The following is a 114,531-nucleotide window of genomic DNA, read 5'->3' as shown; positions in this document are numbered from 1 at the left end:
GCTCGTCCACCACCGGCGCAGCGGTGATTTTGCGCTTCATCAGCACCTCTTTGGCTTCAATGGCGCGGCTGTCGGCATTCAGCGTCAGCCCGCCCCGGGTCATTGCTTCGGATACCCGCGCCTCCAGCTTGCCGCCGCCCACCAGCCAGCGGCGCAGGTCGCCGTCGGTGAAGACGCCCTTCACCTGGCGGTCGTTGTCGCATACCGCAACCAGCCCCAGACCGGTGCGGCTCAGCTCCAGCATGGCGTCCATCACGCTGGTGTCGAGTTTGACCTGAGGAATGGCATCGTCCGTGCGCATCAGGTGGTGAACCTTGTTGAGCAGACGTGCCCCAAGCGCGCCAGCAGGATGGGAACGGGCGAAATCTTCCTCATTAAAACCGCGCGCCTGCATCACCGCCATCGCCAGCGCGTCGCCCATCATCAGCGTGTTGACGGTGCTGGAGGTCGGTGCCAGGTGCATCGGGCAGGCTTCGCGCTCAACGGAAATATCCAGCGTTGCTTTCGCGGCCAGAGCCAGCGGCGAACGGGATTTGCCGGTCATCGCTAACAGGGCCACCGATTTTTCTTGCAGGCGAGGGATGATGAGATCCAGCTCTTTGGCTGAACCGGAATAGGAGATAAACAGCATCACGTCGCGGCTTTCGATCATCCCCAGATCGCCGTGCAGCGCTTCGGCAGGATGCACGAAGAACGCCGGTGTGCCGGTGCTGGCAAGCGTCGCGGCAATCTTCTTGCCGATATGACCGGATTTACCGATACCCGCCACGATCACTTTGCCCTCGCAGTGGATAATGGTGTTGGCTGCACGAACAAAATCCTCACCCAGACGCTCCGGCAGGCGGCTGGCTTCCTGTAGCTCCAGCAGCAGAGTCTGGCGGCCTGCGTTTAACAGAAAATCACTCATTTTTCTCTCCGGTTACGATCACGTCGATGCCCTTCGCTTCCAGCGCTTTTTTAAATGCCGGATCGATACCTGCGTCGGTAATCAGCTTATCGACGCTTTCAAGGCTACAGACAATGTTGGGGCTTTTACGGCCAAACTTCGACGAGTCCGCCATCAAAATCACTTCCCGCGCGGCGTTGCACATCGCTTTGCTGACGCTGAACACCTCGTTGAAGGTGGTCACGCCCGCGTTGAGGTCGATGCCGTCCGTGCCCATAAACAGCTTATCGAAGCTGAAGTGGTCGAAGGCATTCTCCGCCAGCTGCCCGTGAAACGACGCGGATTTTTTACGGAAGGTGCCACCGGGCATCAGGATGGTCTGCTCGCTGTCGAACTCTGACAGGGCATTGACGATGTGCAGGCTGTTGGTCATCACGGTGATGTTATTAAAGCGGCTGAGCAGCGGGATCATCTGCAGGACGGTACTGCCAGCGTCGAGGATGATGGAATCGCCGTCCTGGATAAATTTGACCGCAGCTTCGGCAATCAGCGCTTTCTGGTGCGTATTAATCAGCGTCTTGTGATCGATAGGCGGGTCGGCTTCATCTTTATTGAGCACCACGCCGCCGTAGGTACGAATGACGGCGCCGGAGTTTTCGAGCAACACCAGGTCCTTGCGTATTGTCGTGCCGGTGGTGTCAAAGTAGTGGGCCAGATCCTCTACCGAGCACTTTCCCTGCTTTTGCAGATGCTCAAGTATGGCCGCCTGCCGCTGACGTGGTTTCATAGGCGCTTCGTTCCTTACGTTGCGAAATGATAATTCCGCAAGTTTATAACTTTCACAACGAAATTATCCATGTTTCAGATTAAGCGCTAATGATAGTGCATTCTGACAGAGTGAATCATGGGGGAAGATCACATCAGGTTGTAATTCATGCAGCAAAATGCCGTTGATCGCCTGGATTTTCACCGGGCGGGCAAAGACGGTCATGCCGCGCATGATGAGGGAATCGCAGACCTTATTGTTTTTATCCAGCGCAACAGCGACGACAACCCGCGGTTTGAAGCGTCCGCCGGAACGCCCGACGCCCACACGGCCTTTCTGGCACAGGGCGTCAAAGGCGCGGTTAAACTGATGGATCTGCCAGCCGCCAAACGCCATCTGGCAGATCCAGGCGAGGGCGGCGAAGGTGATTAATGCGGTTACCATATCGGCTCCTTAATTGCCGGGTGGCGGCTGCGCCTTACCCGGCCTACGGGGGTTGTAGCCCCGGTAAGTGCAGCGCCACCGGGGATTAAACTCAGAACATCACCTGCCCACCGGTGACGTTAATCGACTGCCCGGTGCAGTACGAGGCTTTCGGGCTGGCGTAAAACAGCAGCATGTTCAGCACGTCCTGATAATCACACCCGCGCTTGAGCGGCACTTTGTCGATGTAGTACTGCTCCACTTCTTCAGCTTTGATGCCGAGCTTGGAGGCGTACTGCGGCAGCAGGGACTGGAACATCGGCGATTTCAACAGGTTACCCAGCATCAGCGAGTGAACGGTGATGCCGTATTCGGCCAGATCCAGCGCCAGAGACTGCGTCAGCCCCACGCCGCCAAACTTCGCCGCGCTGTAGCCGGAGTTGTGCTTGCTGCCCACTTTCCCTGATTTCGAGTTGATCTGAATGATGCGCCCCTGAATACCATCGCGGATCATCAGCCGGGAAAACTCACGGGCGCAGAGGAAATAGCCCACCAGATTCACCTGCAACGAGCGGTCAAAATCCCCCAGTTCGAAATCGCTGATAAAGGCCGCTTTCGCGATCCCCGCGCTGTAGACCAGCAGGTCGATACGCCCAAATATCTCATCTACGCCGCGGGCCAGCGCCACCACGCTCTGCTCGCTGGTGGCGTCGGCACCAAATCCGTACGCCATCCCTTCGCCAAACTCGGTGTTGATGGCGTCCGCCACACGGGCGGCTTTTTCACTCTGAATGTCCACTACCGCTACGTGGTAACCCTCTGCGGCAAGCCCACGGCAGAGGAACTCGCCTAAGGTTTGTCCCCCACCAATGACAACGGCAACCTGACTCATGTGTTTCTCCTTAATTACGCAACAAATTTTAACGTACAGCCTGGTGTGACAGCCTGCGGAACCGGCCCCTCAACGTGAACCGTGCCGGGATACTCCGCCTGCGGCTGCCCGTCAAAACGCAGGGTGATGTGCCCCAGCTCGCGCAGGTTTTGTTCAGCGACGTCGCCGACGGCGGTCACGGCATAGCGCGCCTCGCCCAGCTCAAGCTGGCTCCCGGCCTTCAGCTCGCCGTTTAGCTCGCCGTGGCAGTGGATAAAGCAAAACTCTTCGATATCCGCAGGCGCCCCTTCGCGGAAGGTGATCAGCATCTGGTCGCTCAGCGCATCGGCCGCGCTCTGGCCGATGCGGGTAATGGTGGTCTGGTAAATCACGGTCATGGCAGGAACCTCTTATTGATAAATAAAGCCGGAGACAAACCAGGCAATCAGCACCGTGGGCGCGCCCGTCAGGAAGCGGCTCACCAGCACGGAGGGGACGCCCACGCGCACGGTGTCCTGACGTGCTTCCGCCAGCGACAGCCCGACGGGGATGAAGTCGCATGCCGCCTGAGCGTTAATGGCGAAAAGGGCTGGCAGAGCGAGGTGCGGGGGAATGTTGCCCAGACCAATCTGTACGCCAATCAGCACGCCGATGACCTGGGCAATCACCGCGCCCGGGCCGAGAAACGGCGACAGCAGCGGGAAGGAGCAGATCAGCGCCAGCGTCACCAGGCCGAGCGGGTGGCTGGCGAGCGGGGCGAGGCCGTGGGCAATCCAGTCGCCGAGGCCGGAGGCCATGATGATACCGATCAGCGCCGAGACGAACGCCATAAACGGCAGAATGGTTTTCAGCACCGTGTCGATGGTGTCGCGCCCGGACTGGAACAGCACCGCCACGGCGGACCCCATCCCCATCCCGACCTTTGCCAGCAGGCCATCGCTCTGCTCGGTGATTTTTTTGCTGGTGTCGTACTCGCGCGGGGCCGCTTTTTGCGGCGCGGATGTGCCATTCACCAGCGTGATGTTGTCCTCCTTCACCCCAGAGACATAAATATCCTCAAGGATGTACTGCGCCAGCGGGCCGGATTTCCCGGTGGAGTGAATATTTACCGTCGGAATGCGGCGCTTCGGATAGATGCCGCAGCGCAGCGTGCCGCCGCAGTCGATCACCGCCACGCCGATTTCCGCTTCCGGCGGTTCGCCTTCCTTGAAGCCGTCGACCGCTTCCCAGCCCGTCAGCTCGTGCAGCCTGTCGACGATCGCCGGGCGCGTGCCCGCGGTGATGTACACAATCTTTTTGCCTTCGGTGGCGTCGAACTCCAGCGGGCCGCCCCAGCCGCCCGTGCCTTTCTCAATGCGGATCCGGTTCATGCTGTAGCTCCTGAAAGATGGACTTTCTGTTCAAGCTGGATGCCCATTTTTTTCTCAAAAATGGCGGTGGTGAGATCCGTCACCCAGCCGCGGAAGAAGTTGGTGACCAGACCGACCAGCAGGTAGCTCACCGCCAGCGGGCCGAGCGGCAGGCCAAGCGTGGTAAGGCCGCTGGCGATCCCGAGATAAACGAACAACTCGCCGGGGTTGATGTGCGGGAACAGGCCGTTCATGGAATGGCAGCTGTAGGAGGCGGCGGCGTAATAGCTCGGCTTGTACTTCTCTGGCATAAAGCGGCCGAGGCTTAAGGTCATCGGGTTGCAGAACACAAAGGTGCCGATGAAGGGCAGGATCAGGTAGCGGGACAGCGGGTTTCCGGCGCAGCGCTGGGCGAAGCGTTCAATACGCTGCTGGCCGATAAAGTTAATCAGCGCGTTCATGATTACCAGCAGGCTGATCAGCAGGGGCAGGATCCCGGTCACCATGCCGGTGAATACCTCGCCGCCTTTCTGAAAAAGCCCGATGAACCACTCGGCGCCGTGGGTGATGGTTTCTATCATTCTTCTCTCCTGTAGGGCGTTTGTTTTTGTCTGTTCGGGGCTAATAATAATCAAATTGAAAGCTTTTAAAGTGTTAATTAGATCTCACAATGAAAGAAAAATGGATTAATATGAAAGATAATTGGTGGGGCGAATGATTTTCGATGGAAAAAAGCGCGGATTTGCGTTGGGGAGGTGTGTACCGCTTCCTTGAGGTGTTGCGGATGCTTTACCATACTGGGTTCTTACCGAACTCGTTAAATGGATGCCACATGTTCAAGCGTCGTTATGCAGCGCTGTTACCTGCGCTTATTCTCCTGTCCGCCTGTAGTAGCAAACCCAGGACTGAAGCTGTTCAACAAACGGCGGGCGCGCCTTCCGGCGGGTTTCTGCTTGAGCCGCAGCACAATATGATGCAGATGGGCGGCGACTTCGCGAATAACCCTGCGGCCGAACAGTTCATCGATAAAATGGTGAGCAAGCACGGTTTTGATCGCCAGCAGCTGCATGCCATTTTGTCTCAGGCGAAGCGTCTGGACTACGTGCTGCGCCTGATGGACAGGCAGGCGCCGACGGCCCAGGTGCCGACCGGGCCAAACGGGGCGTGGCTGCGCTATCGCAAACAGTTTATTACCCCGGACAACGTGCAAAATGGCGTGGTGTTCTGGAATCAGTATGAAGACGCCCTGAACCGCGCGTGGCAGGTCTATGGCGTGCCGCCGGAGATCATCGTCGGTATTATTGGGGTCGAGACTCGCTGGGGACGCATTATGGGTAAAACCCGCATCCTCGATGCGCTGGCGACGCTCTCCTTCAACTACCCGCGCCGCGCCGAGTATTTCTCCTCTGAACTGGAAACCTTCCTGCTGATGGCGCGAGACGAACAGGACGATCCGTTAGATCTGAAAGGGTCGTTCGCCGGTGCGATGGGCTACGGCCAGTTTATGCCGTCCTCCTATAAGCAGTACGCGGTAGATTTTAACGGGGATGGTCACATCAACCTGTGGGATCCCGAAGACGCCATTGGCAGCGTGGCCAACTACTTCAAAGCGCACGGCTGGACGCCGGGCGGCCAGGTGGCGGTGCAGGCAAACGGCGAGGCGTTTGGTCTGGAAAACGGATTTAAAACCAAATACAGCGTGGCGCAGCTGGCAGCGGCAGGCTTAACGCCGTCGCAGCCGCTGGGCAATGTTGACCAGGTGAGCCTGCTGCGCCTGGATGTCGGAACCGGTTATCAGTACTGGTTCGGACTGCCGAACTTCTACACCATTACCCGCTACAACCACAGCACGCACTATGCGATGGCGGTGTGGCAACTGGGGCTGGCGGTGTCTCAGGCGCGTGTGCCGGCAGCGTCACCGTTTAGCCAGTAAGTCCCCTTATGCCTCCCTCTCCCTGTGGGAGAGGGCTGGGGTGAGGGCACCCGCCCGCACCTGTTTCCCGCAGAAACATTTCGCCACATTCCCATTTCACTCCCGCCGTTTACATCTTAATCGTCTTTCATTATTGTTATGTTATAACATAATTTTGAATTGAGATGTCCATGTCCCTGTTTTCTCTCTCATCCCCGGTTCGGCTGCTGCTGGCGCTGGTGCTCATTCTGTTTCTCGGCCTGGCCGTGCGCTGGGCGGTGGCGTTGCCATGATCGTGATGAACGACCTGGTAGCGGGTTACGATCGCCAGCCCGTTACGCGCGCACTGTCCGGCGTGATTGAACGCGGGAGCATGACCGCCATCGTCGGGGCCAACGGCTGCGGCAAATCCACGCTGCTGAAAACGCTCGCTGGCTTTCTTCCGCCCGTCAGCGGTACGTTTCGCTGGCAGGGGAGACGTCCGGTGGTGGGCTGGCTGGCGCAGCGTCACGCGCTGGAGGCGCAATTTCCTCTGACCGTGCAGGACGTTGTGAGCATGGGCTGCTGGCCAGAAATCTCGCTATTTGCCAGTTTTCGTCGGGATGCCCGCATGCGCATTGCCGGCGCGCTTGAGCGCGTGGGGCTGGCGTCCATGGCGTTATCCACCATCGATGAACTCTCCGGCGGGCAATTCCAGCGCATGCTGTTTGCCCGCGTTTTAGTGCAGCAGGCACCGCTGGTGATGCTGGACGAACCCTTTACCGGCGTCGATGAAGCGACCTGCAACGTGCTGATGGATCTGATGCTGGAGATGTATATGCAGGGGCAGACTCTGCTGGCGGTACTACATGACAGCAAGCGCGTAGCACGTCACTTCCCGCAGACGTTACGTCTGGACGCTGATAGTCCCCAATGGAAAACCGAGCGGGTGAGGGTGGCATGATCTGGCATACATTCTTCCAGCCGTTTATTGAGTACGGCTTTATGCGCCGTGCACTGGTGGTTTGCCTGGCGCTCTCCGTCAGCACCACGGCGCTGGGGGTATTCCTTCAGCTGCGTCGGATGAGCCTGATGGGGGACGCCCTTTCTCATGCCATTTTGCCGGGTGTCGCGGTGGGCTATCTGCTCAGCGGTATGTCGCTGCTGGCAATGACTGTCGGCGGGTTTATTGCCGGGATCGCCGTTGCGCTGGTGGCCGGGCTGGTCAGCCGCCGCACGCCCCTTAAAGAGGATGCCAGCTTCGCGGGGTTTTACCTGGGTTCCCTGGCGCTGGGCGTCACGCTGGTGTCGCTGCGCGGTTCAAATGTCGATCTGCTTCATCTTCTGTTTGGCTCCATTCTCGCCGTGGATAGCGCGTCAGCCCTGTTCGTGACGGGCGTTTGCATGTTCACGCTCCTCACGCTGGCGATGTTTTATCGTGGGCTGGTCAGCGAAGCGTTCGATACCGCGTGGTTGCAGGTGAACGCGCGCTGGCTGCCCGGGATGTTACACGGTCTGTTTCTGGCGCTGCTGGTGCTCAACCTGGTGGCCGGTTTTCAGGTGCTCGGCACGTTGATGGCCGTCGGGCTGATGATGTTACCCGCCGTGGCGGCACGCTGCTGGGTGCGCACCCTGCCAGGGTTACTTTTGATGGCGGGTATCAGCGGTATTTTTTGCGCGTGGCTGGGCTTAAGCCTTTCCTGGGCAGTGAGTCTGCCCGCCGGGCCCTCCATTGTGCTGACCGCCAGCGCATTGTTCTTTATTTCCGTTTTATTTGGCACGCGCAGCAGGCTGGCGGATAGCCTGCGGGCGCTTTTTTAACGCAAGGGGAAACGATGAAACGTACAGGGTTAGCCGTGGCGCTCGCGCTCGGCATGATGACGCACGGCGTAATGGCGAAAACGCTTAATGTGGTGACCAGCTTTTCCATCCTGGGAGACATCACGCAGCAGGTTGGCGGCGATCGTGTGAAGGTGACGACGCTGGTGGGGCCGGACGGTGATCCTCATACTTTCGAACCCTCGCCCAAAGACAGCGCGGCGCTGAGTAAAGCCGACGTGGTGGTGGTCAATGGGCTGGGGCTGGAAGGCTGGCTCGATCGTCTGGTGAAAGCCTCCGGATTCAAAGGCCAGCTGGTGGTTGCTTCGGACGGCGTGAAAACGCACACGCTGGAAGAGGACGGTAAAACCGTGACCGATCCGCACGCGTGGAACAGCGCGGCGAACGGCGCGCTGTATGCGCAAAATATTCTCTCTGGGCTGGTGAAGGCCGATCCTGAAGATACGGCGGCGCTTGAAGCTACCGGTAAACCCTATATTGCGCAGCTCTCTCAGCTGGACGGTTGGGCTAAAAAGCGTTTCAGCGACATCCCACAGGCGAAGCGCAAAGTGCTGACCAGCCACGACGCCTTCGGCTATTTCAGCCGCGCCTACGGCGTGACGTTTATGGCGCCGCAGGGGCTGTCGTCTGAGAGTGAAGCCAGCGCGGCGCAGGTAGCGGAGATCATCAATCAGATTAAAGCTGACGGTGTGAAAACCTGGTTTATGGAAAACCAGCTTGATCCGCGCCTGGTGAAGCAGATTGCGACCGCCACGGGCGCCCAGCCGGGCGGTGAACTTTACCCGGAAGCGCTGTCCGCGAAGGGCGGCGTGGCGGACACTTACGTCAAGGCGTTTCGCCACAATGTGGATACCCTCGCTAACAGCATGAAATAAGCGTCTCTCTGGCCGATGCGCCCGCATCGGCTTTTTTCTGAAGCCCCCTCGTAAAACCCGACGCGCATCCCCATATTTGATGAGAAAGTGCTATCTTGTGCTGCATGTTTTTCTAAGGCCTGGAGCGAGAATGACTGACCATGAATTGATGCAGCTAAGCGAAGTGGTGGGGCTGGCGCTGAAACAGCGCGGCGCGACTCTTACGACCGCAGAATCCTGCACCGGCGGCTGGGTGGCGAAAGCAATTACTGATATTGCTGGCAGTTCCGCCTGGTTTGAACGCGGCTTTGTGACCTACAGTAACGAGGCTAAAGCGCAGATGATTGGCGTGCGTGAAGCCACGCTTGAGCAGCATGGCGCGGTCAGCGAGCCGGTGGTGATCGAAATGGCGATTGGCGCGCTGAAAGAGGCGCGCGCAGATTACGCTATCTCCATCAGCGGTATCGCGGGGCCGGACGGCGGCAGCGACGTGAAGCCTGTCGGCACCGTCTGGTTTGGCTTTGCCACCTCAAAAGGTGAAGGGATCACCCGCCGGGAATGCTTCAGCGGCGATCGCGAAAGCGTGCGTCGTCAGGCAACGGAATACGCGTTAAAAACGCTCTGGCAACAATTTCTACAAAATACTTGATACTGTATGACTATACAGTATAATTGCCTCAACAGAACAGAAGTCCATGGTGAAGCGCAGTTGCTTCTCCCGGCATGACAGGAGTAATAATGGCTATCGACGAAAACAAACAGAAAGCGTTGGCGGCAGCACTGGGCCAGATCGAAAAGCAATTCGGTAAAGGCTCCATCATGCGCCTGGGTGAAGACCGTTCCATGGATGTGGAAACTATCTCCACTGGTTCGCTTTCTCTTGATATCGCACTGGGCGCTGGCGGTTTGCCGATGGGCCGTATCGTAGAAATCTACGGTCCGGAATCCTCGGGTAAAACCACCCTGACGTTGCAGGTTGTTGCGGCGGCACAGCGCGAAGGTAAAACCTGTGCGTTTATCGATGCCGAGCACGCGCTGGACCCGGTCTATGCCCGTAAACTGGGCGTTGATATCGACAACCTGCTGTGCTCCCAGCCGGACACCGGCGAGCAGGCCCTGGAAATTTGTGACGCGCTGGCGCGCTCAGGTGCGGTTGACGTGATCATCGTCGACTCCGTTGCGGCGCTGACGCCAAAAGCAGAAATTGAAGGTGAAATCGGTGACTCTCACATGGGCCTCGCGGCACGTATGATGAGCCAGGCGATGCGTAAGCTGGCGGGTAACCTGAAGCAGTCCAATACGCTGCTGATCTTCATCAACCAGATCCGTATGAAAATTGGTGTAATGTTCGGTAACCCGGAAACCACCACCGGCGGTAACGCTCTGAAATTCTACGCTTCTGTCCGTCTGGATATCCGCCGTATCGGCGCGGTGAAAGAGGGGGATAACGTCGTCGGTAGCGAAACCCGCGTGAAGGTTGTGAAGAACAAAATCGCAGCACCGTTCAAACAGGCTGAGTTCCAGATCCTCTACGGCGAAGGTATCAACTTCCTCGGCGAGCTGGTTGACCTGGGCGTGAAAGAGAAGCTGATTGAAAAAGCGGGCGCATGGTACAGCTACAACGGTGACAAGATTGGTCAGGGTAAAGCGAATGCTATCTCCTGGCTGAAAGAGAACCCGGCGGCGGCGAAAGAGATTGAGAAGAAGGTGCGTGAACTCCTGCTGAGCAACCAGGACTCTAAACCTGATTTCGTGGTCGACGGCGCGGATGCTGAAGAAACCAACGAAGACTTTTAATCCTCTCGGATAAAAATGAAGGGCTGCTGATGCGGCCCTTTTTGCATTTCTGAATCGACAGGTTTTTTATGAGTGAACCGACATCACGCCGACCAGCCTACTCACGCTTGCTGGATCGGGCCGTGCGTATTCTTGCCGTGCGTGACCATAGCGAACAGGAGCTGCGGCGGAAACTGTCAGCGCCCGTCATGAGCAAAAACGGTCCGGAAGACATTGATGCCACCGCGGAAGATTATGACCGCGTGGTTGCCTGGTGCTACGAGCATCACTATCTGGATGACGGCCGTTTTGCCGCTCGCTTTCTTGCCAGCCGTGGTCGTAAAGGCTATGGGCCAGCGCGTATCCGCCAGGAGCTGAACCAGAAAGGTGTAGCCCGTGAATCGATTGAAAAAGCCATGCGCGAAAGTGAAATCGACTGGTGCGAACTGGCGCGTGAGCAGGCGGTACGAAAGTACGGTGAGCCGCTGCCGCGTGAATTTTCAGAAAAAGTTAAAATCCAGCGCTTTTTGCTCTACCGCGGCTTCCTGATGGAAGATATTCAGGATATCTGGCGTAATTTTACCGATTGAACGCATGCGGGATTTTACTTCCCACTAAAGAAAACTTATCTTATTCCCACTTTTTCCAGTAGCTGGTCCGTCCAACTGTTTACAGATACAGATCTGCTGCGACATTTCGTTAGCTTGATTTCAGGATAATTATGAGCAAGAGCACCGCTGAGATCCGTCAGGCGTTTCTCGATTTTTTCCATAGTAAGGGACACCAGGTTGTTGCCAGCAGCTCCCTGGTACCGAACAATGACCCGACTCTGCTGTTTACCAACGCCGGGATGAACCAGTTCAAGGATGTGTTCCTTGGTCTCGACAAGCGTAATTATTCCCGCGCCACAACCTCACAGCGTTGCGTGCGTGCGGGCGGTAAACACAACGATCTGGAAAACGTCGGTTACACCGCGCGCCACCACACTTTCTTCGAAATGCTGGGTAACTTCAGCTTCGGCGACTACTTCAAACACGACGCCATTCAATATGCGTGGGAACTGCTGACCGGTGAAAACTGGTTTAATCTGCCGAAAGAGCGTCTGTGGGTGACCGTGTATGAGACCGATGACGAAGCGTTCGACATCTGGGAAAAAGAAGTGGGTATCCCTCGCGAACGTATCATCCGTATCGGTGACAACAAAGGCGCGCCTTACGCGTCTGATAACTTCTGGCAGATGGGTGACACCGGCCCTTGCGGTCCGTGCACCGAGATCTTCTACGATCATGGTGACCACATCTGGGGCGGCCCTCCGGGAAGCGCGGAAGAAGATGGCGATCGCTACATTGAGATCTGGAACATCGTCTTCATGCAGTTCAACCGTCAGGCCGACGGCACCATGGAGCCGCTGCCAAAACCGTCCGTAGATACCGGTATGGGTCTTGAGCGTATCGCGGCCGTTCTGCAACACGTTAACTCCAACTATGAGATTGACCTGTTCAGCACCCTGATCAAAGCCGTTGCCGAAGTGACGGGCGCAACCGATCTGAACAACAAATCACTGCGCGTTATCGCAGACCATATTCGTTCCTGTGCGTTCCTGATTGCTGACGGCGTTATCCCGTCGAATGAAAACCGTGGCTATGTGCTGCGTCGTATCATTCGTCGTGCGATCCGTCATGGCAACATGCTGGGCGCGAAGGACACCTTCTTCTATAAACTCGTTGGGCCACTGATTGGCGTGATGGGCTCTGCCGGTGACGAGCTGAAACGCCAGCAGGCGCAGGTTGAACAGGTTCTGAAAACCGAAGAAGAGCAGTTTGCCCGTACGCTGGAGCGCGGACTGGCGCTGCTGGACGACGAGCTGGCGAAACTCAAGGGCGACACGCTGGATGGCGAAACCGCTTTCCGCCTGTACGACACCTACGGCTTCCCGGTTGACCTGACGGCGGACGTTTGCCGCGAGCGCAACATCAAAGTTGACGAAGCAGGCTTTGAAGCCGCAATGGAAGAGCAGCGTCGTCGTGCGCGTGAATCCAGCGGTTTTGGCGCGGACTACAACGCGATGATCCGCGTTGATAGCGCGTCTGAATTTAAAGGCTACGAAGAGCTGGCTCTGACCAGCAACGTGACCGCGCTGTTTGTTGACGGTAAAGCCGTAGACAGCATTAGCGCAGGTCAGGACGCGGTTGTTATCCTGGATAAAACACCGTTCTATGCGGAATCCGGCGGCCAGGTTGGCGATAAAGGCGAACTGAAAGGCAATGGCTTCAGCTTCAGCGTAAGCGATACCCAGAAATACGGTCAGGCAATTGGTCACCAGGGCAAACTGGTTTCCGGTTCTCTGAAAGTGGGCGAGGGCGTTCAGGCCAACGTTGACGAAGCTCGCCGCGCGCGCATCCGTCTGAACCACTCGGCAACCCACCTGATGCACGCAGCCCTGCGCGAAGTGCTGGGTACGCACGTTGCACAGAAAGGTTCTCTGGTTAACGACAAAGTGCTGCGTTTCGACTTCTCGCATTTTGAAGCGATGAAGCCGTCTGAAATTCGTGCGGTGGAAGACCTGGTGAATGCCCAGATCCGCCGCAACCTGCCAATCGAAACCCACATCATGGATCTTGAGGCAGCGAAGAAGAAAGGTGCGATGGCGCTGTTTGGCGAGAAATATGACGACCGCGTTCGCGTGCTGAGCATGGGCGACTTCTCTACCGAACTGTGTGGCGGTACTCACGCATCCCGCACCGGTGACATCGGCTTGTTCCGCATCGTTTCCGAGTCGGGTACGGCGGCAGGCGTGCGTCGTATTGAGGCGGTGACCGGGGAAGGTGCAATTGCCAGCCTGCATGCGCAGAGCGACCAGCTGCACGAGATCGCGCAGCTGCTGAAAGGCGATAGCCAGAACCTGGGCGAGAAAGTGCGTGTCGCGCTGGATCGTACCCGTCAGCTGGAAAAAGAACTCCAGCAGCTGAAAGAACAGGCTGCGGCGCAGGAGAGCGCAAACCTCTCCAGCAAAGCGGTAGACATTAAGGGCGTCAAACTGCTGGTCAGCGACCTGGCGGGCGTTGAGCCTAAGATGCTGCGTACCATGGTCGACGATCTGAAGAACCAGCTTGGTTCGACGGTTATCGTGCTGGCAACGGTCGCAGAGGGTAAGGTTTCTCTGATTGCGGGCGTCTCTAAGGATGTGACGGATCGTGTCAAAGCAGGGGAACTGATTGGCATGGTCGCCCAGCAGGTGGGTGGCAAAGGTGGCGGTCGTCCGGACATGGCGCAAGCCGGTGGTACGGATGCGGCGGCACTTCCCGCGGCATTAGCCAGCGTTGAAAGCTGGGTAAGCGCGAAACTGTAATAACTACAAAGCACAAGCAGACGCCATAGCGGTAACGTTATGGCGTCTTGCTCACTGCGCTATCGATAACGATAAAGTCAGGTTGAGTTTGTGTATATCGGCTAAACTTACGTTTAACAGAATGTGATGCCGTGACTGCTTACACTTTACGTGTTTGTCATCGCTTACTTTTTGGCGTTATATGATGGATAATGCCGGGATACAAGAGACCCGACTCTTTTAATCTTTCAAGGAGCAAAGAATGCTGATTCTGACTCGTCGAGTTGGTGAGACCCTCATGATTGGGGATGAGGTCACCGTGACAGTTTTAGGGGTAAAGGGTAACCAGGTACGTATTGGTGTTAACGCTCCTAAAGAAGTATCTGTCCACCGTGAAGAGATCTACCAGCGTATCCAGGCTGAAAAATCCCAGCAGTCCAGTTACTGATATTGTCGCGTCTCGCTGTCGGGCGAGACGCAACCCTCCCGCTATTTTTCCTGCATAAAGTTACCGTTCTATTTCAAACGCTTCGTTTTTGACCACTCTCATAATCTTATCTCATCCAAATGACGCGCTTCTCTCAACACAATTCTGTGAAGATGTCTGCAAAATCCGCTTATAAAACACTCTCTTTGCGGCTTTTACATGCGAATTGCGTGCGAATTGTGCAAACGAAAAAAGCATGTGGAAAATTGTTTGACTTATAAGTCCCAGAAAGTAATATATGCGCCACGCAGCGACGAGAAGCTCTTAACGAGTTACTCGAAGCACTCGAAAGAGGCGTTGTGTGGTGAGGTGGCCGAGAGGCTGAAGGCGCTCCCCTGCTAAGGGAGTATGCGGTCAAAAGCTGCATCCGGGGTTCGAATCCCCGCCTCACCGCCATTTTGCATCCGTAGCTCAGCTGGATAGAGTACTCGGCTACGAACCGAGCGGTCGGAGGTTCGAATCCTCCCGGATGCACCATCTATTACTTCATATTGCTTTCGAAGTGATATGAATATCGAGCAGTACAGTAGTAAATCCCGATGCATCCGTAGCTCAGCTGGATAGAGTACTCGGCTACGAACCGAGCGGTCGGAGGTTCGAATCCTCCCGGATGCACCATCTATTACTTCATATTGCTTTTGAAGTGATATGAGTATCGAGAAGTACAGCAGTAAATCCCGATGCATCCGTAGCTCAGCTGGATAGAGTACTCGGCTACGAACCGAGCGGTCGGAGGTTCGAATCCTCCCGGATGCACCATTTTTTAATTCATATTGCTTTTGAAGTGATATGAGTATCGAGAAGTACAGCAGCAAATCCCGATGCATCCGTAGCTCAGCTGGATAGAGTACTCGGCTACGAACCGAGCGGTCGGAGGTTCGAATCCTCCCGGATGCACCATCTCTTCTTGTGATCCCCTTCGATGTTTAGTTCTTAATCACTCTCATTGTTATCACTTCGCAATCAGCGACAAAAATCCCCTTTTACGATAAAGTAATGCTTTGTTAATCGTTTAGCGAGAGCACGATGTACGCACAGTATGACGGTTTGATCTTCGACATGGACGGCACCCTCCTGGATACCGAACCCACGCATCGTCAGGCCTGGACCGAAGTCCTGGGCCGTTACGGTATGCGTTTCGATTTACAGGCGATGATTGCCCTCAACGGATCGCCCACCTGGCGTATCGCACAGGCCGTGATTGAGCTGAATCAGGCCGATCTCGACCCGCACCAGCTCGCGCGTGAAAAAACCGAAGCGGTAAAAGCCATACTGTTAGACACCGTGCAGCCTTTACCACTCATTGACGTCGTCAAGGAGTGGCACGGCCGTCGTCCTATGTCTGTCGGTACGGGCAGCGAGAGCGCGATTGCTGAAGCGCTACTCAAACACCTTGGCCTGCGCCACTATTTTTCTGCCGTCGTTGCTGCCGATCATGTTAAACATCACAAACCCGCACCGGATACCTTCCTGCGCTGTGCAGAATTAATGGGTGTACCACCTGCAAAATGCGTGGTGTTTGAAGATGCTGATTTTGGCATTCAGGCCGCGCGTGATGCCGGAATGGCGGCGGTGGATGTTCGCTTACTGTGAGTGACGCGCTGTCACTCGCTTCATTATTCGCCAGCAGTTTTTTAAGCTCCACCCTCTTACCGGGGAATTCGGAAGTGGTGCTGGTGGCGATGCTGTTGTCCGGCGTGAGTCAGCCCTGGTTGCTGGTCTTAATAGCAACAATGGGTAATAGCCTTGGAGGGCTGACTAACGTTATTCTTGGACGTTTCTTTCCGCTACGCGAAAAATCTCGCTGGCAGGAAAAGGCAGTGGGCTGGCTAAAACGCTATGGCGCTGCCACGCTGTTATTAAGCTGGATGCCTGTAATAGGCGATTTACTGTGTCTGCTGGCGGGATGGATGCGCATCTCCTGGGGACCGGTGCTCTTTTTTTTGTGCCTTGGCAAGGCGTTACGCTATGTTTTACTGGCATGGGTAACACTACAGGGTATGACGTGGTGGCACTAATTGGTGGAATGAATTCGCGACCTTCAATCGTCAACCATTACAATTATGCTGAGTGACAATTTTTTGACAGGCGGGAGGTCAAATTGATCCCGGACGTATCACAGGCGCTGGCCTGGCTGGAAAATCACCCTCAGGCACTGAAGGGGATTCAGCGTGGGCTTGAGCGCGAAACGCTGCGCGTAAATGCGGATGGTAGCTTAGCGACTACGGGACACCCGAAGGCGTTAGGCTCGGCGCTGACACATAAATGGATCACAACCGATTTCGCCGAAGCGCTGCTGGAGTTCATTACGCCAGTAGACGGTGATATTGATCATATGCTGACGATCATGCGCGACGTGCATCGCTTCACCGCCCGCAACCTCGGCGACGAGCGTATGTGGCCGCTCAGCATGCCGTGCTATATCGAGCAGGGGCAGGATATCGAGCTGGCTCAGTACGGCACCTCGAATATTGGACGGCTGAAAACGCTGTATCGCGAAGGACTGAAAAATCGCTACGGCGCACTGATGCAGACGATCTCTGGCGTGCACTACAATTTCTCTCTGCCGATGGCGTTCTGGCAGGCGAAGTGCGGTGAAACGGATAAAGAAGCGATCTCCGCGGGCTACTTCCGCCTGATCCGCAACTACTACCGTTTTGGCTGGGTTATTCCGTATCTGTTCGGCGCGTCCCCGGCTATCTGTTCATCGTTCCTGCAAGGGAAACCGACCACGCTGCCGTTCGAGAAGACTGAGTGTGGCATGTACTATCTGCCGTACGCGACCTCGCTGCGCCTGAGCGACCTTGGCTATACCAATAAGTCGCAAAGCAATCTCGGAATTACGTTTAACGATCTGCACGAATATGTGGCAGGCCTGAAGCGGGCGATAAAAACCCCGTCGGAAGAGTACGAAAAAATCGGCCTCGAAAAAGACGGCAAGCGCCTGCAAATTAACACCAACGTATTGCAGATTGAAAATGAACTGTATGCGCCGATTCGTCCGAAGCGCGTGACGCGCAGCGGTGAAACGCCGTCGGATGCGCTACAGCGCGGCGGGATCGAATACATTGAAGTGCGCTCGCTGGATATCAACCCGTTCTCACCGATTGGCGTTGACGAGCAGCAGGTTCGCTTCCTTGACCTGTTTATGGTCTGGTGCGTACTGGCGGATGCGCCGGAAATGAGTTCCGACGAACTGCTGTGTACTCGTGCCAACTGGAATCGCGTGATTCTGGAAGGGCGCAAGCCGGGTCTGACGTTAGGTATTGGCTGTGAAACGGCCCAGTTCCCACTGTCTAAGGTAGGGAAGGATCTGTTCCATGACCTGAAGCGCGTAGCCCAGACGCTGGATAGCGTGTACGGCGGCGAAGCTTACCAGAAGGTCTGCGACGAACTGGTTGAAAGCTTCGATAACCCGGAACTGACATTCTCAGCACGTATTCTGCGTTCTATGATTGAACAGGGAATTGGTGGCACAGGGCGTTCACTCTCAGCGGAGTACCGTGAGATGCTGATGCAGGAGCCGTTAGAGATCCTGAGCGAAGCGGATTTTGTGGCAGAGCGCGATGCGTCCGTTGTGCGTCAGAAAGAGGTCGAAGCGGCGGATACGGAGTCGTTTGAGGCGTTTCTGGCGAAGCAGGCCTGAACCAAAAGAAAAAGGCCACATCGCTGTGGCCAAAATATACATCTCTGAATTCAGGGATGATGATAACAAATGCGCGTCTTTCATATACTCAGACGCGCATTCTGTAGAAGAGTTCAGTTTATTTTAAAAAAAATCACTATCGGAGGTGACGTATGCCGTTATTAGATAGCTTTACTGTCGACCATACCCGTATGGAAGCACCAGCAGTCCGCGTGGCGAAGACCATGAACACGCCGCACGGCGACACGATCACCGTTTTCGACCTGCGCTTCTGCGTGCCGAATAAAGAAGTGATGCCAGAGAAAGGCATTCACACGCTGGAACACCTTTTCGCCGGATTCATGCGCGACCACCTGAACGGCAACGGCGTGGAGATCATCGATATCTCTCCGATGGGCTGCCGCACCGGTTTCTACATGAGCCTGATTGGTCAGCCTGAAGAGAAACGCGTCGCGGATGCGTGGAAAGCGGCCATGGAAGACGTGCTGAAGGTGAAAGAGCAGAACCAGATCCCAGAGCTGAACGTTTACCAGTGCGGCACTTACCAGATGCACTCTCTGGAAGAAGCTCAGGAGATTGCCCGCCATATCATCGAACGTGATGTTCGTGTAAACAGCAACGACGAGCTGGCCCTGCCAAAAGAAAAACTTCAGGAACTGCACATTTAGTATTGTGCCTGTGGATGCCCGGTGGCGCTTCGCTGACCGGGCCTACAATACTGATGACGACAACCACGGCCAGCTCCGCGCTGGCGACGCCGGTATCGCGATCGTTTTGCGGATGCACGCTGATACAGACGTCGCTGCGGCAGCTGAAGTGGTGGCAGAAATATTCGATCTGGTCGAGATAGACGTTCGGCGTGCTCACTTCGACGTAAGTCTGTCGAGAGCCAGCGCGTGGCGCGGGTGTGTTAAGCATGGTACGCTCCTGTTGTCTTTTCACTCTCGTGAATCAATTTCAGGCGCGCTGCTTTATCGGAACTGACAATCGCTGTCGCGTTTTGGACACGGTGCGGTGTTTTGCCGGATGGCGGCTACGCCTTATCCGGCCTACGTTCGTAGGCCCGGTAAGCGTAGCACCACCGGGCAACCCGTGCACAGGGCTAGTGCGCTCCACCGCCCCCGCTACCGGCACCAAACGGTGGTTTGGCAAACCACACCAGCCCCAGCAGGACGATGAAGATCCCCGCCGATATCCAGAAAATCTCGTTTGCCGAGATAATCAGCCCCTGGTTGGTGATCTGCTGGGCAAGCCAGCCGGACGCCTGCTGCTCCGTCATCCCCATCCCCTCAAGCTGGCTATACATCTGCTGAGCGTTAGGGTTGAACGGGTTCACCGCTTCGGTCAGTTGGGCATGGTGCATCGCTTCCCGGTTGGTCCACAGCGTGGTGGTGATCGATGTCCCGATGGAGCCCGCCAGCGTACGGGTGAAGTTCGACAGGCTCGATGCCGCCGCCATCCGCTCAGGCGGCAAGCCCGAAAGCGTAATGGTGGTCAGTGGCATAAAGAAGCACGCCACAGCAAAGCCCTGAATAAACTGCGGCCACGCGGAGGCGCCAAAGTCCATTCCCGGTTCAAACGTATACGCGCGCCAGTAGAAGCACACGGCGTACATGATGAAGCTGAACGTCACCAGCCTGCGCATGTCGAGCTTATGGGCGAAACGGCCAATAATCGGCGACAGCAGAACCGGAATTAACCCCACCGGCGCGGAGGCCAGCCCCGCCCAGGTTGCGGTATAGCCGTACACCTCCTGCAACAGCTGCGGCAGCAGAACAATCGCGCCGAAGTAGAGCATATAGGCGAGGCTGATACAGAGGCAGCCGATGGTGAAGTTTCGCGATTTAAACAGCGAGAGGTCGACTATCGGATTTTCGTCCGTCAGCTCCCAGACAATCAGGAAGCTAATGGCAACCACGGCGACCACCGTCAGCACGATGATTTCCGTAGAGGCGAACCAGTCCAGCTCTTTGCCGCGGTCGAGCATGATTTGCAGGCTGCCGATGCCGACAACCAGCAGTGCCAGCCCGATGCCGTCGATCCGCCGCTGTTCGGTCCGCGTTTCGCGACCACGCAGAGACTGTAGTGTCATCAGCACCACCAGCGCACCGATGGGTACGTTGATGAAGAAGATCCAGCCCCAGTGATAGTTATCGCTGATATAGCCGCCGAGGATTGGCCCGCAAATTGGGGCGACAATCACCGTCATCGACCACAGCGCGAGCGCGATGGAGCGCTTGGCGGGCGGATAGTTGTTCAGCAGCAAACTCTGCGATAGCGGAATCAACGGCCCGGCGACAATCCCCTGGATGACGCGGAAGAAAATCAGCATCGTCAGGCTGCTGGACATGCCGCAAGCCCAGGAGGCCAGCACGAACAGGATCGTCGACCAGAGGAACAGCTTCACTTCACCGACGCGCTTCGCCAGCCAGCCGGTGATGGGAATAGAGATGGCGTTCGCCACCCCGAATGAGGTAATGACCCAGGTCCCCTGGCTCAGCGATGAGCCAAGGTTCCCGGCGATCGTAGGGATCGCCACGTTTGCGATGGTGGAGTCCAGCACCTGCATGAATGTCGCCAGCGACAGCGCAATGGTCATAATGACCAGCTGCGCCCCCTCAAGCGGTTTTTGCGGCTTTTGCTGTTGCATAACGCTCACCTTCGGCTTAACCGGCGTTTGCCTTAACGATGTCATCGATCAGCTTATTGACCGGATCGAGGCTAATTTCACGGGCGTTACTTTCATAAGCTGGCGTGCTGCGCACCTGGCTTGCGAGGATCTGACCGTCGCGGTTGGCGGTATCGACCGTCACCAGCGTGGAAAGGCCAATTCGCAGCGGATGGTCTGCCAGCTGCTTAGGATCCAGCTCGATACGTACAGGCAAGCGCTGTACCACTTTGATCCAGTTGCCGGTGGCGTTCTGTGCAGGCAGCAGGCTGAACGCGCTGCCGGTCCCCATGTCCAGACCGACTACTTTACCGGTGTACTTCACGTCATCACCGTAGATATCGCTGACCACGGTTGCGGTCTGGCCGATACGCATATGCGCCAGCTGGGTCTCTTTGAAGTTCGCGTCCACCCACAGGTTGTTCGCCGGAACGACCGCCATCAGCGGCGTGGTGGTGCTAATTTGCGCACCCGGCTGCACGGAACGACGGGAAACGTAACCGGTCATCGGGCTGACGATTTTGGTACGTTGCAGGGCAAGCCATGCGTTACGCACTTCGGTCGCCGCCTGTTTCACCGCCGGCTGGTTTTCCAGAGAGGTGCCCAGCACCATCGCCTGGTTGGCGTTGTACTGTTGGATCGCCACGTCCAGCTGCGCCTGTGCGCTCGCCACCGCATCGCGGGCGTGCTGCAACTCTTCACGGCCAATCAGGTTGGCGGTGCCGAGAGGAACACGACGCTTGAGGTCGCTCTGCGCCTGGGCCAGGGCCGTTTTCTGCACGTCGATATTGGCCTGAAGCTGTTTGCTGTTGATCATCAGCTGGCGGGTCTGGCGAACGCTGGAGGCCAGCGCCGTCTGTGCTTTTTCAAACGCCTGTTGGGCGTCGGTCGGGTCGAGCGTGACCAGCACATCCCCTTTTTTCACAAAGTCGGTGTTGTCAGCCCAGACTTTCGTCACGCTGCCTGACACCTGCGCCATGATTTGAACCTGATTCCCTGCTACGTATGCATCGTCTGTCTCTTCAACATGACGCAAGACTAAAAACCAATAGATCCCATATGCCACGGCAATAATAATAAAGAGCAAGGTCAGCAGAATAAGGGCGCTCTTACGTTTGCCCTTCTTGTTGACCGGTTGCTGCGGGGGGGTGTTCTCCGCATTTGCGCTCATTGTTGTTCTCCACGATCTTTTTATTTTCACATCGGCTGAGCCGACCTGTTGTCAGAAAGGCCAGCAGTTTCACGTGCTGGCCTGTCAGTTTTTCTTTTGCAATCTGGAATGTTGAGCGGATCGTCGCGTTAGCGCAGCGCCTCAAGAATGACGCCATCTTCATCCATCTGGTCCAGACGGGTGAGCAGCTTGCGAGTAATGTGCTCAAGCTGGTCGCGCTCGGCGGTGCTGAGGGCAGACCAAAGCTGGTGCAGGCAGTTATGCTGCGGTGGCAGCACTTCGCGCAGGAATTCGTGACCTTTCTCGGTCAGTTGCAGATGCAGGCAGCGGCGATCGTTATCGCTCTCACGGCGCTCGATCCAGCCGCGCTTCTCCAGCTCATCAGCAATACGGGTTGCATTGGTACGGGATGAACCCAGCGCGCAGCTCAGTTCAGACGGCTGAATGCTGTGGTTTTCCTGAGACTCAAGCGTAATCAACGCCATAAACAACGTCTCGTTAATCCCTTGCGCTTTCAGCATCTTGTTACGATTTTCCAGCAGCTTACCCTGCATGTGCATGCACAGGCGGGTCAGCAGGATCTCCTGATATGGGAAGTCCTCATGACGACTGGCGCGGAACTTAAGCATTTGTTCAATGGGCGTAAACGAACTATCCATTTTGGGCATAACCTCATTAATTACAGCCGATATAGTAACGATAGTGACAAATAATGTAAATGAATTATTTGTGCGGTTATATCCGCCAAACGTATGTCACCATCAGAAAGCGCCGGGTAAATCCGTGACCCGGTGAGCACAGAAAGTGTGGGGTGTGTACCCGCGAAAGAGGGGATGTGAGGACTGGGGTCTGAACTATTCATGCCGGTAGTAAATATGTCACCCACAGTAAAATTTCTGGGATAAATGATTACCGTTACCTTAACAGATGCAGGCCCCCTTTACACCCCAGGGGGCCCAAAGCAATGTAAAACTTAGTGAATTGCTTCCTGGCGGTGATAGCCGCGCCACCATACCAGCAGATTTATCGCCGCCACGATGGCGCCGATTGCGCACACGCCCGTCCAGCCCGCATGCTGCCAGGCGGAGGCTGAGATTAGCGAGCCCGCCGCGCCGCCGATAAAGTAGCTGGTCATGTACCCGGCCGTCAGACGGTTACGGGCGTCTGGTTTCACGCGGTAAATCACGGTCTGGTTGGTGATATGTACGCCCTGCACGGTGAGGTCGAGTACCAGAATACCGACAATTAGCGCCAGCACTGAGACGTGTCCGTACCAGATAGCCGCCCATGAGAGCAGGAGTAAAACCAGCCCTGCGGAGGTGGTCATATGAGATTTACCTTTGTCGGCCAGGCCACCCGCCGGGCGCGCGCCCAGTGCGCCAGCCGCGCCTGCCAGCCCGAACAGGCCAATCACGCCTTCTGAGTAGTTAAACGGCGGCGCGGCGAGCAGAAACGCCATCGACGTCCATAAGATGCTGAAGTTGGCGAAGGTGAGACACCCCAGAACGGCGCGTGTGCGCAGGAGTTTATCCCGGGTGAAGAGGCTGAAAACGGAGGCGAGGAGCTGCGGATAGTTCAGGTGATTCTCCTGCTTCACCTTTGGCAGGCCGCGCCACAGGGCCAGCGCCATGATAACCATCAACACGCTTGCCACCCAGTAAACGGTGCGCCAGCCGCCGAGGCTCGCCAGCAGCCCGGCAACGGTTCGCGCCAGCAGGATGCCCAGCAGCAGGCCGCTCATAATAGTGCCAACCACTTTGCCGCGTTTTTCCGGGGAAGCCAACGTCGCCGCGAGGGGAACCAGAATTTGTGCCACCACCGAGAACAGCCCCGTCAGCGCGGTACCGATAATCATCATCGTTAACGACTGGCTGCTGGCGGTGATCAACATCCCGCCTGCGGCCAGCAGCGTCATGGAGACGATAAGCATCCGGCGCTCAAACATATCGCCTAATGGCACCAGGAACAGCAGCCCGGCCGCATAGCCGAGCTGCGCAGCGGTGACGATAAAGCCGGCGGAGCTGGCTGAAAGATCGAAAGCACGCGCGATAGTATCAAGCAGAGGTTGCGCGTAATAGTTGCTGGCGACGGCCAGTCCCGTTGCCACGGACATTAAAAGGATGAGTGCGGGGCTAAGCCCTTGAGTTGTTTTTGTCATTTGTTTCAGGAATCGTAAGTTAAGTGATTATTTTTCCGGAAACATAATAACCAATGATTGTGAATGTTGGGGGATTGTTACGTGGTGGATTGTGCGGTTTAGGTTGGGTGCGGTTTGATCCCCTCACCCTATCCCTCTCCCCAAAGGGGAGAGGGGATTTTATACACCCTCTCCCCTTTGGGGAGAGGGCAGGGTGAGGGGTAGTATTTTTACTTCTGCGCCTCAAGCGCCTCTTTCACCCAGCCATCGAACTGCTGCTGGTGGGCTTTGATCCAGCCATCCACGTGGCCTTTGATATCTGCTTCGGATGATTTACCCGCGTGCATCATCGCGTTCTGGGCGTTAATGTCTGCCAGCGGCAGTTTCATCACCGAGAACAGCTTCGCCGCCGCCGGGTTTTTCTCGGCCCAGGCTTTGTTCGCCACGATATGCATGGTATTCACCGGGAAGCCATAGTTCATGCCGTTTGGCAGTTTGGTGTCGATATCTTTCTGCTCGCCCGGCAGGGAGGAGAAGGGCACCTGCAACCACACCACGTCTTTGCCCGGCTTCAGCACGTCGCTCACCCAGTAAGGCGTCCAGGTGTAGTAGATCACCGGCTTGCCTTCTTTAAAGCGGGCGATGGTATCGGCCATCATCGCAGAGTAATTGCCGTGGCTCACGTCGACGGTCTTCGCCAGATCGAAGGCTTTGTTCTGGTGGTTAATCACCGCTTCACAGCCCCAGCCCGGCGAGCAGCCCATCATGTCGGCTTTGCCGTCACCGTTGGTATCAAAGAGTTTGGCGATCTTCGGATCTTTCAACTGTTCAATATTGGTGATGTGATACTTATCGGCGGTTTTCTTGTCGATCAAATATCCCTGCGCAGCGCCGGTCACAAAGGTGCCTTCGCGGTAGAATTTCTTGTCACCGCCTGCGGCGGCATACATATCGTCGTGCAGCGGCTGCCAGTTCACGGCGGTAAAGGTGGCATCGCCGGAGGCAATAGAGGTATAGCCCACGTTGTAATCCACTTCACTGGCGGTATTCACCGTATAGCCCAGTTTCTCCAGCGCACGGCTGACAATCTGGGTCTGGAAGGACTCTTCCGAAATGGTGCTCTGCACCGGCTGCACGGTAATGCCTTTGCCCGGCAGGTCAGCGGCAACTGCGCTGGTGGAGACAAGGGTCGCAAACGCTGTGGCAAAAAGTACGTTATGTCGCATCGTTGTTCCTTATTTTGTGAATGGGCGGGTGAGTAACCCGACAGGGCCGGTGGTATACCAGCGACGGTTGCCGCGACTGCGTGAATCACGACCGACAGCCTGGGTCAGGCGGTCAAGAATGATGGCGAGGATCACAATCCCGACGCCGCCGACGGTCGCCAGCCCCATATCGAGACGGCCAATGCCGCGCAGTACCATCTGACCTAACCCGCCAACGGCAATCATTGAGGCGATCACCACCATCGACAGCGCCAGCATCAGCGTCTGGTTAACACCTGCCATAATGGTCGGCATCGCCAGCGGAAGCTGAACCTTAAACAGCATCTGACGCGGGCTGGCGCCAAACGAGCGTGATGCCTCTATCAGATCCGCAGGCACCTGGTTAATGCCCAGAATGGTCAGGCGAATAATCGGCGGCAGGGCAAAGATAATGGTCACGACCACCCCCGGTACGTTACCGATGCCGAACAGCATCACGATAGGCACCAGGTAAACGAACGCTGGCGTGGTCTGCATCGCATCCAGCAGCGGGCGGATAATTTTTGCGGCCCGCGGGCTGCGCGCCAGCCAGATCCCCATCGGCAGGCCGATCGCCACGCAGAACAGCAGGGCGGTCAGCACCAGCGCCAGGGTGATCATCGCCTGAGACCACGCGCCAATCGCGCCGATGGCAATCAGGGAGATCAGCGTGGCGATCCCCATACCCGCGCTGCCGAACTGCCATGCGATCAGCGAGAACAGGATAATCGCCACCGGCGCGGGCATGCCCAGCATCAGCTGCTGGAAGCCGTTCAGGATGTAATCCACCGGGATACGGATCCCCTGGAACACCGGACGGAAGTGGGTAACGACCCAGTCGATCCCCTCCGTTACCCAGCTATCCAGCGGGATCAGCGTCTTGTGGAACGGATCCATAATATTGAAATGCTCTGGGGCAGGCGCCGGTGCGCTGTTGAGCCAGTCTGCCGCGCCGCCGCCATCGGCAGGCGCAGGCGTCGACCCCCACGCATCGGCAGATTGCGCCGCGCTGTCCGCTGCTTCAGTGGTGCCCCATGGGTTTGATTGATCAGCCATTGTTTGTCCCCTCGCGATCTAAAGCCTGTAGCAGCATCCGTTTTGAGATGATGCCAACGTACTGTTGTTCTTCACCGACAACCGGCACGGCGCACGGCGCCTGACCCACATGAGAGAGCAACTCGCTGAGCGGCGTTTCGGCGTCCACGGCAAGCGGAGCGTCAATCAACGCCGCATCGATTCCCTGGTTTTCGCTCAGGGCGGTTTTCAGGGAGTCGATGGAGACAACGCCGACAAATTTATTGCCGCGTTCAACCAGATAACCGTATTCACGGTCTTCGTCCTGCAACAGCTTCAGCGCGGAGCGCGGACCAAAACCTGGCGTTTTTCGAATAATGCCGTTTGGTGTTCGACGGGCAATATCTTTCGCACTGAATACGTGGCTAATATCCACGCCGCGGAAGAAGGTGCGCACATAATCATTCGCCGGATTATTGAGAATTTCATCCGGTGTGCCGACCTGCACCACTTCACCATTTTGCATAATGGCGATACGGTCGCCAATACGCATGGCTTCATCCAGATCGTGAGAAATAAAAACAATGGTGCGCTGATGTTTGGCCTGTAATTTTACCAACTCATCCTGCATCTCGGTGCGAATTAAGGGATCGAGCGCCGAGAAGGCTTCGTCCATTAATAAAATATCCGGATTAATCGCTAATGCGCGCGCTAATCCTACGCGCTGACGCATACCGCCGGAGAGCTCATCCGGATACGCATGAGCATAATTTTCCAGCCCGACCTGACGCAATGCATCAAGGGCTTTTTCCTGACGTTCCTGAGCGGGCGTGCCGGCTAACTCCATGCCAAAGGCGGTATTATCGAGTACCGTCATGTGCGGCATCAGTGCAAATGACTGAAACACCATCGCAATTTTCTTTCTGCGCACCTCGCGGAGTTCCGCGTCTGATATTCTGGCGATATCAACGCCGTCAATCAGCACCTGTCCGCGGGTGGGTTCAATCAGGCGATTGAGAAGGCGAACCATAGTGGATTTACCCGAACCGGATAATCCCATGATGACAAAAATCTCGCCTTCTTCAATGGCCAGACTGGCGTCTTTAACGCCAAGCGACAGCCCGGTTTTTTCCAGAATTTGCTCTTTCGAAAGGCCTTTCTCAATATATTTGAAAGCACGCTGCGGGTGCTCGCCAAATACTTTATAAAGATTTTTCACTTCTAATTTAATTGCCATGCAATAGAGAGTGTCCTGTTATTTGTTTATGTCGATATGATTACCATGGTAAATAGTTAACTGGCATTACCCTAACATACTCAGAATCTGAGACAACCCTGGACCTGCCTGAGGTCGGAATTTTACCGCAAGCGAAACGGCTGAATTTCCCATGAATAAAGGGCTGAGGGCGCTTTGAATTTTTCTCAATTTTTTGCTACTGCATGGGAGAATTTCGCCTGAATCGGTGTGATTCAGGCGAATATGAAGGGGAAATTACAGTGTAGTACGTAGTGGAATATTCGGCTGGAAATAATGAAATGTAGAGTTAATTAATGAACGTTAATTCATTCATTAAAAATCCCAGTCCTCGTCTTGCGTCTCCACCGCTTTACCCATCACGTACGACGAGCCGGCCCCGGAAAAGAAGTCGTGGTTTTCATCGGCGTTGGGCGACAGCGCCGCGAGGATCGCCGGGTTCACTTCCGCCATTTCCGGTGGGAATAACGCTTCGTAGCCCAGGTTCATCAGCGCCTTGTTGGCGTTGTAGCAGAGGAAGGCTTTTACGTCCTCTTCCCAGCCCGTTCCGGCGTACAGCTCCTCGGTATAGCTCAGCTCGTTGTCATACAGATCCATCAGTAAATCGAGGGCAAAACCTTTGAGTTCCTCGCGTTTTTCCGGGGTGACTTTCTCCAGTCCTTTCTGGTACTTATAGCCGATGTAATACCCGTGTACCGCTTCATCGCGGATGATGAGGCGAATCAAATCGGCGGTATTGGTGAGCTTGCCCCGGCTCGACCAGTACATGGGCAGCCAGAAGCCGGAATAGAAGAGAAAAGATTCCAGGAACACGCTGGCGATCTTCTTCTTCAGCGGCTCGTCGGCCCGGTAATATTCCAGCACCAGATCTGCCTTGCGCTGCAATGACGCGCTCTCTTCGCTCCAGGCGTAGGCCGCGTCCACGTCTCTGGTCTGGCACAGGGTGGAGAAAATCGAGCTGTAAGAGCGGGCATGGACCGCCTCCATAAAGCTGATATTCGACATTACCGCCTCTTCGTGCGGGGTCAGCGCATCACTCATCAGCGCGGGCGCACCCACGGTATTCTGAATGGTGTCCAGCAGCGTCAGGCCGGTAAAGACGCGGATTGTCAGCTGCTGCTCGGCATGGCTCAGGGTTTGCCAGGCCGGAATATCGTTGGAGAGCGGCACCTTTTCCGGCAGCCAGAAGTTGCTGGTCAGGCGGTTCCAGACCTCCAGGTCTTTATCATCCTGAATTTTGTTCCAGTTAACGGCACTTACGCGTGACAGTTTCATCCTTTCTCCTTACAGCGCGCAGGACACGCAGCCTTCAATTTCGGTACCTTCCAGCGCGAGCTGGCGCAGGCGAATGTAGTACAGCGTTTTGATGCCTCTCTTCCAGGCGTAGATCTGCGCTTTATTGATATCCCGCGTGGTGGCGGTGTCCGGGAAGAAGAGCGTCAGCGACAGCCCCTGGTCCACATGTCTGGTCGCCTCGGCGTAGGTATCAATGATCTTTTCCGGGCCGATCTCATAGGCGTCCTGGTACAGAGCCAGATTCTCGTTAGTCATAAACGGGGCAGGGTAGTAGACGCGTCCGGTTTTGCCTTCCTTGCGGATTTCAATCTTCGACACGATCGGATGGATGCTCGACGTGGCATGATTTATATAGGAAATGGAGCCGGTTGGCGGAACCGCCTGAAGGTTCTGGTTATAGATGCCGTAGTGCATCACATCCTCACGCAGCTGTTGCCACATCTCACGCGTCGGCAGGGTAATGCCGGCGCGGTCGAAAAGCGCGCGTACTTTTTCGGTTTTCGGCTGCCAGTCGCCTTCCAGATACTGGCTGAAATACTCTCCGCTGGCGTAGCGGGACTGCTCAAAGCCTGCGAACCGCTGGTTGCGTTCGCGCGCCAGCATCATCGAGGTATGCAGCGCATGCCAGGTGATGGTATAGAAATAAAGGTTGGTGAAATCCAGCCCTTCCGGGCTGCCGTAGGCGATACCCTCCCGCGCCAGATAGCCGTGCAGGTTCATCTGCCCAAGGCCGATGGCATGCGACGCGGCGTTGCCCGCCTCAATGGACGGTACGCTGCGGATGTGACTCATGTCCGATACCGCCGTCAGCCCGCGAATGGCGGTCTCTACCGTGCGGCCAAAATCGGGGGAATCCATGGTGTGGGCAATATTCAGCGAACCGAGATTGCAGGAGATATCTTTGCCGATATCCGCGTAGTCGAGGTTCTCGTCGTAACTGGACGCGCTGTTGACCTGCAAAATCTCCGAGCACAGATTGCTCATGTTGATGCGCCCGGCAATCGGGTTGGCGCGGTTCACCGTATCCTCGTACATGATGTACGGGTACCCGGACTCAAACTGAATTTCGGCAAGCGTCTGGAAAAAGTCGCGGGCGTTAATGTATTTCTTACGAATGCGCTCGTCCGTCACCAGTTCGTCATAAAGTTCGCTGATGGCCACATCGCCAAAGGCTTTGCCGTAGATACGCTCGACGTCATACGGCGAGAAAAGCGCCATGTCGGCATTTTCTTTGGCCAGCTTAAACGTGATATCCGGGATCACCACGCCGAGCGACAGGGTTTTAATGCGGATCTTTTCGTCGGCGTTTTCACGTTTGGTATCCAGAAAACGCAGAATGTCCGGATGATGCGCGTGCAGATAAACCGCACCCGCGCCCTGACGTGCGCCAAGCTGGTTGGCGTATGAGAAGGCATCTTCCAGCATCTTCATCACCGGGATGACGCCGGAGGACTGATTTTCGATGCGCTTGATCGGCGCGCCCGCTTCCCGCAGGTTCGAAAGCAGAAATGCCACGCCGCCGCCGCGTTTCGAAAGCTGTAGCGCCGAATTTACCGCACGGCCAATCGACTCCATATTATCTTCAATACGCAGCAGGAAGCAGGAGACCAGCTCGCCGCGCTGGGCTTTGCCGCAGTTAAGGAACGTTGGCGTGGCGGGCTGGAAGCGACCGGAGAGGATCTCCTCCGTCAGTCTTTCGGCCAGGGCTTCATCGCCCTGCGCCAGCGTCAGGGCTACCATCACCACCCGATCTTCAAAGCTTTCTAAATAGCGTTTGCCGTCGAAGGTTTTCAGGGTGTAGCTGGTGTAATACTTCCACGCGCCGAGAAACGTCTGGAAGCGAAAACCGCTGGCGTGCGCCCGTTCAAACAATGCCACCGCGAAGGCGCGGTCGTAGCGGGTCAGGACGCGCTCTTCGTAATAACCCTCTTTTACCAGCCAGTCGAGGCGTTCCTGCTGGCTGCCAAAGACGACGCTGTTCGGGCGTACATGAGCGGCAAAAAAGGCGTCCACCGCCTCACGATCTTTGCCAAACTGAATGCGCCCCTCCCGGTCATAGAGGTTTAGCATGGCGTTTAATGCATGGTAATCCGGCGTCGCCTGAATCACGCGCTCTGCGGTTGTCGTTGCCAAAATTCGTTCACTCCTTTACGCACGTTCTCTACGTCCTGCTGTGTCCCCATCAGTTCAAAACGATAGAGATACGGCACGCCGCATTTTTGAGAGATGACATCCCCGGCGCGGGCAAAGGCCTCGCCGAAGTTACGATTGCCTGCCGCGATCACGCCGCGAATCAGCTGCCGGTTATGGGGATCGTTCAGAAAGCGGATCACCTGACGAGGCACAGCCCCCGCGGTGCCGCCACCGCCATAGCTGGGCACTACCAGAATGTAGGGTTCGTCTACCTGAATACGCTCCCGCTCGTTCAGCGGAATGCGAATCGCGGGCAGCCCGAGACGCTCCATAAACCGAAGCGTGTTTTCCGAGCTGCTGGAAAAGTAGACCAGCCTGCTCATGCACTGACGCCCTGAGCGGCAAGGCGGTTGATCATGTCCGGACGAAAGCCAGACCAGCTGGTGTCGCCAGCAACCACGACCGGAAGCTGACGGAAACCTTGCGCCCGCAGGGTGTCTGCCGCGTCAGGCACCTGATCTATATTGACCATCTCAAATGCCACGCCGCGACTCTCCATCGCCCGTTTCGTGGCGTGGCACTGAACACAATCGTTACGAGTGTAAATAATAATGCTCATGATTCGTATTTCCATTTAGAATGAGAGAACGGCGCGAGTAAACGCGTCATGTTGTATCTGTCTTGCTAAAGGGAATACTAGATGTAGTTGAGATAACTTTCAACCACACAAGATATGGGAAATTCAGATTGATAAGGTCCCAATGATGAGCCTGGCGGGGCAGGGCGAACTGCGCGGGTTTTTCAGGCTTTCAGGCAAATAAAAGCCCCGGCGCCTGAGGCTACCGGGGCTGAGAACGCGTGCTTACTTACGCAGGCTAAGCAGGGCGCCGACAAAAATCCCGACTGCCGCGACCGTTCCCAGCGTACACAGCGGTTTTTCACGTACGAAGGTGGTGGCGCAGCTGGCCATATCGCAGGCCGCCTGAGTGGTACGTGAGCGGCCATTCATCCTTGCGCGCGTTTCACGCAGCAGAGACTGAGCCTTACGTTTCGCGGCATCTGCTTCGTCCTTCGCGTCAGAGCCCCAGGATTTCAATACGGCTTCCAGCGTGTCCGCTAATTGGCTGACATCGTTACGAATATCCTGGGTGTCGTCGTTAATATCGTTTCGGTTCGGTCTGTTAAACATACGATCCTCCATAATTTGTGTTCCCGTTTAGTTTAGTCCAGAAATGTAATATCTGAAGCGAGTCACGGCTTATCGGGCAGTTTATGGAATATTCTGAAAGCCCTGCTAATGCTGAATACTGTAAGGTTGCCCGGCAGGTATGATAATGAGGAAAAGATATGTATTTACGACCCGATGAGGTGGCGCGCGTTCTTGAAAAAGAAGGGTTCACCATGGATGAGGTAACATCAAAAGCGTACGGATATCGCCGTGGTGAGAATTATGTTTACGTCAACCGTGAAGCAAGAATGGGGCGTACTGCTCTCATTATTCACCCGACACTCAAAGACAGAAGCCTGTCATTTGCTGAGCCCGCCTCGGATATTAAAACCTGCGATCATTATCAGCAATTTCCGCTCTATTTAGGCGGCGAGACGCATGAACATTATGGTATTCCGCACGGTTTCAGCTCGCGTATGGCGCTGGAGCGTTTCCTGAAAGGGCTGTTTGGCGACGTACAATAAATCAGCGACTGGCATGAGCCAGTCGCCTTATCTTACGCTTTTGCCTGGCTATAAGGGCTGACTTTAAACAGGCGGCGGCAGTAGTCAAGGAAGTAACCGTACACCGCACCCATCAGCATAGATACCACGATATTTGAACTTACCGCGGCGGCGATTTGATGCCAGTCTGCGCCCACCGTCAGCAAAATAACCACATACACCGGGGACTGGAACGTCACGTAAGCCAGCACGTCCGCCAGGTTTTTTACCCAACCTGCCGGGCTAATACGCCGGGCGAAACGCATCACCGCATCGCGATACATTCCGTACGGCCAGGCAATCATGATATTCACCGGAATGGCCACCAGGCGCGATGAGAGGGACTGCTCAAAGGTCATTCCGGACAGGAAAATTTCAATCAGCATGTTTACGACGGAACAGTAAACGACCATCGCGAACGTATCCGCTACCGCATGGCGCAGGCGAGACTGCGGTGAGAACATGTCTGAACTCCTCGAACAGGACAAAAAAGTGGCGTTTTTACCTGCGGCGTTTAGTGCTTTAGGTTGGTTTGTTTTGAGTGTATAGCGTATCCCTCTGGCTTTTAACTAACAAGTAGTGATTAATTTTTATTTATGGGCGCTTTGTCCATAAAATTCTCTAAAGTTGGCTGTTTTTTGTGCGAGTCGTTATTTTCTTTCCCATTCACCGTTTTATTAAACGAAATCAAACTATTAGCTTATCTGAGCAAGCGTGTAACGTTTTTTATTCGGAGGATGCCGGGCGGTTTTTTGAACGGTATTAAACAGGGGTTTTTGACCAGGTGCAGGACGGAATATTACGCATTAAAACTGACAGGTAATTCGGGGTTATATTAACGGGATATTCTAAAACATTTACAATAATGTCAAAACGACAGAGTAGGTAGATATCAGAACAAAAATCAATTATTCTGTTGCCTGATTTATGTTATACACACGAAGAAAGGTTTCTCATTATTATGGCTTTAACGTTACAGAATCTTAATAATATCCGTACCCTCCGGGCGCTGGCGCGTGAATTATCCATGGATGTTCTGGAAGAAGTGCTGGAAAAAGTTCGGATTGTCACAGAAGAAAAACGCAGCGAGCAGGCTGAATTAGAGCGCCAGCGCGCTGAACAGCAGGATAAAATTAATGCTCTGCTGGAACTGATGAAGGCAGACGGTATTTCCCCGAGCGATCTGTTAGGCGGAGAACTGGCTCATGCGGGCCAGCCGGCTAAAAAACGTAAAGCGCGTGCGGCGAAATATCGTTTCATCGACGCGAACGGTGAAGAGAAAACGTGGACCGGTCAGGGACGTACGCCAAAGCCAATTGCGAACGCACTGGCAAACGGTAAATCGCTGGACGATTTCCTGATCTGATGCTTATTCGGGCGGTGTATTCCGCCCGATTATTGACTTAGCAGACGCCAAAGTCACCTTCTTCGGAGTACAGAACTACGTCCGCCGCTTTCAGGTGATATTTCTCGCCCTGCTCATTGCTGGCCTGCACGGCCACAATGTTTTCACCATTCACTTCGAGCACTTTCAGTTTCGGACCGCCCTGACGCGGTTGGACATAATCACCGACAGAAAACATAGCACCTCCTCATCATTGTCACGATCTTCACCATAGCCCACGTCCGGGGCGGGGTACAGCCTAATCTTTCAGATACCCCTTATCAGGTACGTCGGTTCCACGGCATCACTTTCAGCAGGCGCGCCATACCGCAAAAACCTGTCACTCCGGCGAACAGCAGCCCGGCGCCCACAAAACCGCTTAGCAGGAAAAAGCCGCTTGAGACGCTGTAACCCAGCACCACGCCGCAGAGAATCAGCAGCCCGGCGGCGATCTGCACCTGACGCATCAGCGGAAGCGGCTGCGATTTATCTTCAACGGTCAGCAGCCCGGCCTGCTTCCAGCCCTGAATGCCTCCCTCAACCACAAAGGCGTTCGCAGGGGACGCTGCCCGGGCAAGACGAGCATCATTGTTTGCGGTTCTTGCGCCAGACTGACAGTGGAAAATCACCGTTTCTCCCGGTGCTGCGTTAAGCCCGCCGGGTAACGAATCCAGCGGAATGGAGTGCGCCACTGGAATATGCTCGCGGGCATACTCGTCGGGGTCGCGAATATCGATAAGTTTGGCGCCTTCAGCAATAAGCGCGTTTGCCTGCTGCGGCGAAATAAGAGGAAGAGACATTGTGTTTCCTTACGGTCAATTTCAGAACAGTAGAGCATTTAAGGCAGGGTTTCAGCCAGTGTAAAGAGGGTAAAGGCAGGTAAAAGCGCGAGAGACGAATGGCAGTTACCCGTAAACTGGCTACGCTTAGAGAAGTGTCTTTTATAATTTTCAATTGGTTAGCTTGCACGGAGTTATTTATGGGTTTTTGGCGCGTTGTTTTTACGATTATTCTCCCGCCGCTGGGCGTGCTGCTTGGCAAGGGACTGGGCTGGGCGTTTATCCTGAACATCCTTCTGACCATCCTGGGTTACTTCCCGGGTCTTATCCACGCGTTTTGGGTTCAGACGAAAAGCTAGGTACGCCACAATAGATCACTGTAGATCCGGGTCAGCGCGCCCTCGGGGCCAAACTGCTGTTTGATCCAGCGCGTGACCTGACCGGTCGCCGCATGCTGCGTGGCGAGCAGCATGCGCGAATCCTGGCGCGGATTATTGATTCGCCGCGTTACCAGCAGCCCGTCCTCCATCGCCTCACGCGTCATATACTCCGGTAAAAATCCAATACCCTCCCCCAGGATCTGACACTGACACTTGGTGTTAAAGTCCGGTACCAGAATCGCCTCCTGACCGTGAAGCAGCCAGCCGACCTTCTTGTTGATGGTATGCGCGGTGTCCTCGACCATGATATTGGGATACAGACGCAGCTGACTTTCGGAAATGGGCTCCGGGGCGAACGCCAGCGGATGCGTGGGCGCGATGGCAAATACCCAGCGGATCGCGCCTATCTCGGTGTAATCGATGCCTCCGCCATCCAGCAACGTATCCGGCGCGCCAATGGCGATGTTGGCCTGATTATTAATGATGGAATCCCAGACGCCGTTATACACCTCGGTCGTCACCGTGATTTGGCAGGTAGGAAACTGTTTTTTCAGCACCTGGAGCAAACGCGCGGTATGGCGTGGCGTATACAAAAGCTGATTAATGCAGATGCGCACCCGCGTCTCAATGCCCTGCGAAATGGTATCAATCCCGCGCTTGATGGCATGAAAGTCATTCAGCAGGTCGGTCGCTTTACGATAAAAATAAAAACCGGATTCGGTCAGCTCAATGCTGCGCGTGTTGCGTACAAACAGCACCACGTCCAGCCCGGTCTCCATGCGTTTGATGGTGTAACTGATGGCGGAAGTGGTCACGCCCAGCTCGGCAGCCGCTTTGCTAAAACTGCCAAAGCGTGCCGCGGTGGTGAAGGCCAGCAAATTCTCTTCGGTAAAGATGGAATTCATATTATGGCTCCTGGTTACCATCAGTTTTGAACATATTTTAACACCGGCGTTACATCATAGTTGATGTCGGTCACAGTTCTGGATTTTTACGTAGAGCCGCGCTGTGTAAGGCTTTTTCATTCATAAGGATAATGCAGCCCGAGGCGCGTAAAAGCGGTAAAACATAAGAAAAAGGTTGCACAGACGCACGTTTTTGCCGGACTGTTGAATTTAACTCAACAATGAATTGCGTGTCGATGAATCATTTTTAAGCGGATTCTTTTATGACCAGGCTGTTGCTATTCTCAGGTCATCAGAAGTGAAACATAGGGAGTCTGAATATGTCTGCAACTGCACTGGTTACAGAATTTTTGCTGGCGGCAGAAGAGGGTAATATCGACGCGCTAAAAGCCTGCCTGGAAAAAGGCGTGGATATTAACGCGACCAACCGCCAGAAAAGAACCGCCATTATTATTGCCAGCCTGAAAAAGCATTACGCCTGTGTGGAATTTTTAATTTCCGCCGGGGCGGATATTGATAAACAGGACCAGACCTGTTTTAACCCCTTCCTGATCGGCTGCCTGACCAATGATTTAACCCTGCTGCGCATTGTCCTTCCGGCGGATCCGGATCTCGACCGTCTGACGCGCTTTGGCGGCGTGGGCATTACCCCTGCCAGTGAAAAAGGGCACGTTGAAATCGTGCGCGAGCTGCTGGAAAAAACCGACATTAACGTCAACCACACCAATTTTGTCGGCTGGACGCCGCTGCTTGAGGCCATCGTGTTAAACGACGGCGGCGCAAAGCAGCAGGAAATTGTGAAGCTGCTGCTGGATCACGGTGCGAATCCGCACATGACTGATAAATACGGCAAAACCCCGCTCGAACTGGCGCGGGAAAAAGGCTTCAACGCGATCGCAGACCTGCTGCTGGCAGCAGGCGCATAGCGCATTCGGTCAGCCTTCCCCTGGCTGGCCGTGAATCAAAAAACGCATTGTTACCGACGTGCCTTTAGCACGACGGCGGCCCCCTTTTATCTTAAACAGGTGAAAATAATGCCAACCAAAATCGTCATAAAAAAGAATACGTATTTCGATTCGGTTTCCTTAATGTCGGTTTCCACCAAAGCCAATAAATTGCCGGGCGTCGAGCAGGCGTTTGTGGCGATGGCGACGGAAATGAACAAAGGGGTATTAAAAAACCTCGGGCTATTAACGCCGGAATTAGCGGACGCGAAAAACGGCGACCTGATGATCGTTATTAAAGGCGACGCGGCGAATGAGGAAACCCTTGCCGCCATTGAAGCGTTATTCACGCGTAAAGAGAGCGCTGGCTCCCATGAAGCACGCTACGCGACGATTGCCAGCGCCAAAGCCCATCGTCCGGACAGCAACCTTGCGGTGATATCCGTCAACGGCACCTTCGCCGCCCGCGAAGCGCGCCAGGCGCTGGAAAACGATCTCAACGTGATGCTGTTTTCCGATAATGTGTCGCTCGACGACGAGCTGGCGCTGAAGCAGCTGGCGCATGACAAAGGATTGCTAATGATGGGGCCGGACTGCGGCACCGCCATTATCAACGGCGCGGGGCTGTGCTTTGCCAACGCGGTACGTCGCGGGCCGATTGGCATCGTTGGCGCCTCCGGCACCGGTAGCCAGGAGCTGAGCGTGCGCATTCACGAGTTCGGCGGCGGCGTGTCGCAGCTGATCGGCACCGGCGGGCGCGATCTCAGCGAGAAGATTGGCGGTCTGATGATGCTCGACGCCATCGACATGCTGGAGGCGGACGACGCGACCCGGGTGATAGCGCTCATCTCCAAACCGCCTGCACCCGCGGTGGCAGAGAAAGTGCTGGCCCGGGCACGCGCCTGCCGCAAACCTGTGGTTGTGTGCTTCCTGGGCCGCAACGAACCGCCAGCCGATGAAGACGGCTTGCAGTTTGCTCGTGGCACCAAAGAGGCGGCCCTGAAAGCGGTGCTGCTTACCGGCATTAAAAAAGACTCCCTGGATTTACATCCGCTCAACTGGCCGCTGATCGAAGAGGTGCGCGCCCGCCTGACGCCGCGGCAGAAGTACATTCGCGGCCTGTTCTGCGGCGGCACCCTGTGCGACGAAGCGATGTTTGCCGCGCTGGAGAAGTTTGACGATGTTCACAGCAACATCCAGCCGGATCCGGCCAGGCGTCTGAAGGACATCAGCGTCAGCCAGGCCCACACCTTCCTTGATTTCGGTGACGACGATTTCACCAACGGCAAACCACACCCGATGATCGACCCGACCAACCGCATCAGCCGCCTGCTACAGGAGGCGCGCGATCCGCAGGTGGGCGTCATCGTGATGGACTTCGTGCTGGGCTTTGGCGCACACGAGGATCCGGTGGGGGTGATGATCGAGGCGATCAAAGAGGCACAGGCAATCGCGAAAACCGACAACCGTCCGCTGGAAATTCTCGGCTACGTGCTCGGCACCGATCAGGATCCGCAGTCGCTGGCCCAGCAGTGCCAGCTGCTGACCGACGCAGGCGTCATCTGGGCCAGCAGCAGCACCAATACCGGATTACTGGCTCGCGAATTTGTCTGCAAAGGGGAGAAAGCATAATGACGACCTTATTCAACCAGCCGCTGAACGTGATTAACGTCGGGATTGCGATGTTCAGCGACGACCTCAAAAAACAGCACGTTCCCGTGACCCAGCTCGACTGGACGCCGCCGGGGCAGGGCAATATGCAGGTGGTGGACGCGCTGGACCGGCTGGCGGAAAAACCGCTGGCGGAGAAAATTGCCGCCGCGAACAACATTGCCCTTGAGCGCATTATTCAGTCCCATCCGGTGCTGGTGGGCTATGACCAGGCCATCAACGTGGTGCCGGGCATGACTCGCACCACCATTCTGCATGCCGGTCCGCCTGTTACCTGGGAAAACATGTGTGGGGCGATGAAGGGCGCGGTCACCGGCGCGCTGGTGTTTGAAGGGCTGGCGACGGATCTGGAGGACGCCGCAAGGCTGGCGGCTTCCGGGAAGATCACCTTCTCGCCGTGCCACGAGCACGACTGTGTGGGCTCTATGGCGGGCGTCACCTCCGCGTCGATGTTTATGCACATCGTTGAGAACAAAACCTACGGCAACCGCGCCTTCACCAACCTCAGCGAGCAGATGGCGAAGATCCTGCGCATGGGGGCCAACGATCAGAGCGTGATCGACCGCCTGAACTGGATGCGCGACGTGCTCGGCCCAATGCTGCGCGACGCGATGAAGATTATCGGCGAAATCGACCTGCGCCTGATGCTGGCCCAGGCGCTGCACATGGGCGACGAGTGCCACAACCGCAACAACGCGGGCACCACGCTGCTTATCCAGGCGCTGACGCCGGGGCTGATCCAGGCGGGCTATCCGGTGGCGCAGCAGCGTGAAGTGTTCGAGTTTGTCGCCAGCAGCGACTACTTCTCCGGTCCGACGTGGATGGCAATGTGTAAGGCCGCGCTGGATGCCGCCCACGGCATTGAGTACAGCACCGTCGTCACCACCATGGCGCGCAACGGCTACGAGTTCGGCCTGCGCGTCTCCGGCCTGCCGGGGCAGTGGTTCACCGGCCCGGCGCAGCAGGTGATCGGCCCGATGTTCGCGGGCTATAAGCCGGAAGACTCCGGGCTGGATATCGGCGACAGCGCGATTACCGAAACCTACGGCATCGGCGGCTTTGCGATGGCGACGGCACCGGCAATCGTGGCGCTGGTGGGCGGCACGGTGGAGGAAGCCATCGATTTCTCCCGCCAGATGCGCGAAATCACTCTCGGCGAAAACCCGAACGTCACCATTCCGTTGCTGTCGTTTATGGGCATCCCGTCCGCCATCGACATCACGAAGGTCGCGGGCAGCGGCATTCTGCCGGTCATTAATACCGCCATTGCCCATAAGGACGCCGGTATCGGCATGATTGGGGCGGGCATCGTTCACCCGCCGTTTAGCTGTTTTGAAAAGGCGCTGTTAACCTTCCGCGATCGCTACGTTCTATAAGGTATGCATCCATGAAAAACATGAAACTGGAGTGGAAAAGAGGTGACTGGGCAGCTTATTTCGGGTTGATGACCAACAACCTGACCAATTTGCTGACCATGATGGGGTTGCTCATTTTTGTCGTCGGCATCCCGAAGGAGATTGTTTATGGACGCATCGCGCCAGCCTTCGGTCTGGCGGTGCTGGTGGCGAGTCTTTGCTATACGTGGTTTGGCCTGCAAATGGCGCGCGCCACCGGACGAACGGACGTCACCGCGCTGCCGTCCGGCCCGAGCGCGCCGTCGATTTTTACCGTGACCTTCCTGGTCTTAATGCCGGTTTACCAGCAAACCGGCGATGCGGATTTCGCGATTCAGATTGGCCTGGTGTGGTGCTTTGTGGAAGCGATGATCCTCGCGGGCGGTTCCTTCCTGGGGGAAAGCATCCGCAAGATGATCCCGCGTACCGTGCTGCTGTCGTGCCTGTCCGGTCTTGGCCTGCTCCTGCTGGCGATGAACCCGATGTTGCAGGCGTTCGAAGCGCCGACCGTGTCGTTTATCGTCCTGCTGCTGATCTTCATTAACTGGTTCGGTAAAAAGCCGATTTTCGCCCGCATCCCGACCGGCCTGCTGCTGTTGATTGCCGGTACTCTGCTTGCGTGGATCTCCGGACTGCAAAGCCCGGATGCCATTAAAGCGTCCATGTCATCCTTCGGCTTTAACCCGCCGGAAGTGCATGTGGACAGCTTTATGCAGGGGTTGCCGCACGCGCTGCCGTATCTGGCGTCCGCCGTACCGCTGGGGCTGGCGAACTACATCTTTGACCTGGAGAACATCGAAAGCGCCCATGCGGCGGGGGATGAATACCCGACCCGCAAGGTAATGCTGGCGAACGGTCTGGCCTCCATGCTCGGCTGCCTGATGGGCAATCCGTTCCCGGTCACGGTCTACGTCGGCCATCCTGGCTGGAAAGCGATGGGCGCCAGCATCGGCTACACCCTGGCGTCCGGCGTGACCATGTTCATCGTGCCGCTGTTCGGGCTGGGGGCCTTTATGCTCGCCATCATCCCGATGACCGCCATCGTGCCGATTCTGGTGTTTATCGGCGTCGTCACCGCCAACCAGGTGGTGAGGGAAACCCCGAAAGTGGAGGTGCCCGTCATCTTCATCTGCCTGTTCCCGTGGATCGCCAACTGGGCGCTGACCATGATGAACAGCGTGATGAGCGCGGCGGGGACCAGCGCGGCGAAAATTGGCACCGACGTGCTGCACAGCAAGGGGATCTACTACGAAGGCCTGATGCATCTCGGCAACGGCGCGCCGCTCGCCAGCATGCTCTGGGGCTGTATCGCCATCTTCGCCATCATCAACAAACCGCTGCGCGGGGCCGTCGCGGCGGCCGGTGGCGCGCTGCTGGCGCTGTTTGGCGTGATCCACGCGCCGGTGGTGGGCTTTGCCGAGGGCAGTTCCCTGATGTTCGTCACGGCCTACCTGATGATGGGCGGGATGTTTGTGGTGAAGCATGTTCTCGATATCTCTGTTAATCCCCCTCTCCCAGTGGGAGAGGGCCAGGGTGAGGGCGCCAGAACGCACCTTCTAAAGGAAACAAAATGAAAGAGCTTATGGTCGTTGCCATCGGCGGCAACAGCATTATCAAAGACAACGCCAGCCAGTCGATTGAGCATCAGGCGCAGGCGGTCAAAGCGGTGGCTGAGTCGGTGCTCGAAATGCTGGCCTCGGACTATGACATCGTCCTCACCCACGGCAATGGCCAGCAGGTGGGGCTGGATCTGCGCCGCGCCGAGATCGCCCACGAGCGGGAAGGGCTGCCGCTGACCCCGCTGGCAAACTGCGTGGCGGATACCCAGGGCGGGATCGGCTACCTGATCCAGCAGGCGCTCAACAACCGCCTGGCGGCGCGCGGGGAACAAAAAGCGGTTACGGTCGTCACCCAGGTGGAGGTGGATAAAAATGATCCTGGCTTTACGCACCCGACGAAACCCATCGGCGCGTTCTTCAGCGAGGCGCAGCGCGACGAACTGCAACTTGCGCATCCGGACTGGCATTTTGTCGAGGATTCAGGCCGGGGCTATCGCCGCGTGGTGGCTTCACCGCAGCCGCGGCGCATTGTCGAGGCGGACGCCATCAAGGCGCTGACGCAGAAAGGATTTGTGGTGATCGGCGCGGGCGGCGGAGGCATTCCTGTGGTGCGCAGTGACCAGGGCGATTATCAGAGCGTGGACGCGGTGATAGATAAAGATCTCTCCACCGCGCTGCTGGCGCGCGAGATCGGCGCCGACGTGCTGGTGATCACCACCGGCGTGGAGAAAGTGTGCGTGAACTTCGGCAAGCCGAACCAGCAGGCGCTGGATACCGTCAACGTGGCGCAGATGACGCGCTACAGGGATGAAGGCCACTTCCCGGCGGGCAGCATGTTGCCAAAAATCGTCGCTTCGCTGGAATTTTTACGCCATGGCGGCAGGCGCGTGATCATCACCTCGCCGGACTGCCTGCCCGCAGCGCTGCGCGGTGAAACGGGTACCCACATTGTTAACGAAGGAAGATAAGATGAGTGAGAATAAAAGCCGCCGCGAGTTTATTAGCCAGAGCGGTAAAATGGTTACCGCCTGCGCGCTGTTTGGCGCCACGGGTTCCGTCGCGTATGCTGCCGATTCAGCTAAGGCAACCTGCGAGACGGGTAAACCGATGAACATCACCGCAAAACATTACTATCTCGACAACGTGCTGCTGGAAGCCGGGTTTAACTTCGACGGCAGCGTGGTGACAAGTACCCGCACCGAGCTGAAAACGCTTGAGATAAAAGACGGGAAAATCGTCGCCCTGCGCGATAACAACAGCCACGCCGACGCGGCCCTGCCGCACTTCGATGCGGGCAAAAAGCTGATGCTCCCGGCGATGCGCGACATGCACATCCATCTGGACAAAACCTTCTATGGCGGCCCGTGGCGCTCCCTGAACCGTCCGGCGGGTACCACCATTCAGGACATGATCCGCCTGGAGCAGAAGCTGCTGCCGGAATTACAGCCTTACACGCAAGAACGCGCCGAAAAGCTGATCGACCTGATCCAGTCCAAAGGGTCCACCATCGCCCGCAGCCACTGCAACATAGAGCCGGTTTCCGGCCTGAAAAACCTGGAAAATTTGCAGGCGGTACTGGCGCGCCGAAGCCCAGGTTTTGACTGTGAAATCGTTGCTTTCCCGCAGCACGGTCTGCTGCTGTCGAATTCTGAAAAGCTGATGCGCGAGGCGATGCACGCCGGGGCGCATTATGTGGGCGGGCTGGACCCAACCAGCGTCGACGGCGCGATGGAGAAATCCCTCGACACCATGTTCCAGATTGCGCTGGATTACAACAAAGGGGTGGATATTCACCTGCACGAAACCAGCCCGGCGGGCGTGGCGGCGGTGAACTACATGGTAGAAACCGTGGAGAAAACGCCGGCGCTGAAGGGGAAGCTGACCATCAGCCACGCCTTCGCGCTGGCGACGCTTAACGAACAGCAGGTGGATGAGATCGCCACCCGCATGGCGGCGCAGCAGGTGACCATCGCCTCGACCGTGCCAATTGGCACCCTGCACATGCCGCTGAAGCAGCTGCGTGAAAAAGGCGTGTTTGTCATGACCGGTACCGACAGCGTGATTGACCACTGGTCCCCGTACGGTCTGGGGGACATGCTGGAGAAAGCCAACCTCTACGCCCAGCTCTATATTCGCCCGAACGAACAGACGCTTTCGCGGGCGCTGGGCATCGCCACCGGCGACGTGTTGCCGCTGAACGACAAAGGTGAGCGCGTGTGGCCTAAAGCGCAGGACGACGCCAGCTTCGTGCTGGTGGATGCCTCCTGTTCCGCCGAGGCCGTGGCGCGTATCTCTCCGCGTACCGCGACGTTCCACAAGGGGAATCTGGTCTGGGGGTCTGTGGGCTAATGTGGTGCCGGGTGGCGCTGCGCTTACCCGGCCTACGGTTCGGAGATTTTGTAGGTCGGGTAAGGCGAAGCCGCCACCCGACAATGCAGTATACTGCTATGCACATTCTTAAAGAGGGATCTGCCATGGCACAAAACATCTACGACAATCCGGCGTTTTTCGAAGGCTACGCCCAGCTTCCGCGCTCGGTTCAGGGGCTGGACGGCGCGCCGGAGTGGCCTGCGCTTAAGGCGATGCTGCCGGATTTAACCGGCACATCGGTTATCGATCTTGGGTGCGGCTACGGCTGGTTCTGCCGCGTGGCGCGCGAGCTGGGCGCTTGTGACGTCACGGGCGTCGATATCTCTGAAAAGATGCTCGCCCGCGCGGCAGAACTGACGGATGACACGCAGATCCACTATCAGCGTAGCGATCTGGAATCTCTTCAGCTTCGCGAAAACAGTCTCGATCTGGTCTACAGCTCGCTGGCGCTGCACTATCTGCCGGAACTGGACGCGTTATTCGCCAGGGTGCAGCGTGCGCTTAAACCCGGCGGCAGCCTGGTTTTCTCGATGGAGCACCCGATTTATACCTGCGCCACCCGTCAGGGCTGGCTCACCGAGGACAACGGTGAGCGGTTCTGGGGCGTGAACCATTATCAGGACGAAGGCAAGCGCGTCAGCAACTGGCTGGCAGAGGGGGTAATCAAATACCACCGCACGCTGGGTACCACGCTTAACGCGCTGATCAAGGCCGGATTGACGATAAGTGAAGTCAATGAGTGGGGACCAACGCAGGCGCAGGTTGACGCCTGGCCCGCGCTGGCCGAAGAGGCGGAACGCCCGATGCTGGTGCTGATCGCCGCCCGTAAGGCTTAATAGCCGACTTTATATACCCGCCCGGTCTGTACCCCTTCCACGCTGCGGCGGTAGGCCTGCGCAACGGTCGCAGCGGGAACGCTTTCAAAGCCCGGGAAAAAGCCATCATATGCTTCGACGGATTCCGTCAGCACCGTCGGGCTGATCAGGTTAATGCGGATCCCGCGCGGCAGTTCACAGGCCGCGGCGAGCACAAACCCTTCCAGCGCCGCGTTTACGGTGGTGGCATTGACGCCCTGAGCAATCGGTTCGTGCGCCACAATCCCGCTTATCAGCGTGATCGAGCCGCCTTCGTTCAGGAAGTGCTGGCCGGTCAGCGCCAGACGAACCTGCCCCAGTAGCTTATCCTGCAAGCCCCGGTTGAACTCGCCGTCGGTCATGGTTGCGAGCGGGCCGAAGTGTACCCCACCGCTGGCGGAGACAATCGCATCCACCGGGCCGATCTTTTCGAACAGCGCCTGTACGCTCGCCTGCGAGGTGATATCCACCTGATGCTCGCCCTGCGTGCGACCCACGCGGATCGTCTCGTGGCGTTGGCTTAACTCTTCTGTGACTGCACGACCGACCGTACCGCTGGCACCAATAATGACGATTTTCATAGCAGACTCCTTATGTTGTGAGCCTTCATTCTTTAATAAATAAAAACTCAGATAAACTGGGCTAACGTTAGAAGATTACTAACCAGAGGTTTGGAATATGGATAAGCTTCGCGGGATGGAGACGTTCATCGCGGTGGTGGAAAGCGGCAGCTTCACCGGCGCGGCGGCCCGGCTGGAGATGTCGGCGGTGATGGTCGGGAAGTATATTGCGTTGCTGGAATCGCAGCTCGGCACGCGGCTACTGGAACGCAACACCCGTCGCCAGAGCCTGACCGACGCCGGACGCGTTTATTTCGAAGAGGCCAGGCGCGTGCTGGAGCAGGTCTCGATTGCTGAAAACGCAGTTGAACGTCTGCGAGCCACGCCCGCCGGCACCCTGCGCGTGACGGCACCCACCTCGTTTGGCGGCTGCGTTATCGCGCCTCTGACGGCCACGTTTTTACAGCGCTACCCGCAAGTGCGCATCGAACTGGATCTCACCAACCGAATGGTGGATCTGGTGGAGGAAGGGGTCGATCTGGCCATTCGCATCGGGGAGATCCGAAATGAGGATCTGGTGGCGAAATACCTGTGTCCCTACAACATGACGATCTGCGCCGCGCCGGAATATCTGGCGCGTCACGGTACGCCGCAAACGCCAGCCGATCTGGTGGATCACCTGTGTCTGTCGCACACGGTATGGACGGCGCGTAACGAGTGGCGGCTGCCCGGTGTGGAAGGCGAGGTGCGCTGGAAGCGTGATGCCGTCTTACGATGCAATGACGGCTACGGCTTACGCATGGCGGCGCGAGCCGGGGCAGGACTATTGCTGCAACCGGAAGTGCTGGTGGCTGAAGAGCTGGCAAACGGCAGGCTGGTTCGGGTTCTGGAAGCGTTTACGCCCGCGCCGAGGCCGGTGCATTTATTGTGGCGCCAGGATTTGCGTCCGCTGCCTAAGCTAACGGAATTTATTGCCCATATTCTGCTAAGATTGGGCACAATATAAAAAAAGAAGGTAAGTAAAGAATGTCTGCAAACAAACTCGCCAGCAGCGCGCAGGGCCTGCAATCCTCTGCCATCCGTGAATTATTAAAACATAGCAAAATGGCAGGCGTGATTTCGCTGGGGGGCGGTATTCCAAACCCGGATCTGTTCGATCATGAAGGTTTAAAAATTGCCGCTGATGCCGTGCTGTCTCAGCATTTTGGCGAAGCGTTCCAGTACGGCCTGACGGAAGGCGTCCCGGGGCTACGCGAAGAGATCCAACGCATCTGTGAAGGTCGCGGCATCGCCTGTAAAGCCGATGACGTGGTCATTACATCCGGCTCTCAACAGTCGCTTGACGTGCTGGCGCGTGCGTTAATTAACCCGGGCGATACGGTCGTCGTTGAGCGTCCGACCTACCTCGCCGCGTTGCAGGTCTTTGGCCTTGCACAGGCGAATTTTGAATCCGTCGGCACCGACGGCGACGGCATGAAAGTAGATGAACTTGAAGCGCTGGTGGCAACCAAAACCATCAAAGCGGTTTATATCGTGCCAACCTTTGGTAACCCGGGCGGCGTGACGCTCTCCGAGGCGCGTCGTAAACAGCTGGTGGAATTATCGAAGCGCTATGACTTCGTGATTATCGAAGACGATCCGTACAGCGAAATCAACTATACCGAGGAAGCATTCCGCCCGCTGATTGCTCATGCCAAAGATATCGGCAATGAGGATAACGTGGTGTACACCTCCACCTTCTCTAAAATCCTCGCGCCGGGCACCCGCGTGGGCTGGGTGCTGGTGCCGGAGTGGCTGAAGCGTGCGGTGGTGAACCTCAAGCAAACCACCGATCTGCACACCAGCACGCTGTCGCAGCTGATGACGTACGAATATCTGAAAACCGGTCGTCTGGCGAATCAGATTAAAATGATCCGCGAAGCCTATCGCCAGAAATACCAGACCTTTGCCAGTGAACTGGAAGCGGAGCTGGGCGATGTGATGTCGTTCCACAAGCCAAAGGGCGGCATGTTCCTGTGGGCGAAAATGAATAACGGCATCAATACGACGAAATGGCTGGAAAAAACGTTGAGCAACGGCGTCGTGTTTGTGCCGGGTGAGTTCTTCTACTGCAACGAGCCGGACCACACCACGCTGCGCATGTCTTTCGTTACCCCAACGGATGAGCAGCTTAAAGAAGCGGTTCGACGTCTGAAAATTTCCCTGTAAGCGGATGCGCATAATGGCAGATGCCGTTATGCGCTGTTCCCGTGTAGGGTAAGGTTATTGCGTGGCGTGGGCGAGGGTGCGGTCAAATGCATCGCCGTCTGGCGCCTGTGTGACTTCATGGATCCGACAAATTTTCCCCTCGCGCAGCGTGGCAAACATATACACCTCTAATTCTGCCTGGCGACCATCCGGATATGTCACGGCCACTCTGTGCCGGTCTGCCACACATTCGTTATGGCAACATAACGCTTCCACGGTAAACGTAATCTCGCGGATCTGCGCACGCACATGGTTCAGGTGTTTCATAAATCCCTGATAATCAAGCATGTGACCGTCCGTAACCTGCTGGTAATCGGGCGTAAACACCTCTGCCGGATCTACATTGCCATTGAATAAGCGGGTTAACAGACAGGCCATTTGCTCGCGCTGCGCGGTGTTGTCGGGCTGGTTTATCAGGGATGTAATGATGGTCATGTTAGCTCCTCGTGATGTTGAGCCGCTATTATCCTTGACAGCATAAGGCGTAGTTTCTGTAATAAGTCGAAGAATAACGATTTTCGGTCAAATTCATGCTGACAACTGAGAGGCTTGTTCATCCCGGCGGCTATCACACCCCGTGGCACAGCCATCATGCCGGCCAGCTCTGGCGCATTGCTGCGGGGCTGCTGGTGATTGAGACGCCGCTGGGGCGTTCGGTGGTACCCGCAAAACATATCGGCTGGATCCCGCCTGGTCAGCAGCACGCTGCCTTTTCGGAAAGTGCGATTGAAGGTTGCGCTGTCTATCTTGACCCTGCCCATTGTGAAGGGCTTCCGGAAGAGGCCACGCTTTTCGAGTCTGACGATTTTACCGATGCACTGTTTTCCCGTTTAAGCGTTGCCGGGAGTGAATACGATCCCCGAAAGCTCATCCTGCTGCTGGAGGAGTTGGTTCTGGCGTCTCAGGTCCGCTTTTATCTGCCCGTACCGACCGATCCCCGGCTGAAAAATGTGGTCAGGAAACTGCTGCAATCCGTCGATGATAATCAGACGGTGGAAAGCCATGCCAGCCGTGCCGGGATGAGCGTACGTACATTCAACCGGCGGTTTAGCGCGGAGACGGGGATGAACTTCGTCAACTGGCGCCAGCTGGCGCGCGTCATGCAGGCGATGGAGTGGCTGGCGGCGGGGAAGCCGGTGGGGTGGATTGCGCTCTCGTGCGGATACAGCAGCGTCAGCGCATTTATTGAAGTTTTCAGAACGTGGACCGGTAAAACGCCGGGGCAGTGGGCGATTAAAGAAGGCCCTTTTGCGCAAAGGTAATGCGCGTGGCCTCGTTGAGATCCAGCTCTCTTAACGATTCCGGATAAACCCAGGCGATCTCCTGAAACTCGTCGTTAAACGTAACATCCCGATTGGCGCTGATGCAGTCGAAGATCAGATAAATCATATAAATTTCCTCGGTGGTACCATCGGCGTAAGTTTTGACCCTGATGTCATCGCGAAAAGCCCAGGGCTTGACGTCGATAATGTCCAGCGCGTCGCCCAGCTCCTCACGGACTTCACGGCGCAGCGCCTGTTCCATGGTTTCGCCTGGTTCCATTCCACCACCGCAGAGTGCCCACTGACCGGGGAATACACCGCGATCGTCGGCCATTTTACATAGCAGGTAGGCTCCGTCATTCTGGATGATGGGGCAGACAATGGTTCGTTGGCGCATGATTTCTTCCTGAAAAATGAATTTGGGCTACTATAGCAGATTGGTGATGGAGATCATGTTAGGTGTGTTGGATCCTCATCACTCGGAACAGCGGTGTAGGCCGGGTAAGGCGAAGCCGCCACCCGGCGTTTGACTACCGCTCCCTCAGCGCCTCCTTCGCCCGGTTAAACGGCTTAATCAGATAATCCAGCACCGTTTTCTCCCCGGTCTTAATATCCACCGTCGCAATCATCCCCGGCACAATCGAAAAGTGCCTGCCCGCCTTGTTCACCAGATAATCCTGGCTGGTGCGAATGAATACACGGTAGTAGAACACCTCCGGCTTCGCTTCGTCCTGAATGGTGTCCGGGGAAATGGTTTCCACCACTCCGTGCAGCCCGCCGTAAATCGCGTAATCGTAGGCGGTGATTTTCACCAGCGCCTCCTGATTAGGATGGATAAAGGCGATATCCCGGGGCGAGAGGCGGGTTTCAATCAGCAGGTGATCGTCCACCGGCACAATCTCCATTAACTCGCCGTTGGGCGGTATGACGCCGCCGATGGTGGTCACCTTGATGTTTTTCACGATCCCGCGCACCGGCGACTTCACCGTCAGGCGGGTAACGGAATCCTCGCGGCCTTTCAGGATCGCTGACACCATATCCACCTCGGCGTTGGCCTTCGACAGCGCTTCACGGGCCTGCACGTAATACTGGGAACGCACGTCGGTGAGCTTCAGCTCCAGGTCGCTTTTCTGCCGTTGCAGGCGCAGCACTTCCACGTGGCTGGCGGCACCGGTTTTCACCAGCCGTTGAGTGATCGCCAGTTCTTTATTGGCGAGCGCTAACGCGGAGCGGAGTTCACGCTGCGTATCCTCCAGCTGGGCGCGGCGAGAGTTGTAAAGCCGCGTTTCTGCGGCGGTCAGGTCGGTCCATTTCGCCAGGGAAGGCGGGAATTTCAGCGGGAGATCGTTCACCTCGGCGTACAGGCGCACGCTGGAGGCCAGCGACGCGCGGTAACGCGCCGCGCTTTCGCCGACGTTAGATTCCGAGCGGGTAGGATCAAGCCGCGCCAGCACCTGTCCGGCCTGCACCTGATCCCCTTCGTGTACGTTCAGCTCGGTGAGGATCCCCCCATCCAGCGACTGCAATACCTGCTCGCGTGAACTGGGGATCACTTTTCCGGTGCCGGTTGAGACTTCATCCAGCACCCCGAACCATGCCCAGACGCCGAGCACCACAAACATCAGCAGGGAGAAGAAAACGATGCGCCGGGCGCCGGTATAACCGCTCTCGGAGTCGAGCGCGTTATCCAGATCTTCTACTGCGGCAACGTCACGCTGATTGATTTTCATTGTTCCACTCCCGTCCGGTTGCCTGCTGCTGTTGCTGCATACGGCTGTTGTTCAGCGCCTGCGCTTTTGGCGCGTCCATCACCAGCATGCCATCTTTGAGTACCACCACGCGCTCCACCAGCTCCAGTACCGGCACGCGGTGGGTCGCGACAACCAGCGTGCGGTTGCCGAGCCACGCCCCGAGACGTTGAATAAATTCCCGCTCGGTATGTTCATCAAGGGAGGCGGTCGGTTCATCCATCAGCACGATATTCGGGTCGCGCAGCAGCATCCGCGCCAGCAGAATAGACTGCCGCTGCCCGCCGGACAGCCCGACGCCGTTCTCCATAATCGGGTAATCCAGCCCCTTTGGCAGCTTCTGCACAAAGCTGGCCGCGCCGCACATCTCCAGCACCTCGAAGATCTCTTCATCGGTGGCGCGCGGCATGCCGAGCGTGATGTTCTCGCGCAGGGTGCCGTAAAACAGCCGGGCGTTCTGGGTCATAAAGCCGACGTTTCGCCGCACGTCAGCCACGTCCAGGTGCGGCAGGCTGAGGTTGTCGAGCCGCAGTTCACCGCCCGCCAGATCCATCCCGCCCGCCATCGCCTGCAACAGGGTTGATTTGCCCGCGCCGTTGCGCCCGAGGATCGCCACTTTTTCGCCCGCTTTGATCTCCAGGCGGTTAATGCGCAGCGCCATGCGGGGATCTTCCGGGTGATAGCGGAACTGCGCCTGCTCGAAAAGATAGTGGCCGCGCAGCACGTCCTGGCGGATCGGCGTCTCTTCGCGCTGGTTCTCGGTCGGCAGCTGCATAATGCTGTCCAGCCCCTCTTTGGCCGCCTTCACCTGCTGCCAGCGGGCCAGCACGCCGCACAGCGTCGCCATCGGGGCGATCATCCGTGAGGCGAGCATCGAGGCGGCCACCACCGAACCGGTGGTTAAGGTGCCGTCGATCACCATCGGCGCGCCCACCACGATCACCCCGGCATAGACCAGGCTCTGAATGGTCATCCCCCAGCTGATCAGGTTCTGCGTCAGTTCGCGGGTGCGCAGGCCGGATTCGGCGGTGATCTGGATATAGCTGTTCCACTGCTGCAAAAAGCGGTTCTCCGCCTGCATCAGCTTGATGTCCTCCAGCCCCTGCACGCTCTCCACCAGCACCGCGTTGCGCAGGGTAGATTCATGCGCCGACTGCTTCGCCAGCTCCGCCAGCTTCTTTTGCAGCAGCAGGCCAGGCAGGACCATAATCACCGCCGCCACCGGGGCGATCCACGCCAGCTGCGGGGCGATGATCGCCAGCACAATCACAAACAGGATAAAGAACGGCAGATCGACGATGGTGGAAATGGTGGAGGAGGTGACCATCTCGCGGATCTGCTCCAGCTCGCGCAACTGGGAGATAAAGCTGCCGGTGGAGCGCGGAATGGCGCTGTGGCGTAGCCGCAGCGCGTGGCCGAAGACCCGATCCGAGACGCGCATATCCGAGCGTTTGCCCAGCAGATCCATAATGTGCCCGCGCGCCACGCGCAGCACAAAACCAAACAGCGTGGCGATCAGTACCCCAATGGTCAGTACGTAGAGCGTCGGGTAGGACTGGGCGGGGATCACCCGGTCATACACCTGTATGGAAAAGACAATGCCGGAGAGGGAGAGCACGTTGATAAACAGCGCCGCCAGCATCACCCAGCTGTAAGGGCGAAGGTCGCGCATCACCAGCCGGTAGAGCCAGTCCGGGCGGTATTTTGAGATATAGGCGTCCACGCGGCTGTCCTTCAGCGCCGCCAGCGGACGCAGGGCGATGACGTGGCGGATGGCAGGCAGCATCGCGCTCATCGACAGGCGGTTGGTGTGCGTGCTGTCGTCGAAAAAGCTGACTTCAAGCGTATCCTCGCCGTCGAAATTGTCGATCACGCCGATTTTACCGTCGTTTAGCTCTACCACCACCGGCAGACGCCAGCTGTTGATGGCGTGCTGATCGGCCGTCAGCAGCTGGAACGTCAGCCCGGCTTCACGGGCGAGCTGCGTCAGCGCGGGCACCATCGGTTTGCCTTTTAGCCACGGCGCGCCCGCGATCAGCGAGCCTGGCGAGCAGGCAACGCGATAGCGCGTCGCCACATAGCCAAACGCCTGCGCCCACTGCTCCAGCGCCTCATCCGTCATGTTTTCACCCTGCGGAATATCGCGTTGCTTCATGGCTGGATCTCCACGGTCTGGATGGTGCGGTTTTCAAGATCGAACGCCTGACGTATGCGCCCGGTTTGGTAGAGACAGTTCAGCTGAAGCTGGCGGAGCTGTCCGGCGGTTTGCTGCTGGGTAAAGCGCGCCTGATACACCTCCTGCTCGGCGTTGAGCACGTCGAGCAGCGGGCGGGAACCAAGATCGAGATACTGCTGCTGATACAGCTCGCGGGTACGGGCGCTGAGCGCTTCCTGGCGGCCCTGGATCTGAAGCGTGCTCATCAGGCTCATCACCTGGCTGCGCGCTTCCAGGAGTTTTTGCCGCACCTCAAGACGGGTGCGCTGAATGGTGGACTGGGCCGATTCCACCGCGTGTCCGGCGGCGTTACGCCGGGCGGTGAGGCCGCCGCCCTGATAGAGCGGCATCTGCACTTTTACCCACGCGGAGTACTGGGTGCGGTCCCGCGTTTCGTTGCCTGAGTAGCGGTCGTTAAGATAGTGGCGGACTTCCGGCTCCAGCGAGACGGTAGGGGTCATCTGCGCGTTGGCATAGTCGAGATTGGCCTGCGCGACGTTGGCCTGCGCCCAGGCCGCTAAAACCGAGGGTACCAGGCGATCGTCCGGCTCGGCAATATCGCAGCTGCGGGCGAGACTTTGCGGAAATTCATTGCTGACCGCGTTCAGGCCGTCCCAGCCCAGCATGCTCATCAGCGTGGCGCGTGAGCTGTCGAGGCTGGCCTGATACTGCATCAGCTGCGCTCGCGCGCCTTCGATACGGGCATCGGTCTGCACCACGTCAGAGAGCGACGTGGCGCCTTCGTCATTACGCAGCTTCGTCAGTGTGCCGATGGAGGTCAGGGCGTCCAGCTGTTCTTTAGCGGTCTCGACCATCTGCTGCCAGGTTTGCACCTGCACCATAGCGATGGCGGTATCGTGGGCGATAGTGTCGATGCTCACCAGCACGTTGGCCTGCTGCTGGGCGACGCCCGCGTTTTCGGCGCGCACCTGGCTTGCGACTTTGCCGAAGTCGTAAAGCATTTGCGAAAGCGAAAGCACCAGCGAGGGGGTAAAGCCATTATCGTCGCCGTCGTGGCTATAGCCGTTATCCATGCCGGCGTTAATTTGCGGATAATATTTCGATTTGGCGACGTCCACATTTTCGCTCTGCTGATAGAGTTTGCCGACGGCTTCACTGATGGCCGGATGCCAGGTCACGGCGCGGTTTACGGCTTCATCCAGCTGTAGCGTGCCGGGGGCGGCTTTGCTGGCTACGGGCGCCACGCGGCCATTTAAAGAGGGGAGTTCCTGCGTTTCGCTTAATTGTCCGGTATTAATCATCGCCGCAGGGTTTGCCGCGATAGCGGGCACAGATATCAGGCAGCACGAGAGCCACCAGTAAGGCATCTTCTTTCCCATGTCTTGTCCCTAATAAAAAAGTACTGCTTTTTTGTTTATGCCCGGGCGCTGTGCGCGCCCGGGTCATTTCTTGCAGGTGCTATCAGGTAATGATGTGTTGCTGGTTTACAAGCTCGTCGTAGGTGGTCTGAACGTTGTCCAGCGTAACGAGCGTAGATTTAGTGTAGGCGGCTCCCGTGCCGTCACGGTCGATGGAGATCACAGTATTGTTACCGCTTTGTGAAACAGAGACATAGTTCCCCAGCGTCGACGCGCTACCGTTCCAGCCCACCAGCAGATCGCCAATGTCGATCTTGTCTCCCTGCGACAGGGAGAAGTTCGTCCAGTGGTCACCCGTGCTGTTACCTGCGGTGGCGTTACCCGCCGTAGTGTTCAACACCTGATAAATCAGCGTGTCGCCGTAGGCCGTGCCGCTAATCACATCGTTATGTTCCGAACTGACAAATTTCGGTGCCATATTGATGGTCAGCGAGGCGGTATCCCGGGTGCCGTTGGCGTCGGTCAGGGTGTAGTTAAAGACCTCCTTGCTGGTGATGGTAGAGAACGATATCCCCGGGTTGAGTGTGTAGGTGTAACTGCCGTCTGCGGCAATCGCCAGCGTGCCGTAGTGACCCGTGATGTTTACCTGCGTGCTGCCGGTGTAAGGATCCAGCGTGGTGGTTACGCCGTCGTAGCCGGTAATGCTGAGACGGGTATCCACCGAGTGCAGCTGGTCCATCGCGCCCGCGGAGCCGGTGCCGTCGAAGATATTGCCGTCAACGGTGTGGGTGCCCGTGGCGTCAAACTGCGACAGGGAGTAGCTGGTCCCGGTGACGCTTGGGGTAACGGTGATATTTCCCACCCCCAGCGGTCCCATTCTGCCGGTATAGTTCAGCGTATAGGTTCCCGCTTCCAGATCGAGGCCCGTCAGGTTGATCGTCGCCCTGCCGCCCAGCAGCAGCCCGCCGTTAAATGAGCCGGATCTGAGGGTGGTGGTGCCGTTGGTCAGCGTCCAGTCGACCGTTAACCCGGTAAGGGTCAGCAGCGAGGCGACGTTAAACGACAGAACCACGTTATGCAGTGCAGTATTAGGATCCACCACGAAGGTCCCGCTCCCGCTGCCCTGGGTTGAGGCAAGCAGCGCGGCGTTCCAGCTCGCCGACCCGACGGTGGTATCCGAGTATGCGGCGGTGCGGTGCACCGAGTTCACGTCCATCGCCGTGCTGACATCGTTCACCGCGTCCATTGGCTGCGCGGTCGGGGTGATGTTCAGCGATGCCGTGTCTTTCGAGCCGTTCGGCGCGGTGATGGTGTAGACGAAGGTATCCGGCGTGCTGATGCTGTCAGCGCCGACCCCGCTGTCCAGGGTGTAAGTGTACTCCCCGGCTGCGTTGATCCGCAGCGTACCGTACTCGCCGGTGATCTCCGTCAGGCCGCTGCTGTTCACTGCTACGCCGTTAACGTCGGAGACCACGGTACCTGCTGGCGCAATATCATCCGCCAGCACATCCCCGGTCGTGCTCTCGCTCACGCTTGCCACGCTGTAGACATGATCCTGCAAGACGTTCAGCGTGTAGGCCGTCAGCGCGGTGATCCCCGCCGCCGTATTGAGCAGGAACAGGTACTCGCCAGCGGGCAGGTTCAACGTCAGCTGCGGGGAGGTGCCGCCCAGCAGCGGCGCGCGCAGCCAGCCGGGTTCAACGCGCATCTGCTCGAAGGTCTGCGTCGCATTGTTGAACTTATAGATGTAGAGGTCGAACACCGAGGCCAGCGCGACGCCGCCCACGGAGGCCTGAACGGTCATGGTGCGGGTGGTGCCTTCTTCCACGTTATAAATGATCGGGTTGGCCAGATCGTCCAGCAGGTTCAGCCCCAGGGTATTGCCAAGGTTGATCCCCACCAGGGTAAAGCCGCCCTGCGACGAGGTGCCGTTGTTGATCGCCTCCACGGTGGTGTCGAAGGTCAGCGAGGCGGTATCGTCCACGGCCACGATCCCGCTGCTGGTAGTGCCTTCGCCCAGCGACAGAACCAGATTTGCCGAGGCGCTGGTGCCGTTATGGGTGATGGTGTAGGTAAAGTTCTCCGTGCGGCCAATGACGGCGGCGCTGGTGTTGGTCAGGTTATAGGTATAGCTGCCGTCCAGGTTGATGGTCAGCGTGCCGTATTGCCCCTGAATCACCGTGCCGTCAGCCGTAACGCTGGTGGTGGTGCCCTGGGCGTTGGTGACCGTAGTGACGGTGGTGCCCGCCGGGGCGTTGTCGCTGCCTGCGGTTGGATCCACGTCAGTGATGACGTTCCCGACAACGCTGGTCTCGCCGGACACGGTGCCTGCGCTGGTCTCTTTCACCGCCACATCGAGGCTGGTGTAAGAGCCGGTTGCCAGCAGGTTAGTGTTGTAGCTCAGGACGCGATACTGACCATTCGCCAGCCCGTTCAGGTTCAGCGATACCCCCGTCGCGCCGAGGGTCAACAGGTCAGCGAACTGCGGCTGCCCGGTATCGACCACGGTGGTCCAGGTGTTGTTGGCGGCGTCGAAGCGCTGTACCACCAGCTCAAGGGTATTGAGCAGGGAAAGAACGGCACCCGTGGCGTTGGCGTTCACGGCAATATCCGCACTGCCGCCGTTGCCGACGGTGAAACCTACCTGCGCGGTGTCGTTGCCGAGCAGCGTCAGCACGTTACCTAAGGCGCCTACCAGCAGGAAACCATAGTCGCTGTACTGCGAGTTGGTCACCGTGGCGGTGGTCGTGAGCGCCAGTTCTTCAGCGTTGGTGCTGGCAGAGAGCGGCACCACCGGCGCAAGGGCTGAGCCGGGCAGCGAGACGTTGCCTGCCGCATCGGTGGCGGTGATTTGCAGCGTCTGACCTTCCGTCTGTTTATTGAGGAAGGTGTAGCTCCAGGAACCGTTGCTGTCCGCCGTGGCGGTGACCGTTGAATTATCCGCCAGGCGGATGGTGACGGTGCTGCCCGCTTCAGCGCTACCGGTCAGTACGCTGCCGTCTGCGTTGAAGGTCCCGGTTGGAGCCGTTGGCGCAGTGAGATCGACAATGACGGTGGTCGACGTGGAAATCGGGCTGGTGCCCGAGCCGTTGCTCGCCGTGGCGGTGAAGGCATGCGGGCCTTCACTCAGCACCGGCGTGGTGAAGCTCCAGTTGCCGCTGGCATTCGCGGTGACCGTGCCCATCAGCACCCCGTTGTTATAGAGGGTGATGGTCGTGTTCGGCTGCGCCGTGCCGCTCAGGGTTGGCGTGGTGTCATCGGTGGTATTCCCGTTGGTCAGGTTGCCCGTCACCGTGCCAACGTTATCGTCAATATTGGCGATAACAGGCGCGTTCGGGATTGTGGTGATCGGGGCAATCACGGAGGTGGTGATACCCGCGTTACCGGCCTTATCGGTAGCAAAGACGATCAGGGATTCACCGGCGGTCTGTGCAGGGGTGATGGTGGCGCTGAAGCTTCCGCTACCGTCCGCGACGGCCGTTCCAAGCACGGTTCCGGTGCTGCTGGTGATGGTGACGGTGCTTCCCGCTTCCGCTGTACCGGTAACCTGCGTCCCGTTGGTGATCACCGCCAGCCCGGTTGGGGCTGGTGGCGGCGTCAGGTCAACGTTAATCGTGATAATCGGTGAAGCCACGCTGGTATTGCCCGCGGCATCGGTGGCGGTTGCGGTGAAGTTATGCGCGCCTTCCGTCAGCGTGGTGCTGGTTTGCGGCAGCGTCCAGTTGCCGTTGGCATCGGCAGTGACGGTCCCCACCAGCGTCGTGCCGTCGTAAATACGTACGGTGGCATTGGCTTCTGCCGTACCGTTTAAGGTCGGACGGGTGTCGTTGGTTGGGTTGGTGCCAGTAACAGGTCCGGTGACGGTCCCCACATCATCCTCAATCGAGGTGATTGCCGGTGCGACAGGGGCGGTGGCATCCACATTAATGGTGTAACCGCCGGTCTGCGCGCTGGCGTTGCCCACCGCGTCGGTAGCGGAGAAGGTCAGATTATGCGGCCCGTCAGCCAGCGGGGTGGAAGGCGTAAAGCTCCACGCGCCGCCGGTGGCGACTGCGGTGCCAATCTGTACCCCATTATCAAAGATGGTGACCGTCGCGCCGGCTTCTGCCGTACCGGTGAGCGTTGGCCGCGCGTCGTTGGTTAACCCGCCGTTGGCGACAGGCGCAGCGGCGTTACCGACATCGTCGGTGATGCTGGTCAGCACCGGCAGCGCTGGCGGCGTGGTGTCAATGGTCAGGCTGAAGTCGGCGGACGACGTGCTGGTGTTACCCGCCTGATCCGTTGCTTCTGCGGTAAAGGTGTGTGACCCACTGTCCAGCGGCACGGTGATATCGACGGTCCAGTTGCCATCGGCATCGGCAGTACCGGTGCCCACCAGCGTGGTGCCCTCATAAATATTCACGGTGGCCAGCGGCTCGCTGGTCCCCACCAGACGCGGGAGAGGATCGTTGGTGGTCTGGCCGGAACCTATTGCCCCGGTGATGGTGCCAACGTCGTCAATCGCCTGGGTGATAACCGGCGCGACAGGCGCAGCCGTATCTACCACCAGCGTAAAGCCTGGTGAGGCAGGGCTGACGTTGCCCGCGGCATCGGTTACCGTGGCGGTCCAGGTGTGGCTGCCGTTTGCCAGCGTACCGGTGGTAAAGCTCCATACGCCGTTTGCGTCCGCCACGGCGGTACCCACTTCACGGCCACTTTCAAAAATGGTGATGGTCGCGTTGGCCGCCGCGGTGCCGTTCAGCGTTGGCGTGGTGTCGTCTGTGCTTTGTCCCGAGGCGACCGGGCCCAGCACGGTACCAGCATCGTCAGTGGCCGGGGTAAAGACCGGTGCCTCAGGCACCGAGGTATCCACCGTCAGGTTGAACGGTGGTGAGGTGACCCCGGTATTGCCTGCGGCATCGGTGGCGTTGAAGGTAATAACGTGCGGCCCTTCGCCCAGTTCAGTGGTCGGCGTGAAGGTCCAGTTACCCTGGGCGTTGACGACCGCCGTGCCGATTTCCACATCATCGACAATAACGTGTACCGTTGCGCCCACTTCCCCCGTACCGTTGAAGGTTGGACGGGTGTCGTTCGTGGAGCCGTCGCTGGCGAGGGTTCCCGTTCCCGGGCTGACATCGTCTATTACCGTGGTAACCACCGGGGCCGCAGGCCCGGCGGTATCCACCGTAAAGGCGAACACTGGCGAGTTGGCGGAGACGTTTCCGACATCATCGCTGGCGTTAACGCGCAGGTTATACGTCCCGTCAGTCAGTACCGGATCCGGCGTAAAGGTCCAGTTGCCGCTGCCGTCGACCGTGGTGGTGCCAATCTCCACGCCGTTATTCAGCACGTGAATGATGGTACCCGCCTGGCCGGTGCCGCTGAGGGTTGGCGTGGTGTCATTGGTCACCTGCCCGGCGGTAAGCGGGCCGGTTGCGCCTCCCGGGGCGTTGTCGCTGACCGTAACGATCGTCGGCACCTGTGGCGCAGTCAGATCGATTTCGACGCTCCAGGCGTTGGACGGCTGGCTGACGTTGCCCTGCGGATCCGTCGCTCTGACAGTAAAGTCATGCGTCCCTTCGCCGAGGGCGGTTTCAGGAGTAAATGTCCAGGCACCGGTGCCGTCTGCTGCCACCGTACCAATTTGCGTAGCGCCATCAAAAATGGCGACGACGCTGTTCGGCTCGGCGCTACCGGTCAGGGTTGGCGTAGTGTCGTTGGTTGGATCGCCGCTTGGGACAGGCGTTGCCGCATTCCCTGCGTTATCCGTCACGCTGGTAATTACCGGCGTGGTGGAAACGGTGTCGACCACAATGGTGATCCCGGCCGACGGGGCGCTCTCATTGCCTGCCGGGTCGGTGGCGGTCACGGTCAGGGTGTGGCTGCCGTCGTCCAGCGCAGGCGGCGTGTAGCTCCAGGTGCCGGTCGGACCGACAACAACGGTGCCCAGCGGGTCGCCGTCATCGTACACCGTAATGGTGTCCCCGGCCGTGCCTGTTCCGGTCAGGGTAGGACGGTTGTCGTTGGTGCTCTGCCCGTCAGCGATTGGGCCGGTGACCGGGCCTACGTCATCGGTCACCGCACCGATGGCTGGTGCGGTCGGATCGGTGAGGTCGACGGTGACGGTCGCGATCGGCGACTGCCCGCTGGTCGCGCCGGTGGTGGTGTTTGTGGCGGTGACGGCGAAGGTGTGTGGGCCTTCCGCGAGCGGCAGTAGAGGCGTATAGCTCCAGTTGCCGTCTGTATCCGCAACAATTTCGGTCAGCGGAACCAGCGCCCCATCCAGATAAATGGTGATGACGCTACCCGGATCGGCGGTGCCGGTAAGGGTAGGCGTGGTGTCATTGGTGGTTTTGTCTTTCACATCGCCAGTGACGGGATCGGCATCATCGTTGATTGCCGTAATCACCGGCACCGCTGGCAGAATAAGCGGGGAGTCCGGTACGTCAAAGGTGGTTGTCGGGCTTGCATTACCTGCGGCGTCCGTGGCGAACAGCGTCAGCGTCGCGGGATCCAGTTGGGCCGGGGAGAGGGCGATGGAGAAGATGCCTCCCGTCGCGACCCCGGTCCCGATGATATTGCCGCCGGCGTCACGCACCGTCACCGTGGTTCCGTCATCTGCCGTACCGGTCAGCGGCGTGCCCTCTGCGGCAATGGTGATATTGGTTGGCGTTGCAGGAAGCAGCGTATCCACCGTCACGCTGAGATCGCCGGAGCTGGCGGAGGTATTCCCCGCCGCGTCACTTGCGGCAACCGAGAAGGTGTGCGGCCCTTCCGCAAGCGCGGGGTCGGCTGTCCAGGACCATGTCCCGTTCGGCTGAACCACCACGACCACCGGAGACGGCGTGCCATCAACAGAAACGGTTACGCTCGAACCCGGCTCGCCAATCCCGGTGAGGGTTGGGGTACCGTCGCGGGTGTAAAGCACGCTGTTAGTCAGTTGGCTGTCAGAGACGGCGTCAATTTGCGGCACGGTCGGTGCCTGCGTATCGACCGTCACGCTAAAGACCGGGCTGACCGGGCTCAGGTTACCCGCGTCGTCCACCGCGGCGACGGTGATATTCAGCGGGCCATCGGTTTGTGTCGGCAGGGTGTATGACCACTCGCCATTGGCGATTTCAACGCGATCCACTTCCACGCCGTTGTTGTAGATAATCACCGTTTCGCCGGTCGTGCCGCCTCCGCCAATGACAGGTGTGTTATCGTTGGTTGAGCCTCCATTCTGAGCGCCGCCAATGGAACCGATGAGCGGGGTATCCGGGGCGAGGGTGTCGACCGTTATCGTGATACCGGTTGATGGCAGAGATTCATTGCCGGCTTCATCGGTGGCGGTCGCCGTGTATTGGTGCGTCCCTTCGCCAATGTTGCTCTCAGGACGCCAGCTCCAGTTACCGCTACCGTCCACCGTGACGCTGCCCACGGCCTGCGGCTCGCCTGTACCCACCTGGTCATAGATGGTAATGACGTCATTCGGCGTACCGGTGCCGCTCAGTACCGGGCGCGGATCGTTGGTGGTTCCGCCATTGTCCACTGGCCCGGTGATCTGGCTTACGCTGTCTGTCACCGTCGGGATCCCCGGCTGGCCCGGCGCGTCGGTATCAATGGTAATGGTCACTGGCGTGGACGGTGCGCTTTCGTTCCCGGCGCTGTCCTGATTGGTCACCGTCAGGGAGAGATCGTAGGTGCCGTCAGGGAGCGGATCTTCCGGTGTCCAGCTCCAGTTACCGTCGCCATCGATCTCGGCTTCACCTATTTTGGTTGCGCCATCGTAAATGCTTACGGTATCTCCCGGCGTGCCCGAGCCGCTCAGGGTTGGTGTGGTATCGCGGGTGGTCTCCCCAGGATTCAGAGCCGTCCCCGGTGTGGCGCCGTCCGGGTTCACGGTGATCTCAGGAATATCCGGCGTTGCAGGCGCGGTCGTGTCGATCGCCAGCTCAAACGGTGGCGAGATGGTGGTATTACCCGCCTCATCCGTCGCGTGGACCGTCAGCGAATGCGGGCCGTCCGTCAGCGGCGTGGTTGGCGTAAAGCTCCAGCCGCCGCTACCGTCAAGCACGGCCGTGCCGAGCAGGGTGGTCCCGTCATAGATAGTGATGGTGGTGCCTTCCGGTGCGGTTCCCTGCAGCTGCGGCAGCGTGTCATCGGTAGTATCCCCGCTGTTAAGCGGAACCTGCACAGTGCCGATGTTATCGGAGACGGTGTCAAGGGTGGCCGCCGGTGGCGGAGTGGTATCGACGGTAAAGGTAAAGCCGGGTGATGATGCGCTGGTGTTGCCGGCCGCATCGCTCGCGACGACGGTGAACGTATGCTGCCCGTTCCCTATTGCGGTAGTGGGCGTGAAGGTCCATGCGCCACCGTTATTCACAATGGCAGTACCAATATCCTGTCCGTCCAGGCGGATCGTCACGGTGGAGCCCGGCTCGCCGGTACCGTTCAGCGTCGGGAGCGTGTCGTTGGTGATTTGGTTGTTGTCGAGCGGCCCCGTGCGGCCCGGTACGTCATCAATGACCTGCGTAATGGCTGGAGCGCCCGGCGCGGCGGTATCCACCGTGATGCTCCAGGTGTTCGATGTCCCGCTGAGGTTATTGTTGGCGTCAACCGCCGTCGCCGTCAGCACGTGCCCGCCGTCGGGAAGATCCGTTTCCAGCGTGATGGACCACTGGCCGTCAGGCCCAACCACTGCGGTGCCGATTTCAGTGGTGCCGCTGTAGAGGGTGATCGTTGTGCCGGGCTCGCCCGTTCCGTTGATGGTCGGGGTTTTGTCGTTGGTGAGACCGTTCTGGCTGACAGGACCGGTGACGTCGAGCGCATCATCCTCCACGCCTGTGATGACCGGGGTTTGTGCCGCGGTGATGTCCGGCGCGTCAAACGGCGCGGTCGGGCCGGTGTTTCCGGCGGTATCGGTGGCATCTGCGGTCAGGGCTTCGCCGTTGGCTTTCGGCGGGATCAGATCAACGCTGAAATTACCCTGATCGTCGGCGACCGCTTCCCCGACCTTAACGCCATTTTCACGAATGGTGACGGTGCTGCCCGGCTCGGCTGTACCGGTTACCGTGGTGCCGTCGGCAGAGATAACCACGTTTTCCGGTGTCAGCGGTGGCGTGCTGTCTGGCGCGTCGGCAAAGCCGGACGGACTGGTGTTGCCGCTGCCGTCGGTGGCCGTCACTGCAAGGGCTTCGCCGTTGGTCTGGGCTGGCGAAATCGGGATGGTAAAGGTGCCGTCCGGACCGGCGGTGGCCTGGCCGATAATCGTACCGTCCGGCGCTTTAATAATAATCGTGCTGTTTGGCTCGGCGGTTCCGCTGACGCTTGCCCCGTCTTCCGCCACCACCAGGTTACCCGGTGCGGCAGGCGCGGTGATGTCCGCTGCGTTAACCAGCGCCGGGGAACTCTGGTTGCCTGCGGCATCGGAGGCGACCACGGAGATGATCTCGCCGTTCACTTGTGCAGGGTTCAGGTTGGCGATGTAGTTGCCGTTGCTGTCGGCAGTGGCGGTCCCGATTTGCACCCCGGCGTTGTTGGTGATGACAATTTTGCTGCCCGGCTCGGCAGTACCGGTGATTTGCGTGCCTGTCGAATTGAGCGTCGCCTCCGGCATGTCTGGCGGCGTAAGATCGACGGTAAAGTTGATCGGCTGAGACAGGCCGCTCTGGTTGCCTGCCGCATCGGTTTCGCGCAGGGTAATCGAATGTGCACCCTCTGCCAGCGGCGTTGTCGGCGTGATGCTCCAGGTACCGTTCGGCAGAACCGTTGTGCTGCCAATCGCAACGCCGTTATCGTAAACCGTAATCGTGCTGCCTGGTTCTCCTCGGCCCGTCAGGCGGGGCTGCGACTCGTCGGTAAACTGCCCGGCGGTAATCGTGCCTTTCAGCCCTCCGGTGTCATCGTTAACGATAAATCCTGTCGGCGCCGGCGGGGTGGTGACATCCACCGTTACGGTAAAGGCCGGCGAGGCCGGACCGGTGTTACCGGCGATGTCGGTGGCGCGTACGGTAAGCTGGTGGCTGCCTTCGCTCAGGTTAACCGACGGCGTAAAGCTCCAGCTTCCGTTGCTGCCTACAACCGCTGTGCCAATGGCAATGCCGTTATCATAGATGGTGACCGTAGAGCCCGCTTCCGCCGTGCCGGTGAGCTGCGGGCGCGGATCGTTAGTGGTGCTTCCGCTTCCGAGCACGCCGGTATTGGGCGCAACGTCGTCGGTCATGCCGGTGATGGCCGGGGCGCCTGGTGCGACCGTATCCACCACGAAGGTCACCGCCGTGGACGCCGGGCTGGTATTGCCTGCCGCATCGGTCGCGGAGGTGGTAATGGCGTGGTTTCCTTCAGACAGGTTGGTCGACGGGGTAAAGCTCCATTTCCCGGTAGCATCGGCCGTGGCGGTGCCGATCGGCTTGCCGTTGTCATAGAAGGTAATAACGGTGCCAGCTTCACTGATGCCGCTGAACGTCGGGCGTGCATCGTCCGTGCGTTGTCCGTTGCTCAGCGGGCCCGCTTCGGTGCCCACGTTATCATTGACGGTGACAATCTCGGGGGCAGCCGGCGCGGTTGAATCCGGTGCCGTGACCTGAACGCCCGGGCTGGTATTGCCGGACGGATCGGTGGCGGTGGCGGTGATCTGCTCCCCGTTGGTGAGCGGCGTACCGAGATCGATAGTAAATTTCCCGTCGCTGCCAGCCTTGCCCGTTCCGATGGTGTTGCCATCGGCATCTTTCAGTGTCACGGTGCTGCCCGGCTCAGCCGTACCGGAGACGGTTTTGCCGTCAGGCGAAACCTCCAGATTGGCAGGTGCATCCGGCGCGGTGAGATCCGGTGCTGTGACCTGACCACCCTGGCTGGTATTGCCGGACGGGTCGGTGGCCGTGGCGGTGATCTGCTCCCCGTTGGTGAGCGGCGTACCGAGATCGATAGTAAATTTGCCGTCGCTGCCGACCTTGCCCGTTCCAATGGTGTTGCCATCGGCATCTTTAAGGGTAATTGTGCTGCCCGGTTCAGCCGTACCTGTTACGGTTTTGCCGTCAGGTGAGACCTGAAGATTAGTGGGAGCATTCGGAGGCGTAGTATCAGGTTCGGAAGGATTTCCCGGATTACCGGGATTCGGGTTGTTGTTATCGTCATCTCCGCCACCTCCACCGCCGGTTCCCGCCGCAATAGCAATCCCACCTGCGGCGGCCAGGCCACCCAGCACCCAGGGCCACGCAGCGGCGCCACCAGCATCACTCCCTGACGCCGCCAGTAATGCATCGGTGGAGGCGATGGATTCATAGGTCGCGGCACCGGTTGGATCTTCAATCCACCACAGCGCTCCGTCACTCTCTTCAAGCACCAGCTGGCTTACGCCCTGCGCATCAGTGACGTAGAAATTCTTGAGGGTAATCACTTCGCCCGAATTGAGGGTAATCACCAGATCGTTTCCGCTGCGGGAGTAATCTGCGATGTTGGCTCGATCCACGTTAAGCTTAACGATTGAGGAGTGATCGAGTGTTATCTGTGTCCCTTCCGTGGTCGTTTCCACGCCAGTTAATTTAGATATAACAGATATTTGGCTCATACAGTTATTACTCCAGCAGAGTGATTGGTTACGGCGTGTCAAACAAAGCCATCGTTTCTGAAGGGATGAACGCGCTCCCGGCGAAAATACTGTTTAATAAACAGGATTTACCGTTACTTTCTTTAGCGCGACCGATGCCCGCCAGGATTAAAAGTGGCAACCTCAGGGCAAAGCTAATTATTTACACAGGAAATAGTTGTTTATTTATATGTTTGCGATTTATAAGCCTTATTATTTGTGCAGGTATTAAATTATTTCGTTATAAAAATGATATAGCTATAAATGTCTGAATAAGCAAATTAAGTGTTCGTAAACCCAGCGCGGCTATTGCAGGGGAGATTAATTGATAGCGTGAATATATTTCGTTAGCTATGAGGGCGCGTGGATAAAGGGTTTTGGCGTAAAAGGTGCAACCCTTAAAACGGTACTGGTGGGGCGATATTAATAATTATAATATGCGATAAATATCTAATTTTGGTTAGGTTTAATTGCTGCTTAATTGTAGTTTAAGTTAGGGTGAAATATCTGGTGTATGATATATTTAAAACTCTCTCATTTATAAAATATATTTTTACGGGCGGGTTAATTTCTGCTACTCAAAAAAATTACGTATTTTCTTCTCATGTTTAATAAATAAAAGGCCGCAAGCGTGGCCTTTCAGAGGCTATCGGTATTAGCCTAAAGAAATTATGCCGATTTCCACGAGGGCGGCTAATGTCAAAAGAATAAAGAGGATAACAACTATTGGTCTGTACATTTTTAAGGTTCCATCCTTGTGTGAAGTCCTGCCCATCGTGTCCGTTGTCATTTTCCATGGTAATGACGTGCTGTCGTTGATGCTCATCAAAGGGACGCAGTAGATTGAGGAAAATCTGCATTCAGGGTTGGAACCATTTAACGCAGTGTAGGCTGCGTGGCGGGGAGCTGTCGCCACTGGCGGATGTGCTCGATCAGGGCTCTGAGCTTGGGGGCCATATTGTGGCGCTGGGGAAAATAGAGATAAAAACCAGGAAAAGATGGAAGAAACGCATCCAGTAAGGAAACCAGCTGTCCTGATTCAATGTACGGTGTGAAGGTGTCCTCCGTGGCAAAGGTTATACCACCGCCGGCCAGCGCGAGGCTGAGCATAAGACGCAGATCGTTAGTGGTGATTTGTGGTTCAATTGCCACATCGAAAGGGACGCCTGCTTCCTCAAACTCCCAGCGATAGGGGGCAACGTCCGGGGAAGGGCGCCAGCCGATACACCGATGAGCGACCAGTTCACGGGGGTGCGTCGGTGCGCTGTGTGTCGCCAGATAGGAAGGTGAAGCCACCACCCGTTCACGCTGCTGGCCCGTAAGGGGAATAGCGATCATGTCTTTTTCGATAACTTCGCCCAGCCTCACCCCGGCGTCATAGCCCGCTGCCACGATATCGAATTCCTCATCTGACACGAAAACATCAAGCGATACCGCAGGATGCGCGGCCGTAAACGAGGCGAGCAGTGGGCCCGAAAGAAACGCTTCCGCAATTGAGGTGACAGCGATCCTGAGCTGTCCGCGCGGTATGCTGTCCGAGGTGATGTCGTCAAAGGCCGCCTCAATGTTGGCGATGGGCCCCAGCAACGATTTATGCAACCGTTCACCCGCTTCGGTGAGCCTTACCGAGCGCGTGGTGCGCATCACCAGCAGGGTCTGAAACCCATCTTCGAGACGTCTTATTCCCTGGCTGACAGCGGAACGGGTTATGCCCAGGCGCCCGGCGGCAGCGCTGAAGCTGCGTTCTTCGGCGACCGCCAGAAAAAGCGGTAACAAATTAAGATCGATTTTCATTGTTTAACATTACTAACCAGTGAGTCCAGTAAAGGCAGGATACAAGAAACAATGGTCTGTATCTATGATTGCAGTGAACTCAACTGAAGGAGTAAAACATGAACAAAGTCATCTTAATTACCGGCGCCTCCAGCGGTATCGGAGAAGGTATCGCCAGAGAGCTCGGCAAGGCAGGCGCAAAAGTGTTCCTGGGTGCACGCAGGCTGGATCGCATCCACGCTCTGGCTGATGAAATCCGCAGCGCAGGAGGGGAGGCAGAGGCTCAGGTATTAGACGTTTCCAGCCGCCAGTCGATGGCCGCCTTCGTTCAGGCAGCACGGGATAAGTGGGGCCGCATTGACGTACTTATTAACAACGCGGGCATTATGCCTCTCTCTCCGCTTTCGGCTGGCAAGCAGGATGAATGGGAGCGCACCATTGACGTAAATATCAAGGGCGTACTGTGGGGTATTGGTGCTGTTTTGCCGATTATGGAAGCCCAGGGCTCGGGGCAGATCGTCAATATAGGCTCGATTGGTGCCTTGTCCGTCGTGCCCACGGCCGCCGTCTATTGCGCGACCAAATTTGCGGTACGGGCCATTTCCGATGGTTTACGTCAGGAAAGTTCGAACATCCGTGTGACCTGCGTCAACCCTGGGGTAGTGGAAAGCGAACTGGCCTCGACCATTACGCACGAAGAAACCATGGCGGTGATGGATGCGTACCGGGCTATTGCTCTCAAACCGGCTGATATCGCTCGCGCCGTGCGCCACATCATCGAGGCGCCTGAGAGTGTCGATACCACCGAAATCACCATCAGACCTACGGCCTCTGCAAACTAACGTAGCGGGTCAGGCACCAGCCTGACCCGCTTCACCCTCTTACCACGGCTGTTCGGTCGGCATAATAAACAGCTCTGCCACGTCCACATGTTCCGGTGCCTGCAATACGTAAAGAATCGAGTCGGCGATATCATCGGCTTTCAGGAACGTCATCTTCTCCTTCAGCTGTTCCATCTGTGCACGATAATTTTCGTCACTGATATGCTCGAATAATTCACTTTCAACGGCACCCGGCTGAAGCGAGGTGACGCGAATGTTGAACTGAGGGGCCAGCTCCATACGCAAAATATCCGAGAAGGCGGCAACCGCGTGCTTCGTCGCGCAGTATACGCCCAGTCCGGGAAACGTTTTACGCCCGGCGATCGACGAGGTATTGATGATATGACCCGAGCGCTGTGACTGCATAATCGGCAATACGGCCGCGACCGTGTTAAACAGGCCCTTTACGTTTACATCTACCATTCGATGCCACTCGTCAACCCGGAGGCTGGCGATATCCGAAATCGGCATCAGCCCGGCGTTATTAAAGGCGATATCAATATGGCCATAGCGTTTGTGCAGTGCCTCCACCCCTTTATTAACTGAGGCCGGGTCAGTGACATCCATGGCCAGCGCCATGGCTTCCCCGCCAGCAGCCTCAATTTCAGACACCAGCGCCTGAAGACGATCCAGACGGCGGGCAGCGAGACCCACCCTGACGCCCTGTTCCGCTAACTTTTTGGCCGTGGAGGCACCAATTCCGCTTGAAGCACCGGTGATGAGCGCGACTTTACCGTTGAGTTCCATAGTTGATCCTCTTGAGAGTTAATTTCAACGCTTGAGAAAGAATGTCTGAAGTACGGGTCAATAATGGATCTTTCTGGCAATCGCTTCGCGCGGGCTTTTGCTCAAACTGTCGGGCTTTTGCTGCGAACGGAATCGCTGCGATAGTGGGAGGGCGTCACGCCGTTATGCCTGAGGAATACGGCAGCAAAGTGGCTGGGGCTGGTGTATCCAACGTTCAGTGCAATATTGATAATGGAATCATTGCTTTCCGATAGCATGCGACGCGCCTCCTCCATGCGTAGCCGGATAAAGTAGTGAGAAGGGGAAAGTCCGGTTGACTGTTTAAAGGCGCGGCTAAAATGGTATTCGCTAAGATCGGTCAGTTCAGCCAGGCGTGCCAGGTCAAACGGCTGGGCTAACCCTTCACGCATTGCCGTGAAGACCCGGTGCAGCTTAAATGCCTGCAAGCCCCCGCGGTGTCGTTTCGCATGTGTGCCATAGGTGCGAATCAGATGTACTGCCAGCGCCTGCGCAATGCCCTGAATAAACGGGCCGCTGGGTGGATTTTGCAGATACAGCTCCTGACGTATCTGCTCCAGCAGGGCGGATAGCGTGTCGTCGCGCGCGCCGGAGACTTCCCGCAGTTCATACTCCTGCATCATAGCCACTCCCATATAAACATGCATAACGACGAAAGGCGTATCTGGCCCGGCGTGCCAGCGCATTTCAGTAGGAGAAGCCGCCGTTGTGAGAAAGAAATCGCCTGCGGTAACGCGGTTTGCTAACCACGGCTCACCGGGGGAACGCTCCTCAACGACGGCATTACCTGAGAGGATCCAGACGATAAAAGGCTCCGGCACTGCCGGAATAATGACGTTTTCCTGCACGTGTCTGCGCGCCAGAATTTGCACGAATACATCCCGGGAAGATTGCGCCCGATGTTCCCTGATCAGCTTGCCGGGAAGGTATTCTTCAAAGGTCTCTGCGGAAGTACGCTGCGTCATATTTATCGTTGCCTTTAGCTATGCCAGTTGCACCAGGTTCACCGCCGGAAGAGGCCCTCCGGGGAATTGTTGTAGCGTACCGCCAACCTCCAGGCTGCCTAAATCAATACTTGCGAAGCCCAGTTGCCCGGCTAAGGCTGTTATTTCCGCCTTTGCGTCAGGATGGTCTCCGGAGATAAAGACGACACGACGGCCACCCGCCTGCGCCGGATCCTGAGCCAGCACCCCTGCAAGGAGAGTATTGAAGGCTTTAACGACGCGTGCACCCGGAGCCCACTGTGTCACCACCTGGCTTGAGTTTTTTCCGCCCAGTTCAGCCAGCGTGAAGCCCGGCAGTATGACCGGGTTGGTCGCGTCGATCAGGATACGCCCCTCCCAGTTGATGCCGCGTAACGCGGCCTCGGTTTTGTCCCAGTTTGTGCTGACAAAAACGATGTCGGCCTGGGCGGCCTGTTCTACGGTGCCAGCGCGAGCCCCGTGGCCCAGTTTCTCTACCACCGCAGTCAGGCTTTCCGGCCCGCGGCTGTTACTCAGAATAGCGTTCATGCCCGCTTTAACCAGTTGTTCTGCAAAGGCTTGCCCGATAGCGCCAGCGCCGATGATACCTACAGTAGTCGTTTTCATATTGTATTTCCTTCATTGAAGAGTAGTGAACATGCACTGAGAGTAGTAATCTTTGACCTATCTGAATAGCCTATATAATTAGATGGGATCCATCTGCTGGAGCGATACATGCTGGACGGTATGTCTGTTGATCAACTCCGCACCTTTATTGCTGCCGTTGATGAAGGGAGTTTTTCCGCCGCCGGTCGCAGGCTGCGGCGCGCGCAGTCGGTTGTCAGCGCGACGCTGGCAAACCTTGAGGCACAGGTCGGGTTTCCATTATTCGATCGTACCGGGCGTTATCCGAAGCTGACGGAGGCGGGCGTCGCCATGCTGGAAGCGGCGCGTCTTGCCACTGCCGGGATGGACGCCTTTAAGGCTAAGGCGCGCACCTTAGCCGAAGGTCTTGAGCCTGAACTGGCGGTGTCCGTCGACGTGATGTTTCCCGTAGCGCAGCTCACCGCTGCGGTGCAGGCGTTTCAGCAGGCATTTCCTGACACCCCGCTGCGTTTGTATGTGGAAGCGTTGGGGGCGGTGTTCCAGCCTTTACTGGACGGTCATTGCCGGGTGGCGATAACCGGATCGCTGCCGCATCTTCCGGCGGGATGCATCTCAGAATTCCTTCTCAGCGTGCCTGCGGTGGCCGTTGTCTCCCCTGAGCATCCGCTGGCGACCGCGTCCGGTCCGATCCTTCGTTCCCTTTTACAGGAACACGTCCAGCTGGTGCTGACCGATCGCTCCTCTCTCACCGTGGGCCGAAGCTTTGGCGTCATGTCGTCAAAGACATGGCATTTAGCGGATATGGGCGCGAAGCACGCCTTCCTGCGTGCCGGACTGGGGTGGGGTTATATGCCGCTGCCAATGGTCGAGGAAGATCTCGCAGCGGGAAAACTGGTTACGCTGAACGTGCCGATGCAGCCCGACGTCGGGCCCGGTTTTTCCATGCAGGCGGTGCACCTGGAGGAACATCCGCCCGGCCCGGCCGGACGCTGGTTCGTTAACAGGCTGAAAATGCAGGCTGGCATGCCTCTCAACGAACGCAGCGGATCCGGCAAGTGAGCTCAACGGATAATTCAGGTTTTGTTGCTGTTGCATGTCTCCATTATCGCACCGGCTCGACGGGCCGTGGCAGGCAGGATGTCGGCATCGGCTACGTAGCCATCGGGATCGAGACAGCGATTGTGTTCTCTCGCCTGTTGCAGGATCGCTTCATCCCAGTAGAGGCGCTTACGCTGATCGCCGCGGGTCGTCAGAATAAACTCCGTTTTGCCGTCAACCGCGCGGTAGCGACGCCAGCTGTTTGCCGGAACAGAGATCACCGAACGTTCCGGAGCGATAACGCTCACTTCTTCGCCCGCCTCGTTCCAGGTGATCTCCAGCTGGCCTTTAAAGACCATAATGACCTGAATATCCGGGCAGAGATGGCGGCCCACAACGTGATCCTCGGCGAGACGCAGCCATTCGACGGAAAAACCGTGCGGGCTCACGATAGCGGGAGCGGAATCCCGATCCTGTGAAATGCCGAAACCGATAACCGGCGCAATTTCGCCGCCGTGTCCTGGCAGCACCGAATCCAGCAGTCCCTGGGCTGACCAGCAGCGGTCATCGCCGGTTACCGCACGCTGGCGCATCTCCTCAACGCTGTAGTCACGCAGCCCGGCAATATATTCCTCTGACAGCGGCGTCAGCAGCGCGGCGGGGTCAGGCCGCGGATCGCCGGTTTCCTGTGTGATGAGCATGTTGTCTTTACTCAAATACATTCCGTATTCACTGGCTGCCGCCAGCACGGAAGGATGCCAGATGATGCCGCCCGTGTTGTCCCCGCCGAGCACGGTAAATACCATGCCGCAGGTATCTTCTTTACTGACGTTGGTGAAACCGCGGAAGATCCAGGTCGGTATTGAGAGGATGGTGGGCGCGCTAAATTCCGCTTCATGCTCGCCGTTGGCGCCCCAGCGAAAACGCCATGTCCCTTCATGGATCAGGAACACTTCTGCGGTGAAATGCAGATGCAGGTTATTGGTTACCCCTTTCGGCATAGCCGCCGCGCCAATGTTAAAGCCGTGCGGCTCGGGGATATTAACAATCTGCTCGCTGGACTGAGTTACACCCGGGCCGATGAAGGAATAGTTTTGTTTGAGATGCGAGCCGGGTAGCTTGCAATCAATAAAAGCAAGATTACAGGAAATCATGTCCTCGGGGGCGATTAACCGTGTTCGAGCCTGACTCTGGGTAAGATGGATGGTTTTCATTATTTCTCCTTTTAATAACCGGATGCACCGGTGGTAGGGATAGCGTTGCCGCGGGCGAGGGCAATGGCTTCACGCGAGGCGCGACCCAGTTGCATGACGTCGTTTGCAGGGGTAACAAACTGAAAACCCTGATCAATGCGCGCTGCGGCGGCCGCGCCGGAAGTGCAGAAAATTCCGGCAATCTTCTGCTGCTGGCGGCAGCAGTGAATCACCCGCTCAATAGCAGCAAGCATTTCGGGATGTTGCGATTCGGCGCTGGCGCTGCCGGTCAGCGTCAGTGAGAGATCGTTGGGGCCAATAAACACACCGTCCAGCCCTTCGGTATCAAGGATGGCGTCAAGATCAGCCAGCCCTTCGCGGGTTTCGATCATCGCCAGCGTCAGGATCTCGTTGTTAGCGTGCTGTGGATAATCACTGCCGCCGTAGAGTAGACCTCTGGCCGGACCAAAGGAGCGAACACCCAGCGGTGGATAGCGACAGGCAGCGACAAAACGGCGAGCCTGTTCCGCGCTGGAGATCATCGGGCAGATTACGCCGTAGGCTCCTGCGTCTAATACGCGCATGATTTGCGCCGGATCGTTATCTGCCACCCGCACCAGCGGCACGGCAGGCGTGGCCGATAGCGCCTGTAGCATTGACAGCGCGCTGGCAAAATCAATCATGCCGTGCTGCAAATCGACGGTGACGGCGTCGTAACCCTGATGGCCCATAATTTCCGCGCTATAACCGGACGGGATCGCCAGCCAGCCGTTTATGATGGGAGTATTTTCCAGAAATGCGGTCTTTAAACTGTTTTTGCGCACTGTATGCACTCCGTTATCCACTGACGCAGCAGCGGCGCGATCTCATCCGGGGTTTCCAGCGGAATAAAATGCCCGCCAGCCTCCACCGTATGCCTGGTCACGTTCGCGTTGCCTGCTGCCAGTAGCTGATGATGATGGGGCGTACAGATAACGTCCTGCGCGCCGTTTAGAAGTAATGTGGGGCAGGAGAGGGCGTTAAACGCAGTCCGGTTGTCCTGCCGGTGAATGGCCATTTCCGTTTGCCCGGCAAAGGTCTCAATGCCGCACTCTTGCGCCATTCGGCAAATAGTCTCTTGCAGGATCCGATCGGACAGACGTGACGGGGCGACATAGCTCTGCCACAGCGAGGAGACCAGCCAGTCGGCCAGGCCCCGCGCCTGTGCGGTGCGTACCGCTTCCCGGCGTGAAGCGAGGGTGTCTGGCGCAACGGGCAACGGATTAACGGAAATCAGCGTCAGCCCGTTCACTCTTTCTGGCGCGTCGGCGGCCATTTGCAGCGCGACTATGGCACCGAGAGAAAACCCTGCCAGCAGAAAGCGCGGCGGCAGAACCTCTAATAACCGCCGTGACGCCTGCGGCGCGGACTCCGCACCCGTCAGCGTAATACACGACACCGCTGCGACATTCAGCCGTTCAATGACGGGCTGCCAGAGCCGGGCGTTACAAAGCGTGCCACCAAGCAGCACCAGTGGCAGATCGGTATTGTCCAGAAGCGGATATTCCATTGCATCCCTCACGTAGCGGTCCAGCCGCCGTCAACCATCAGGGCACTGCCGGTGATCAGCCCGGCGGCATCTGAGGCGAGAAACACTACCGGGCCCATAATGTCCTCCAGCCTGCCTAACCGGCGCAGCTTGATGTTGTCCAGCACGTAGTGGCGGAACGCCGGATCGGCAAGCGCCGGGCGCGTCAGGTCGGTTTCAATGAAGGTCGGGCACAGCGTATTAACGCGGATCCCCGCATCGCCCAGCTCCAGCGCCATCGTTCGGGTTAACCCTTCAAGCGCGAATTTGGAGGCACAGTACACGCTACGCTCGGGGCCTCCAACGTGTCCCATTTGCGATGAGATGTGAATAATCGACCCTCCCTTACCGCCCGCCCGCATTCTGCGCGCCACGCGCTGGCTGACAAAAAAGGTGGCGCGCAGGTTAAGCGCCATCACCGCATCGAAATTGTCCTCGTTCACCTCAAGAAACGGCTGGTGGCGTGCCAGCCCGGCACTGTTCACCAGAATGTCGGGCGTGGGCAATGTCGCCAGCACACGCTCCACCTCCTGAGCGTCGGTAATATCCAGCTCCAGCGGGTGAAATGCGAGCCTGTGTTCCGCTGCCAGACTTGCGGCATGCGCCAGCGCCTCGTGGCCCCGGGCGGCGATCCATACCTCTGCGCCCGCCTGTGCGAGGGCGACGGCGGCAGCGAAGCCAATCCCTCTTGACCCGCCGGTCACCAGCGCGCGTTTGCCGTGCAGGGTGAAAGAGGGCGTTTGCAAAAGCGTCATGGCTTACACCTTTTCCCTGACCGGGGCCGGTGTGGCGTAGGGAACCTCCGTCTGGCCATAACGGCGCACGCGAATATTGGCCTGCTCGGCATGTCCGGCGAACCCTTCCAGCAGCGACAGACGCGAACAATAGCTGCCGATTTCGGCGGTGGCTTCGTCGCTGAGGACTTTCTGGAAGGTGCAGGTTTTCATGAACTTGCCCACCCACAGGCCGCCGGTATAGCGTGCGGCTTTTTGCGTCGGCAGGGTGTGGTTGGTTCCGATCACCTTATCGCCGTAGGCCACGTTAGTACGCGGCCCAAGGAACAGCGCGCCGTAATTGGTCAGGTTAGCCAGGAACCAGTCGTCCCGGTCGGTCATCACCTGAACATGTTCGGAAGCGATACGATCTGCCTCCAGCAGCATCTCTTCGTAGCTGTCGCAGACGATGATTTCCCCGTAGTCCTGCCATGACTGGCGGGCAATGTCGGCGGTAGGGAGCTTTTCCAGCAGCCGTTCCACTTCGCTGAGCGTCTCTTTGGCAAGCTGGAGCGAGTTCGTCAGCAGGATGGCAGGGGTGGTGACGCCGTGTTCGGCCTGGCCCAGCAGGTCCGTGGCGCACATTTCCGCGTCAACGGTGTCATCGGCAATCACCAGCGTTTCCGTCGGACCGGCAAACAGATCGATACCTACCCGGCCGAATAGCTGGCGTTTGGCCTCCGCGACGAAGGCGTTACCGGGGCCGACCAGCATGTCGACCGGTGCCAGCGAGTCCGTGCCCAGCGCCATGGCGCCTATCGCCTGAATGCCGCCAAGGGCATAGATTTCCGTTGCGCCAGCCATTTTTTGCGCCGCGACAATCGCCGGGGCGGGCTGACCGTTAAACGGCGGGGCACAGCTGATAATTCTTGAGCACCCCGCCACGCTGGCGGTGATAATCGACATGTGCGCGGAGGCGAGCAGGGGATATTTTCCGCCAGGCACGTAACATCCCACGGCGTTAATCGGAATATTTTTATGCCCGAGAATAACGCCGGGACGCGTTTCAATTTCCAGATCCCGCAGGCATTCTTTCTGCGCGCGGGCAAAATTCGCCACCTGCTGTTGGGCGAATTCAATATCCTGAATATCCTGGCGGCTTAACTGTTTTATGCAGCGGTCGATCTCCGCGGGGGTCAGACGATAATCCTGACGGTCATAACGATCGAATTTAATGGATAATTCGCGAATGGCTTTATTTCCACGTTTTTCAATATCTGCAAGTATTTGCTCAACCGTTTCTCTTATTTGCTGGTTGGCTTGCTGGCGCTCTTCGGTAGATTTACCGGTTTTTAATTTCCAGGACACACGCTTCTCCTTAACTTTTTTAGATGTCAGTTGTCCTCCCGGCAGACCGGGAAAGGGTGTTTACTTCTAAGTGGGTTATTGATCCGGCGCGGCGGCGTACGCACCGTTTTTTAATAATTGGGCTGAGGTTTGCGTTTTACGGGCATATACCCATCGAGCGGACAGCGGCGTGGCAATAGCGGCCACAACGGAAAGGGCGGCAATCAATATATAACCGGACGACAGGTTAATATGTTGCATCATTACGCCCATCATTACCGGCCCGACAAACATGCCGCAGGAATAAATGGTCTGGAATAGTCCCATTCGCGTGGATTGTTCATCAGACGAGGTATTCACTACGCTGAGCGACATGAATGCGGCAAAGGCCATACCGAACGAAAAACCTGCCAGCGCCTGCCACAGGTAAATGACGTACATATTGCTGGTAAAGGGAATGCCGAAGGTGGAGATCACCTGTAAAACGATGCCGAGCACGGCGGTTTTTACCAGCCCAAGGCGCTGATAAAACACCGAGCTGCACAGGGCGATGGCCAGCCCGTAAAACAGAAGGTGGATGTTTCCGAGCACCGCGAGGATCCCCGCCCGGGCGCCGAGCTGTTCGGCGTAGACCGGCGTCAGCGTGTCCCGGGTGGCGAAGGGCACCAGAATGACGACGGTCGCCAGGATGCCAATCAGCCAGACGGAACGGTCGGCCAGCTGCTGGCGCGCGCCGGTGATGCAGGCTTTAAGCGTGGGGGCCTGCACCGGGTCGTGCACGTCCTGAATGCGGGTCGTCAGGATCAGCGCCACCAGGGCGGAGATGCAGGAGACAAAAAAGGCGATGTTATTGGCAAAATAGTGAATCAGCACCGCGCCAATACAGTTGCCGAGAAACACGCCGATGGGCCCTGCCAGCGCCAGCAGCGCGACGGCGGCAGGGGCTTCGTTGCGACCGAAGTAACGCATGAACAGGATGTTGTACAGCACCCATGTCGCCGCCGTGACGCCGTCTGCCGCTTTCGCCAGATACAGCGTAATGGCATTGGGTTCAAGCCAGGCAATTGGCCAGGCGATAATTGGCAGCAGCAGGCCAATCTGGATGAAGATCCTGCGGCTTTTAACCACGTCGGAAATAATGCCTAACGGGAAGCGTATCAGAAGGGTTGCCAGCCCGGATGCGCCCATGATGATGCCCATGATCTGTGGCTCAATGCCCTGGTTGATCATCATGGGGGCCAGGAATGCATCAATGCTATGGATGCAGATAAAGAACAGGATGCTGATGATGAAAAAGAGCCGGGCTTCCCGACGGCGTAACAGTGCTTGAAACATGGTTTTGAACCTCTTAAGAATTAATGGGTTATAACCAGTCAGGGACGATGTTTACCGGTTCAATCCTTTGGGCGACTCCTGTTCTCTCCGGTACCATTGACGGTATGAAAACTCTTTGCATACGTATTCAAGATTTGAAGTTACGAAAAGGTTTCATGTTTGTAAAGTGATCTCGATCTTGTTGTGAGAATTTTAATTTTTTGTGTTGCATACGCATGCAAAGGTGGTGTAAGTATAAAAAACACCCACTTGCTGAGGCGTTTGAAGCACGCGCAAATGGGCAGGACGTTGATAAGGAATCAGGGGTAATGAAACGTAAGACTTTTGCAGCAGTCACATCCCAACAGGTCGCTCAACTGGCGGGGGTATCGCAATCTGCGGTGTCGCGAACGTTCACGCCGGGGGCCAGCATTTCACCGGCAACGCGTGAAAAAGTGCTGAAGGCGGCGCGCGAGTTGGGCTATCGCCCGAATGCGATAGCCCGTTCGCTCAACACGGCGCGTTCGCGCATTATCGGTGTCGTCATTTCTTACTTTGATAACCCCTTTTACTCGCAGGTGCTGGAGGCGCTGGCACAAAAGCTGGATACGCTGAACTATCACCTGCTGCTGTTCGTTGGCGACCGGGACGGTAACGTTGACCGTATTTTTGACCAGATTATGCAGTACCGGGTGGATGGCATTGTGCTGGCCTCGGTGACGCTGTCGCTGGAGTTATCCGAGGAGTGTCTTGCCGCCGGGATCCCGGTAGTGCTGTTTAACCGCAGCGAAGAGAGTGGCATGGCCTCCAGCGTCAACAGTAATAACGAAGCGGCCGCGCGGCAGATTGCCGAGTTTCTGCTGGCGGGGGAGCACAAGCGTTTTGCCTACGTGGGCGGCGTGGCTGATTCCCCGGTCAATATCGCCCGCCAGCGCGGGTTCATCTCCACGCTGGAAGAACATGGCATCACCGATGTGCGGGTGGTGCACGGGAATTACGACGCTCAGCAAACCACCCGGGCGGCTTATACCCTGTTTTCGGCGTCGCCAGCGCCGGATGCGGTCTTTGTCGCCAACGATCATATGGCCGTCACGGTAATGGATGTGGCGCGCTATGAGTTTGGTTTGCGCATTCCGGAGGAGGTCTCCATTGTCGGGTATGACGACATCGGCCCTTCCGGCTGGCCCTCTTATGCGTTGACCTCGGCGTCGCAGCCGGTCGGCGCGATGGTAGATGCCACGGTGGAACTGTTAATGAAGCAAATTGACAGCGGAACCATAGAGCCTGAACAGATTACGGTGCCCGGTACGCTGGTGATACGCCACTCGGCGCGTCGCCCACGCAGCGGCGTTATCGAAACCAATGGTTTAACGCTATTCCAGTCTAAGGAGCGCACATGACCAGATTGCGGGGCTTCAGCCCTCAATTCGACTCTATCCAGCAGTTCATTTTGACGCTGACGCATGTCGTCTGGGAGCAGAAAGATATCGGCCAGCTGGCGGATTTTTACGCCACGCCGGTGGTTTTCACTACCCCCGAAAAACAGCTGCATGAGCTTTCCCAGTTTATGCGCCTGACGCTTGAGGCGATGCACAGCTTCCCGCAGCGAGCGGTGCTGACGGAGGATATTCTGTGCAGCCAGAACCCGGGGGACGAGTACTATGCGGCTCAGCGTACCGTAGCCCGCATTCAGCATCAGGGGGAGGGATTTTTTGGCCCGCCGACCGGGAAAAATGTCTGGGTCCGCACCTGGGCCGATCGCATCTGTGTTGATGGGGCCGTACGCCAGGAGTGGCTGCTTCAGGATCGTGCTGCGATTGTGGCGCAACTGGGGCTGGATATCCGCGAATTTGCCTTTAACCTGGCGACCATGCGCCAGCAGCTTGGCGTGGAGGCGGTCTCTGCCGAGACGCTGGATGCCCGCTGGGCGGGCGGGCCCGAGGGCGACGACGTAGAAGGGGCGCTGGCAGGCGTCGTTGAGCGCTACTTAACCATGTGGGCGGGCGGTAACAGTGGCGTGGTGCCCGGTCTCTATCACCCAGCGGCGACGCTTTACGCGCCGGGTCATTGCCTCTGCACCGGTGAGCAGGAAATTGGCGCACAGCTTTCTGGCTACCGCGCTTCATTTGCCGACAGCGAAACGCAGCTCCATCATCTGATTGTGCGTAAAGATCCTAACGAGCCGATTCGGCTTTCCCTGCGCTGGTCGTTATTAACCTGGCATGACGGTTACGGCAAATTTGGTGCGCCAACCCGTAAACCCATATCAATTACCGGTATCAGCCAGCTTGAATTACGTGATGGTTTAATTTTCCGTGAATATCTGGGGATCGATGAATTAGCGATCTGGTCGCAAATAGTGAATTAACAGGGGCGGCAGCCCCCTTATTCTGGCTGCCGAAAATAATCGAGTTTAATTCACCCTCACTTACGGGTGCGGGTTCCTATTGTCTGAAAACAGAGCAGGAGTTTATATGTCTTCCACCGAAGCAACAAATAAAGCACCAGCTGTACCCGAAAAAAGCAGCGTGAAATCGCTGAAAGAGGAACCTGTATTACAGGTGGAGCGTCGTGATTTTGTCGATCTGGTACCGGAAAAAAGACCGCGCGTGCAATCATTACGCGGCTTTGATGACTGCTATACCGATATTGTCGATTATATAGTTCGCTGCACCCATAAAATATGGGACGAGCGCGATGTCGGCTTAATTTATTCTCACTATACCCATAACTGCGTGCTGTATAACGCGCTGGGGACACTCTATAACCGTGAGCAGGTGGTACAGGATACGCTGCAACGCTTAATTGCCTTCCCGGAGCGGCGCGGCATGGCAACCCAGGTTATCTGGAACGGAAATGATGTTGACGGTTTTTATACCTCTCACCTGGTGACGGGAAGCGGGCGGCATACCCAGCACAGCCATTTAGGCAAGCCGACCAACCGCACCTTCGTTACCCGTACCGTGGCAGATTGCATGATCCACGAGAATAAAATTTACCGGGAGTGGGTGGTCAGCGACAACATGTCGTTAATGAAACAGCTTGGCCTGAATACCGATCAAATCGCATTTAATATGGCAAAGGAGCAGTTTGATAAAGGCTTCCGCGTGATGGACATCGGCGAAAATGGCCGCATGCTGGGACAATATCCGCCGGAGATGGAGTGCGATGTATCCATTGCACACACCGATACGGAAGAGCAGTGTCTGCGCTGGCTGCATGAGATCTACAATCGTCGGATGTTCGGCAAAATCAAAGAGGTTTACGCCCCTAACGTGCAGTGGCATGGCCCGCTGATGAAAGAGCTGTACGGCACCGCGGCGGTAACCCATCAGACGCTGGCGCTGGTGGGGATGATCCCTGACGGCGCGTGGCTGCCGCAGCATATCTGTTCCAACCCGTGCGATGAAGGCGGCGTCAAAGTGGCGGTTCGCTGGATCATCGAAGGGCATCACCTGGGTTACGGCGAACTGGGCAAGCCGACCGGAGAACGACTGTTCGTGATGGGCATGTCGCACTACCACATCGTCAACGGCAAAATTGTTGATGAATGGGTCGTGTATGACCACCTGGCGCTGCTGGCGCAAATCAAACTCGGCCAGATGGAGGACGCGTAAATGTTAAATCAGGTGAGCTGGATTAAGCGCCCGCAGGGGCAGGATGCGCAGGCCGATCGTTCCCTGACGGAGAAGGTCAGCGCCATTATCGAGCGCGTGAAAACCGAAGGCGATACGGCGCTAAGAGCCTTTTCGCAGCAGTTTGATAACGTCGTGCCGACGCACTTTGAGGTGAGCGAGCAGGAGATCGCCGAAGCACTGCAGGGGATGGATGCCCAGACGCGCCGCGACAGCGAGTTTGCTATTAATCAGGTGCGTCGTTTTGCGCAGGCGCAGCTGGCGACCATGCAGCCGCTGGAAGTTGAGACGCTGCCTGGAGTGCATCTCGGTCACCGGATCATCCCGGTGCAGACGGTGGGCTGCTACGTGCCGGGTGGGCGTTACCCGATCCTCTCTGCGCCGGTGATGTCGATTGTCCCTGCGACGGTGGCGGGCTGCGAACAGATCATCGCCTGTCTGCCGCCGGGAGCGCATCCGGCGATGATCGCGGTTTGCCATCTGGCGGGCGCGCACCGCATTTTCAGGGTAGGTGGCGCGCAGGCCATTGCGGCCATGGCCTGGGGAACGGAGAGCATTCCATCGGTGGACAAAATCGTTGGGCCAGGCAACGCCTTCGTTAACGAAGCGAAACGCCAGGTGTTTGGTCGAGTCGGCATTGATGCCCTCGCCGGGCCGAGCGAGATTTTCACTATCGCTGACGACAGCGCCGATCCGCGCATTCTGGCCGCCGATATGCTGGCGCAGGCAGAACACGATATTCATACCCGCGTCGGGCTGGCGACAACCAGCCGGGATATCGCTGAGCGTACCCTGGCGGAGGTTGAGCGTCAGCTTGCCAGCCTGCCAACGGCCGCCACGGCGGGGGAGGCGTGGCGCCGGCAGGGTGAGATTGTGCTCTGCGAAGATGAAGCACAGCTGATTGCGTTTGCTGACCATATGGCGACGGAGCATTTGCAGGTGCATACCCGCGATCCGCACGCGACGGCGGCGAAGATCCGCAACTATGGCTCGCTGTTTATTGGTCAGAACGCCAGCGTGGTGTTCTCTGATAAATGCTGCGGCACCAACCATACGTTACCGACGATGGCGGCGGCACGCTATACCGGCGGTCTGTGGGTTGGGGCGTACGTCAAAATCTGTACCCATCAGTGGATTGACGAGCAGGGTATCCCGGCAATCGCAGAACCGGCGATCCGCCAGAGCCGTACCGAGGGGATGCAGGGGCACCGACGGGCGGCGGAAATTCGTCTGCGTCCGCAGGACATTGATGCCATTACTACCGGCATGCGGGACTAAAACGTATCCCGGGCAGCCTTCTGCCCGGTTTTCATCACGAGGGAGCCTGAGACTATGAAGCGCCTGATACCGCCAGACGACTGCCCGGAGGAAATTGCCCGCCGTCTCGACGTCATTCAGCAGCACCGGGCGCTCAACGCGATCCTCGGGGTTAACCCTGACGCCATGTCTCAGGCGGAACAGCATCAGCAGCAGCGTCGACGCGGGGAGCCGATCGGCCCCCTGCACGGCGTGCCGTTGATCGTCAAAGATAATATTGCCTGCGCACCGATGCCCATTACTCTTGGCTGCCGGGCGCTGGCCTCACTTAACGCGATGTCGGATGCGCTTGTTATACAGCGGTTGCGCAGGGCAGGAGCGATTATCCTCGCCAGAGCGAATATGTCCGAGTTTGCTTTTGACGTGCGCTCGCGAAGCTCGCTGGGGGGCGATGTGGCAAACCCGCTTCGCCCGTCACTCACCGCCGGAGGTTCCAGCGGAGGATGCGCCGCGGCGGTGGCGGCGGGGATGGCGGATGGCGCATTGGGTACCGATACCGGCGGCTCTATCCGCATTCCCTGTAGCTATACCGGGCTGGTGGGGCTACGGCCTGCTTTTCTCCGTTCACAGCTGGATGGCGTGGCGCCGCTCTCGCCCAGCAAAGATACCGTTGGGCCAATGGTACATAGCGTTGAAGATGCCGCCTTGCTGCATGCTGTGATCCATGGTTTGCCACCGGTTGCGCTTCCTGTGCGTTCGCTGAAAGGCGTTCGCTTTGGTGTGGTAACCGCGTTACAGGGAGAGGATGAGGTACAGCTGGAGGTCTGGCAGTCGGCGCTGCACACGTTGCGTCGTGCCGGAGCAACGCTGGTGGAGGTATCATTACCTTTGCTGGACGACGTAAGTCAGGCGACATGCCTGAGCCTGTATGAATTTCGCGTGGCGATTGACGACTGGCTTAGCAAACAGCCTGGCGCTCCCTCCGGACTAACAAGCATTGTGGACTCCGGCGCTTTCCTGCCAGAGTTTGCGCCGTTTCTACGTCAGATGCTGTTGAGTAGCACGCTGAAAACCCCGCACTGGCTGGCGGGGCGTCGCTTTCAGCGCCTGTTACGGCAGAGCCTTTGCCAGGTGGCGGAGGCACAGCGCATCGACGGATTTGTGTATCCCACCGTACAACGGTTACCAGAAAGTATGGCGAAGATGCCGCCAGGCTGCGCGCCGGAACTGGCCGCCATCAGCGGCCTGCCAGCTATAACGTTGCCGTGCGGCGTAAGCCGTATCGGTCTGCCGGTGGGGATGGAGATGTTATCGGTGCAGGAGGATGAGGCGGCACTGATGGTGCTGGCGCTGGCGTGTGAGGGGGCGCTGGGCGAGAAGGGATAGATACAAAAAAGCCCGCAGAGCTTGCGCAGTGCGGGCTTTCTGTACTTCACCGGACATATCCGGATCATTATTTGGTGGAGCTGGCGGGAGTTGAACCCGCGTCCGAAATTTCTACATCCTCGGTACTACATGCTTAGTTTGTCTTTACATTCGCACGCCAGCTGCGGACAGACACGCCACTAACGAACTAGCCTGATTAGTTTTAACGCTTCAACCCCAGGCAGGGTTTCCACGCGATCTCTTTTGGGTTTGACCTCTCTTTGATCCCCGTCTTAAGAGCGGAAGCTAGGGAGAGAGGGCTCTTAGCAGGTTATTAAGCTGCTAAAGCGTAGTTTTCGTCGTTTGCGACTATTTTTTTGCGGCTTTTAACGAGGCAAACCGCCCCTCGGCATGCACCTTGGGTTTCGCAAATCCCGTCGAATCCAGAATCAGCCCCAATAGTGTTGAACTCAGTATACCAGATTTCACTTCCTCGATACCAGCCCGAAACGCTAACTTATTGAATAGTACAATAAGCGCGCAGAATCAACGTCCTGCGTTTTTCATGATACGTGCTTTGTCGAGCTGCCACTCGCGTGCTTTCAGGTCAGTACGCTTGTCGTGCTGTTTCTTACCTTTCGCCACGCCGATTTTCACTTTGCACCAGGCATTTTTCCAGTACAAAGAGAGCGCAACTACGGTGAAGCCTTCGCGGTTGATGCGTCCGTAGAGGGATTCCAGCTCGCGCTTGTTCAGCAGCAGCTTACGGGTGCGGGTAGGATCGCAAACGTAATGTGAAGAGGCGACGGTCAGCGGCGTAAAGTTCGCGCCGAACAGGAAGGCCTCACCGTCTTTCAGGATCACGTAGCTGTCGCCGATATTGGCTTTCCCGGCACGCAGCGATTTTACTTCCCAGCCCTGCAACGCAAGGCCAGCCTCGAATTCTTCTTCGATGAAATACTCGTGGCGAGCACGCTTGTTGAGCGCAATGGTCGCCGAACCAGGTTTATGTGCTTTTTTCTTCGTCATAAGTGTCGTAAAGCCGTCGGTAATCTGATTTTAAAAAGTCACCTCATTGCGTCCTGTGAGGTCTAACGCGCTATCTTAGCACGAGATAAGGCTTAGCGTTTTTTTAACAGGTGATAAATGTTATTATTTGTCTGTTGTGTGACCATGGAAAATGCTATGCCTCAGATTAGCCGTACTGCGCTTGTTCCCTACAGCGCGGAACAAATGTATCAGTTAGTGAACGACGTTCAGTCCTATCCGGAATTTATTCCAGGATGCACCGGTAGCCGGGTGCTGGAATCCGGCCCGACTCAGATGACTGCGGCCGTGGATGTCTCCAAAGCGGGGATCAGCAAAACGTTCACCACGCGCAATACCCTGACGAGCAATCAGAGTATTTTGATGCATCTGGTGGATGGTCCGTTTAAAAAACTGATGGGAGGGTGGAAGTTTACGCCACTGAGCGCTGACGCCTGCCGCATTGAGTTTCATCTGGATTTTGAATTTACCAATAAGCTGATCGAACTGGCGTTTGGCCGAATTTTTAAAGAGCTGGCCTCGAATATGGTTCAGGCGTTCACCACGCGCGCCAAAGAGGTTTACAGTGTCGCATAAGATTGCTGTTGAGGTGGTGTATGCGCTGCCGGAGAAGCAGTATTTGCAGCGCGTGACGCTTGAAGAGGGCGCCACCGTTGAGGCGGCTATCCGGGCCTCCGGCATCCTTGAACTTCGCCGTGATATTGACCTGGCGAAGAATAAAGTCGGCATTTATAGCCGTCCGGTTAAGCTCGGTGATGTGCTGAAAGAGGGCGACAGGGTTGAAATCTATCGTCCGCTGATTGCCGACCCGAAAGAGTTGCGCCGTCAGCGAGCAGAGAAATCCGGTAAGTAGCCAAATAAACATACACAAAAAAGGTGCTCATTGAGCACCTTTTTGCGTTGCTGGCGCCTGATTATTTGGTCAGGGCAGGCTTGTTGTCGATGTTGGTCAGCACGCCGGCACTGCTGAAGGTCAGCGTCAGGGTTTGCTGGGTCACATCTTCATGACCAGGCTGCTGGCGGAATACATAGAACCACGTATTTGTGCCGAACGGATCGGACATCATCGGGGTTCCCAGGGCATAAGCGACCTGCTGTTGTGTCATACCTACGCGGATTTTGGACACATCGTTAGGAGTAAGGTAGTTCCCCTGGTTGATGTCAGGACGGTAAACCACTTTCTCCAGAGTGGAACAGCCTGCGGTCAACATCAGAAGAACCGCTGCGGCAGCGGTCAGCGTTTTACAGCGCATAGTGATTTGATTCCTTTTCGGGCCCGAGCAGTACGCGGCTCATATGTAATATGCCGATGATAATAGACCTTGCCCCACTTTGAAACTGGTCTGGCGGCGTTTTTGTTGTTCTGTATGACCCTGAGATCCCGAAAAAGTTTATGCCGCCAGCAGTTCTTTCGCATTCGCGAGCGTATTACGGGTGACTTCACTGCCCCCCAGCAGGCGTGCCAGCTCCTGCAAGCGTGAGCGTTTATCCAGCGGTTTCATGTGCGTTTCCGTCATTTCGCCATCGGTTTCCTTGCTAACGATAAAGTGGTGATGACCACAGCCGGCGACCTGCGGCAGGTGAGTCACACACATAACCTGCGTCGATTCACCCAACTGACGCAGCAGTTTGCCGACAACGGCCGCGGTCGGGCCGCTGATACCCACATCCACTTCATCGAAAATCAACGCCGGGGTTTCCATTTTACGGGCGGTAATCACCTGAATGGCCAGGGCGATACGCGACAGTTCACCGCCAGAAGCCACTTTCGAAATCGCCTGTAAAGGCTGGCCCGGGTTGGTGGTGACGCGGAATTCTACGCGGTCTGCGCCTTCCGCCGTCAGGTGATGCTCTTCAAAGCGAACATCAATAGTGAACACCCCATGCGGCATCGCCAGCGTATGCATGCTGTCGGTAATATGCTGGCTAAGCTCCAGAGCATAGTGCTGTCGCACGTCGTGCAGCCGTTTCGCCGTTTCCAGCGCCTGCTGATGATGCAGATTAACCGCCAGAGACAAGGTTTCGAGGGAATCGGCCTGATCGTCCAGCTGCTGCTGTTCCTCCAGCAGAGACTGATAGTAATTCGGCAGCTCTTCCGGGGTAACGTGATGCTTACGCGCCAGTGAAATCTGACGGGAGATGCGTTGCTCAAGCTCGAACAGACGGTTCGGGTCGAGATCCAGACGTTCACAGTAGTGGCGCAGCTCATCCCCGGCTTCTGAAATCTGAATCGCGGCTTCTTCCAGCATTTCCAGTACGCCAGAAAGTTTATTGTCCATGCCGGTCAGTTCGGTCACAAGCTGACGCACGGTATACAGCTGGCTCTGCAAATTCACGTCTTCGCCATCCGCCAGCATGTTCAGGGCATTCTGGCTGATGGAAAGCAGCTGACCACTGTTGGCCAGACGCTTGTACTCCTCGTCGATTTGCTCAAATTCACCCGCCTGAGGGTTAAATTCGTTCAGCTCTTTCAACTGATATTCCAGCAGCTCGGCGCGCGCGGTACGCTCCTGGCTTTGCTGTTGATGCTGCGCAAGTTCGCGGCAGCTTTGATGCCACTGACGATAGTGCTCCGCCATGAGTTGAGTAAGCGCGTACTCACCCGCGTAGCCATCGAGCAGGGCTTTCTGCTGTTCGGGTTTGATTAGCTGCTGGTGCGCGTGCTGACCATGGATCTGGATGAGCAGCTGGCCCAGCTCGCGAAGCTGGGAAAGGGGAACCGCTGTACCATTGATAAAACCGCGGGAGCGGCCGTCACTGCTGATGACGCGACGAAGTAAACACTCACGTCCATCTTCCAGCTGGTTCGCTTCCAGCCAGCGCAGGGCGGCAGGCGTGTCTTTTAACGAGAAGCGGGCGCAGAGATCGGCACGGGCCGCACCTGTGCGCACCATATCACCCTCTGCACGACCGCCGAGGCACAAGCCGAGGGCATCAATGGCAATGGATTTACCTGCACCGGTTTCACCGGTAATCGCCGTCATTCCACTATGGAAGTCGATCTCAAGCTCACGAACAATGGCAAAGTTGCTGATGGTCAGTTGTGCCAGCATAATTGTTTTCCTGTATGAAAAACCATAACTGTGTTTGTATACAGTATAAACTGGTTTTATATACAGTAAAGCGCTGGATGTAAAATCAGAACAATTTTTTTGACCAGCCGAGTTTTGAGCTTAATGTATTGAAATAACTGTAATCTTTTGGATGGATAAGGTTCAGGTGATAATCGCAGCGGCGAATGAGGACATCTTCTCCTTCCTGAATGGGAAGCGCAATCTGGCTGTCGCAGCTGATCTCCAGGTCGCTGCGGCGATGTGAAAAACGCAGGCGGATGGTGCTGTCGCCGTTGATCACCAGCGGACGCGCCGAGAGCGTATGCGGGAACATCGGCACCAGGGTGATCGCATCCAGCGATGGCGTCAGGATTGGGCCTCCGGCTGAAAGCGAGTAGGCAGTTGACCCCGTCGGGGTTGAAATAATCAGCCCGTCAGAGCGCTGCGAGAAAGCGAAGATTTCGTCGATATAGACTTCGAACTCGATCATGTGCGCCACTTTACCAGGGTGGAGAACCACCTCGTTAATAGCGGTGCTGATGCGCTTCTGGCAATCCTGCTGGCAGACCTGGGCTTCAAGTAAAAACCGTTTTTCACTGATATAGTGACCTTCCAGCACGTCCGCCAGCTGCTGTTGCGCATTGTCCGGGTCGAGGTCGGTCAGGAAACCAAGATTGCCACGGTTAATACCAATAACCTTAATATCATAGCGAGCCAGCGTTCGCGCCGCGCCCAGCATATTGCCGTCGCCGCCGACCACCACGGCGAGATCCGCCTGCTGGCCAATTTCCGCCAGCGTGCCGGTTCTGACGCTTTTAAGCTGCAACTCCTGGGCGATCTGCTGCTCGACCATCACTTCATAGCCTTTACCACACAGCCAGCGATACAACATTTCATGTGTCGTCAATGCGGTAGGGTGACGCGGATGGCCGACGATCCCAATACACCTGAAATGATTATTCATTTTCTGGAGGTCCTTGTGCCTGATGAATGATGACAATCTGCCTTGTTCCCTTGAATCCAGGAAACTGATCCCCATAATAAGCGAAGTTAGCGAGATGAATGCAGAAAAACGCGGAGAAATTCATGAGTAGTAAAGAACAGAAAACGCCTGAGGGGCAAGCCCCTGAAGAAATTATCACGGAACAGCACGATGAAGTTGAGGCAGTAGAGCCAGACACGTCTGCTGAGCAGGTGGACCCGCGCGATGAAAAAATTGCCAATCTGGAAGCTCAGTTGGTAGAAGCGCAGAATCGCGAACGCGATGGCGTACTGCGTATCAAAGCGGAAATGGAAAACCTGCGCCGTCGTACCGAGCTGGACGTTGAAAAGGCGCACAAATTTGCGCTGGAGAAATTCGTCAACGAACTGCTTCCGGTGATCGACAGCCTGGATCGCGCGCTGGAAGTGGCGGATAAAGCTAATCCGGATAACGCGGCGATGATTGAAGGCATCGAGCTGACGCTGAAATCCATGCTGGATGTGGTGCGTAAGTTCGGTGTTGAAGTGATTGCCGATACGGATGTACCGCTGGATCCAAACGTTCACCAGGCCATTGCGATGGTGGAATCCGAAGATGTTGCCGCGGGTAACGTACTGGGCGTGATGCAGAAAGGGTATACCCTGAACGGTCGTACTATTCGCGCTGCGATGGTGACCGTGGCGAAAGCGAAAGCGTAATTTGCCGACCCGTAGTGCCGGGTGGCGGCTTCGCCTTACCCGGCCTACAACATTACTCGGCGATACTTTCGCGTAAAGGTTTAACGGGCAGGACCTTCACCTGCTTAATCATATTGTCCTGCACGTCCAGAATATCAATATCATACTGCTCAATGCGCACGCGCGTACCTGCCGCCGGGATCTCTTCCAGCGCTTCCAGGATCATTCCGTTCATCGTCCGCGCTTCGTCTTCCGGCAAATGCCAGTTAAACGCTTTATTGATTTCACGAATGTTGGCGCTGCCGTCGATAAGCACTGACCCGTCGTTTTGCGGGGTGACTTCTTCTGCAAGGGAAGGCGACATTGACGTGGTAAAGTCCCCGACAATCTCTTCCAGAATATCTTCGACCGTCACCAGCCCCTGTATGTCGCCGTATTCATCCACCACCAGACCGACTTTCTTCTTGTTTCGCTGGAACTTCACCAGCTGCGTGCTGAGTGGGGTGCCTTCCGGCACGTAGTAAATTTCGTCGGCGGCGCGCAGCATCACCTCTTTGGTGAACTCGTTTTTCTCAGTCATCAGACGATAGGCCTCGCGCACACGCAGCATGCTGATGGCATCGTCGAGAGAATCGCGATAGAGGACGATACGCCCGTGCGGGGAGTGCGTCAGCTGGCGGACAATGGCCTTCCAGTCGTCGTTAATATCAATCCCGACGATTTCATTGCGCGGCACCATAATGTCGTCAACGCTGACCTTTTCCAGATCCAGCACCGACAGGAGCATGTCCTGATTGCGACGGGAGATCTGCGAGCGGGATTCGTTCACGATGGTACGCAGTTCGTCTTTGCTGAGCGCGCTGCTGATGGTGACGTCTGCCTTTATACCAACCATGCGCATCAGCACCCGTGTCACCATATTCAGCAGCCAGACCAGCGGCATCATCAGAATAAGCAGCGGTGCTAACAGGAAGCTGCTCGGGTAGGCGACTTTTTCCGGGTAAAGCGCCGCGATGGTTTTGGGTAGCACTTCCGCAAACACCAGTACCACAAACGTGAGCACACCTGTGGCAATCGCCACGCCTGCATTGCCGTACAGACGCATCCCGACGATGGTGCCCAGTGCAGAGGCGAGAATATTGACCAGGTTGTTACCGATAAGCACCAGGCTAATCAGACGGTCCGGCTTACGCAGAAGCTTTTCGACACGACGCGCGGCACGGTTACCCTGCTTGGCGCGATGACGTAACCGGTAGCGGTTCAGCGTCATCATGCCGGTTTCAGAGCCAGAGAAATAAGCGGAGATGACCACCATGATGACCAGAATGACGATCAGCGTGGTGGTAGAGATGTGTTCCAGGGGGAACTCCTTTTGTTACTTAGCCAGCAAATTGCTGTATGAAGCGGCTACCAAAATAGGCAAGCGTGAGAATGCCCGCACCCGCAACGTTGAACCAGACCACGCGACGTCCGCGCCAGCCTTCATGATAATGGCCCCATAACAGGACAATATAGACAAACCACGCGATGATGGAGAGGACCGCTTTATCGATATTCTCCACGCTGAACAGGTTCTTCATATAAAACAAGCCCGTGCACAGCGTCAGCGTCAGCAAAACCACGCCGACCTGGGTGATGTGGAACATCTTACGCTCAATCACCATCAGCGGCGGCATTTCATGGTTAAACGCCAGCTTTTTATTTTTCAGCTGGTAGTCGATCCAGGCGAGCTGCATGGCGTAAAGGGCGGCGATGATCAGCGTCGCGTAGGAGAACAGCGACAGGCCAATATGCACCAGCATCCCCGGCGTGGCTTCCAAGTGAGTAATAAACTCATTGGGCATGAACGTGGCTAACGCCAGGTTGATCAGCGCAAAGGCGTAGACTATCGGCAGCAGCAGCCAGCCACGATTTTTAGACGCGACAATGGTCATGACCGTACAGATCATCAGGCTGACCAGCGAGCCGACGTTCAGCACGCTTAGATTTTGCACGCTGCCGTCGCCGGGAATGATGCGTGATTCCAGCGCAAACGCATGGCTAATCAGTGCGATCACTGCCGAAAGAATAGCCATGCGCCGCCAGCCGCTGTTTTTTTGCAGCAGGCCAGGAATGATCAGCGCGAGGCTGACAGAGTAGGCAACAAGGGCGATCAGTGCGAAAACAGGCATATAGGCGTCGACAGTTGTCTTAATAAGAAAGAGAAGCAGTATAACGTTACGTGACGCCTGCTCCAACCGTTGCATAACAACAAAGGCGCCTTCATGTTATACTCCGGCAAAATTCTGTGTATGTGTCGCCCAGGCGACCTAACGTTTCTACCCCAGGCGAGAGACAATGTTTGATAATTTAACCGATCGTTTGTCGCGCACGCTGCGCAACATCAGCGGCCGTGGACGCCTCACCGAAGAGAACATCAAGGAAACGCTGCGCGAAGTGCGCATGGCGCTGCTGGAAGCAGACGTTGCGTTGCCGGTCGTGCGTGATTTTATCAACCGCGTGAAAGAGAAAGCGGTTGGTCATGAAGTTAACAAGAGCCTGACTCCGGGTCAGGAGTTCGTCAAAATCGTCCGTAACGAGCTGGTTTCGGCGATGGGCGAAGAGAATCAGGTGCTTAACCTGGCGGCTCAGCCACCGGCCGTCGTGCTGATGGCGGGTCTGCAAGGTGCGGGTAAAACCACCAGCGTCGGTAAGCTGGGGAAATTCCTGCGCGAAAAGCACAAGAAAAAAGTGCTGGTGGTTTCGGCGGACGTGTATCGCCCGGCGGCGATCAAACAGCTGGAAACGCTGGCCGAGCAGGTTGGCGTAGACTTCTTCCCGTCCGACGTGGCGCAGAAGCCTGTTGACATCGTTAACGCGGCGCTGAAAGAGGCGAAGCTGAAATTCTACGACGTGCTGCTGGTGGATACCGCCGGTCGACTGCACGTTGACGAAGCGATGATGGACGAAATCAAGCAGGTTCATGCTTCTATCAATCCGGTAGAGACCCTGTTTGTTGTCGACGCCATGACCGGTCAGGATGCGGCAAACACCGCAAAAGCGTTTAACGAAGCCCTGCCGTTAACCGGCGTGGTGCTGACCAAAGTCGACGGCGACGCTCGCGGCGGTGCGGCGCTGTCTATACGTCATATCACTGGTAAGCCAATTAAGTTCCTCGGCGTGGGCGAGAAAACCGAAGCGCTGGAGCCGTTCCACCCGGATCGTATTGCCTCCCGTATCCTCGGCATGGGCGACGTGCTGTCGCTGATCGAAGATATCGAAAGCAAGGTTGACCGCGCGCAGGCTGAAAAACTCGCCAGCAAGCTGAAAAAAGGTGACGGTTTCGATCTGACCGACTTCCTTGAGCAACTGCGTCAGATGAAAAACATGGGCGGTATGGCAAGCCTGATGGGTAAACTGCCGGGTATGGGGCAGATCCCGGACAACGTCAAATCCCAGATGGATGACAAAGTGCTGGTGCGTATGGAGGCAATCATCAACTCGATGACGCTGAAAGAGCGCGCGAAGCCAGAAATCATCAAAGGTTCCCGCAAGCGCCGTATCGCAGCCGGTTGCGGCATGCAGGTCCAGGACGTTAACCGCCTTCTGAAACAGTTCGACGACATGCAGCGCATGATGAAGAAAATGAAGAAAGGCGGCATGGCGAAGATGATGCGCGGCATGAAAGGCATGATGCCGCCCGGTTTTCCTGGGCGATAATCGCTTTTGAGATTGCTTTTTGCCCGAAAATGAGTAAAATTTTCGGGCTTTTAATATGACACCCGGGCTCCGTTCCTCGATGGGGCCCGGTTGTTTTATTCACACAAGAGGATGTTATGGTAACTATTCGTTTAGCACGTCACGGCGCTAAAAAGCGTCCGTTCTACCAGGTTGTTGTGACTGACAGCCGTAATGCACGCAACGGTCGCTTCATTGAGCGCGTTGGTTTCTTCAACCCACTGGCCTCTGGCGCAGAAGAAGAAACTCGTCTGGATCTGGATCGTATCGCTCACTGGGTTGGCCAGGGCGCTACTGTTTCCGATCGCGTTGCTACGCTGATCAAAGCAGCAAACAAAGCAGCTTAATCTGTCACGGTGGTCATGATGAGCAATAAAGCACCTGTTGAACCGATCGTATTGGGAAAAATGGGTTCTTGCTACGGTATCCGTGGTTGGCTCAGAGTGTTTTCCTCCACTGAAGACGCTGATAGCATTTTTGATTACCAGCCCTGGTTTATCCAGAAAGCCGGTAAGTGGGAAGAGGTCGAGCTGGAAAGCTGGCGTCACCACAATCAGGACATCATCATCAAGCTGAAAGGCATTGACGATCGAGATGCCGCGAATGCGCTGACTAATTGTGAAATTGTCGTGGATTCGTCGCAGTTGCCGCAACTGGAAGAGGGTGACTACTACTGGAAAGACCTTATGGGTTGCCAGGTAGTGACCACTGAAGGCTACAGCCTGGGGAAAGTCATCGACATGATGGAAACCGGGTCAAATGACGTTCTCGTCATTAAGGCAAACCTGAAAGATGCATTTGGCATCAAGGAGCGGTTGGTCCCGTTCCTCGATGGACAGGTTATCAAGAAAGTCGATCTCACTACTCAAACCATTGAAGTAGATTGGGATCCTGGTTTTTAAATTCTCCGGATAAACGGTAAAAGACGGCGCTATGTGGATTGGCATAATTAGCCTGTTTCCTGAAATGTTCCGCGCGATTACCGATTACGGGGTAACTGGCCGGGCAGTAAAGAATGGCCTGCTGAGCATCCAGAGCTGGAGTCCTCGTGACTTCACGCATGACCGGCACCGTACCGTGGACGATCGTCCTTACGGCGGCGGACCGGGGATGTTGATGATGGTGCAACCCTTACGGGACGCCATTCACACAGCAAAAGCCGCGGCAGGTGAAGGCGCGAAGGTGATTTATCTGTCACCTCAGGGACGCAAGCTTGATCAAGCGGGCGTGAGCGAACTGGCGACGAATCAAAAGCTGATTCTGGTCTGTGGTCGCTACGAAGGGATAGATGAGCGCGTAATTCAAACCGAGATTGACGAAGAATGGTCTATCGGCGATTACGTTCTCAGCGGTGGTGAGCTACCAGCAATGACGTTGATTGACTCCGTCGCCCGGTTTATTCCGGGGGTTCTGGGCCATGAAGCTTCGGCAACGGAAGATTCCTTTGCCGATGGATTGCTGGACTGTCCACACTATACTCGTCCTGAAGTGTTAGAAGGGATGGAAGTCCCGGCAGTGTTACTGTCTGGAAACCATGCCGAGATACGTCGCTGGCGTTTGAAGCAGTCGCTGGGCCGGACCTGGCTTAGAAGACCTGAACTTCTGGAAAACCTGGCTCTGACTGAAGAGCAAGCAAAGTTGCTGGCCGAGTTCAAAACCGAACACGCGCACCAGCAGCATGAACATGATGGGAAAGCGTAATACGCTCCCGAATATCAGTTTACCCAGGATAAGAGATTAAATTATGAGCAACATTATTAAGCAACTTGAACAAGAGCAGATGAAGCAGGACGTACCTTCCTTCCGTCCAGGTGACACCGTGGAAGTGAAAGTATGGGTTGTTGAAGGTTCCAAAAAACGTCTGCAGGCATTCGAGGGCGTGGTTATCGCTATTCGTAACCGCGGTCTGCACTCTGCATTCACTGTTCGTAAAATTTCCAACGGCGAAGGCGTTGAGCGTGTCTTCCAGACTCACTCTCCGGTAGTTGACAGCATTGCTGTTAAACGTCGTGGTGCTGTACGTAAAGCTAAACTGTACTACCTGCGTGAGCGTACTGGTAAGTCTGCTCGTATTAAAGAGCGTCTGAACTAAGATTCGCTTAAGCGACATCCTGTCAGAAAGGGCTGGCCGAAAGGCTGGCCCTTTTTTTATCCCATCGCACCTCTCGCGTTAACCCTTCCGTCATAAATCATTTACAATGTTCGCCTCTTGGGTGGAGGGTAAGTGGATAACGTACTGCATCAGCATAGCTGGAAACGCGCAGCGGCATTGACCGCGCTGTTTGCGATCTTGCTGATCGTCGTGGCGCCGCTGATCTCCGTCTCGCTGCAAAAAGATCCCATGAGCGCCATGCCGGGCATGCACCATGACATGAGCATGATGTCGATGGACGAGCATCATGGGGATATGCCGCATTCCATGCCAGTTGACCATGCGGAAGCCTGCGGCTACTGCGTGCTGTTAGCGCATGTGCCGGGCGTGATGCTGGCGCTTATCGTTCTGCTCAGCGTGGTGTTGCAGCGGCTGCGCATGAAGCCGCCTCGTCAGGCGGTCAGCCACTGGCACTTTTTCCCCTGGCTTTACCCCGATACCCGCGCGCCGCCGCGTCGGTCTGCTTTCTCCCTTTAAAACAAAATCACTCACTTTTTGCCTTAAAAAGGAAAAGTATGACTACCTGCACTCCGCGCGCGGCATGGGGAAACCTGCTGCGTCGCCTCCATTTCTATATCGGGCTGTTTGTTGGTCCGTTTATTTTCTTCGCAGCGTTGACCGGTACGCTGTATGTCGCCACGCCGCAGCTTGAAAATGCGCTGTACCATCATGCACTCCACACGGATGCCGTGGGTGAGGCGCAGCCTCTTGCTGCACAAATTGCCGCGGCCGAAAAGGCCGTAGAATCAGATCTGCGTCTGCATGCCGTTCGTCCGGGGCTGGAAGAGGGCGAAACGACCCGCGTGATGTTTGCCGACCCGGCGCTGGGTCCCTCCGAGCATCGGGCTATTTTTATTGATCCCGCCAGCCTTGAGGTTCGAGGGGATATGACCGTATACGGCACCAGCGGGATTTTACCGCTGCGTCAGACTATCGATTATCTGCATACCTCGCTGATGCTGGGCAACCTCGGGCGCCTCTATAGCGAGTTAGCCGCCTCGTGGATGTGGGTTGCTGCCCTGGGCGGGATCGCGCTGTGGTTCTATACCCGACCGAAGCGCCGTATTAACAATCGTTTCCAGAATCGTCGTCGCCTGCATGTGATCTTAGGCTGGACGTTACTGGCGGGAATGCTGCTGTTCTCAGTCACCGGGTTAACCTGGTCACAATGGGCCGGTGGCAACGTCGATAAGCTGCGTGCAGAGATGAACTGGCTGACGCCGCAGGTAAACACCACCCTTTCCGGTGCGCCGGAAATGATGGATGAACACGCCGAACATCGTGGTCATCACGGCGGAATGTCGATGCCTGAAATGCATGTTGAACTGTCGCTTTTTGACAGCGTATTGCAGGCCGCCCGCCAGTCAGGAATTGATGCTAACAACGTTGAGATCCGTCCGGCAAGCAGGGTCGACCAGGCCTGGACGGTGACGGAAATCGATCGCCGCTGGCCGACGCAGGTTGATGCCGTTGCCGTGGACCCCCACTCTCTGAAGGTGCTGGACAGGACTCGCTTTGGGGATTTCCCGCTGATGGCTAAACTCACCCGCTGGGGCGTGGATTTCCATATGGGGATCCTGTTTGGTCTGGCAAATCAGCTGCTGCTCATCGCGTTTGGCGTTGCGCTGTGCGTGCTGATTATCTGGGGATACCGGATGTGGTGGATGCGTCGTCCTGCGACGTCAGCCGCGAACCCGGTACAGACGCTCTGTCAAAGCTGGCTGGCATTGCCGCTGTGGGGAAGGGGAGTGACGTTCATGATAAGCCTCCTGCTGGGGCTGGCGTTGCCGGTAATGGGCGTCAGTCTGGCGGTATTTATCGTGATTGACTGGCTGCGCTGGCGAGCGGCTTCAGGCGTGTCGCTCGCCGGCACATCCGCTAAATAGCCTTAAGGCGTGCTGATAACTACCGCAACACGGCGGTTTTCAGCGCGCCCTTGCGCAGTACGGTTGCTGCTGAGAGGGTATTTTTTGCCTAAACCCCGCGTACTGAGGTTGCTGCGCGGGATGTTCGCGCCCTTCGCCCAGGCATCCGCTACTACATTGGCACGTTTTAACGAAAGCGCTTCGTTGTAGCTCTCTTCGCCATAGTTATCCGTATGGCCGTCCATCCGGGCGTGATTCAGACCGGTTGCCGCCAGACGTGAGGCCATAGTCTGGATCTGCGTTTCACTTTCCGGACGCAGTCTGGCGTCATTTTTATCAAACAGGATCTTATCCGACAGGCCCAGGGACCAGTCGCCATTCAGTTCGTTAAAGCCGTAGGACTTCATGGCCGCGATTTGCTCTGGTGTGAATTTACCCTCCGGCGTCTGGCACCCGGACATAACCAGAGATGCCAGTAACAACGGCGCGATGTATCGCTTCAACATATCGTCTTCATTTCAGGGTATTGTTTTCGAACGCTGGTTTTTGACCAGGTACATATTGCGATCGGCTTGCTCCAGTAATGCCTCGACGGAGGCATTTTCCCACGCCAGAGCAAAGCCAATGCTGAGTGACATTGATGCTGTGTGTCCGTTATGCAGATCAAACGGACGGATAAATTGCTGCGACAGCGCAGCGCAAATATATTCGACCTCACGCGCGGTGTGGACGCCATAAAGGATCATGGCAAACTCGTCGCCGCCAAGACGGTAAGACTGATGACGTTTTTCGCCAAATTCGACCATCCTTTTTGCGGCTTCGATCAGTACGCAGTCGCCCGCGGCATGGCCCCAGGTGTCGTTAATAAACTTGAAGTTATCACCATCCAGGAAGAGCAGGGCAGAATTGGTCTTTGCCGAAGCGTCATTCATTAAGGCCGCAATGTTGTTGCGAAACGCGGCGCGGTTTGCAAGCCCCGTGAGCGGATCGTGCATGGCGGTACGCAACAGTTGAGCGTTTTTCGCCTGTAGCTTGAGCTGCCACTCTTCCATTTCATCCAGCAGGCTGTTGAAGTCTTCACCAAACTGGTGGAACTCTTCGATGCGGCCTTCCGTTACCCGGCGAGAGAAGTTGCGGTTGGTACGGACGTCATGCACAACGTCAGTGATGTTTTGCATTTCAACAACCATGCCATGATGTAGCGAGCGGGTGATGGTCAATGCGACGGCAGAGGCAAAAAGAATGCAGCCGGTGAGGACCGCAAATGAGAGCCAGATAAAGTGGCTAATCAGGCTGTCTCGTGCGGTCAGACGAATTTCGCCAATCACATTACCGTTATGTATGATGGGCTGTGCGACAGGAACAGGGAACAACCACCGGTTGACCAGCGCGCCCAGCGTGTCGGTATTATCCGCCGGGTTCCACGACCACCAGGCAAACCGTTTATGATGTGCATTAAGCACTTCCGCCACGGCAAATTGCCCCTGCTTGCCGAGGGTCGCCAGCGTTTCATTTGCCGCCACGGCATCGTTGAACACCAGAGAGGCCTCAAGGCTGTGGCTCATGGTGGCGCCGGTGAGTTCGAGGTTTTTTTGCGCGTATTGCTTTAATGTCACCACGGAAGCGAAACACAGCAGCAACCATATAAACGTCATCGTAATAATGACGCTTATCATGCTGATTCGCCGCAACGTTCTTTTAAACGTCGGACGCGGTGTTGGTGTGACTTCCTTATTCATGCTTCTTATTCCGTGCGAGCATTAATACATCCGGATTGACTCTTACGCCACTGCGCGTCAGCGCATCCAGATTTACGGAAAACCTGACCTTGTTGTGCTCTATTATCAGACAAAATGCGCTGCCAATAACGCATTCAGGATTTTGCTCTGACATTAATAGCAACGCCTGGCCCTGATAGTGATTTATTATTTCCTGTTGTTTTGCCGGTGATTCGCTCCCGAAATAGAGGGCATCGCACCTTGCTGTGAGTGCTTCCCGATCGCTATGCACAATGACAGGACTATAGGGCAACGGGTTATTTACATCTTCACTGCTGAGCGCCTGTCTGTAACGGGAAGAGGCATAAATACAGAGCTTAGGCTGGCCGGAAAGTGCTGGCCATCGGGTGTAGCTTACAATACCAGAAACAATCGAACGTACCGATTTATCCGTTTCCGTGAGCGAGCCTGCCCATGCAGGGTTCACCAAAATGAACAGCATTAGCGCCAGGGGGAGGTGAAGCAAAGCGATCAAGAATGTATTTCTCATCAGAATCCGCCAAACCGCCCCGGAAATAGATGCCCTTATGAATTTCCGGCAGAATACCATTCTTTCTCAAAGCCGTCATTATGTCAGAAATATCCCTGTCTTGACCTAAGCTAAATCTTACAGAGCACGATATTCAAAGTAATTTAGGCAGGCTCAATTAAGTCTGCTGGAATTCATACTTTTATTCATTTTTTGTTGCCAGGATTTATGTAGCCACGCAACTTTCCCTCAATTCACCCGAGGATAATTAAGCTAACGGCCAGCGCCGGGATAGCGTGCCTGGTGTGAGCGTAGACTGGCGTTAAAAGCGTATGTGTAATTTTATGTTTACGATTTTAACCTGTGATTTGGCATTTAAATGGCTGCTGTAAAATAATCTGTACGTATTTTGGATTGAAATCTTTACTTGATGTGTTATCGTTGTGTCACCTCTTCGAGGAAAACCACTATCGCAAACGAGTTTTACAGGATCGCAATCATGCAAAAAGACGCGCTGAACAACGTACATATCACTGACGAACAGGTGTTAATCACCCCGGATCAACTGAAGGCGGAATTCCCGCTGAGCGTCGCGCAGGAAGCTCAGATTGAGCACTCTCGCCAGACCATTTCTGACATTATCGCAGGCCGCGATCCGCGCCTGCTGGTGGTATGTGGTCCTTGCTCCATTCACGATCCTGAAACCGCCATTGAGTACGCTCGTCGATTTAAAGCATTAGCGGAGGAGGTCAGCGATAGCCTCTATCTGGTGATGCGCGTCTATTTTGAAAAGCCACGTACAACGGTTGGCTGGAAAGGGTTGATTAACGATCCGCACATGGATGGCTCGTTTGATGTGGAAGCGGGCCTGAAGATTGCGCGTCGCCTGCTGGTGGAGCTGGTCAGCATGGGGCTGCCGCTGGCAACCGAAGCGCTGGATCCGAACAGCCCGCAGTACCTCGGCGATCTGTTTAGCTGGTCTGCGATTGGGGCGCGCACCACCGAGTCACAAACCCACCGCGAGATGGCGTCTGGCCTGTCTATGCCGGTTGGTTTTAAAAACGGTACCGACGGCAGCCTGGCCACGGCGATTAACGCCATGCGCGCCGCCGCTATGCCCCATCGTTTTGTCGGGATCAACCAGGCGGGCCAGGTATGCCTGCTGCAAACGCAGGGCAATCCGGACGGGCATGTGATCCTGCGCGGTGGTAAAGCGCCAAACTACAGCCCGGCGGATGTCGCGCAGTGTGAAAAAGAGATGGAACAGGCGGGACTGCGTCCGGCGCTGATGGTAGATTGCAGTCATGGTAATTCGAATAAAGATTACCGTCGCCAGCCTGCGGTTGCAGAATCTGTGATTGCACAGATTAAAGATGGTAACCGTTCAATTATCGGCCTGATGATTGAAAGTAATATTCATGAAGGCAATCAGTCATCGGAACAGCCGCGTAGCGCGATGAAGCCCGGCGTCTCCGTCACGGATGCTTGCATCAGCTGGGAAACCACTGATGCGCTACTGCGTGAGATCCACAAAGATTTGAACGGCCAGCTGGCGACGCGTCTGGCATAAGAGGATAGTTATGGTTGCTGAATTGACCGCATTACGCGATCAAATTGATGAAGTGGATAAGGCGTTGCTGGACCTGCTGGCGCGCCGCATGGCACTGGTTGCTGAGGTCGGCGAAGTTAAAAGCAAATACGGCCTGCCAATTTACGTTCCGGAGCGTGAGGCCTCTATGCTCGCCTCCCGCCGTAAAGAGGCACAGGCGCTGGGCGTTTCACCGGACTTAATTGAAGATGTCCTGCGTCGTGTGATGCGGGAATCCTATTCCAGCGAAAACGATAAGGGCTTCAAAACTCTCTGTCCGTCGCTGCGTCCGGTGGTGATTGTCGGTGGCGGCGGCCAGATGGGGCGTCTGTTTGAAAAAATGCTGACGCTTTCTGGCTATCAGGTGCGCATCCTGGAAAAAGAGGACTGGCCGCATGCGCCGGAACTCATGAAGGATGCCGGAATGGTTATCGTCAGCGTACCGATTCATGTGACGGAGCAGATTATCGCGAAACTTCCTCCGCTGCCGGAAGATTGCATTCTGGTGGATCTGGCGTCCGTTAAAAATGGCCCTCTACAGGCAATGCTGGCGGCGCACACCGGGCCCGTGCTTGGGTTACACCCGATGTTTGGCCCGGACAGCGGCAGCCTGGCGAAGCAGGTAGTGGTTTACTGCGACGGTCGTCAGCCGGAAGCGTATCAGTGGTTCCTGGAACAGATTCAGGTCTGGGGGGCACGTTTGCACCGTATCAGTGCGGTTGAGCACGATCAGAACATGGCGTTTATTCAGGCGCTGCGCCACTTTGCAACCTTCGCCTATGGTCTGCACCTGGCGGAAGAGAACGTTCAGCTTGAACAATTGCTGGCGCTTTCCTCGCCAATCTATCGTCTGGAGCTGGCGATGGTCGGGCGACTGTTTGCCCAGGATCCACAGCTTTACGCCGACATCATCATGTCGTCTGAAAATAACCTGGCGCTGATCAAGCGCTACTATCAGCGTTTTGGCGAAGCGATCACCTTGCTGGAACACGGCGATAAACAAGCGTTTATCGACAGTTTCCGTAAAGTGGAGCACTGGTTCGGTGATTACGCCACGCGATTCCAGAGTGAAAGCCGCACGCTGTTGCGCCAGGCAAATGACAGTCGCCAGTAATCTGATGATGTATATACTGAAAGCCAGCAATGCTGGCTTTTTTCATTTTGGGGAACTGTCATGGCTGAACCGCAGCTGCTGTTGAACTATACCGGGCATCTGCCCGAATGCCCGACGTGGAGTGCTGAAGAGAAGGCGCTCTACTGGGCGGATATTCTGGAAGGGGAGATTCATCGGTACCATCTGCCCACCGCGGAACACTCGGTGCTCTCATTCCATGAAGAAGTTGGGTGTTTTGCCCTGCGTGAACGCGGCGGATTTATCGTCGCGATGCGAAACGCCATCTGGCTGACCGATAAACACGGCCTGCTCCAGCGTAAGGTTTGCGATAACCCGTCCAACCCGCAGCTTGCACGCTTTAACGATGGAGGCACCGACCATCAGGGACGGTTTTATGCGGGCACGTTCTGGGGGCCGGGAGATTATAACGGCGCCATGTTGATGCGTATCGACAACGACCTGACACCGAAAGTGATCCAGTGCGATATTCAGGGGCATAACGGTTTAGCGTTTAGCCCTGACAAACGGTGGATGTTTACTTCTGATACGCCGAACGGTGTGATCTACCGTACGCCGCTTGATAAGCAGGGGGAACCCGGTAAGCGCGAAGAGTTTCGCCGTTTTAGCGAGGGAGAGGGTATACCCGACGGAGCGGCAATGGATGAGGAAGGCTGCTACTGGAGCGCACTGTTTGACGGCTGGCGTATCGCACGGTTTTCACCGCAAGGCGAACAGCTGGAAGAATACCGGCTGCCGGTACGCTGCCCGACAATGGTCTGCTTTGGCGGCGACGATATGAAAACGCTGTTTATCACCACCACGCGGGAAAATATGGAGGCGGAGGAGCTGGCGAAATACCCGCTTTCCGGTGCCATCTTCACCCTGCCTGTAAATGTGGCAGGGATGAAGAAAAGCCGCTTTATCGAACATTAAGCCGGATCGACCGGGACCACGTTTTCGCTCGGATAGCAGCCCAGTACCTTCATGGAGCGTGTGATCTCGCCCAGTTCGCGCAGGGCTTTCTGCATGGATGCAGACTCCAGGTTGGCCTGAACGTCGAGATAGAACATCTCTTCCCACGGGTTGCCATGTATTGGGCGGGATTCCAGCTTCGTCATGATCAGGTTGTGATTACGCAGCACCAGCAGCGCTTCAACCAGCGCACCCGCCTGCTGGCCGGTCGCCATCAGCAGGGTGGTTTTCGCCGGGACCTGGTCCGACACGTTGATGGCCTTGCGGGCAAGAACCACGAAACGGGTGATATTTTGCGTCTGGTTGGCCAGATTGCGTTCCAGCACCTGTAAGCCATACAGCGCGCCGCCCGCTTCGCTACCGAGTGCCGCGACGGCAGGAGAGTTTGCCTGCGCCACTTTTTCCATCGCCGCCGAGGTGCTTTCGGTGTACTCAATTTTCCAGTGCGGATAACGGTTCAGGAACTGGCTGCACTGCTGGAACGGCTGCGGGTGGCTGTACACCGTTTCGATCTGACTCAGATCGGTTGAGCCAGAGACCAGCACGCAGTGATCGATAGGAATAGTCAGCTCACCGACCAGCGACAGGCTGGTGTGCTGGAGCAGATCGTAAACATCGTTGATGGCGCCGGAACTGGTGTTCTCAATAGGCACCACGGCGTAATCTGCCTGGCCGGTTTCGACCTGGTTGAAGATGTCTGCAAATTTTGCACAACCGCTCTCAATGAACTCTTCGAAATGACGGGCTGCGTACTGGCGAGCCGCCAGGTGAGAATAAGAACCTTTCGGGCCGAGGAAAGCGATCCGAGCAGAGTGCGGGTTGGTTTTGTTCAGATGCTGCTGGAGCAGGGCCTGTTGCGTCAGAACGGAATCTTCAATGATGAGCTGGAACAGGCGGGTGATGTAGTGGGCATCAAGATGATGCGCTTTGCCGAGCTGTATCAACCGTTCCAGTAAATCACGCTCGCGATCGATATCGCGCACCGGCCGATGAGAATCCAGCTTGGCTTTGCCAACTTCAATGGCGAGCGCGCGGCGTTCTGCCAGCAGGGCCAGTAACTTTTCGTCGAGTGCACTGATTTTTACGCGTAAATCCAGGAGCGGGTTTTCCGGTGTCATAGTGTTGTCTGTCTCATTTTATCGTTATCAATAAAAAAGGCCTCCCGCTGTGGGAGGCCTTGTTGTTCGTCTTCGCATTCTTTATCACACGACGAAACGCCTCCCGGTCAGGGGAAGGTAAAAAAGAATGCGAAGAAAAACGGCGTCTGTTTCATTAGGTCATCCTGAAATTGATAGGGTTAAAGTACCTGTACTGTTTTGATCCTGTCAATAAAAAACGCGCCCGAAGGCGCGTTGTCGGTACACTCAATTTAAAGGATTACTCTTCTTCAACTTCTTCCGCGAAGCTGGCGTCTTTCACCGATGTTGTGGCGCGACGGGCTTCACCTTTGTGTTGCACTTTATTGAGCTGCCGTTCCAGCTTGTTGATCAAATCGTTAATTGCGGTGTACATATCCTCGTGTTTAGCGCTGGCGACCAGATGGCCGTTTGGAGTATTGATAGTTGCATCAGCGACGAAACCCTGCGGCTCCTTGGACAGGATGATATGTGGATTAATCAAATGTGTTTGCCATTTATCCAGTTTGGCGAGACGGTCTGCGACGTGCTGGCGGATTGCCGGAGTAATTTCCATTTGTTTACTGGTAATGTTCATTGTCATAAATTTTACCTCTTGTCTTTCCGTCTTGGTGATTCCAGCATACCCGACCTAATGTCAAAATGTGTGATTTAGATCACGTTATTTTGTCGGTTTTTGTCAGGGAATCTTTTTTGTGAGGCAGGGCAGGAAGAGGTGAGATTTACCTTGTCGAAGCCAGCAATTGCGGTCATAGTTGACTGGATGTGTTGAAGCTAAACCGCTTCAGCGTAAGTTTGAAAGAATAAAAAAACGGCAGCCTGCGGGCTGCCGTTATGCGTTGTAGCGGTATCAGGTGTTGCTGCTGTTCGCGGCGATGATTTTCGCCACTTTGTCAGCCTGAGCCGTCATCTGCATCTGGCGATACGCATTCTCCATCAGCTTCAGGCCATCACGCGTGGCCTGGGTATCTGGATAATCACGCAGCATGCCTTCTACACGGTTAACCACGGCAACCCATGCGCCACGGCGAGTGTAGTATTCCGCGACGGAGTACTCGTATTTCGCCAGACGATCTTTCAGGAACACCAGACGCTTAGTGGCATCGGTAATGTACTGGCTGTTCGGGTAGCTACGCACCAGTTTGGAGAAGTCATTGAAAGCATCACGCGCATGTTGCGGGTCACGGTCAGAACGATCCACCCCGAAGAAGCCCTGCAATGCACTGTCATCCAGCGCCATGTTAGTCAGGCCGCGCATGTACATCACGTAATCGATGTTAGGATGGGTAGGGTTCAGACGCATGAAACGATCGATCGTTGCCTGAGCCAGCGGCAGATCGGCATTTTTATAGTAGGCGTAGATAAGATCTAACTGTACCTGCTGTGAATACGGACCAAACGGATAGCGATTATCCAACGCTTCCAGTTGCGTTATCGCCTGTTTCCAGTTACCGTCCTGCAACTTTTGTTGTGCAGTCGCATAGATTTCATTCGGCGGATTGTCAGGGACCTGTTCATTCGAACCGGAGCAGCCCACCAAAGCCAGGCTCAACGTGGCCGCTGCCACCAGATATTTCATGCGCGTCATGACGTTTTGACTTTCCTCAAATGTTTGTCCGGGAGAAACTCAGTTCCTGCTCCCGATTAAGACCAGCTACAATAGCACACTATATTAAACGGCAAAGCCGTAAAACCCAACGTTAAACGAAGAAGCAGTTTATGGCACAACGAGTAGAACTCACCGCAACAGTCTCCGAAAATCAGCTCGGTCAACGCTTAGATCAGGCTTTGGCCGAATTGTTCCCTGATTATTCGCGTTCACGTATAAAAGAATGGATCCTTGACCAGCGCGTGCTGGTAAACGGCAAGATCTGGGACAAACCAAAAGAGAAAGTGTTTGGTGGGGAAGCTGTCGCCATCAATGCTGAAATCGAAGAGGAAGTCCGCTTCGAGCCGCAGGATATCCCGCTGGATATCGTCTACGAAGATGACGATATTCTGGTCATCAACAAACCGCGTGACTTTGTCGTCCATCCGGGCGCGGGTAATCCTGACGGTACGGTACTTAACGCACTCCTTCATTATTACCCGCCGATAGCTGACGTACCGCGTGCCGGTATCGTTCACCGTCTGGATAAAGACACCACGGGTCTGATGGTGGTGGCGAAGACGATCCCCGCCCAGACTCGACTGGTGGAATCTTTGCAGCTGCGCGAAATCACCCGTGAGTATGAAGCGGTGGCCATTGGTCATATGACCTCTGGCGGCACGGTGGAAGAGCCGATTAGTCGTCATCCAACCAAGCGTACGCATATGTCCGTGCACCCGATGGGTAAACCGGCGGTAACCCATTACCGCATCATGGAACATTTCCGTATTCATACGCGCCTGCGTCTGCGTCTGGAAACCGGGCGTACTCACCAGATCCGCGTGCACATGGCGCATATTACCCATCCGCTGGTGGGTGACCCTGTTTACGGCGGTCGTCCGCGTCCACCAAAGGGCGCATCGGATGAATTCATCTCCGTGCTGCGTAAATTCGATCGCCAGGCGCTGCATGCGACGATGCTACGTCTTTACCACCCAATCACCGGAATTCAGATGGAATGGCATGCGCCTATCCCACAGGATATGGTGGAACTTATCGACGCGATGCGCGCAGATTTCGAAGAACATAAGGATCACGTGGACTGGTTATGACCAAACTGATTGTCCCGGAGTGGCCGCTGCCTGAAGGCGTGGCCGCCTGTAGCTCGACCCGTATCGGTGGCGTGAGCCAGGGTGCGTGGGCGTCTTTGAACCTCGGTGCGCACTGTGGCGATAACCTGGAGCACGTCGAAGAGAACCGTAAACGTCTGTTTGCTGCGGGAAACCTTCCTTCAAAACCGGTCTGGCTTGAGCAGGTGCACGGTAAAGCGGTGCTGAAGCTTACGGGTGAGCCCTATGCGTCTAAACGCGCCGATGCTTCGTACAGCAATACGCCGGGAACGGTTTGCGCGGTGATGACCGCTGATTGCCTGCCGGTGTTGTTTTGTAACCGTGCCGGTACGGAGATTGCAGCAGCGCATGCGGGCTGGCGTGGCCTGTGTGAAGGCGTGCTGGAAGAGACCGTTGCCTGCTTCCAGGACGATTCTGCAAATCTCATCGCCTGGCTTGGCCCGGCGATTGGCCCGCAGGCATTTGAAGTGGGGCCTGAGGTTCGGCAAGCTTTTATGGAAAAAGATCCTCAGGCGGTTAATGCGTTTGTGGCATCCGGCGATAAATATCTGGCCGATATTTATCAGCTTGCCCGCCAGCGCCTTAATAATGTCGGCGTGACCCAGATCTTCGGCGGCGATCGCTGTACATTCACCGAAAAGGGTGATTTTTTCTCCTGGCGCCGTGACAAGACGACAGGCCGTATGGCAAGTTTCATTTGGCTGATATAACCTAAAGAATCAAGACGATCCGGTACGCGCCGTTTTCTTTTCACATAATTCAGGTTATTAACCTTGAATAATTGAGGGATGACCTCATTTAATCTCCAGTAGCAAATTTGACCTGTTATGGGAGGAGTTATGCGTCTGGATCGTCTTACTAATAAATTCCAGCTTGCTCTCGCCGATGCCCAGTCCCTCGCACTGGGGCACGACAACCAATTTATCGAACCTCTTCATTTAATAAGCGCCTTGCTGAATCAGGAAGGGGGATCGGTACGTCCTTTGTTAACGTCCGCTGGCATTAATGCCGGCCAGTTACGCACCGCCATCGATCAGGCGCTGAGTCGTTTACCGCAGGTAGAAGGTACCGGTGGCGACGTACAGCCGTCACAGGATCTGGTGCGTGTACTGAACCTTTGCGACAAGCTGGCGCAAAAACGTGGGGACAACTTTATTTCGTCAGAGCTGTTTGTTCTGGCGGCGCTTGAATCACGCGGTACTTTAACCGACCTGCTGAAATCCGCCGGTGCAACCACCGCTAATGTGACCCAGGCGATTGAGAAAATGCGCGGAGGTGAAAGCGTGAACGACCAGGGAGCCGAAGACCAACGTCAGGCTTTGAAAAAATTTACGGTCGATCTGACCGAACGTGCCGAGCAGGGCAAACTTGACCCGGTAATCGGTCGCGACGAAGAAATTCGCCGGACTATTCAGGTACTGCAACGCCGTACCAAAAACAACCCGGTGCTGATTGGTGAGCCTGGCGTCGGTAAAACCGCCATCGTTGAAGGGCTGGCGCAGCGTATCGTTAATGGCGAAGTGCCCGAAGGGCTGAAAGGCCGTCGCGTACTGGCGCTGGATATGGGCGCGCTGGTGGCCGGGGCGAAATACCGCGGTGAATTTGAAGAGCGTCTGAAAGGCGTGCTGAACGATCTGGCGAAACAGGAAGGCAACGTCATCCTGTTTATTGACGAACTGCACACTATGGTGGGGGCAGGTAAAGCTGACGGCGCAATGGATGCAGGGAACATGCTGAAACCTGCGCTGGCACGTGGTGAACTTCACTGCGTCGGTGCCACTACGCTGGACGAGTATCGTCAGTACATTGAAAAAGATGCCGCGCTGGAGCGACGCTTCCAGAAGGTGTTTGTCGCAGAACCAAGCGTTGAAGATACCATCGCGATTTTGCGTGGTCTGAAAGAGCGTTATGAGCTGCACCATCATGTGCAGATCACTGACCCGGCCATCGTTGCGGCGGCGACGCTTTCGCATCGTTACATTGCCGACCGTCAGTTGCCGGATAAAGCCATCGACCTTATCGATGAAGCGGCGTCCAGCATCCGTATGCAGATTGACTCGAAACCGGAAGAGCTGGACCGACTCGATCGCCGCATTATTCAGCTCAAGCTGGAACAGCAGGCATTGAACAAAGAGTCTGATGAAGCGAGTAAGAAACGCCTCGATATGCTCAACGAAGAGCTGGATGAGAAAGAGCGTCAGTATTCTGAGCTGGAAGAAGAGTGGAAAGCAGAGAAAGCCTCCCTCTCTGGCACCCAGACAATCAAGGCGGAGCTGGAGCAGGCGAAAATTGCCATTGAGCAGGCGCGTCGCGTAGGGGACCTGGCGCGGATGTCCGAGCTACAGTACGGCAAGATCCCTGAGCTGGAAAAACAGCTTGAGATCGCCACGCAGTCGGAAGGCAAAACCATGCGTCTGTTGCGTAATAAAGTGACGGACGCCGAGATTGCCGAAGTGCTGGCGCGCTGGACGGGGATTCCTGTAGCTCGCATGATGGAAAGTGAACGCGAAAAACTGCTGCGTATGGAGCAGGATCTGCATCAGCGCGTCATTGGCCAGAACGAAGCGGTCGAAGCGGTATCTAACGCCATTCGTCGTAGCCGTGCGGGGCTGTCCGATCCGAATCGTCCCATCGGCTCGTTCCTGTTCCTGGGGCCAACCGGTGTCGGTAAAACCGAGCTGTGTAAAGCGCTGGCTAACTTTATGTTCGACAGCGATGACGCGATGGTGCGTATCGATATGTCCGAGTTTATGGAGAAACACTCTGTCTCGCGTCTGGTCGGTGCGCCTCCGGGATATGTCGGTTATGAAGAGGGCGGTTACCTGACGGAAGCGGTTCGTCGTCGTCCTTATTCCGTCATCCTGCTGGATGAAGTGGAAAAGGCTCATCCTGACGTGTTTAACATTCTGTTGCAGGTGCTGGATGATGGACGCCTGACGGACGGGCAGGGAAGAACGGTCGATTTCCGTAACACGGTGGTGATCATGACCTCGAACCTGGGTTCCGATTTGATTCAGGAACGCTTCGGTGAGCTGGATTACAGCCATATGAAAGATCTGGTGCTGGGTGTGGTCAGCCAAAACTTCCGTCCGGAGTTCATCAACCGTATTGATGAAGTAGTCGTGTTCCATCCGCTGGGTGAGAAACACATTGCGTCGATTGCGCAGATCCAGTTGCAGCGTCTGTACAAGCGTCTGGAAGAGCGTGGGTATGAAATCCACATCTCGGATGATGCGCTGAAACTGCTGAGCGAGAATGGTTACGATCCTGTTTATGGCGCGCGTCCGTTAAAACGTGCAATCCAGCAGCAGATCGAAAACCCGCTGGCGCAGCAAATCCTTTCCGGGGAGCTGGTTCCGGGCAAAGTTATCCGTCTGGAAGCCAACGAAGACCGAATTGTGGCAGTGCAGTAAGTCACAAAACGCAAAAACGGGCCGCTTGCGGCTCGTTTTTGTTTAAAAACCAGGCAAGAATTAAGGTCTGAGATGTGTTTTGCCTGGAAAGTGAGCAGTCAGTAAATAATTTTCACTTTGCACTTGCAGCCTCAGAAGAACTCCCTATAATGCGCCTCCACTGACACGGAACAACGGCACGCAAGCCGCCGGGTCAGCAGAGAAAAGCAAAATAAACGCTTGACTCTGAAGCGGGAAAGCGTAATATGCACACCCCGCGCCGCAGCGAAAACGTAGCGGCACTGCTCTTTAACAATTTATCAGACAATCTGTGTGGGCACTCAAAGTGACATGGATTCTTAATGTCCTCGGACACTAAATGAATACCAAGTCTCAACGAGTGAACACGTAATTCATTACGAAGTTTAATTCATTGAGCATCAAACTTTTAAATTGAAGAGTTTGATCATGGCTCAGATTGAACGCTGGCGGCAGGCCTAACACATGCAAGTCGAACGGTAACAGGAAGCAGCTTGCTGCTTCGCTGACGAGTGGCGGACGGGTGAGTAATGTCTGGGAAACTGCCTGATGGAGGGGGATAACTACTGGAAACGGTAGCTAATACCGCATAACGTCGCAAGACCAAAGAGGGGGACCTTCGGGCCTCTTGCCATCGGATGTGCCCAGATGGGATTAGCTAGTAGGTGGGGTAACGGCTCACCTAGGCGACGATCCCTAGCTGGTCTGAGAGGATGACCAGCCACACTGGAACTGAGACACGGTCCAGACTCCTACGGGAGGCAGCAGTGGGGAATATTGCACAATGGGCGCAAGCCTGATGCAGCCATGCCGCGTGTATGAAGAAGGCCTTCGGGTTGTAAAGTACTTTCAGCGGGGAGGAAGGCGACAGGGTTAATAACCCTGTCGATTGACGTTACCCGCAGAAGAAGCACCGGCTAACTCCGTGCCAGCAGCCGCGGTAATACGGAGGGTGCAAGCGTTAATCGGAATTACTGGGCGTAAAGCGCACGCAGGCGGTCTGTCAAGTCGGATGTGAAATCCCCGGGCTCAACCTGGGAACTGCATTCGAAACTGGCAGGCTAGAGTCTTGTAGAGGGGGGTAGAATTCCAGGTGTAGCGGTGAAATGCGTAGAGATCTGGAGGAATACCGGTGGCGAAGGCGGCCCCCTGGACAAAGACTGACGCTCAGGTGCGAAAGCGTGGGGAGCAAACAGGATTAGATACCCTGGTAGTCCACGCCGTAAACGATGTCGACTTGGAGGTTGTGCCCTTGAGGCGTGGCTTCCGGAGCTAACGCGTTAAGTCGACCGCCTGGGGAGTACGGCCGCAAGGTTAAAACTCAAATGAATTGACGGGGGCCCGCACAAGCGGTGGAGCATGTGGTTTAATTCGATGCAACGCGAAGAACCTTACCTACTCTTGACATCCAGAGAACTTAGCAGAGATGCTTTGGTGCCTTCGGGAACTCTGAGACAGGTGCTGCATGGCTGTCGTCAGCTCGTGTTGTGAAATGTTGGGTTAAGTCCCGCAACGAGCGCAACCCTTATCCTTTGTTGCCAGCGGTTAGGCCGGGAACTCAAAGGAGACTGCCAGTGATAAACTGGAGGAAGGTGGGGATGACGTCAAGTCATCATGGCCCTTACGAGTAGGGCTACACACGTGCTACAATGGCGCATACAAAGAGAAGCGACCTCGCGAGAGCAAGCGGACCTCATAAAGTGCGTCGTAGTCCGGATTGGAGTCTGCAACTCGACTCCATGAAGTCGGAATCGCTAGTAATCGTGGATCAGAATGCCACGGTGAATACGTTCCCGGGCCTTGTACACACCGCCCGTCACACCATGGGAGTGGGTTGCAAAAGAAGTAGGTAGCTTAACCTTCGGGAGGGCGCTTACCACTTTGTGATTCATGACTGGGGTGAAGTCGTAACAAGGTAACCGTAGGGGAACCTGCGGTTGGATCACCTCCTTACCTTAAAGAACCTGCCTTTGCAGTGCTCACACAGATTGTCTGATGAAAAGTAAATAGCAAGGCGTCTTGCGATTGAGACTGTACGTCCCCTTCGTCTAGAGGCCCAGGACACCGCCCTTTCACGGCGGTAACAGGGGTTCGAATCCCCTAGGGGACGCCACTTGCTGGTTCGTGAGTGAAAGTCACCTGCCGTCATATCTCAAAACTGACTTGCGAGTCATGTTTGAGATATTTGCTCTTTAAAAATCTGGATCAAGCTGAAAATTGAAACGACACACAGCTCATGTGTGTTCGAGTCTCTCAAATTTTCGCAAGTCGATGGTGAATCGAAAGAAACATCTTCGGGTTGTGAGGTTAAGCGACTAAGCGTACACGGTGGATGCCCTGGCAGTCAGAGGCGATGAAGGACGTGCTAATCTGCGAAAAGCGCCGGCGAGGTGATATGAACCTTTGACCCGGCGATGTCCGAATGGGGAAACCCAGTGCAATCCGTTGCACTATCGTTAACTGAATACATAGGTTAACGAGGCGAACCGGGGGAACTGAAACATCTAAGTACCCCGAGGAAAAGAAATCAACCGAGATTCCCCCAGTAGCGGCGAGCGAACGGGGAGCAGCCCGGAGTCTGAATCAGCTTGTGTGTTAGTGGAACGGTCTGGAAAGTCCGACGGTACAGGGTGATAGTCCCGTACACGAAAGCACACATGCTGTGAACTCGAAGAGTAGGGCGGGACACGTGGTATCCTGTCTGAATATGGGGGGACCATCCTCCAAGGCTAAATACTCCTGACTGACCGATAGTGAACCAGTACCGTGAGGGAAAGGCGAAAAGAACCCCGGCGAGGGGAGTGAAAAAGAACCTGAAACCGTGTACGTACAAGCAGTGGGAGCCTCTTTATGGGGTGACTGCGTACCTTTTGTATAATGGGTCAGCGACTTATATTCTGTAGCAAGGTTAACCGTATAGGGGAGCCGAAGGGAAACCGAGTCTTAACTGGGCGTTAAGTTGCAGGGTATAGACCCGAAACCCGGTGATCTAGCCATGGGCAGGTTGAAGGTTGGGTAACACTAACTGGAGGACCGAACCGACTAATGTTGAAAAATTAGCGGATGACCTGTGGCTGGGGGTGAAAGGCCAATCAAACCGGGAGATAGCTGGTTCTCCCCGAAAGCTATTTAGGTAGCGCCTCGTGAACTCATCTTCGGGGGTAGAGCACTGTTTCGGCTAGGGGGCCATCCCGGCTTACCAACCCGATGCAAACTACGAATACCGAAGAATGTTATCACGGGAGACACACGGCGGGTGCTAACGTCCGTCGTGAAGAGGGAAACAACCCAGACCGCCAGCTAAGGTCCCAAAGTCATGGTTAAGTGGGAAACGATGTGGGAAGGCACAGACAGCCAGGATGTTGGCTTAGAAGCAGCCATCATTTAAAGAAAGCGTAATAGCTCACTGGTCGAGTCGGCCTGCGCGGAAGATGTAACGGGGCTAAACCATGCACCGAAGCTGCGGCAGCGACGCTTATGCGTTGTTGGGTAGGGGAGCGTTCTGTAAGCCGTTGAAGGTGTCCTGTGAGGGGTGC

The 114,531-nt window shown here is 56.4% G+C and carries 102 protein-coding genes, 6 tRNA genes, 2 rRNA genes, 1 other RNA gene, 1 pseudogene and 1 other annotated feature (2 of these 113 only partly in view); of the genes and pseudogenes, 57 read left to right on the top strand and 55 right to left on the bottom strand.

The genetic code is table 11. From position 1 onward, the window contains the following. From gutQ to srlA, 7 genes are all read right to left on the bottom strand, one after another. On the bottom strand, nt 1-907 hold the 5' portion of the coding sequence (gene gutQ / locus ACQG11_RS03825; protein ID WP_023298458.1) for an arabinose-5-phosphate isomerase GutQ. 59 nt of this gene lie to the left of the window's left edge; 907 of the gene's 966 nt are visible here — the first part of the coding sequence; it begins with the start codon at nt 905-907; its stop codon lies off the left edge, out of view. After that, nucleotides 900-1,673 (bottom strand): glucitol operon DNA-binding transcriptional repressor SrlR, encoded by a 774-nt coding sequence (srlR, locus tag ACQG11_RS03820; protein ID WP_015571676.1) that lies wholly within the window; start codon nt 1,671-1,673, stop codon nt 900-902. Before srlR ends, gutQ begins: the two co-directional genes overlap by 8 nt. A 63-nt stretch (nt 1,674-1,736) precedes the next feature. Next, nucleotides 1,737-2,096: a transcriptional regulator GutM gene (gene gutM, locus ACQG11_RS03815; protein WP_426728190.1), complete on the bottom strand. Its 360-nt coding sequence runs from the start codon at nt 2,094-2,096 to the stop codon at nt 1,737-1,739. A 91-nt stretch (nt 2,097-2,187) separates the two neighbouring features. Then, nucleotides 2,188-2,967: a sorbitol-6-phosphate dehydrogenase gene (srlD, locus tag ACQG11_RS03810; RefSeq protein WP_426728189.1), complete on the bottom strand. Its 780-nt coding sequence runs from the start codon at nt 2,965-2,967 to the stop codon at nt 2,188-2,190. Nucleotides 2,968-2,981: 14 nt separating this feature from the next. Continuing rightward, nucleotides 2,982-3,344, bottom strand: a complete 363-nt coding sequence (gene srlB, locus ACQG11_RS03805) for a PTS glucitol/sorbitol transporter subunit IIA (protein WP_022649147.1) — start codon at nt 3,342-3,344, stop codon at nt 2,982-2,984. A 12-nt stretch (nt 3,345-3,356) separates the two neighbouring features. Beyond that, on the bottom strand, nt 3,357-4,316 hold the full coding sequence (srlE, locus tag ACQG11_RS03800) for a PTS glucitol/sorbitol transporter subunit IIB (RefSeq protein WP_022649146.1): 960 nt from the start codon (nt 4,314-4,316) through the stop codon (nt 3,357-3,359). After that, the gene (gene srlA, locus ACQG11_RS03795; protein ID WP_003862164.1) at nt 4,313-4,876 is read right to left on the bottom strand and encodes a PTS glucitol/sorbitol transporter subunit IIC; all 564 of its coding nucleotides are present in this window, start codon (nt 4,874-4,876) and stop codon (nt 4,313-4,315) included. Before srlA ends, srlE begins: the two co-directional genes overlap by 4 nt. Nucleotides 4,877-5,127: 251 nt before the next feature. On the opposite strand from srlA, the gene mltB reads away from it, so the two are divergent. From mltB to luxS, 18 genes are all read left to right on the top strand, one after another. Then, a complete protein-coding gene (gene mltB, locus ACQG11_RS03790) occupies nt 5,128-6,228 on the top strand; it encodes a lytic murein transglycosylase B (protein WP_022649145.1) in 1,101 nt (366 codons plus the stop codon). Nucleotides 6,229-6,496: 268 nt separating this feature from the next. Next, complete coding sequence (locus ACQG11_RS03785) at nt 6,497-7,150, top strand: metal ABC transporter ATP-binding protein (protein ID WP_426728188.1); 654 nt, start codon at nt 6,497-6,499, stop codon at nt 7,148-7,150. Beyond that, nucleotides 7,147-8,007, top strand: a complete 861-nt coding sequence (locus ACQG11_RS03780; RefSeq protein WP_022649142.1) for a metal ABC transporter permease — start codon at nt 7,147-7,149, stop codon at nt 8,005-8,007. Before ACQG11_RS03785 ends, ACQG11_RS03780 begins: the two co-directional genes overlap by 4 nt. A 14-nt stretch (nt 8,008-8,021) precedes the next feature. Next, nucleotides 8,022-8,900: a metal ABC transporter substrate-binding protein gene (locus ACQG11_RS03775; RefSeq protein ID WP_022649141.1), complete on the top strand. Its 879-nt coding sequence runs from the start codon at nt 8,022-8,024 to the stop codon at nt 8,898-8,900. A 130-nt stretch (nt 8,901-9,030) separates the two neighbouring features. After that, the gene (pncC, locus tag ACQG11_RS03770; RefSeq protein WP_003862172.1) at nt 9,031-9,528 is read left to right on the top strand and encodes a nicotinamide-nucleotide amidase; all 498 of its coding nucleotides are present in this window, start codon (nt 9,031-9,033) and stop codon (nt 9,526-9,528) included. An 89-nt stretch (nt 9,529-9,617) separates the two neighbouring features. Further along, on the top strand, nt 9,618-10,676 hold the full coding sequence (gene recA, locus ACQG11_RS03765) for a recombinase RecA (RefSeq protein WP_022649140.1): 1,059 nt from the start codon (nt 9,618-9,620) through the stop codon (nt 10,674-10,676). Nucleotides 10,677-10,744: 68 nt separating this feature from the next. Next, nucleotides 10,745-11,245 carry a recombination regulator RecX gene (recX, locus tag ACQG11_RS03760; protein ID WP_017382782.1) on the top strand — a complete coding sequence of 167 codons (501 nt, stop codon included), beginning with the start codon at nt 10,745-10,747 and terminating at the stop codon, nt 11,243-11,245. 131 nt (nt 11,246-11,376) lie between these two features. Then, nucleotides 11,377-14,004: an alanine--tRNA ligase gene (alaS, locus tag ACQG11_RS03755; RefSeq protein ID WP_022649139.1), complete on the top strand. Its 2,628-nt coding sequence runs from the start codon at nt 11,377-11,379 to the stop codon at nt 14,002-14,004. Nucleotides 14,005-14,245: 241 nt separating this feature from the next. Further along, nucleotides 14,246-14,431, top strand: a complete 186-nt coding sequence (gene csrA / locus ACQG11_RS03750) for a carbon storage regulator CsrA (RefSeq protein WP_000906486.1) — start codon at nt 14,246-14,248, stop codon at nt 14,429-14,431. A gap of 342 nt (nt 14,432-14,773) precedes the next feature. Then, a tRNA-Ser gene (locus ACQG11_RS03745) sits at nt 14,774-14,866 on the top strand. A gap of 4 nt (nt 14,867-14,870) precedes the next feature. Continuing rightward, nucleotides 14,871-14,947, top strand: a tRNA-Arg gene (locus tag ACQG11_RS03740). A 64-nt stretch (nt 14,948-15,011) separates the two neighbouring features. After that, a tRNA-Arg gene (locus ACQG11_RS03735) sits at nt 15,012-15,088 on the top strand. Nucleotides 15,089-15,152: 64 nt separating this feature from the next. Next, nucleotides 15,153-15,229: transfer RNA gene (locus ACQG11_RS03730), tRNA-Arg, on the top strand. A gap of 64 nt (nt 15,230-15,293) precedes the next feature. Next, nucleotides 15,294-15,370 (top strand) — tRNA-Arg (locus ACQG11_RS03725). Nucleotides 15,371-15,496: 126 nt separating this feature from the next. Beyond that, nucleotides 15,497-16,063: a fructose-1-phosphate/6-phosphogluconate phosphatase gene (gene yqaB / locus ACQG11_RS03720; RefSeq protein ID WP_045308455.1), complete on the top strand. Its 567-nt coding sequence runs from the start codon at nt 15,497-15,499 to the stop codon at nt 16,061-16,063. Further along, nucleotides 16,060-16,488 (top strand): YqaA family protein, encoded by a 429-nt coding sequence (locus ACQG11_RS03715; protein WP_017692791.1) that lies wholly within the window; start codon nt 16,060-16,062, stop codon nt 16,486-16,488. The genes yqaB and ACQG11_RS03715 overlap by 4 nt, the downstream gene beginning before the upstream one ends. A gap of 83 nt (nt 16,489-16,571) precedes the next feature. Further along, on the top strand, nt 16,572-18,116 hold the full coding sequence (gshA, locus tag ACQG11_RS03710) for a glutamate--cysteine ligase (protein ID WP_022649137.1): 1,545 nt from the start codon (nt 16,572-16,574) through the stop codon (nt 18,114-18,116). A gap of 152 nt (nt 18,117-18,268) precedes the next feature. After that, nucleotides 18,269-18,784, top strand: coding sequence for an S-ribosylhomocysteine lyase (gene luxS, locus ACQG11_RS03705; RefSeq protein WP_003862180.1), 516 nt, complete (start codon nt 18,269-18,271; stop codon nt 18,782-18,784). A gap of 61 nt (nt 18,785-18,845) precedes the next feature. Here luxS and ACQG11_RS03700 read toward each other — a convergent pair. The 13 genes and pseudogenes from ACQG11_RS03700 to ACQG11_RS03640 all read right to left on the bottom strand — a co-directional run. Then, nucleotides 18,846-18,989 (bottom strand): annotated as a pseudogene (locus ACQG11_RS03700) (hypothetical protein); the annotation flags it as partial. Between the two features lie 229 nt (nt 18,990-19,218). Beyond that, nucleotides 19,219-20,766, bottom strand: coding sequence for a multidrug efflux MFS transporter permease subunit EmrB (emrB, locus tag ACQG11_RS03695; RefSeq protein ID WP_022649134.1), 1,548 nt, complete (start codon nt 20,764-20,766; stop codon nt 19,219-19,221). Nucleotides 20,767-20,782: 16 nt separating this feature from the next. Beyond that, complete coding sequence (gene emrA, locus ACQG11_RS03690) at nt 20,783-21,955, bottom strand: multidrug efflux MFS transporter periplasmic adaptor subunit EmrA (RefSeq protein ID WP_022649133.1); 1,173 nt, start codon at nt 21,953-21,955, stop codon at nt 20,783-20,785. A 128-nt stretch (nt 21,956-22,083) separates the two neighbouring features. Next, entirely contained in the window at nt 22,084-22,614 is a 531-nt protein-coding gene (emrR, locus tag ACQG11_RS03685) for a multidrug efflux transporter EmrAB transcriptional repressor EmrR (protein WP_017694792.1), read from the bottom strand. Between the two features lie 314 nt (nt 22,615-22,928). After that, the gene (locus tag ACQG11_RS03680; protein WP_017692795.1) at nt 22,929-24,113 is read right to left on the bottom strand and encodes an MFS transporter; all 1,185 of its coding nucleotides are present in this window, start codon (nt 24,111-24,113) and stop codon (nt 22,929-22,931) included. 209 nt (nt 24,114-24,322) lie between these two features. Further along, nucleotides 24,323-25,318, bottom strand: coding sequence for a glycine betaine/L-proline ABC transporter substrate-binding protein ProX (gene proX, locus ACQG11_RS03675; protein ID WP_017382774.1), 996 nt, complete (start codon nt 25,316-25,318; stop codon nt 24,323-24,325). 9 nt (nt 25,319-25,327) lie between these two features. Next, nucleotides 25,328-26,392 carry a glycine betaine/L-proline ABC transporter permease ProW gene (gene proW / locus ACQG11_RS03670; protein WP_022649132.1) on the bottom strand — a complete coding sequence of 355 codons (1,065 nt, stop codon included), beginning with the start codon at nt 26,390-26,392 and terminating at the stop codon, nt 25,328-25,330. Beyond that, nucleotides 26,385-27,587 carry a glycine betaine/L-proline ABC transporter ATP-binding protein ProV gene (proV, locus tag ACQG11_RS03665; RefSeq protein ID WP_022649131.1) on the bottom strand — a complete coding sequence of 401 codons (1,203 nt, stop codon included), beginning with the start codon at nt 27,585-27,587 and terminating at the stop codon, nt 26,385-26,387. Before proV ends, proW begins: the two co-directional genes overlap by 8 nt. Nucleotides 27,588-27,920: 333 nt before the next feature. Beyond that, nucleotides 27,921-28,880, bottom strand: coding sequence for a class 1b ribonucleoside-diphosphate reductase subunit beta (gene nrdF / locus ACQG11_RS03660; protein ID WP_276169936.1), 960 nt, complete (start codon nt 28,878-28,880; stop codon nt 27,921-27,923). Between the two features lie 9 nt (nt 28,881-28,889). After that, nucleotides 28,890-31,034: a class 1b ribonucleoside-diphosphate reductase subunit alpha gene (gene nrdE / locus ACQG11_RS03655; protein WP_045308451.1), complete on the bottom strand. Its 2,145-nt coding sequence runs from the start codon at nt 31,032-31,034 to the stop codon at nt 28,890-28,892. Next, the gene (nrdI, locus tag ACQG11_RS03650) at nt 31,007-31,417 is read right to left on the bottom strand and encodes a class Ib ribonucleoside-diphosphate reductase assembly flavoprotein NrdI (protein WP_022649128.1); all 411 of its coding nucleotides are present in this window, start codon (nt 31,415-31,417) and stop codon (nt 31,007-31,009) included. The genes nrdE and nrdI overlap by 28 nt, the downstream gene beginning before the upstream one ends. Beyond that, nucleotides 31,414-31,653 (bottom strand): glutaredoxin-like protein NrdH, encoded by a 240-nt coding sequence (gene nrdH / locus ACQG11_RS03645; RefSeq protein WP_017382770.1) that lies wholly within the window; start codon nt 31,651-31,653, stop codon nt 31,414-31,416. Before nrdH ends, nrdI begins: the two co-directional genes overlap by 4 nt. A 243-nt stretch (nt 31,654-31,896) precedes the next feature. Beyond that, nucleotides 31,897-32,223, bottom strand: coding sequence for a DUF883 domain-containing protein (locus ACQG11_RS03640; RefSeq protein WP_017382769.1), 327 nt, complete (start codon nt 32,221-32,223; stop codon nt 31,897-31,899). Between the two features lie 158 nt (nt 32,224-32,381). Between ACQG11_RS03640 and ACQG11_RS03635 the strand changes: the two genes are divergently transcribed. Further along, nucleotides 32,382-32,726, top strand: a complete 345-nt coding sequence (locus ACQG11_RS03635; protein ID WP_006811693.1) for a DUF2002 family protein — start codon at nt 32,382-32,384, stop codon at nt 32,724-32,726. A 32-nt stretch (nt 32,727-32,758) separates the two neighbouring features. Here ACQG11_RS03635 and alaE read toward each other — a convergent pair whose 3' ends face one another. Next, nucleotides 32,759-33,208 carry an L-alanine exporter AlaE gene (alaE, locus tag ACQG11_RS03630; protein WP_022649127.1) on the bottom strand — a complete coding sequence of 150 codons (450 nt, stop codon included), beginning with the start codon at nt 33,206-33,208 and terminating at the stop codon, nt 32,759-32,761. A 497-nt stretch (nt 33,209-33,705) separates the two neighbouring features. On the opposite strand from alaE, the gene stpA reads away from it, so the two are divergent. Beyond that, entirely contained in the window at nt 33,706-34,110 is a 405-nt protein-coding gene (gene stpA / locus ACQG11_RS03625) for a DNA-binding protein StpA (RefSeq protein ID WP_022649126.1), read from the top strand. Between the two features lie 37 nt (nt 34,111-34,147). On the opposite strand, the gene ACQG11_RS03620 is transcribed toward stpA, so the two are convergent. After that, nucleotides 34,148-34,327, bottom strand: a complete 180-nt coding sequence (locus ACQG11_RS03620) for a hypothetical protein (RefSeq protein WP_006811690.1) — start codon at nt 34,325-34,327, stop codon at nt 34,148-34,150. An 82-nt stretch (nt 34,328-34,409) separates the two neighbouring features. Next, nucleotides 34,410-34,928 (bottom strand): rhodanese family protein, encoded by a 519-nt coding sequence (locus ACQG11_RS03615; RefSeq protein WP_032625926.1) that lies wholly within the window; start codon nt 34,926-34,928, stop codon nt 34,410-34,412. A gap of 179 nt (nt 34,929-35,107) precedes the next feature. Between ACQG11_RS03615 and ACQG11_RS03610 the strand changes: the two genes are divergently transcribed. After that, nucleotides 35,108-35,266, top strand: a complete 159-nt coding sequence (locus ACQG11_RS03610; RefSeq protein ID WP_003862203.1) for a YqaE/Pmp3 family membrane protein — start codon at nt 35,108-35,110, stop codon at nt 35,264-35,266. Here ACQG11_RS03610 and ACQG11_RS03605 read toward each other — a convergent pair. Continuing rightward, nucleotides 35,263-36,192, bottom strand: a complete 930-nt coding sequence (locus ACQG11_RS03605) for a LysR substrate-binding domain-containing protein (RefSeq protein ID WP_063163983.1) — start codon at nt 36,190-36,192, stop codon at nt 35,263-35,265. The two genes, ACQG11_RS03610 and ACQG11_RS03605, sit on opposite strands and share 4 nt — an antisense overlap. Nucleotides 36,193-36,512: 320 nt before the next feature. Between ACQG11_RS03605 and ACQG11_RS03600 the strand changes: the two genes are divergently transcribed. From ACQG11_RS03600 to ACQG11_RS03570, 7 genes are all read left to right on the top strand, one after another. Further along, nucleotides 36,513-37,118: an ankyrin repeat domain-containing protein gene (locus tag ACQG11_RS03600; protein ID WP_032625916.1), complete on the top strand. Its 606-nt coding sequence runs from the start codon at nt 36,513-36,515 to the stop codon at nt 37,116-37,118. 108 nt (nt 37,119-37,226) lie between these two features. After that, entirely contained in the window at nt 37,227-38,768 is a 1,542-nt protein-coding gene (gene fdrA / locus ACQG11_RS03595; protein WP_426728187.1) for an acyl-CoA synthetase FdrA, read from the top strand. Further along, nucleotides 38,768-40,183, top strand: a complete 1,416-nt coding sequence (locus tag ACQG11_RS03590; RefSeq protein ID WP_023298441.1) for a DUF1116 domain-containing protein — start codon at nt 38,768-38,770, stop codon at nt 40,181-40,183. The genes fdrA and ACQG11_RS03590 overlap by 1 nt, the downstream gene beginning before the upstream one ends. 11 nt (nt 40,184-40,194) lie before the next feature. Continuing rightward, nucleotides 40,195-41,775: a hypothetical protein gene (locus ACQG11_RS03585; protein WP_023306798.1), complete on the top strand. Its 1,581-nt coding sequence runs from the start codon at nt 40,195-40,197 to the stop codon at nt 41,773-41,775. Beyond that, nucleotides 41,772-42,728, top strand: a complete 957-nt coding sequence (locus ACQG11_RS03580) for a carbamate kinase family protein (protein WP_426728186.1) — start codon at nt 41,772-41,774, stop codon at nt 42,726-42,728. The genes ACQG11_RS03585 and ACQG11_RS03580 overlap by 4 nt, the downstream gene beginning before the upstream one ends. Before the next feature lies 1 nt (nt 42,729). Then, complete coding sequence (locus ACQG11_RS03575; protein ID WP_426728185.1) at nt 42,730-44,109, top strand: amidohydrolase family protein; 1,380 nt, start codon at nt 42,730-42,732, stop codon at nt 44,107-44,109. A 125-nt stretch (nt 44,110-44,234) separates the two neighbouring features. Further along, nucleotides 44,235-44,966, top strand: coding sequence for a class I SAM-dependent methyltransferase (locus ACQG11_RS03570; RefSeq protein ID WP_045622885.1), 732 nt, complete (start codon nt 44,235-44,237; stop codon nt 44,964-44,966). Here ACQG11_RS03570 and ACQG11_RS03565 read toward each other — a convergent pair. Further along, nucleotides 44,963-45,565, bottom strand: coding sequence for a short chain dehydrogenase (locus tag ACQG11_RS03565; RefSeq protein ID WP_426728184.1), 603 nt, complete (start codon nt 45,563-45,565; stop codon nt 44,963-44,965). The two genes, ACQG11_RS03570 and ACQG11_RS03565, sit on opposite strands and share 4 nt — an antisense overlap. 97 nt (nt 45,566-45,662) lie before the next feature. On the opposite strand from ACQG11_RS03565, the gene ACQG11_RS03560 reads away from it, so the two are divergent. Next, nucleotides 45,663-46,550, top strand: coding sequence for a LysR substrate-binding domain-containing protein (locus ACQG11_RS03560; protein WP_022649115.1), 888 nt, complete (start codon nt 45,663-45,665; stop codon nt 46,548-46,550). Between the two features lie 20 nt (nt 46,551-46,570). Further along, nucleotides 46,571-47,752: a PLP-dependent aminotransferase family protein gene (locus tag ACQG11_RS03555; RefSeq protein ID WP_022649114.1), complete on the top strand. Its 1,182-nt coding sequence runs from the start codon at nt 46,571-46,573 to the stop codon at nt 47,750-47,752. 54 nt (nt 47,753-47,806) lie between these two features. Here the strand turns inward: ACQG11_RS03555 and ACQG11_RS03550 are convergent, their stop codons facing one another. Next, nucleotides 47,807-48,226 carry a nuclear transport factor 2 family protein gene (locus ACQG11_RS03550; protein ID WP_023298434.1) on the bottom strand — a complete coding sequence of 140 codons (420 nt, stop codon included), beginning with the start codon at nt 48,224-48,226 and terminating at the stop codon, nt 47,807-47,809. A 95-nt stretch (nt 48,227-48,321) separates the two neighbouring features. Here ACQG11_RS03550 and ACQG11_RS03545 point away from each other — a divergent pair, with 95 nt between their 5' ends. Beyond that, nucleotides 48,322-49,053 carry a helix-turn-helix domain-containing protein gene (locus tag ACQG11_RS03545; protein ID WP_045308441.1) on the top strand — a complete coding sequence of 244 codons (732 nt, stop codon included), beginning with the start codon at nt 48,322-48,324 and terminating at the stop codon, nt 49,051-49,053. Here ACQG11_RS03545 and nudI read toward each other — a convergent pair. From nudI to ACQG11_RS03515, 6 genes are all read right to left on the bottom strand, one after another. Next, nucleotides 49,025-49,450 carry a nucleoside triphosphatase NudI gene (gene nudI, locus ACQG11_RS03540; protein ID WP_022649111.1) on the bottom strand — a complete coding sequence of 142 codons (426 nt, stop codon included), beginning with the start codon at nt 49,448-49,450 and terminating at the stop codon, nt 49,025-49,027. The two genes, ACQG11_RS03545 and nudI, sit on opposite strands and share 29 nt — an antisense overlap. A gap of 133 nt (nt 49,451-49,583) precedes the next feature. Then, nucleotides 49,584-50,783, bottom strand: a complete 1,200-nt coding sequence (locus tag ACQG11_RS03535) for an HlyD family efflux transporter periplasmic adaptor subunit (protein ID WP_022649110.1) — start codon at nt 50,781-50,783, stop codon at nt 49,584-49,586. Further along, complete coding sequence (locus ACQG11_RS03530) at nt 50,764-52,956, bottom strand: type I secretion system permease/ATPase (protein ID WP_426728183.1); 2,193 nt, start codon at nt 52,954-52,956, stop codon at nt 50,764-50,766. The genes ACQG11_RS03535 and ACQG11_RS03530 overlap by 20 nt, the downstream gene beginning before the upstream one ends. Next, nucleotides 52,953-54,356 (bottom strand): TolC family outer membrane protein, encoded by a 1,404-nt coding sequence (locus ACQG11_RS03525; protein ID WP_022649108.1) that lies wholly within the window; start codon nt 54,354-54,356, stop codon nt 52,953-52,955. The genes ACQG11_RS03530 and ACQG11_RS03525 overlap by 4 nt, the downstream gene beginning before the upstream one ends. 82 nt (nt 54,357-54,438) lie before the next feature. Beyond that, nucleotides 54,439-65,862 carry a BapA/Bap/LapF family large adhesin gene (locus tag ACQG11_RS03520; RefSeq protein WP_426728182.1) on the bottom strand — a complete coding sequence of 3,808 codons (11,424 nt, stop codon included), beginning with the start codon at nt 65,860-65,862 and terminating at the stop codon, nt 54,439-54,441. An 894-nt stretch (nt 65,863-66,756) separates the two neighbouring features. After that, entirely contained in the window at nt 66,757-67,674 is a 918-nt protein-coding gene (locus ACQG11_RS03515) for a LysR family transcriptional regulator (RefSeq protein ID WP_063148625.1), read from the bottom strand. A gap of 98 nt (nt 67,675-67,772) precedes the next feature. On the opposite strand from ACQG11_RS03515, the gene ACQG11_RS03510 reads away from it, so the two are divergent. Further along, nucleotides 67,773-68,495: an SDR family oxidoreductase gene (locus ACQG11_RS03510; protein WP_426728181.1), complete on the top strand. Its 723-nt coding sequence runs from the start codon at nt 67,773-67,775 to the stop codon at nt 68,493-68,495. A gap of 39 nt (nt 68,496-68,534) precedes the next feature. Here ACQG11_RS03510 and ACQG11_RS03505 read toward each other — a convergent pair whose 3' ends face one another. The 3 genes from ACQG11_RS03505 to ACQG11_RS03495 all read right to left on the bottom strand — a co-directional run bounded on the left by ACQG11_RS03505 (nt 68,535) and on the right by ACQG11_RS03495 (nt 70,888). Further along, a complete protein-coding gene (locus tag ACQG11_RS03505) occupies nt 68,535-69,281 on the bottom strand; it encodes an SDR family oxidoreductase (RefSeq protein ID WP_022649104.1) in 747 nt (248 codons plus the stop codon). 101 nt (nt 69,282-69,382) lie between these two features. After that, the gene (locus ACQG11_RS03500) at nt 69,383-70,264 is read right to left on the bottom strand and encodes a helix-turn-helix domain-containing protein (protein WP_426728180.1); all 882 of its coding nucleotides are present in this window, start codon (nt 70,262-70,264) and stop codon (nt 69,383-69,385) included. Nucleotides 70,265-70,282: 18 nt separating this feature from the next. Then, nucleotides 70,283-70,888, bottom strand: a complete 606-nt coding sequence (locus tag ACQG11_RS03495; RefSeq protein WP_045308437.1) for an NADPH-dependent F420 reductase — start codon at nt 70,886-70,888, stop codon at nt 70,283-70,285. Nucleotides 70,889-70,996: 108 nt separating this feature from the next. On the opposite strand from ACQG11_RS03495, the gene ACQG11_RS03490 reads away from it, so the two are divergent. Further along, entirely contained in the window at nt 70,997-71,926 is a 930-nt protein-coding gene (locus ACQG11_RS03490; RefSeq protein ID WP_058646213.1) for a LysR family transcriptional regulator, read from the top strand. Nucleotides 71,927-71,940: 14 nt separating this feature from the next. On the opposite strand, the gene ACQG11_RS03485 is transcribed toward ACQG11_RS03490, so the two are convergent. The 6 genes from ACQG11_RS03485 to ACQG11_RS03460 form a co-directional block, all read right to left on the bottom strand. Continuing rightward, nucleotides 71,941-73,119, bottom strand: coding sequence for a cupin (locus ACQG11_RS03485; protein ID WP_426728179.1), 1,179 nt, complete (start codon nt 73,117-73,119; stop codon nt 71,941-71,943). Nucleotides 73,120-73,130: 11 nt separating this feature from the next. Next, nucleotides 73,131-73,922, bottom strand: a complete 792-nt coding sequence (locus ACQG11_RS03480) for an HpcH/HpaI aldolase family protein (protein ID WP_022649099.1) — start codon at nt 73,920-73,922, stop codon at nt 73,131-73,133. Then, complete coding sequence (locus tag ACQG11_RS03475) at nt 73,904-74,647, bottom strand: alpha/beta fold hydrolase (protein ID WP_023298422.1); 744 nt, start codon at nt 74,645-74,647, stop codon at nt 73,904-73,906. Before ACQG11_RS03475 ends, ACQG11_RS03480 begins: the two co-directional genes overlap by 19 nt. Before the next feature lie 8 nt (nt 74,648-74,655). Then, nucleotides 74,656-75,420: an SDR family NAD(P)-dependent oxidoreductase gene (locus tag ACQG11_RS03470; protein WP_063137595.1), complete on the bottom strand. Its 765-nt coding sequence runs from the start codon at nt 75,418-75,420 to the stop codon at nt 74,656-74,658. A gap of 3 nt (nt 75,421-75,423) precedes the next feature. Next, on the bottom strand, nt 75,424-76,746 hold the full coding sequence (gene hisD / locus ACQG11_RS03465) for a histidinol dehydrogenase (protein WP_022649096.1): 1,323 nt from the start codon (nt 76,744-76,746) through the stop codon (nt 75,424-75,426). Nucleotides 76,747-76,821: 75 nt separating this feature from the next. Next, nucleotides 76,822-78,060 (bottom strand): MFS transporter, encoded by a 1,239-nt coding sequence (locus ACQG11_RS03460; protein ID WP_022649095.1) that lies wholly within the window; start codon nt 78,058-78,060, stop codon nt 76,822-76,824. 308 nt (nt 78,061-78,368) lie between these two features. On the opposite strand from ACQG11_RS03460, the gene ACQG11_RS03455 reads away from it, so the two are divergent. The 5 genes from ACQG11_RS03455 (at nt 78,369) to ACQG11_RS03435 (ending at nt 84,317) form a co-directional block, all read left to right on the top strand. After that, a complete protein-coding gene (locus tag ACQG11_RS03455) occupies nt 78,369-79,439 on the top strand; it encodes a LacI family DNA-binding transcriptional regulator (protein ID WP_023298419.1) in 1,071 nt (356 codons plus the stop codon). Then, nucleotides 79,436-80,407, top strand: a complete 972-nt coding sequence (locus tag ACQG11_RS03450) for a nuclear transport factor 2 family protein (RefSeq protein WP_022649093.1) — start codon at nt 79,436-79,438, stop codon at nt 80,405-80,407. The genes ACQG11_RS03455 and ACQG11_RS03450 overlap by 4 nt, the downstream gene beginning before the upstream one ends. 106 nt (nt 80,408-80,513) lie before the next feature. Then, on the top strand, nt 80,514-81,656 hold the full coding sequence (locus ACQG11_RS03445) for an ester cyclase (protein WP_015571629.1): 1,143 nt from the start codon (nt 80,514-80,516) through the stop codon (nt 81,654-81,656). After that, nucleotides 81,657-82,952 carry a histidinol dehydrogenase gene (gene hisD, locus ACQG11_RS03440; protein ID WP_045308434.1) on the top strand — a complete coding sequence of 432 codons (1,296 nt, stop codon included), beginning with the start codon at nt 81,657-81,659 and terminating at the stop codon, nt 82,950-82,952. A 54-nt stretch (nt 82,953-83,006) separates the two neighbouring features. Further along, nucleotides 83,007-84,317, top strand: a complete 1,311-nt coding sequence (locus ACQG11_RS03435; protein ID WP_426728178.1) for an amidase — start codon at nt 83,007-83,009, stop codon at nt 84,315-84,317. A 72-nt stretch (nt 84,318-84,389) separates the two neighbouring features. On the opposite strand, the gene ssrA is transcribed toward ACQG11_RS03435, so the two are convergent. Further along, nucleotides 84,390-84,753: a transfer-messenger RNA gene (ssrA, locus tag ACQG11_RS03430) on the bottom strand. An 89-nt stretch (nt 84,754-84,842) separates the two neighbouring features. Then, nucleotides 84,843-85,325, bottom strand: coding sequence for an SsrA-binding protein SmpB (gene smpB, locus ACQG11_RS03425; RefSeq protein ID WP_003863115.1), 483 nt, complete (start codon nt 85,323-85,325; stop codon nt 84,843-84,845). Between the two features lie 156 nt (nt 85,326-85,481). On the opposite strand from smpB, the gene ACQG11_RS03420 reads away from it, so the two are divergent. After that, nucleotides 85,482-85,919: a type II toxin-antitoxin system RatA family toxin gene (locus ACQG11_RS03420; RefSeq protein ID WP_003863117.1), complete on the top strand. Its 438-nt coding sequence runs from the start codon at nt 85,482-85,484 to the stop codon at nt 85,917-85,919. After that, nucleotides 85,909-86,196 (top strand): RnfH family protein, encoded by a 288-nt coding sequence (locus ACQG11_RS03415; protein WP_003863119.1) that lies wholly within the window; start codon nt 85,909-85,911, stop codon nt 86,194-86,196. The genes ACQG11_RS03420 and ACQG11_RS03415 overlap by 11 nt, the downstream gene beginning before the upstream one ends. 61 nt (nt 86,197-86,257) lie before the next feature. On the opposite strand, the gene bamE is transcribed toward ACQG11_RS03415, so the two are convergent. From bamE to nadK, 3 genes are all read right to left on the bottom strand, one after another. After that, nucleotides 86,258-86,596 (bottom strand): outer membrane protein assembly factor BamE, encoded by a 339-nt coding sequence (gene bamE, locus ACQG11_RS03410; RefSeq protein ID WP_003863121.1) that lies wholly within the window; start codon nt 86,594-86,596, stop codon nt 86,258-86,260. 138 nt (nt 86,597-86,734) lie between these two features. Continuing rightward, complete coding sequence (gene recN / locus ACQG11_RS03405; protein WP_022649071.1) at nt 86,735-88,396, bottom strand: DNA repair protein RecN; 1,662 nt, start codon at nt 88,394-88,396, stop codon at nt 86,735-86,737. Nucleotides 88,397-88,481: 85 nt separating this feature from the next. After that, a complete protein-coding gene (nadK, locus tag ACQG11_RS03400) occupies nt 88,482-89,360 on the bottom strand; it encodes an NAD(+) kinase (RefSeq protein ID WP_022649070.1) in 879 nt (292 codons plus the stop codon). 122 nt (nt 89,361-89,482) lie between these two features. Between nadK and grpE the strand changes: the two genes are divergently transcribed. Further along, the gene (gene grpE, locus ACQG11_RS03395; protein WP_003863126.1) at nt 89,483-90,076 is read left to right on the top strand and encodes a nucleotide exchange factor GrpE; all 594 of its coding nucleotides are present in this window, start codon (nt 89,483-89,485) and stop codon (nt 90,074-90,076) included. Nucleotides 90,077-90,128: 52 nt separating this feature from the next. On the opposite strand, the gene ACQG11_RS03390 is transcribed toward grpE, so the two are convergent. Further along, on the bottom strand, nt 90,129-91,415 hold the full coding sequence (locus tag ACQG11_RS03390) for an HlyC/CorC family transporter (RefSeq protein ID WP_026094274.1): 1,287 nt from the start codon (nt 91,413-91,415) through the stop codon (nt 90,129-90,131). A gap of 19 nt (nt 91,416-91,434) precedes the next feature. Beyond that, nucleotides 91,435-92,226: a cytochrome C assembly family protein gene (locus ACQG11_RS03385; RefSeq protein WP_014832951.1), complete on the bottom strand. Its 792-nt coding sequence runs from the start codon at nt 92,224-92,226 to the stop codon at nt 91,435-91,437. Nucleotides 92,227-92,392: 166 nt separating this feature from the next. Between ACQG11_RS03385 and ffh the strand changes: the two genes are divergently transcribed. The 7 genes from ffh to ACQG11_RS03350 all read left to right on the top strand — a co-directional run bounded on the left by ffh (nt 92,393) and on the right by ACQG11_RS03350 (nt 97,810). Further along, nucleotides 92,393-93,754, top strand: coding sequence for a signal recognition particle protein (gene ffh / locus ACQG11_RS03380; protein ID WP_003863132.1), 1,362 nt, complete (start codon nt 92,393-92,395; stop codon nt 93,752-93,754). Nucleotides 93,755-93,870: 116 nt separating this feature from the next. Then, nucleotides 93,871-94,119, top strand: coding sequence for a 30S ribosomal protein S16 (rpsP, locus tag ACQG11_RS03375; RefSeq protein WP_022649067.1), 249 nt, complete (start codon nt 93,871-93,873; stop codon nt 94,117-94,119). A gap of 15 nt (nt 94,120-94,134) precedes the next feature. Further along, a complete protein-coding gene (rimM, locus tag ACQG11_RS03370; protein WP_003863136.1) occupies nt 94,135-94,674 on the top strand; it encodes a ribosome maturation factor RimM in 540 nt (179 codons plus the stop codon). 31 nt (nt 94,675-94,705) lie between these two features. Then, nucleotides 94,706-95,473, top strand: a complete 768-nt coding sequence (trmD, locus tag ACQG11_RS03365; protein ID WP_003863138.1) for a tRNA (guanosine(37)-N1)-methyltransferase TrmD — start codon at nt 94,706-94,708, stop codon at nt 95,471-95,473. A 43-nt stretch (nt 95,474-95,516) separates the two neighbouring features. After that, a complete protein-coding gene (rplS, locus tag ACQG11_RS03360) occupies nt 95,517-95,864 on the top strand; it encodes a 50S ribosomal protein L19 (protein WP_002914145.1) in 348 nt (115 codons plus the stop codon). A gap of 132 nt (nt 95,865-95,996) precedes the next feature. Further along, entirely contained in the window at nt 95,997-96,401 is a 405-nt protein-coding gene (locus ACQG11_RS03355) for a DUF2946 domain-containing protein (protein WP_022649065.1), read from the top strand. A 38-nt stretch (nt 96,402-96,439) separates the two neighbouring features. Further along, on the top strand, nt 96,440-97,810 hold the full coding sequence (locus tag ACQG11_RS03350) for a PepSY-associated TM helix domain-containing protein (protein WP_426728177.1): 1,371 nt from the start codon (nt 96,440-96,442) through the stop codon (nt 97,808-97,810). A 2-nt stretch (nt 97,811-97,812) separates the two neighbouring features. On the opposite strand, the gene ACQG11_RS03345 is transcribed toward ACQG11_RS03350, so the two are convergent. Genes ACQG11_RS03345 through ACQG11_RS03335 form a run of 3 tightly spaced genes read right to left on the bottom strand, consistent with a single transcriptional unit; the run spans nt 97,813 to nt 100,057 of the window. Then, entirely contained in the window at nt 97,813-98,295 is a 483-nt protein-coding gene (locus tag ACQG11_RS03345; RefSeq protein WP_426728176.1) for an OmpA family protein, read from the bottom strand. A 12-nt stretch (nt 98,296-98,307) separates the two neighbouring features. Next, nucleotides 98,308-99,528: a diguanylate cyclase DgcN gene (gene dgcN, locus ACQG11_RS03340; RefSeq protein ID WP_045308387.1), complete on the bottom strand. Its 1,221-nt coding sequence runs from the start codon at nt 99,526-99,528 to the stop codon at nt 98,308-98,310. After that, complete coding sequence (locus ACQG11_RS03335; RefSeq protein WP_426728175.1) at nt 99,521-100,057, bottom strand: YfiR family protein; 537 nt, start codon at nt 100,055-100,057, stop codon at nt 99,521-99,523. The genes dgcN and ACQG11_RS03335 overlap by 8 nt, the downstream gene beginning before the upstream one ends. A gap of 478 nt (nt 100,058-100,535) precedes the next feature. Between ACQG11_RS03335 and aroF the strand changes: the two genes are divergently transcribed. From aroF to ACQG11_RS03320, 3 genes are read left to right on the top strand one after another with little or no spacing between them, the layout of a single operon-like run. Further along, nucleotides 100,536-101,606, top strand: a complete 1,071-nt coding sequence (gene aroF / locus ACQG11_RS03330) for a 3-deoxy-7-phosphoheptulonate synthase AroF (protein ID WP_006811632.1) — start codon at nt 100,536-100,538, stop codon at nt 101,604-101,606. A gap of 10 nt (nt 101,607-101,616) precedes the next feature. Beyond that, a complete protein-coding gene (gene tyrA / locus ACQG11_RS03325; protein ID WP_022649060.1) occupies nt 101,617-102,738 on the top strand; it encodes a bifunctional chorismate mutase/prephenate dehydrogenase in 1,122 nt (373 codons plus the stop codon). A 60-nt stretch (nt 102,739-102,798) separates the two neighbouring features. Continuing rightward, nucleotides 102,799-103,671: an SMP-30/gluconolactonase/LRE family protein gene (locus tag ACQG11_RS03320; protein ID WP_023306734.1), complete on the top strand. Its 873-nt coding sequence runs from the start codon at nt 102,799-102,801 to the stop codon at nt 103,669-103,671. Here ACQG11_RS03320 and pheA read toward each other — a convergent pair. The 4 genes from pheA to bamD all read right to left on the bottom strand — a co-directional run bounded on the left by pheA (nt 103,668) and on the right by bamD (nt 106,434). After that, nucleotides 103,668-104,828 (bottom strand): bifunctional chorismate mutase/prephenate dehydratase, encoded by a 1,161-nt coding sequence (pheA, locus tag ACQG11_RS03315; protein ID WP_023306733.1) that lies wholly within the window; start codon nt 104,826-104,828, stop codon nt 103,668-103,670. The genes ACQG11_RS03320 and pheA overlap by 4 nt on opposite strands. Before the next feature lie 30 nt (nt 104,829-104,858). Then, nucleotides 104,859-104,984, bottom strand: a sequence feature (Phe leader region). Continuing rightward, nucleotides 104,936-104,983 carry a pheA operon leader peptide PheL gene (pheL, locus tag ACQG11_RS03310; RefSeq protein ID WP_100229775.1) on the bottom strand — a complete coding sequence of 16 codons (48 nt, stop codon included), beginning with the start codon at nt 104,981-104,983 and terminating at the stop codon, nt 104,936-104,938. (Overlaps the previous feature by 48 nt.) Nucleotides 104,985-105,087: 103 nt before the next feature. Beyond that, nucleotides 105,088-105,429 carry a ribosome-associated translation inhibitor RaiA gene (raiA, locus tag ACQG11_RS03305; protein WP_006811628.1) on the bottom strand — a complete coding sequence of 114 codons (342 nt, stop codon included), beginning with the start codon at nt 105,427-105,429 and terminating at the stop codon, nt 105,088-105,090. Nucleotides 105,430-105,696: 267 nt separating this feature from the next. Further along, nucleotides 105,697-106,434 carry an outer membrane protein assembly factor BamD gene (gene bamD / locus ACQG11_RS03300; RefSeq protein WP_003863164.1) on the bottom strand — a complete coding sequence of 246 codons (738 nt, stop codon included), beginning with the start codon at nt 106,432-106,434 and terminating at the stop codon, nt 105,697-105,699. 131 nt (nt 106,435-106,565) lie between these two features. Between bamD and rluD the strand changes: the two genes are divergently transcribed. From rluD to ACQG11_RS03270, 6 genes are all read left to right on the top strand, one after another. Next, nucleotides 106,566-107,546, top strand: a complete 981-nt coding sequence (gene rluD, locus ACQG11_RS03295; RefSeq protein WP_022649057.1) for a 23S rRNA pseudouridine(1911/1915/1917) synthase RluD — start codon at nt 106,566-106,568, stop codon at nt 107,544-107,546. Then, a complete protein-coding gene (gene yfiH, locus ACQG11_RS03290; RefSeq protein WP_023298396.1) occupies nt 107,543-108,274 on the top strand; it encodes a purine nucleoside phosphorylase YfiH in 732 nt (243 codons plus the stop codon). Before rluD ends, yfiH begins: the two co-directional genes overlap by 4 nt. A gap of 129 nt (nt 108,275-108,403) precedes the next feature. Next, complete coding sequence (clpB, locus tag ACQG11_RS03285; RefSeq protein ID WP_426728174.1) at nt 108,404-110,977, top strand: ATP-dependent chaperone ClpB; 2,574 nt, start codon at nt 108,404-108,406, stop codon at nt 110,975-110,977. A gap of 429 nt (nt 110,978-111,406) precedes the next feature. Further along, nucleotides 111,407-112,948, top strand: a 16S ribosomal RNA gene (locus ACQG11_RS03280). A gap of 84 nt (nt 112,949-113,032) precedes the next feature. Further along, a tRNA-Glu gene (locus ACQG11_RS03275) sits at nt 113,033-113,108 on the top strand. Nucleotides 113,109-113,300: 192 nt separating this feature from the next. Further along, nucleotides 113,301-114,531 (top strand): 23S ribosomal RNA (locus ACQG11_RS03270) (it continues 1,675 nt past the right edge of the window). Together the 16S and 23S rRNA genes with 1 tRNA gene alongside form the textbook arrangement of a ribosomal RNA operon.

Origin of the sequence: Enterobacter cloacae complex sp. 372C4 (assembly GCF_050030615.1) — a bacterium.
Lineage (GTDB): Bacteria > Pseudomonadota > Gammaproteobacteria > Enterobacterales > Enterobacteriaceae > Enterobacter > Enterobacter intestinihominis.
Note: the sequence above shows the minus strand (reverse complement) of the source record. Positions and strands in the feature narration are given on the sequence as shown.

What these genes read in the sequence shown, in the direction of transcription:
- emrA (WP_022649133.1), bottom strand. Translation starts at nt 21,955, where the DNA reads ATGAGCGCAAATGCGGAGAACACCCCCCCGCAGCAACCGGTCAACAAG.
- ACQG11_RS03435 (WP_426728178.1), top strand. Translation starts at nt 83,007, where the DNA reads ATGAAGCGCCTGATACCGCCAGACGACTGCCCGGAGGAAATTGCCCGC.
- ffh (WP_003863132.1), top strand. Translation starts at nt 92,393, where the DNA reads ATGTTTGATAATTTAACCGATCGTTTGTCGCGCACGCTGCGCAACATC.
- ACQG11_RS03385 (WP_014832951.1), bottom strand. Translation starts at nt 92,226, where the DNA reads ATGCCTGTTTTCGCACTGATCGCCCTTGTTGCCTACTCTGTCAGCCTC.
- nrdF (WP_276169936.1), bottom strand. Translation starts at nt 28,880, where the DNA reads ATGAAACTGTCACGCGTAAGTGCCGTTAACTGGAACAAAATTCAGGAT.
- ACQG11_RS03350 (WP_426728177.1), top strand. Translation starts at nt 96,440, where the DNA reads ATGACTACCTGCACTCCGCGCGCGGCATGGGGAAACCTGCTGCGTCGC.
- ACQG11_RS03450 (WP_022649093.1), top strand. Translation starts at nt 79,436, where the DNA reads ATGACCAGATTGCGGGGCTTCAGCCCTCAATTCGACTCTATCCAGCAG.
- ACQG11_RS03460 (WP_022649095.1), bottom strand. Translation starts at nt 78,060, where the DNA reads ATGTTTCAAGCACTGTTACGCCGTCGGGAAGCCCGGCTCTTTTTCATC.
- ACQG11_RS03515 (WP_063148625.1), bottom strand. Translation starts at nt 67,674, where the DNA reads ATGAAAATCGATCTTAATTTGTTACCGCTTTTTCTGGCGGTCGCCGAA.
- ACQG11_RS03550 (WP_023298434.1), bottom strand. Translation starts at nt 48,226, where the DNA reads ATGACCATCATTACATCCCTGATAAACCAGCCCGACAACACCGCGCAG.
- proV (WP_022649131.1), bottom strand. Translation starts at nt 27,587, where the DNA reads ATGGCAATTAAATTAGAAGTGAAAAATCTTTATAAAGTATTTGGCGAG.
- recX (WP_017382782.1), top strand. Translation starts at nt 10,745, where the DNA reads ATGAGTGAACCGACATCACGCCGACCAGCCTACTCACGCTTGCTGGAT.
- bamD (WP_003863164.1), bottom strand. Translation starts at nt 106,434, where the DNA reads ATGACGCGCATGAAATATCTGGTGGCAGCGGCCACGTTGAGCCTGGCT.
- emrB (WP_022649134.1), bottom strand. Translation starts at nt 20,766, where the DNA reads ATGCAACAGCAAAAGCCGCAAAAACCGCTTGAGGGGGCGCAGCTGGTC.
- srlA (WP_003862164.1), bottom strand. Translation starts at nt 4,876, where the DNA reads ATGATAGAAACCATCACCCACGGCGCCGAGTGGTTCATCGGGCTTTTT.
- ACQG11_RS03615 (WP_032625926.1), bottom strand. Translation starts at nt 34,928, where the DNA reads ATGTCTCTTCCTCTTATTTCGCCGCAGCAGGCAAACGCGCTTATTGCT.
- mltB (WP_022649145.1), top strand. Translation starts at nt 5,128, where the DNA reads ATGTTCAAGCGTCGTTATGCAGCGCTGTTACCTGCGCTTATTCTCCTG.
- ACQG11_RS03535 (WP_022649110.1), bottom strand. Translation starts at nt 50,783, where the DNA reads ATGAAAATCAATCAGCGTGACGTTGCCGCAGTAGAAGATCTGGATAAC.
- ACQG11_RS03610 (WP_003862203.1), top strand. Translation starts at nt 35,108, where the DNA reads ATGGGTTTTTGGCGCGTTGTTTTTACGATTATTCTCCCGCCGCTGGGC.
- ACQG11_RS03785 (WP_426728188.1), top strand. Translation starts at nt 6,497, where the DNA reads ATGATCGTGATGAACGACCTGGTAGCGGGTTACGATCGCCAGCCCGTT.
- ACQG11_RS03555 (WP_022649114.1), top strand. Translation starts at nt 46,571, where the DNA reads ATGTCTGCAAACAAACTCGCCAGCAGCGCGCAGGGCCTGCAATCCTCT.
- ACQG11_RS03345 (WP_426728176.1), bottom strand. Translation starts at nt 98,295, where the DNA reads ATGTTGAAGCGATACATCGCGCCGTTGTTACTGGCATCTCTGGTTATG.
- recN (WP_022649071.1), bottom strand. Translation starts at nt 88,396, where the DNA reads ATGCTGGCACAACTGACCATCAGCAACTTTGCCATTGTTCGTGAGCTT.
- nrdI (WP_022649128.1), bottom strand. Translation starts at nt 31,417, where the DNA reads ATGAGCAGGCTGGTCTACTTTTCCAGCAGCTCGGAAAACACGCTTCGG.
- hisD (WP_045308434.1), top strand. Translation starts at nt 81,657, where the DNA reads ATGTTAAATCAGGTGAGCTGGATTAAGCGCCCGCAGGGGCAGGATGCG.
- rluD (WP_022649057.1), top strand. Translation starts at nt 106,566, where the DNA reads ATGGCACAACGAGTAGAACTCACCGCAACAGTCTCCGAAAATCAGCTC.
- ACQG11_RS03500 (WP_426728180.1), bottom strand. Translation starts at nt 70,264, where the DNA reads ATGACGCAGCGTACTTCCGCAGAGACCTTTGAAGAATACCTTCCCGGC.
- nrdH (WP_017382770.1), bottom strand. Translation starts at nt 31,653, where the DNA reads ATGAGCATTATTATTTACACTCGTAACGATTGTGTTCAGTGCCACGCC.
- csrA (WP_000906486.1), top strand. Translation starts at nt 14,246, where the DNA reads ATGCTGATTCTGACTCGTCGAGTTGGTGAGACCCTCATGATTGGGGAT.
- srlE (WP_022649146.1), bottom strand. Translation starts at nt 4,316, where the DNA reads ATGAACCGGATCCGCATTGAGAAAGGCACGGGCGGCTGGGGCGGCCCG.
- alaE (WP_022649127.1), bottom strand. Translation starts at nt 33,208, where the DNA reads ATGTTCTCACCGCAGTCTCGCCTGCGCCATGCGGTAGCGGATACGTTC.
- ACQG11_RS03640 (WP_017382769.1), bottom strand. Translation starts at nt 32,223, where the DNA reads ATGTTTAACAGACCGAACCGAAACGATATTAACGACGACACCCAGGAT.
- nadK (WP_022649070.1), bottom strand. Translation starts at nt 89,360, where the DNA reads ATGAATAATCATTTCAGGTGTATTGGGATCGTCGGCCATCCGCGTCAC.
- raiA (WP_006811628.1), bottom strand. Translation starts at nt 105,429, where the DNA reads ATGACAATGAACATTACCAGTAAACAAATGGAAATTACTCCGGCAATC.
- gutM (WP_426728190.1), bottom strand. Translation starts at nt 2,096, where the DNA reads ATGGTAACCGCATTAATCACCTTCGCCGCCCTCGCCTGGATCTGCCAG.
- ACQG11_RS03525 (WP_022649108.1), bottom strand. Translation starts at nt 54,356, where the DNA reads ATGGGAAAGAAGATGCCTTACTGGTGGCTCTCGTGCTGCCTGATATCT.
- ACQG11_RS03335 (WP_426728175.1), bottom strand. Translation starts at nt 100,057, where the DNA reads ATGAGAAATACATTCTTGATCGCTTTGCTTCACCTCCCCCTGGCGCTA.
- ACQG11_RS03510 (WP_426728181.1), top strand. Translation starts at nt 67,773, where the DNA reads ATGAACAAAGTCATCTTAATTACCGGCGCCTCCAGCGGTATCGGAGAA.
- nudI (WP_022649111.1), bottom strand. Translation starts at nt 49,450, where the DNA reads ATGCGCCAACGAACCATTGTCTGCCCCATCATCCAGAATGACGGAGCC.
- ACQG11_RS03485 (WP_426728179.1), bottom strand. Translation starts at nt 73,119, where the DNA reads ATGAAAACCATCCATCTTACCCAGAGTCAGGCTCGAACACGGTTAATC.
- ACQG11_RS03780 (WP_022649142.1), top strand. Translation starts at nt 7,147, where the DNA reads ATGATCTGGCATACATTCTTCCAGCCGTTTATTGAGTACGGCTTTATG.
- ACQG11_RS03420 (WP_003863117.1), top strand. Translation starts at nt 85,482, where the DNA reads ATGCCTCAGATTAGCCGTACTGCGCTTGTTCCCTACAGCGCGGAACAA.
- ACQG11_RS03620 (WP_006811690.1), bottom strand. Translation starts at nt 34,327, where the DNA reads ATGTTTTCTGTCGGTGATTATGTCCAACCGCGTCAGGGCGGTCCGAAA.
- ACQG11_RS03320 (WP_023306734.1), top strand. Translation starts at nt 102,799, where the DNA reads ATGGCTGAACCGCAGCTGCTGTTGAACTATACCGGGCATCTGCCCGAA.
- srlR (WP_015571676.1), bottom strand. Translation starts at nt 1,673, where the DNA reads ATGAAACCACGTCAGCGGCAGGCGGCCATACTTGAGCATCTGCAAAAG.
- yqaB (WP_045308455.1), top strand. Translation starts at nt 15,497, where the DNA reads ATGTACGCACAGTATGACGGTTTGATCTTCGACATGGACGGCACCCTC.
- ACQG11_RS03475 (WP_023298422.1), bottom strand. Translation starts at nt 74,647, where the DNA reads ATGGAATATCCGCTTCTGGACAATACCGATCTGCCACTGGTGCTGCTT.
- bamE (WP_003863121.1), bottom strand. Translation starts at nt 86,596, where the DNA reads ATGCGCTGTAAAACGCTGACCGCTGCCGCAGCGGTTCTTCTGATGTTG.
- ACQG11_RS03775 (WP_022649141.1), top strand. Translation starts at nt 8,022, where the DNA reads ATGAAACGTACAGGGTTAGCCGTGGCGCTCGCGCTCGGCATGATGACG.
- ACQG11_RS03565 (WP_426728184.1), bottom strand. Translation starts at nt 45,565, where the DNA reads ATGAAAATCGTCATTATTGGTGCCAGCGGTACGGTCGGTCGTGCAGTC.
- ACQG11_RS03530 (WP_426728183.1), bottom strand. Translation starts at nt 52,956, where the DNA reads ATGAAGCAACGCGATATTCCGCAGGGTGAAAACATGACGGATGAGGCG.
- ACQG11_RS03495 (WP_045308437.1), bottom strand. Translation starts at nt 70,888, where the DNA reads ATGAAAACGACTACTGTAGGTATCATCGGCGCTGGCGCTATCGGGCAA.
- ACQG11_RS03505 (WP_022649104.1), bottom strand. Translation starts at nt 69,281, where the DNA reads ATGGAACTCAACGGTAAAGTCGCGCTCATCACCGGTGCTTCAAGCGGA.
- ACQG11_RS03575 (WP_426728185.1), top strand. Translation starts at nt 42,730, where the DNA reads ATGAGTGAGAATAAAAGCCGCCGCGAGTTTATTAGCCAGAGCGGTAAA.
- recA (WP_022649140.1), top strand. Translation starts at nt 9,618, where the DNA reads ATGGCTATCGACGAAAACAAACAGAAAGCGTTGGCGGCAGCACTGGGC.
- ACQG11_RS03580 (WP_426728186.1), top strand. Translation starts at nt 41,772, where the DNA reads ATGAAAGAGCTTATGGTCGTTGCCATCGGCGGCAACAGCATTATCAAA.
- trmD (WP_003863138.1), top strand. Translation starts at nt 94,706, where the DNA reads ATGTGGATTGGCATAATTAGCCTGTTTCCTGAAATGTTCCGCGCGATT.
- rimM (WP_003863136.1), top strand. Translation starts at nt 94,135, where the DNA reads ATGATGAGCAATAAAGCACCTGTTGAACCGATCGTATTGGGAAAAATG.
- ACQG11_RS03490 (WP_058646213.1), top strand. Translation starts at nt 70,997, where the DNA reads ATGCTGGACGGTATGTCTGTTGATCAACTCCGCACCTTTATTGCTGCC.
- ACQG11_RS03585 (WP_023306798.1), top strand. Translation starts at nt 40,195, where the DNA reads ATGAAAAACATGAAACTGGAGTGGAAAAGAGGTGACTGGGCAGCTTAT.
- proW (WP_022649132.1), bottom strand. Translation starts at nt 26,392, where the DNA reads ATGGCTGATCAATCAAACCCATGGGGCACCACTGAAGCAGCGGACAGC.
- rpsP (WP_022649067.1), top strand. Translation starts at nt 93,871, where the DNA reads ATGGTAACTATTCGTTTAGCACGTCACGGCGCTAAAAAGCGTCCGTTC.
- luxS (WP_003862180.1), top strand. Translation starts at nt 18,269, where the DNA reads ATGCCGTTATTAGATAGCTTTACTGTCGACCATACCCGTATGGAAGCA.
- ACQG11_RS03545 (WP_045308441.1), top strand. Translation starts at nt 48,322, where the DNA reads ATGCTGACAACTGAGAGGCTTGTTCATCCCGGCGGCTATCACACCCCG.
- pheA (WP_023306733.1), bottom strand. Translation starts at nt 104,828, where the DNA reads ATGACACCGGAAAACCCGCTCCTGGATTTACGCGTAAAAATCAGTGCA.
- proX (WP_017382774.1), bottom strand. Translation starts at nt 25,318, where the DNA reads ATGCGACATAACGTACTTTTTGCCACAGCGTTTGCGACCCTTGTCTCC.
- ACQG11_RS03680 (WP_017692795.1), bottom strand. Translation starts at nt 24,113, where the DNA reads ATGACAAAAACAACTCAAGGGCTTAGCCCCGCACTCATCCTTTTAATG.
- pncC (WP_003862172.1), top strand. Translation starts at nt 9,031, where the DNA reads ATGACTGACCATGAATTGATGCAGCTAAGCGAAGTGGTGGGGCTGGCG.
- smpB (WP_003863115.1), bottom strand. Translation starts at nt 85,325, where the DNA reads ATGACGAAGAAAAAAGCACATAAACCTGGTTCGGCGACCATTGCGCTC.
- rplS (WP_002914145.1), top strand. Translation starts at nt 95,517, where the DNA reads ATGAGCAACATTATTAAGCAACTTGAACAAGAGCAGATGAAGCAGGAC.
- fdrA (WP_426728187.1), top strand. Translation starts at nt 37,227, where the DNA reads ATGCCAACCAAAATCGTCATAAAAAAGAATACGTATTTCGATTCGGTT.
- ACQG11_RS03635 (WP_006811693.1), top strand. Translation starts at nt 32,382, where the DNA reads ATGTATTTACGACCCGATGAGGTGGCGCGCGTTCTTGAAAAAGAAGGG.
- emrR (WP_017694792.1), bottom strand. Translation starts at nt 22,614, where the DNA reads ATGGATAGTTCGTTTACGCCCATTGAACAAATGCTTAAGTTCCGCGCC.
- clpB (WP_426728174.1), top strand. Translation starts at nt 108,404, where the DNA reads ATGCGTCTGGATCGTCTTACTAATAAATTCCAGCTTGCTCTCGCCGAT.
- ACQG11_RS03445 (WP_015571629.1), top strand. Translation starts at nt 80,514, where the DNA reads ATGTCTTCCACCGAAGCAACAAATAAAGCACCAGCTGTACCCGAAAAA.
- ACQG11_RS03590 (WP_023298441.1), top strand. Translation starts at nt 38,768, where the DNA reads ATGACGACCTTATTCAACCAGCCGCTGAACGTGATTAACGTCGGGATT.
- ACQG11_RS03570 (WP_045622885.1), top strand. Translation starts at nt 44,235, where the DNA reads ATGGCACAAAACATCTACGACAATCCGGCGTTTTTCGAAGGCTACGCC.
- aroF (WP_006811632.1), top strand. Translation starts at nt 100,536, where the DNA reads ATGCAAAAAGACGCGCTGAACAACGTACATATCACTGACGAACAGGTG.
- srlB (WP_022649147.1), bottom strand. Translation starts at nt 3,344, where the DNA reads ATGACCGTGATTTACCAGACCACCATTACCCGCATCGGCCAGAGCGCG.
- grpE (WP_003863126.1), top strand. Translation starts at nt 89,483, where the DNA reads ATGAGTAGTAAAGAACAGAAAACGCCTGAGGGGCAAGCCCCTGAAGAA.
- ACQG11_RS03470 (WP_063137595.1), bottom strand. Translation starts at nt 75,420, where the DNA reads ATGACGCTTTTGCAAACGCCCTCTTTCACCCTGCACGGCAAACGCGCG.
- dgcN (WP_045308387.1), bottom strand. Translation starts at nt 99,528, where the DNA reads ATGAATAAGGAAGTCACACCAACACCGCGTCCGACGTTTAAAAGAACG.
- ACQG11_RS03600 (WP_032625916.1), top strand. Translation starts at nt 36,513, where the DNA reads ATGTCTGCAACTGCACTGGTTACAGAATTTTTGCTGGCGGCAGAAGAG.
- ACQG11_RS03605 (WP_063163983.1), bottom strand. Translation starts at nt 36,192, where the DNA reads ATGAATTCCATCTTTACCGAAGAGAATTTGCTGGCCTTCACCACCGCG.
- alaS (WP_022649139.1), top strand. Translation starts at nt 11,377, where the DNA reads ATGAGCAAGAGCACCGCTGAGATCCGTCAGGCGTTTCTCGATTTTTTC.
- yfiH (WP_023298396.1), top strand. Translation starts at nt 107,543, where the DNA reads ATGACCAAACTGATTGTCCCGGAGTGGCCGCTGCCTGAAGGCGTGGCC.
- tyrA (WP_022649060.1), top strand. Translation starts at nt 101,617, where the DNA reads ATGGTTGCTGAATTGACCGCATTACGCGATCAAATTGATGAAGTGGAT.
- ACQG11_RS03520 (WP_426728182.1), bottom strand. Translation starts at nt 65,862, where the DNA reads ATGAGCCAAATATCTGTTATATCTAAATTAACTGGCGTGGAAACGACC.
- ACQG11_RS03455 (WP_023298419.1), top strand. Translation starts at nt 78,369, where the DNA reads ATGAAACGTAAGACTTTTGCAGCAGTCACATCCCAACAGGTCGCTCAA.
- ACQG11_RS03560 (WP_022649115.1), top strand. Translation starts at nt 45,663, where the DNA reads ATGGATAAGCTTCGCGGGATGGAGACGTTCATCGCGGTGGTGGAAAGC.
- srlD (WP_426728189.1), bottom strand. Translation starts at nt 2,967, where the DNA reads ATGAGTCAGGTTGCCGTTGTCATTGGTGGGGGACAAACCTTAGGCGAG.
- stpA (WP_022649126.1), top strand. Translation starts at nt 33,706, where the DNA reads ATGGCTTTAACGTTACAGAATCTTAATAATATCCGTACCCTCCGGGCG.